Source organism: Pseudomonas sp. GW822-FHT03F08 (assembly GCF_058801265.1).
Genome location: NZ_JBXANC010000002.1, coordinates 392,237 through 507,579 on the forward strand (window position 1 = coordinate 392,237; position 115,343 = coordinate 507,579).

Annotated in this window: 88 protein-coding genes, 1 tRNA gene and 2 pseudogenes (2 of these 91 running past the window's edge); 55 read left to right on the plus strand and 36 right to left on the minus strand. The window is 59.7% G+C overall.

Annotated features, from left to right (window positions below):
- Nucleotides 1–154, minus strand: partial view of a response regulator gene (locus AC1RME_RS05640; protein WP_096820366.1) — the start only. It extends 212 nt beyond the left edge of the window; 154 of the gene's 366 nt are visible here — the first part of the coding sequence; it begins with the start codon at nucleotides 152–154; its stop codon lies off the left edge, out of view.
- A 263-nt stretch (nucleotides 155–417) separates the two neighbouring features.
- Here AC1RME_RS05640 and AC1RME_RS05645 point away from each other — a divergent pair, with 263 nt between their 5' ends.
- Genes AC1RME_RS05645 through AC1RME_RS05665 form a run of 5 tightly spaced genes read left to right on the plus strand, consistent with a single transcriptional unit; the run spans nucleotide 418 to nucleotide 6,962 of the window.
- Nucleotides 418–3,909, plus strand: a complete 3,492-nt coding sequence (locus tag AC1RME_RS05645) for a response regulator (protein WP_096820367.1) — start codon at nucleotides 418–420, stop codon at nucleotides 3,907–3,909.
- A complete protein-coding gene (locus tag AC1RME_RS05650) occupies nucleotides 3,909–4,742 on the plus strand; it encodes a CheR family methyltransferase (RefSeq protein ID WP_096820368.1) in 834 nt (277 codons plus the stop codon). The genes AC1RME_RS05645 and AC1RME_RS05650 overlap by 1 nt, the downstream gene beginning before the upstream one ends.
- Complete coding sequence (locus tag AC1RME_RS05655; protein ID WP_096820369.1) at nucleotides 4,739–5,332, plus strand: chemotaxis protein CheB; 594 nt, start codon at nucleotides 4,739–4,741, stop codon at nucleotides 5,330–5,332. The genes AC1RME_RS05650 and AC1RME_RS05655 overlap by 4 nt, the downstream gene beginning before the upstream one ends.
- Complete coding sequence (locus AC1RME_RS05660) at nucleotides 5,326–6,540, plus strand: hybrid sensor histidine kinase/response regulator (protein WP_096820370.1); 1,215 nt, start codon at nucleotides 5,326–5,328, stop codon at nucleotides 6,538–6,540. Before AC1RME_RS05655 ends, AC1RME_RS05660 begins: the two co-directional genes overlap by 7 nt.
- Before the next feature lie 44 nt (nucleotides 6,541–6,584).
- Nucleotides 6,585–6,962, plus strand: coding sequence for a response regulator (locus tag AC1RME_RS05665; RefSeq protein WP_007954537.1), 378 nt, complete (start codon nucleotides 6,585–6,587; stop codon nucleotides 6,960–6,962).
- A 13-nt stretch (nucleotides 6,963–6,975) separates the two neighbouring features.
- On the opposite strand, the gene AC1RME_RS05670 is transcribed toward AC1RME_RS05665, so the two are convergent.
- From AC1RME_RS05670 to AC1RME_RS05680, 3 genes are all read right to left on the minus strand, one after another.
- A complete protein-coding gene (locus tag AC1RME_RS05670) occupies nucleotides 6,976–8,646 on the minus strand; it encodes an ATP-binding protein (protein ID WP_493090699.1) in 1,671 nt (556 codons plus the stop codon).
- Complete coding sequence (locus tag AC1RME_RS05675; RefSeq protein ID WP_096820372.1) at nucleotides 8,643–10,145, minus strand: ATPase domain-containing protein; 1,503 nt, start codon at nucleotides 10,143–10,145, stop codon at nucleotides 8,643–8,645. Before AC1RME_RS05675 ends, AC1RME_RS05670 begins: the two co-directional genes overlap by 4 nt.
- A 139-nt stretch (nucleotides 10,146–10,284) precedes the next feature.
- A complete protein-coding gene (locus AC1RME_RS05680) occupies nucleotides 10,285–11,340 on the minus strand; it encodes a tetratricopeptide repeat protein (RefSeq protein WP_096820373.1) in 1,056 nt (351 codons plus the stop codon).
- A 192-nt stretch (nucleotides 11,341–11,532) separates the two neighbouring features.
- On the opposite strand from AC1RME_RS05680, the gene AC1RME_RS05685 reads away from it, so the two are divergent.
- From AC1RME_RS05685 to AC1RME_RS05695, 3 genes are read left to right on the plus strand one after another with little or no spacing between them, the layout of a single operon-like run.
- Nucleotides 11,533–13,668, plus strand: coding sequence for an FUSC family protein (locus AC1RME_RS05685; RefSeq protein ID WP_096820374.1), 2,136 nt, complete (start codon nucleotides 11,533–11,535; stop codon nucleotides 13,666–13,668).
- Entirely contained in the window at nucleotides 13,658–13,858 is a 201-nt protein-coding gene (locus AC1RME_RS05690) for a DUF1656 domain-containing protein (RefSeq protein ID WP_096820375.1), read from the plus strand. Before AC1RME_RS05685 ends, AC1RME_RS05690 begins: the two co-directional genes overlap by 11 nt.
- A 4-nt stretch (nucleotides 13,859–13,862) precedes the next feature.
- Nucleotides 13,863–14,843 carry an HlyD family secretion protein gene (locus AC1RME_RS05695; RefSeq protein ID WP_096820376.1) on the plus strand — a complete coding sequence of 327 codons (981 nt, stop codon included), beginning with the start codon at nucleotides 13,863–13,865 and terminating at the stop codon, nucleotides 14,841–14,843.
- 59 nt (nucleotides 14,844–14,902) lie between these two features.
- On the opposite strand, the gene AC1RME_RS05700 is transcribed toward AC1RME_RS05695, so the two are convergent.
- From AC1RME_RS05700 to AC1RME_RS05725, 6 genes are all read right to left on the minus strand, one after another.
- Complete coding sequence (locus AC1RME_RS05700; protein ID WP_096820377.1) at nucleotides 14,903–16,324, minus strand: efflux transporter outer membrane subunit; 1,422 nt, start codon at nucleotides 16,322–16,324, stop codon at nucleotides 14,903–14,905.
- Entirely contained in the window at nucleotides 16,321–19,500 is a 3,180-nt protein-coding gene (locus AC1RME_RS05705) for an efflux RND transporter permease subunit (RefSeq protein WP_096820378.1), read from the minus strand. Before AC1RME_RS05705 ends, AC1RME_RS05700 begins: the two co-directional genes overlap by 4 nt.
- A 15-nt stretch (nucleotides 19,501–19,515) precedes the next feature.
- Complete coding sequence (mexE, locus tag AC1RME_RS05710; RefSeq protein ID WP_096820379.1) at nucleotides 19,516–20,769, minus strand: multidrug efflux RND transporter periplasmic adaptor subunit MexE; 1,254 nt, start codon at nucleotides 20,767–20,769, stop codon at nucleotides 19,516–19,518.
- Nucleotides 20,770–21,045: 276 nt separating this feature from the next.
- Complete coding sequence (locus AC1RME_RS05715) at nucleotides 21,046–21,498, minus strand: DUF805 domain-containing protein (protein ID WP_096820380.1); 453 nt, start codon at nucleotides 21,496–21,498, stop codon at nucleotides 21,046–21,048.
- A gap of 15 nt (nucleotides 21,499–21,513) precedes the next feature.
- Nucleotides 21,514–21,861 carry a DUF4190 domain-containing protein gene (locus AC1RME_RS05720; RefSeq protein ID WP_096820381.1) on the minus strand — a complete coding sequence of 116 codons (348 nt, stop codon included), beginning with the start codon at nucleotides 21,859–21,861 and terminating at the stop codon, nucleotides 21,514–21,516.
- A gap of 101 nt (nucleotides 21,862–21,962) precedes the next feature.
- Nucleotides 21,963–22,622 (minus strand): hypothetical protein, encoded by a 660-nt coding sequence (locus AC1RME_RS05725; protein ID WP_096820382.1) that lies wholly within the window; start codon nucleotides 22,620–22,622, stop codon nucleotides 21,963–21,965.
- Between the two features lie 334 nt (nucleotides 22,623–22,956).
- On the opposite strand from AC1RME_RS05725, the gene AC1RME_RS05730 reads away from it, so the two are divergent.
- Nucleotides 22,957–24,141, plus strand: a complete 1,185-nt coding sequence (locus tag AC1RME_RS05730) for a sugar transporter (protein WP_096820383.1) — start codon at nucleotides 22,957–22,959, stop codon at nucleotides 24,139–24,141.
- A gap of 417 nt (nucleotides 24,142–24,558) precedes the next feature.
- On the opposite strand, the gene AC1RME_RS05735 is transcribed toward AC1RME_RS05730, so the two are convergent.
- The 5 genes from AC1RME_RS05735 to AC1RME_RS05755 all read right to left on the minus strand — a co-directional run bounded on the left by AC1RME_RS05735 (nucleotide 24,559) and on the right by AC1RME_RS05755 (nucleotide 30,720).
- Complete coding sequence (locus tag AC1RME_RS05735; RefSeq protein WP_176504841.1) at nucleotides 24,559–26,184, minus strand: GTPase; 1,626 nt, start codon at nucleotides 26,182–26,184, stop codon at nucleotides 24,559–24,561.
- Nucleotides 26,171–28,024: a dynamin family protein gene (locus AC1RME_RS05740; protein ID WP_493090702.1), complete on the minus strand. Its 1,854-nt coding sequence runs from the start codon at nucleotides 28,022–28,024 to the stop codon at nucleotides 26,171–26,173. Before AC1RME_RS05740 ends, AC1RME_RS05735 begins: the two co-directional genes overlap by 14 nt.
- Nucleotides 28,021–28,485, minus strand: coding sequence for a hypothetical protein (locus AC1RME_RS05745; RefSeq protein ID WP_096820386.1), 465 nt, complete (start codon nucleotides 28,483–28,485; stop codon nucleotides 28,021–28,023). Before AC1RME_RS05745 ends, AC1RME_RS05740 begins: the two co-directional genes overlap by 4 nt.
- A gap of 29 nt (nucleotides 28,486–28,514) precedes the next feature.
- Nucleotides 28,515–29,372, minus strand: coding sequence for a GTPase (locus AC1RME_RS05750; protein WP_096820387.1), 858 nt, complete (start codon nucleotides 29,370–29,372; stop codon nucleotides 28,515–28,517).
- 433 nt (nucleotides 29,373–29,805) lie between these two features.
- Complete coding sequence (locus AC1RME_RS05755; RefSeq protein ID WP_085709803.1) at nucleotides 29,806–30,720, minus strand: LysR family transcriptional regulator; 915 nt, start codon at nucleotides 30,718–30,720, stop codon at nucleotides 29,806–29,808.
- Nucleotides 30,721–30,990: 270 nt separating this feature from the next.
- Here AC1RME_RS05755 and AC1RME_RS05760 point away from each other — a divergent pair, with 270 nt between their 5' ends.
- The 4 genes from AC1RME_RS05760 to pgm all read left to right on the plus strand — a co-directional run bounded on the left by AC1RME_RS05760 (nucleotide 30,991) and on the right by pgm (nucleotide 37,220).
- Nucleotides 30,991–32,013: a zinc-dependent alcohol dehydrogenase family protein gene (locus AC1RME_RS05760; RefSeq protein ID WP_096820388.1), complete on the plus strand. Its 1,023-nt coding sequence runs from the start codon at nucleotides 30,991–30,993 to the stop codon at nucleotides 32,011–32,013.
- A gap of 546 nt (nucleotides 32,014–32,559) precedes the next feature.
- Complete coding sequence (locus AC1RME_RS05765; protein WP_096820389.1) at nucleotides 32,560–34,014, plus strand: hypothetical protein; 1,455 nt, start codon at nucleotides 32,560–32,562, stop codon at nucleotides 34,012–34,014.
- 49 nt (nucleotides 34,015–34,063) lie between these two features.
- Nucleotides 34,064–35,464 carry an aminotransferase-like domain-containing protein gene (locus tag AC1RME_RS05770; RefSeq protein ID WP_096820390.1) on the plus strand — a complete coding sequence of 467 codons (1,401 nt, stop codon included), beginning with the start codon at nucleotides 34,064–34,066 and terminating at the stop codon, nucleotides 35,462–35,464.
- A 109-nt stretch (nucleotides 35,465–35,573) separates the two neighbouring features.
- Nucleotides 35,574–37,220 carry a phosphoglucomutase (alpha-D-glucose-1,6-bisphosphate-dependent) gene (pgm, locus tag AC1RME_RS05775; RefSeq protein ID WP_096820391.1) on the plus strand — a complete coding sequence of 549 codons (1,647 nt, stop codon included), beginning with the start codon at nucleotides 35,574–35,576 and terminating at the stop codon, nucleotides 37,218–37,220.
- Between the two features lie 63 nt (nucleotides 37,221–37,283).
- Here pgm and AC1RME_RS05780 read toward each other — a convergent pair whose 3' ends face one another.
- Entirely contained in the window at nucleotides 37,284–37,979 is a 696-nt protein-coding gene (locus AC1RME_RS05780) for a pirin family protein (RefSeq protein WP_085731268.1), read from the minus strand.
- 279 nt (nucleotides 37,980–38,258) lie between these two features.
- Here AC1RME_RS05780 and AC1RME_RS05785 point away from each other — a divergent pair, with 279 nt between their 5' ends.
- The gene (locus AC1RME_RS05785; protein WP_493090706.1) at nucleotides 38,259–40,733 is read left to right on the plus strand and encodes a UvrD-helicase domain-containing protein; all 2,475 of its coding nucleotides are present in this window, start codon (nucleotides 38,259–38,261) and stop codon (nucleotides 40,731–40,733) included.
- 57 nt (nucleotides 40,734–40,790) lie between these two features.
- Here the strand turns inward: AC1RME_RS05785 and AC1RME_RS05790 are convergent, their stop codons facing one another.
- On the minus strand, nucleotides 40,791–41,063 hold the full coding sequence (locus tag AC1RME_RS05790; protein ID WP_096820481.1) for a DUF1652 domain-containing protein: 273 nt from the start codon (nucleotides 41,061–41,063) through the stop codon (nucleotides 40,791–40,793).
- A gap of 263 nt (nucleotides 41,064–41,326) precedes the next feature.
- Between AC1RME_RS05790 and AC1RME_RS05795 the strand changes: the two genes are divergently transcribed.
- The 14 genes from AC1RME_RS05795 to AC1RME_RS05860 all read left to right on the plus strand — a co-directional run bounded on the left by AC1RME_RS05795 (nucleotide 41,327) and on the right by AC1RME_RS05860 (nucleotide 62,708).
- Complete coding sequence (locus AC1RME_RS05795; protein WP_493090708.1) at nucleotides 41,327–42,142, plus strand: helix-turn-helix domain-containing protein; 816 nt, start codon at nucleotides 41,327–41,329, stop codon at nucleotides 42,140–42,142.
- Nucleotides 42,143–42,193: 51 nt separating this feature from the next.
- Nucleotides 42,194–43,600 (plus strand): NAD(P)/FAD-dependent oxidoreductase, encoded by a 1,407-nt coding sequence (locus tag AC1RME_RS05800; RefSeq protein WP_493090710.1) that lies wholly within the window; start codon nucleotides 42,194–42,196, stop codon nucleotides 43,598–43,600.
- A gap of 42 nt (nucleotides 43,601–43,642) precedes the next feature.
- Nucleotides 43,643–43,987, plus strand: coding sequence for a cupin domain-containing protein (locus AC1RME_RS05805; RefSeq protein ID WP_493090712.1), 345 nt, complete (start codon nucleotides 43,643–43,645; stop codon nucleotides 43,985–43,987).
- Between the two features lie 56 nt (nucleotides 43,988–44,043).
- Nucleotides 44,044–45,129 (plus strand): polyamine ABC transporter substrate-binding protein, encoded by a 1,086-nt coding sequence (locus AC1RME_RS05810; RefSeq protein WP_493090714.1) that lies wholly within the window; start codon nucleotides 44,044–44,046, stop codon nucleotides 45,127–45,129.
- A 403-nt stretch (nucleotides 45,130–45,532) separates the two neighbouring features.
- Nucleotides 45,533–46,990 carry a serralysin family metalloprotease gene (locus tag AC1RME_RS05815; RefSeq protein WP_096820397.1) on the plus strand — a complete coding sequence of 486 codons (1,458 nt, stop codon included), beginning with the start codon at nucleotides 45,533–45,535 and terminating at the stop codon, nucleotides 46,988–46,990.
- A 93-nt stretch (nucleotides 46,991–47,083) separates the two neighbouring features.
- On the plus strand, nucleotides 47,084–47,512 hold the full coding sequence (locus AC1RME_RS05820; protein ID WP_158243853.1) for an AprI/Inh family metalloprotease inhibitor: 429 nt from the start codon (nucleotides 47,084–47,086) through the stop codon (nucleotides 47,510–47,512).
- 204 nt (nucleotides 47,513–47,716) lie between these two features.
- Nucleotides 47,717–49,504 (plus strand): type I secretion system permease/ATPase, encoded by a 1,788-nt coding sequence (locus AC1RME_RS05825; protein WP_102619847.1) that lies wholly within the window; start codon nucleotides 47,717–47,719, stop codon nucleotides 49,502–49,504.
- The gene (locus AC1RME_RS05830) at nucleotides 49,501–50,850 is read left to right on the plus strand and encodes an HlyD family type I secretion periplasmic adaptor subunit (RefSeq protein WP_096820399.1); all 1,350 of its coding nucleotides are present in this window, start codon (nucleotides 49,501–49,503) and stop codon (nucleotides 50,848–50,850) included. The genes AC1RME_RS05825 and AC1RME_RS05830 overlap by 4 nt, the downstream gene beginning before the upstream one ends.
- A gap of 2 nt (nucleotides 50,851–50,852) precedes the next feature.
- The gene (locus AC1RME_RS05835; protein WP_096820400.1) at nucleotides 50,853–52,217 is read left to right on the plus strand and encodes a TolC family outer membrane protein; all 1,365 of its coding nucleotides are present in this window, start codon (nucleotides 50,853–50,855) and stop codon (nucleotides 52,215–52,217) included.
- Between the two features lie 42 nt (nucleotides 52,218–52,259).
- A complete protein-coding gene (gene eprS / locus AC1RME_RS05840; protein WP_493090716.1) occupies nucleotides 52,260–55,211 on the plus strand; it encodes an autotransporter serine peptidase EprS in 2,952 nt (983 codons plus the stop codon).
- 121 nt (nucleotides 55,212–55,332) lie between these two features.
- On the plus strand, nucleotides 55,333–58,419 hold the full coding sequence (locus AC1RME_RS05845) for an autotransporter serine protease (protein WP_273538468.1): 3,087 nt from the start codon (nucleotides 55,333–55,335) through the stop codon (nucleotides 58,417–58,419).
- A gap of 57 nt (nucleotides 58,420–58,476) precedes the next feature.
- A complete protein-coding gene (locus AC1RME_RS05850) occupies nucleotides 58,477–60,165 on the plus strand; it encodes a polyurethane esterase (RefSeq protein ID WP_493064822.1) in 1,689 nt (562 codons plus the stop codon).
- Between the two features lie 151 nt (nucleotides 60,166–60,316).
- Nucleotides 60,317–62,170 carry a polyurethane esterase gene (locus AC1RME_RS05855; protein ID WP_493090719.1) on the plus strand — a complete coding sequence of 618 codons (1,854 nt, stop codon included), beginning with the start codon at nucleotides 60,317–60,319 and terminating at the stop codon, nucleotides 62,168–62,170.
- Nucleotides 62,171–62,333: 163 nt separating this feature from the next.
- Nucleotides 62,334–62,708, plus strand: coding sequence for a hypothetical protein (locus AC1RME_RS05860; RefSeq protein WP_096820405.1), 375 nt, complete (start codon nucleotides 62,334–62,336; stop codon nucleotides 62,706–62,708).
- A 57-nt stretch (nucleotides 62,709–62,765) separates the two neighbouring features.
- Here AC1RME_RS05860 and AC1RME_RS05865 read toward each other — a convergent pair whose 3' ends face one another.
- On the minus strand, nucleotides 62,766–62,990 hold the full coding sequence (locus AC1RME_RS05865; RefSeq protein WP_096820406.1) for a YgdI/YgdR family lipoprotein: 225 nt from the start codon (nucleotides 62,988–62,990) through the stop codon (nucleotides 62,766–62,768).
- A 197-nt stretch (nucleotides 62,991–63,187) separates the two neighbouring features.
- On the opposite strand from AC1RME_RS05865, the gene AC1RME_RS05870 reads away from it, so the two are divergent.
- The 3 genes from AC1RME_RS05870 to AC1RME_RS05880 are packed head-to-tail and all read left to right on the plus strand — an operon-like array spanning nucleotide 63,188 to nucleotide 69,085.
- Nucleotides 63,188–64,840, plus strand: coding sequence for a VRR-NUC domain-containing protein (locus AC1RME_RS05870; RefSeq protein WP_493090721.1), 1,653 nt, complete (start codon nucleotides 63,188–63,190; stop codon nucleotides 64,838–64,840).
- A complete protein-coding gene (locus tag AC1RME_RS05875; RefSeq protein WP_493090723.1) occupies nucleotides 64,837–67,155 on the plus strand; it encodes an ATP-dependent DNA helicase in 2,319 nt (772 codons plus the stop codon). Before AC1RME_RS05870 ends, AC1RME_RS05875 begins: the two co-directional genes overlap by 4 nt.
- Nucleotides 67,156–67,165: 10 nt before the next feature.
- Entirely contained in the window at nucleotides 67,166–69,085 is a 1,920-nt protein-coding gene (locus AC1RME_RS05880) for a hybrid sensor histidine kinase/response regulator (RefSeq protein ID WP_493090725.1), read from the plus strand.
- A 48-nt stretch (nucleotides 69,086–69,133) separates the two neighbouring features.
- Here AC1RME_RS05880 and AC1RME_RS05885 read toward each other — a convergent pair whose 3' ends face one another.
- Complete coding sequence (locus AC1RME_RS05885) at nucleotides 69,134–70,288, minus strand: MalY/PatB family protein (RefSeq protein WP_493090727.1); 1,155 nt, start codon at nucleotides 70,286–70,288, stop codon at nucleotides 69,134–69,136.
- A 218-nt stretch (nucleotides 70,289–70,506) separates the two neighbouring features.
- Here AC1RME_RS05885 and fdnG point away from each other — a divergent pair, with 218 nt between their 5' ends.
- The 7 genes from fdnG (at nucleotide 70,507) to AC1RME_RS05920 (ending at nucleotide 79,561) form a co-directional block, all read left to right on the plus strand.
- Nucleotides 70,507–73,572 carry a formate dehydrogenase-N subunit alpha gene (gene fdnG, locus AC1RME_RS05890; protein WP_493090729.1) on the plus strand — a complete coding sequence of 1,022 codons (3,066 nt, stop codon included), beginning with the start codon at nucleotides 70,507–70,509 and terminating at the stop codon, nucleotides 73,570–73,572.
- Nucleotides 73,573–74,508 (plus strand): formate dehydrogenase subunit beta, encoded by a 936-nt coding sequence (gene fdxH, locus AC1RME_RS05895; protein ID WP_096820413.1) that lies wholly within the window; start codon nucleotides 73,573–73,575, stop codon nucleotides 74,506–74,508.
- On the plus strand, nucleotides 74,505–75,158 hold the full coding sequence (locus AC1RME_RS05900) for a formate dehydrogenase subunit gamma (protein WP_493090731.1): 654 nt from the start codon (nucleotides 74,505–74,507) through the stop codon (nucleotides 75,156–75,158). Before fdxH ends, AC1RME_RS05900 begins: the two co-directional genes overlap by 4 nt.
- Before the next feature lie 3 nt (nucleotides 75,159–75,161).
- Nucleotides 75,162–76,088, plus strand: coding sequence for a formate dehydrogenase accessory protein FdhE (gene fdhE / locus AC1RME_RS05905; protein ID WP_493070784.1), 927 nt, complete (start codon nucleotides 75,162–75,164; stop codon nucleotides 76,086–76,088).
- Between the two features lie 48 nt (nucleotides 76,089–76,136).
- Complete coding sequence (gene selA / locus AC1RME_RS05910) at nucleotides 76,137–77,543, plus strand: L-seryl-tRNA(Sec) selenium transferase (RefSeq protein ID WP_493090733.1); 1,407 nt, start codon at nucleotides 76,137–76,139, stop codon at nucleotides 77,541–77,543.
- Nucleotides 77,540–79,459, plus strand: coding sequence for a selenocysteine-specific translation elongation factor (gene selB / locus AC1RME_RS05915; RefSeq protein ID WP_493090849.1), 1,920 nt, complete (start codon nucleotides 77,540–77,542; stop codon nucleotides 79,457–79,459). Before selA ends, selB begins: the two co-directional genes overlap by 4 nt.
- Nucleotides 79,460–79,465: 6 nt before the next feature.
- Nucleotides 79,466–79,561 (plus strand) — tRNA-Sec (locus AC1RME_RS05920).
- A gap of 11 nt (nucleotides 79,562–79,572) precedes the next feature.
- Here the strand turns inward: AC1RME_RS05920 and AC1RME_RS05925 are convergent.
- Entirely contained in the window at nucleotides 79,573–80,868 is a 1,296-nt protein-coding gene (locus AC1RME_RS05925; RefSeq protein WP_493090735.1) for an OprD family porin, read from the minus strand.
- Between the two features lie 163 nt (nucleotides 80,869–81,031).
- Here AC1RME_RS05925 and AC1RME_RS05930 point away from each other — a divergent pair, with 163 nt between their 5' ends.
- On the plus strand, nucleotides 81,032–82,642 hold the full coding sequence (locus AC1RME_RS05930; protein ID WP_493064835.1) for a mechanosensitive ion channel family protein: 1,611 nt from the start codon (nucleotides 81,032–81,034) through the stop codon (nucleotides 82,640–82,642).
- 5 nt (nucleotides 82,643–82,647) lie between these two features.
- Here the strand turns inward: AC1RME_RS05930 and AC1RME_RS05935 are convergent, their stop codons facing one another.
- Nucleotides 82,648–83,982 (minus strand): ATP-binding protein, encoded by a 1,335-nt coding sequence (locus AC1RME_RS05935; RefSeq protein WP_096820420.1) that lies wholly within the window; start codon nucleotides 83,980–83,982, stop codon nucleotides 82,648–82,650.
- Nucleotides 83,979–84,704 carry a response regulator gene (locus AC1RME_RS05940; RefSeq protein WP_102619865.1) on the minus strand — a complete coding sequence of 242 codons (726 nt, stop codon included), beginning with the start codon at nucleotides 84,702–84,704 and terminating at the stop codon, nucleotides 83,979–83,981. The genes AC1RME_RS05935 and AC1RME_RS05940 overlap by 4 nt, the downstream gene beginning before the upstream one ends.
- A 146-nt stretch (nucleotides 84,705–84,850) precedes the next feature.
- On the opposite strand from AC1RME_RS05940, the gene AC1RME_RS05945 reads away from it, so the two are divergent.
- Together AC1RME_RS05945 and AC1RME_RS05950 are read left to right on the plus strand one after the other, a co-directional pair.
- Nucleotides 84,851–85,177 (plus strand): hypothetical protein, encoded by a 327-nt coding sequence (locus AC1RME_RS05945; RefSeq protein WP_096820422.1) that lies wholly within the window; start codon nucleotides 84,851–84,853, stop codon nucleotides 85,175–85,177.
- The gene (locus AC1RME_RS05950; RefSeq protein ID WP_493090738.1) at nucleotides 85,177–85,857 is read left to right on the plus strand and encodes a DUF3313 domain-containing protein; all 681 of its coding nucleotides are present in this window, start codon (nucleotides 85,177–85,179) and stop codon (nucleotides 85,855–85,857) included. Before AC1RME_RS05945 ends, AC1RME_RS05950 begins: the two co-directional genes overlap by 1 nt.
- Nucleotides 85,858–85,868: 11 nt before the next feature.
- Here AC1RME_RS05950 and AC1RME_RS05955 read toward each other — a convergent pair whose 3' ends face one another.
- The 3 genes from AC1RME_RS05955 to AC1RME_RS05965 all read right to left on the minus strand — a co-directional run bounded on the left by AC1RME_RS05955 (nucleotide 85,869) and on the right by AC1RME_RS05965 (nucleotide 91,050).
- Nucleotides 85,869–87,155 carry a carbohydrate porin gene (locus AC1RME_RS05955; protein ID WP_192560890.1) on the minus strand — a complete coding sequence of 429 codons (1,287 nt, stop codon included), beginning with the start codon at nucleotides 87,153–87,155 and terminating at the stop codon, nucleotides 85,869–85,871.
- A gap of 84 nt (nucleotides 87,156–87,239) precedes the next feature.
- Nucleotides 87,240–89,645 carry a glucose/quinate/shikimate family membrane-bound PQQ-dependent dehydrogenase gene (locus AC1RME_RS05960; protein ID WP_493090740.1) on the minus strand — a complete coding sequence of 802 codons (2,406 nt, stop codon included), beginning with the start codon at nucleotides 89,643–89,645 and terminating at the stop codon, nucleotides 87,240–87,242.
- 271 nt (nucleotides 89,646–89,916) lie between these two features.
- A complete protein-coding gene (locus AC1RME_RS05965; protein WP_096820426.1) occupies nucleotides 89,917–91,050 on the minus strand; it encodes an aminotransferase class V-fold PLP-dependent enzyme in 1,134 nt (377 codons plus the stop codon).
- A 148-nt stretch (nucleotides 91,051–91,198) separates the two neighbouring features.
- Between AC1RME_RS05965 and AC1RME_RS05970 the strand changes: the two genes are divergently transcribed.
- On the plus strand, nucleotides 91,199–91,810 hold the full coding sequence (locus tag AC1RME_RS05970) for a dTMP kinase (protein ID WP_096820427.1): 612 nt from the start codon (nucleotides 91,199–91,201) through the stop codon (nucleotides 91,808–91,810).
- Here AC1RME_RS05970 and AC1RME_RS05975 read toward each other — a convergent pair.
- The gene (locus tag AC1RME_RS05975) at nucleotides 91,803–92,384 is read right to left on the minus strand and encodes a TetR/AcrR family transcriptional regulator (RefSeq protein ID WP_096820428.1); all 582 of its coding nucleotides are present in this window, start codon (nucleotides 92,382–92,384) and stop codon (nucleotides 91,803–91,805) included. The genes AC1RME_RS05970 and AC1RME_RS05975 overlap by 8 nt on opposite strands.
- Before the next feature lie 118 nt (nucleotides 92,385–92,502).
- Here AC1RME_RS05975 and AC1RME_RS05980 point away from each other — a divergent pair, with 118 nt between their 5' ends.
- From AC1RME_RS05980 to AC1RME_RS05990, 3 genes are read left to right on the plus strand one after another with little or no spacing between them, the layout of a single operon-like run.
- Nucleotides 92,503–93,660 (plus strand): MexC family multidrug efflux RND transporter periplasmic adaptor subunit, encoded by a 1,158-nt coding sequence (locus AC1RME_RS05980; RefSeq protein ID WP_096820429.1) that lies wholly within the window; start codon nucleotides 92,503–92,505, stop codon nucleotides 93,658–93,660.
- Between the two features lie 27 nt (nucleotides 93,661–93,687).
- Nucleotides 93,688–96,819: a multidrug efflux RND transporter permease subunit gene (locus AC1RME_RS05985; protein ID WP_096820430.1), complete on the plus strand. Its 3,132-nt coding sequence runs from the start codon at nucleotides 93,688–93,690 to the stop codon at nucleotides 96,817–96,819.
- A 4-nt stretch (nucleotides 96,820–96,823) separates the two neighbouring features.
- Nucleotides 96,824–98,227 carry an efflux transporter outer membrane subunit gene (locus AC1RME_RS05990; RefSeq protein ID WP_096820431.1) on the plus strand — a complete coding sequence of 468 codons (1,404 nt, stop codon included), beginning with the start codon at nucleotides 96,824–96,826 and terminating at the stop codon, nucleotides 98,225–98,227.
- Between the two features lie 83 nt (nucleotides 98,228–98,310).
- On the opposite strand, the gene AC1RME_RS05995 is transcribed toward AC1RME_RS05990, so the two are convergent.
- Nucleotides 98,311–98,877 (minus strand): TetR/AcrR family transcriptional regulator, encoded by a 567-nt coding sequence (locus AC1RME_RS05995; protein ID WP_096820432.1) that lies wholly within the window; start codon nucleotides 98,875–98,877, stop codon nucleotides 98,311–98,313.
- Nucleotides 98,878–99,413: 536 nt separating this feature from the next.
- Between AC1RME_RS05995 and ectB the strand changes: the two genes are divergently transcribed.
- The 5 genes from ectB to AC1RME_RS06020 are packed head-to-tail and all read left to right on the plus strand — an operon-like array spanning nucleotide 99,414 to nucleotide 103,432.
- Nucleotides 99,414–100,667: a diaminobutyrate--2-oxoglutarate transaminase gene (ectB, locus tag AC1RME_RS06000; RefSeq protein WP_217993305.1), complete on the plus strand. Its 1,254-nt coding sequence runs from the start codon at nucleotides 99,414–99,416 to the stop codon at nucleotides 100,665–100,667.
- Nucleotides 100,664–101,131, plus strand: coding sequence for a GNAT family N-acetyltransferase (locus AC1RME_RS06005; protein WP_096820434.1), 468 nt, complete (start codon nucleotides 100,664–100,666; stop codon nucleotides 101,129–101,131). The genes ectB and AC1RME_RS06005 overlap by 4 nt, the downstream gene beginning before the upstream one ends.
- Nucleotides 101,132–101,141: 10 nt before the next feature.
- Entirely contained in the window at nucleotides 101,142–102,446 is a 1,305-nt protein-coding gene (locus AC1RME_RS06010) for a SidA/IucD/PvdA family monooxygenase (protein ID WP_096820435.1), read from the plus strand.
- A gap of 50 nt (nucleotides 102,447–102,496) precedes the next feature.
- On the plus strand, nucleotides 102,497–103,120 hold the full coding sequence (locus tag AC1RME_RS06015) for a LysE family translocator (protein WP_096820436.1): 624 nt from the start codon (nucleotides 102,497–102,499) through the stop codon (nucleotides 103,118–103,120).
- Between the two features lie 9 nt (nucleotides 103,121–103,129).
- Nucleotides 103,130–103,432 carry a hypothetical protein gene (locus AC1RME_RS06020; protein ID WP_096820437.1) on the plus strand — a complete coding sequence of 101 codons (303 nt, stop codon included), beginning with the start codon at nucleotides 103,130–103,132 and terminating at the stop codon, nucleotides 103,430–103,432.
- 206 nt (nucleotides 103,433–103,638) lie between these two features.
- On the opposite strand, the gene AC1RME_RS06025 is transcribed toward AC1RME_RS06020, so the two are convergent.
- On the minus strand, nucleotides 103,639–104,538 hold the full coding sequence (locus tag AC1RME_RS06025) for a hypothetical protein (protein WP_096820438.1): 900 nt from the start codon (nucleotides 104,536–104,538) through the stop codon (nucleotides 103,639–103,641).
- 181 nt (nucleotides 104,539–104,719) lie between these two features.
- Here AC1RME_RS06025 and AC1RME_RS06030 point away from each other — a divergent pair, with 181 nt between their 5' ends.
- Entirely contained in the window at nucleotides 104,720–104,938 is a 219-nt protein-coding gene (locus AC1RME_RS06030) for a hypothetical protein (RefSeq protein WP_176504842.1), read from the plus strand.
- 233 nt (nucleotides 104,939–105,171) lie between these two features.
- Here the strand turns inward: AC1RME_RS06030 and AC1RME_RS06035 are convergent.
- The 7 genes and pseudogenes from AC1RME_RS06035 to AC1RME_RS06065 all read right to left on the minus strand — a co-directional run bounded on the left by AC1RME_RS06035 (nucleotide 105,172) and on the right by AC1RME_RS06065 (nucleotide 111,596).
- A pseudogene (locus AC1RME_RS06035) lies at nucleotides 105,172–105,592 on the minus strand (cupin domain-containing protein).
- Between the two features lie 131 nt (nucleotides 105,593–105,723).
- Entirely contained in the window at nucleotides 105,724–107,334 is a 1,611-nt protein-coding gene (locus AC1RME_RS06040; RefSeq protein WP_493090746.1) for a gamma-glutamyltransferase family protein, read from the minus strand.
- 25 nt (nucleotides 107,335–107,359) lie between these two features.
- Nucleotides 107,360–108,451, minus strand: a complete 1,092-nt coding sequence (locus tag AC1RME_RS06045; RefSeq protein WP_493090748.1) for a polyamine ABC transporter substrate-binding protein — start codon at nucleotides 108,449–108,451, stop codon at nucleotides 107,360–107,362.
- 20 nt (nucleotides 108,452–108,471) lie between these two features.
- The gene (locus AC1RME_RS06050; RefSeq protein WP_096821383.1) at nucleotides 108,472–109,251 is read right to left on the minus strand and encodes an amino acid ABC transporter ATP-binding protein; all 780 of its coding nucleotides are present in this window, start codon (nucleotides 109,249–109,251) and stop codon (nucleotides 108,472–108,474) included.
- 2 nt (nucleotides 109,252–109,253) lie between these two features.
- Nucleotides 109,254–110,030, minus strand: coding sequence for an amino acid ABC transporter permease (locus tag AC1RME_RS06055; protein WP_085730925.1), 777 nt, complete (start codon nucleotides 110,028–110,030; stop codon nucleotides 109,254–109,256).
- A gap of 11 nt (nucleotides 110,031–110,041) precedes the next feature.
- Entirely contained in the window at nucleotides 110,042–110,848 is an 807-nt protein-coding gene (locus AC1RME_RS06060) for an ABC transporter substrate-binding protein (protein ID WP_096821384.1), read from the minus strand.
- 79 nt (nucleotides 110,849–110,927) lie between these two features.
- Nucleotides 110,928–111,596 (minus strand): GntR family transcriptional regulator, encoded by a 669-nt coding sequence (locus AC1RME_RS06065; RefSeq protein WP_096821385.1) that lies wholly within the window; start codon nucleotides 111,594–111,596, stop codon nucleotides 110,928–110,930.
- Between the two features lie 349 nt (nucleotides 111,597–111,945).
- Between AC1RME_RS06065 and AC1RME_RS06070 the strand changes: the two genes are divergently transcribed.
- From AC1RME_RS06070 to AC1RME_RS06080, 3 genes and pseudogenes are all read left to right on the plus strand, one after another.
- Entirely contained in the window at nucleotides 111,946–112,098 is a 153-nt protein-coding gene (locus tag AC1RME_RS06070) for a hypothetical protein (RefSeq protein ID WP_096821386.1), read from the plus strand.
- Between the two features lie 44 nt (nucleotides 112,099–112,142).
- A complete protein-coding gene (locus AC1RME_RS06075; RefSeq protein WP_096821387.1) occupies nucleotides 112,143–113,714 on the plus strand; it encodes a hypothetical protein in 1,572 nt (523 codons plus the stop codon).
- Between the two features lie 106 nt (nucleotides 113,715–113,820).
- Nucleotides 113,821–113,934 (plus strand): annotated as a pseudogene (locus AC1RME_RS06080) (IS5/IS1182 family transposase); the annotation flags it as partial.
- A 2-nt stretch (nucleotides 113,935–113,936) separates the two neighbouring features.
- Here the strand turns inward: AC1RME_RS06080 and panB are convergent.
- Complete coding sequence (gene panB / locus AC1RME_RS06085) at nucleotides 113,937–114,761, minus strand: 3-methyl-2-oxobutanoate hydroxymethyltransferase (RefSeq protein ID WP_096821388.1); 825 nt, start codon at nucleotides 114,759–114,761, stop codon at nucleotides 113,937–113,939.
- A 214-nt stretch (nucleotides 114,762–114,975) separates the two neighbouring features.
- On the opposite strand from panB, the gene AC1RME_RS06090 reads away from it, so the two are divergent.
- A protein-coding gene (locus tag AC1RME_RS06090; protein ID WP_176504868.1) for a LysR family transcriptional regulator crosses the window boundary here: on the plus strand, nucleotides 114,976–115,343 show its beginning. Its footprint extends 526 nt past the window's final position; the window shows 368 of its 894 coding nt (coding positions 1–368); the start codon lies at nucleotides 114,976–114,978; its stop codon lies beyond the right edge, outside the window.

Genomic DNA, 115,343 nt, shown 5'->3' on the forward strand with positions numbered 1-115,343 from the left:
TGTGTTGATTCACATCCTTGATGATCTCCAGCGCCTGCTCGCTGCCGTCCGCTTCCAGAACCTTGAACTCCAATTCCTCCAGCACGTCGACGATCAGCATGCGCACGATGGCATCGTCTTCTACTACAAGGATGGTGGACGCAGTGGTGGACATAGTGGCGGCTCTCAAGAATGGGGAGGGTGGCGCCGGTCGATCAAAATTGCCGGGCTCTTGCATGAGTAAGTGGCGCATAGCCACAAGTTCCCGAATGGATACAAAAAAGAATAGGTGCAAACGGGCGGGCAAGGATAACCGTTGGCCTGTGAATCGGCGCAGGCAAATGTGGGAAAACAGTGCTAACACTGTGAGAAAAATGGATCCATGCCGCCGTTTTGGGGCAAACTCCTTGGTTTTCAACAGTTCGACAAGGCTGCCACATGTCCTCTCCGTCTTCGGTTGATGAGCAACGGTTTCGCAAACTACTGAGTCGCAACGTCAGCCTGCCTTTGGGTGTGGGCGCAATCAGCGCGGTGTTCTTCGTTTGCCTGATCACCTATCTGTTGTCGGTGATCCAGTGGGTGGAACACACCGACCGGGTGATCAATAACGCCAATGAAGCGGTGAAACTCACCGTCGACCTGGAAACCGGCATGCGCGGTTTCCTGCTCAGTGGCGACGAACACTTCCTCGACCCGTATGAAACGGCGAAGCCGCGTATCTCCGTAGCGCTCAACACCTTGCTTGAACTGACCGCCGACAACCCGGTGCAGACCGACCGCCTGCGTCGCCTGCAAGCCTTGCAAACCGAGTGGGCGACCTACGCGCAATCGATGATCGACCTGCAGCGCGCCAGCGGCGACTACAAGGCTGCGGTCAAGGCCGGGCGCGGCAAACGCCTCACTGACGAGATCCGCAAGCAATTCGAGGACGTAATCGATACCGAGCAGACGCTGCGCACCACGCGCAACGAAGATGTGCGCCGCACCACCATCTGGAGCATCAGCCTGTACCTGCTGTTCATCGCCGGTATCAGCGGTTTGCTGGCTTATATTGGTCGTCGCGATCTGCTCAGCCTTTCCAGTAGTTATGGCGCCAACCTCGCTGCGCAAAGGGCCAGCGCAGAACGCCTGGAGCAGCAGGCCTGGCTGCGCACGGGCCAGACCGAGCTGGCCGAACAAGTCCTGGGGCAACTGACGCTCAATCTGCTGGGCCGCAACATTCTGCAATTCTGTGCCCAGTACCTTGGCACTGCCGTGGCTGCGTTGTATGTACGCGAAGAGCATGGCGGGCTGAAGCGCGTGGCTAGTTATGGTTTCTCCCGCGAGCAGGAAGAGCAGGAACAATCGATCTACAGCGGTGAAGGCATTGTCGGCCAGGTCGCGCAGCAGGCGCGGCTGATTCGTCTCGATTCGGTGCCGGCCGACTACTTCAAGGTCAGCTCCGGATTGGGCGAAGGCCTGCCACACAGCGTGCTGGTGGTACCGACCAGCGATGACGACCGGGTCAACGGCGTGATCGAGCTCGGCTTTCTGCGTCCGCTCACCGAGCGTGATGTAGCGCTTCTGGAACGGATTGCCGGCAACATCGGCACATCCATCGAAGCGGCGCGTTACCGGCAGCGGCTACAGGAAGTGCTGGCCGAAACCCAGCAGCTCAACGAAGAGTTGCAGGTGCAGCAGGAAGAACTGAAAACCGCCAACGAAGAACTGGAAGAACAGTCGCGGATTCTCAAGGAGTCCCAGGCGCATCTGGAAACCCAGCAAGTCGAGCTGGAGCAGACCAACGAGCAACTGGCCGAACAGGCCCAGACCCTGGCCGAGCAACGCGATGCCATGGACCAGAAGAACACCGAGCTCAATCAGGCTCAGGTGCAACTGGAAGAGCGCGCCGAAGAGTTGCAGCGTTCGAGCAAATACAAATCCGAATTCCTCGCCAACATGTCCCACGAACTGCGCACGCCGCTGAACAGTTCGCTGATCCTGGCCAAGCTGCTGGCGGAAAACCCGCAGGACAACCTCAGCGCCGAGCAGGTGAAGTTTGCCGAGTCGATCTATTCCGCCGGCAACGATCTGCTCAACCTGATCAACGACATTCTCGACATTTCCAAGGTTGAAGCCGGCAAACTCGAAGTGGTCCCGGAAAACACCAGCGTGGCGCGCTTGGCCGAAGGCCTGCGCGGTGTATTCGAACCACTGGCGGCAGACAAGAAACTGGCGTTCAGCGTCGAGTTGCAGCCGGACGCACCGATCACGCTGTTCACCGATCGCCAGCGTCTGGAGCAGGTGATCAAGAACCTGCTGTCCAACGCCGTGAAATTCACCGAACACGGCACGGTCAGCCTGACCATCGCCGGACAACCGGACGATCGCATTGCCTTTATCGTGCGAGACTCGGGGATCGGGATTGCCCAGGACCAGCAGGAAAGCATTTTCGAAGCCTTCCGCCAGGCCGACGGCACCACCAACCGCAAATACGGCGGCACCGGGTTGGGCCTGTCGATCTCCCGGGACCTGGCGACCTTGCTGGGCGGTTCGATCAGCGTCAGCAGCGCGCCGGGGCAGGGCAGTGCCTTTACGCTGGTGTTACCGCAGCAATACAGCGAACCGGGCGATACGCCGGTTGCACCGCTGACCTTCAGTCCGCCGGCATCCGCACCGGTCATTACACCTGCCGTCGCGGTGTCGCCGCTGGCGTCCGTCGACATCCCGCGTTTCAACGACGACCGCAACAAGGCACCGTTCGATACCCGCTGCATTCTGGTGGTGGAAGACGAGCCGAATTTTGCCCACATCCTCTACGACCTGGCCCACGAACTGGGCTATCAGTGCCTGGTCGCCCACGGTGCGGATGAAGGTTATGACCTGGCGAAAGAGTTCGTGCCGGACGCAATCCTGCTGGACATGCGCCTCCCGGATCACTCGGGCCTGACCGTTCTGCAACGCCTGAAAGAACACGCCGAAACCCGGCACATCCCGGTGCACGTGATTTCTGTGGAAGACCGCGTCGAAGCGGCCATGCACATGGGCGCTATCGGCTACGCGGTCAAACCGACCACCCGCGAAGAACTCAAGGACGTGTTCGCGCGCCTTGAAGCCAAGCTGACCCAGAAGGTCAAACGCGTGCTGCTGGTCGAGGACGACGATCTGCAACGCGAAAGCATCGCCCGCCTGATCGGTGATGACGACATTGAAATCACCGCCGTCGGCCTGGCACAGGACGCGCTGGAGCTGCTGCGCACGACGATCTTCGATTGCATGGTCATCGACCTGAAGCTGCCGGACATGCTTGGCAACGATCTGCTCAAGCGCATGTCCACCGAAGACATCTGCTCGTTCCCGCCGGTCATCGTCTACACCGGACGCAACCTGACCCGCGATGAAGAGGCCGATCTGCGCAAGTATTCGCGTTCGATCATCATCAAGGGTGCGCGCTCGCCGGAACGTCTGCTGGATGAGGTCACACTCTTTCTGCACAAAGTCGAATCGCAGTTGTCCCATGAACGGCAGAAGATGCTCAAGACCGCGCGCAGCCGCGACAAGGTCTTCGAGGGTCGCAAAGTGCTGCTGGTGGACGACGATGTACGCAACATCTTCGCCCTGACCAGCGCGCTGGAAACCAAGGGTGCAGTCGTGGTGATCGGCCGTAACGGTCGTGAAGCGATTGAAAAATTGAATGAAGTCGAGGACATCGACCTGGTGCTGATGGACGTGATGATGCCGGAAATGGATGGTTTTGAAGCCACCATGGAAATCCGCAAGGATCCGCGCTGGCGCAAGCTGCCGATCATCGCGGTGACGGCCAAGGCCATGAAGGACGATCAGGAGCGCTGCCTGCAGGCGGGCGCCAATGATTACCTGGCCAAGCCCATCGACCTGGATCGCCTGTTCTCGCTGATTCGCGTGTGGTTGCCGAAGATGGAACGCATTTAGTGGAACGTAGTTACTCAGCAGAACGAAACAGCGAAATCGAATTGCGCTTGCTGATCGAGGCGATCTACCTCAAGTACAGCTATGACTTTCGTGACTACTCCGGCGCGTCGATCAAGCGCCGGGTGCAACATGCGTTGAGCCAGTTCGAATGCGCGACGATTTCGGCGTTGCAGGAGAAGGTCCTGCACGACCCGACGGCGTTCATGCAATTGCTGCAATTGCTGACGATTCCGGTCAGCGAGATGTTCCGCGATCCGTCGCACTTCCTGGCGATCCGTCAGGAGGTGGTGCCGCTGCTCAAGACGTATCCGTCGATCAAGATCTGGATCGCCGGGTGCAGCACCGGTGAGGAGGTCTATTCGATGGCGATTCTGTTGCGCGAGGAAGGCTTGCTCGACCGCACGATCATCTACGCCACCGACATCAACCCGCGCTCGCTGGACAAGGCCAAGCAGGGGATCTTTTCGATGGAAAACGTGCGCGCCTACACCGCCAACTATCAGCAGGCCGGCGGTCAGCGCTCGTTCGCCGACTACTACACTGCTGCGTATGGCTACGCGATTTTCGACAAGAGCCTGTGCGAGAACGTGACCTTCGCCGATCACAGCCTGGCGACGGACAGCGTATTCTCTGAAACTCAATTAATTTCATGTCGTAACGTGTTGATATATTTCAATAAAAAACTTCAGGATCGAGCATTCGGATTGTTCCATGAGTCGTTGTGCCACCGAGGCTTCCTGGTGTTGGGCAGCAAGGAAACGCTGGATTTTTCCGGCTATTCCAACCAGTTCGAGCCCTTGGTGAAACAAGAACGGATCTACCGCAAATCATGAACAGTGCAGCGGATTTGCCTCGGGTCGAGGCGATTGTGGTCGGGGCTTCCGCCGGTGGCGTCGAGGCCTTGCTGACGATGCTCGGTTCGCTGCGGTCAGGGTTCGGGCTGCCGATCATCATCGTCCTGCACCTGCCGGAAGAGCGGCGCAGCCAGCTCGCCGATGTGTTTGCCCGGCGAGTGGCGTTACCGGTCGCCGAAGCCATCGATAAACAGGACATTCAGCCCGGCACCGTGTATTTCGCCACACCGGGCTATCACCTGTCGGTGGAACAGGACCGCAGCCTGTCGTTGAGCCTGGAAGACCGCTTGCATCATTCGCGGCCTTCGATCGATTTCCTGTTTGAGTCCGCAGCCGATGTCTACGGCCCGGCGCTGGCTGCCGTGCTGCTGACCGGGGCCAACCACGATGGCGCGCGGGGCCTGGCGCAGGTCAAGCGCCATGGCGGGCTGACCATCGTTCAGGATCCGGACGATGCTCTGGTGGCAACCATGCCCGAGGCCGCCCTGAAGATTCATCAACCGGATCACATACTTCCCATACGCGGCATCGGCCGTCTGCTTGTCGAGCTGGAACGAATCGCATGCTGAGTAATATCCAGGCAAAACTGCTGATCGTCGACGATCTGCCCGAGAACCTGCTGGCTCTCGAAGCGCTGATCAAACGCGAAGACCGCACCGTCTACAAAGCGCTGTCGGCGGACGAAGCGCTGTCGCTGCTGCTGCAACACGAATTCGCCATGGCCATTCTCGACGTGCAGATGCCCGGCATGAATGGCTTTGAACTGGCCGAGCTGATGCGCGGCACCGAGAAGACCAAGAACATCCCGATCATCTTCGTCAGCGCTGCCGGCCGTGAACTGAATTACGCGTTCAAGGGTTATGAAAGCGGTGCAGTGGACTTCCTGCACAAGCCGCTGGATATCCACGCGGTGAAGAGCAAGGTCAATGTATTTGTCGACCTGTACCGCCAGAGCAAGGCGATGAAGCAACAGGTCGAAGCCCTCGAACAGAGCCGCCGCGAACAGGAAGCGCTGCTTCAGCAATTGCAGAGCACCCAGGGCGAACTGGAGCAGGCGGTGCGCATGCGTGACGATTTCATGTCGATCGTCGCCCACGAAGTGCGCACGCCGCTCAACGGCCTTATCCTCGAAACCCAGCTGCGCAAGATGCACCTGGCCCGGGACAACGCCGCCGCGTTCACTCTCGACAAGATGCACGCGATGGTCGATCGCGATGAGCGCCAGATCAAAAGCCTGATCCGCCTGATCGAGGACATGCTCGACGTGTCGCGGATCCGCACCGGCAAGCTGTCGATCCGACCGAGCCGTTTCGATCTGGCGCAACTGGTCGGCAACCTGCTGCAAAATTTCGCCCAGCAGATCGAAGCGGCCGAGACCGAAGTCAGCTTCACCGCCGCCGAACCGGTGGAAGGGCAGTGGGACGAATTCCGCATCGAGCAAGTGGTGTCGAACCTGCTGACCAACGCCTTGCGTTATGGCGGCAAGAGCCCGGTGCAGGTGCGGGTTTATCGCGAAGGCAATGAGGCTCGGGTCGAAGTCGCGGACCAGGGCATCGGTATCAGCGAGGAGAATCAGAAACGCATTTTTCAACAGTTCGAACGGGTTTCCGCCAAGACGGTGGTGGCCGGCCTCGGGCTGGGTCTGTTCATTTCCGAGCAGATCGTCGCCGCCCATGGCGGTTCCATCGTCGTCGAGAGCAAGATCAACGAAGGCGCCCTGTTTCGCGTTTGTCTGCCGCTCCAGGAAAACGGCGAAACAAACGCAACCTCTGAGTGACCACACGGTCGTATCAGCAGCTATTGACCGAACAAAGGCTTCCCATGAGCGTAGATGCACAAGATGTAGTACTCGTCGTCGAGGACGAACCGGTGATCCTGATGGTCCTGACCGATTATTTGTCAGGCCAGGGCTATCGCGTGTTGCAGGCCGAAAACGGCGAGCAGGCGTTCGAGATTCTGGCGAGCAAGCCGCATCTGGACATGTTGATTACCGATTTCCGCTTGCCGGGCGGGATCTCCGGCGTGCAGATCGCCGAACCCGCCGTCAAATTGCGACCTGATCTGAAAGTGATCTTCATCAGCGGCTATCCGCAGGAAATTCGTGAGACCGGCAGCCCGATCACGCGCCGGGCGCCGATCCTGGAAAAACCGTTCGATCTGGATGTGTTGCAGGAGAAGATTCAGGAACTGCTGGCCTGAGGCGTCAACCGCCTCAGCTCTTGATCATCTCCCGCACCTTCGCCGTCAACAGATCGAAGGTGAACGGCTTGGTGATCATCTGCATGCCCGGGTCAAGAAACCCGCCGCGTACCGCGGCGTGCTCGGCGTAACCGGTGATGAACAGGACTTTCAGCTCTGGCCGGTATTGCCGGCCGATTTCCGCCAGTTGCCGGCCATTCATGCCCGGCAGGCCGACGTCGCTGATCAGCAGATCGATACGTTGCTCCGAATCCAGAATCGGCATGGCGCCGTCAGCATCGCCGGCTTCGACAAACCCGTAACCCAATTCACTCAATACCGCGCTGACCAGCACGCGCACGGCCGGGTCGTCTTCGACGATCAAGACGGTTTCGCCTTCCACGGCGTTCGGCGCCTGCTCCGTGTCTGCTGGCGCGTGAGGCAGTGACTCGCCCTGGAAACGCGGCAGATAAAGTTTGACCGTGGTGCCTTGATCGATCTTGCTGTCGATCGACACATGTCCACCGGATTGCTTGCTGAAGCCATAGATCATCGACAGACCCAGCCCCGTACCCTGGCCGATGGGCTTGGTGGTGAAAAACGGATCGAACGCACGGTTGATCACGCTCTGCGGCATGCCGCAGCCATTGTCGGTCACGCTCAACACGACGTAATCGCCCGGCGACAGATTGCTGTAAGTCGCAGTGAAGTCGCGGTCCAGCACCTGATTACCGGTTTCGACTACCAGATTGCCGCCGTCGGGCATCGCATCCCGAGCGTTGATCACCAGGTTGAGCAGGGCGCTTTCCAGTTGATTGGGATCGGCCTCGGCCACCCACAATTGTTCGTGCAGACGCATATCCAATTGAATGCTTTCATTGAGGCTGCGTTGCAGCAATTCGCCCATCGATTGCACCAGATCGTTCATCTGCACGGCTTTGGAGTCCAGCGACTGGCGCCGGGAAAACGCAAGCAAGCGGTGAGTCAGGCCGGCGGCGCGGTTGGCTGACGTCACGCCCAGATCGATCAGGCTGTCGAGGTCGTCGGTACGACCCCGTGCAAGACGCCGGCGCAGCAATTCGAGACTGCCGATAATCCCGGTCAGCATATTGTTGAAGTCGTGAGCGATACCGCCGGTGAGCTGGCCGACCGCTTCCATCTTCTGCGACTGGCGCAGCGCTTCTTCGTTGTGCCGCAGTTGCGCCGTGCGTTCCTCGACTTGTTGCTCAAGGGTTTCGAGGGTTGATTGCAGGCGTCGCTCGCTTTCGCTCAGATCGATCAGACGGTCGCGGGCTTCGTACTGTCGTCGTCGCCCGCGCAGGGCAGTCGTGACCAGACTGATCAAGGTCGCCGGATGGAAAGGGCGTTCAAGGAATGTCACGTTGCCCAGCAATTCACTGAGTCGCGAGGAGGGACCTTGTTCGGACCCACCGTGATGGGTGAGCAGGACGATCGGCAGGTCCGACCACGCAGGTTGTTGCTTCAGGTAGGCCAGCAGGCCTTCCAGGTCCGGGCCATTCAGGGCCTCGGCGGCGATCAGCAGCAGACCGGCGCCGGGTTCCAGTTCGGCGCACAGATGCCCCAGGCCGGACGTGATGAGACCGCCGTAACCGGCCTCGTTGAGGATCATCAGCGCGATCTGGCTGTCGCGACCCAGGGGCGCCAGGATCAGCGCCCGTTCGGACAGCGGGACGGTGACGGTCACAAGTTGTCTTCCTTGAGCAGCGGATTGCTCGCACCGAGGTACGTGGGCACACCGCGCAGCACACCCTGGAAGGCTTCCAGTGGTTCGCCGATGGTCATGCCCTGGGCGGAAATACGGTATTCACGGATGGTCGATTCGTGGCTGCCGGTGCGTTTCTTGATGATCGAAATCGCCCGACGCACCTTGCCGAGGGCTTCGAAGTAGCGCAACAGGATCACGGTGTCGGCCAGATACGTGATGTCCACCGGCGCCTGCATGTCGCCGACCAGACCGTGCTGGGCGACGGTCATGAAGGTCGCGGCGCCTTTGCGGTTCAGGTACAGCAGCAGTTCGTGCATGTGCAGGACCAGCGCGTTTTCTTCCGGCATCGCGGCCTGATAGCCGTTGATGCTGTCGATCACCACGGTCTTGATGTCGGCTTCATCAACGCAGCGTCGTACCCGGTGAGAGAATTCGCCGGGAGACAGTTCGGCGGCGTCGACTTGCTCGATCAGCAGATTGCCGGTGGCTTGCAGGGCCTTGAGGTCGATGCCGATGTTCTTCATGCGCTCGAACAGCAGCCCCAGTTCTTCATCGAAAATGAACAGTGCCGCTTTCTCGCCACGCGTGACCGCAGCGGCAGCGAAGATCATCGAAATCAGCGATTTGCCGGTACCGGCCGGGCCGAGAATCAACGTGCTGGAGCCGGTTTCGATCCCGCCGCCCAGCAGCGCGTCCATTTCGTGGATGCCACTGGTCAATTGCAGACGCGGGTAATCGCCCCGATGTTCGGCCGCCACCAGACGCGGAAAGACATGCACGCCATCGCCCATGATGGTGAAGTCGTGAAAACCGCCGCGATATTTCTGGCCGCGGTACTTGATCACCCGCACACGTCGGCGTTCGGCGCCGTAATTGGGGGTCAACTCTTCGAGGCGGATGACACCGTGGGCCACGCTGTGCACGGTTTTGTCGAGGGACTCTGTCGTCAGGTCGTCCAGCAACAATACCGTCGCGTCATACCGCACGAAGTAGTGCTTGATCGCCAGGATCTGGCGGCGATAACGCAGGGAGCTTTGCGCCAGCAGACGGATCTCCGACAGGCTGTCGAGCACCACGCGGGTCGGTTTGAAGCGCTCGACCACTTCGAAAATCTGTTTGGTGGCTTCGCCCAGCTCAAGATCAGAGGAATACAGCAGGCTCTGCTGATGCTCGGCGTTGAGCAGGCTTTCCGGCGGTGTCAGCTCGAAAATCTCGATGTTTTCGTTCAGGTTCCAGCCGTGGGAGAGCGCACCCTGGCGCAGTTCGCGCTCGGTTTCGGACAGCGTGATGTACAGCGAGCGCTCGCCGGCCCGGGCGCCGGCCAAAAGAAAATGCAACGCCACCGTGGTTTTACCGGTACCGGGCTCGCCCTCCAGCAGGAACACATGACCGCGAGACAAACCGCCGGCCAGAATGTCGTCCAGCCCTTCGATGCCTGTGGCGGCTTTTGCGCTGATCAACTCGTTCGATGTAGACAAAAAATGCCCTCTCATGACTAGGGGAAACGAGACAGCGGGCGGGGTACGCCTTTGCGGGCTGCCTGTTTACTTGACCCTTTGCCGAGAGGGCGGTTCCGAATTTCTTGCGAGATGCGTCGAGGATGTTGTCAGACGTCGCTCAGAGACCTTGCTGCAGAGACGGATCGTCCGGATTCATCTGTTCGAGTTGGGCCAGCAGGACCTGCACGTTCTGCAATTGGCCACTTTCCTTCCAGTAATTGATCAGCAGCACTCGCGCCTTGCGGTCGGCCGGATGACGCTGGACGATTTCCTGCAACTGTTTCTGCGCCGCTTCCAGTTCCTCAGCGCCGTGCAGCGTGGTGGCGAGGTCGTAGCGATAGTCCTTGTTGTCGGGCTCCAGCTCCACGGCTTTGGACAGGCCGAGCAGGGCGAATTCGCGTTGATCGTGATGTAGCAACCACAGGCCCAGCGCATGTTGCAGATAGGCGGAATCCGGCTGAGCCTTCAATTGTTGGGCCAGCAGTTGTCGGGCGGCGTCACTCTGGCCCTGACGGTCAAGCACTTCGATCTGCATCACCAGCGCCGGCAGGTTGGCGGGATCCAGGCGCAGGGTTTGCTCAAGGGCATCCTGTGCCTGCTTGAGCTCGGCATTGTGCAGATACAGACGTGCCAGTTGCGCGTAGTTGGCGGCGCTTTCCGGCTGGCTCTTGAGTGCCTGCTCCCACACGTCGATGCCTTGCTGCAGCGGCGCGAAATAAAGGCCCAACTGATCGGGTGACAAGCCCAGCAGGGCGTTGATCGCGGTAAATCGAACGTCCTGATCCTCATCGTCGAGCAACGGGCCGAGCAACAGACTGCGCTGGCCGCCCGGCACCAGGCCGGTCACGCTCCTGATCGCCGCCATTCGTACATCCGGGGATTCGTTCTGCAGATCGGCATCGGCCAGTTTCAACGCTTGTGGGCTCGGGTAGTTCGGCAGTTCTGCATGCAGCCAGACTCGCCGCTTGACCGACAGGTCCGGACGCCCCAGCTGTTGGTACAAAACCCGCGCCGCGCCCGGTTGACCGGCTCGTGCGGCGGCCAGCGCTTCACTGAAACCATGCTTGATGGCCTCCGGCACCACGGGCGCGGTGCTGCGCAAGGACAGCCATCCAACCAGGAGGACAAGCACGAGGCCAAGACTGATGAACAAGTAGCGGCGGGACTGAGGCATGCAGGTATCCGAAGCTTTCATATTGACGCAGAGGGGGCAAGCTTCGGTCAGGTGAGGCCGTGAGTCAAACGCTGTGCCCGATATGACCGACCACCAGTGATGAATCCCCCTACAACATCTGTCGTCTCCTGAAGCCGGCCAGCTCTCGATGCAGTGACTACGCTTGGTGAAGTTCCTTTGACGAGTGCGCTCATGCAAGCCCTGTTCAACTATTTCAAGGCCGTGATCCACCCCGGTCAGGCAGTGTTGTTGTTTGGTCTGCGCACCATTGCGGCCGGACTGCTGACGTTATACCTGGCGTTCCTGTTCGATCTGGATCAACCCAAGTGGTCGATCATGGCCGTGGTCATCATCAGTCAGCCACTGGCGGGGATGGCTTTGGCCCGCAGTTTCGGTCAGGTCATTGGCACTACCCTTGGCGCTGCGGTGGCGGTGCTGATCATGGCGATTTTTCCTCAAGCGCCTTTACCGTTCATCACAACCCTGGCGCTGTGGCTGGCCCTGTGCACGGCTGGCGGCACGTTGCTGCGCTACACCAGTTCCCAGGCGTTCGTGCTCAGTGGCTACACTGCCGTGGTGGTGGCGCTGCTGGCAATCCCGGATCAGGACGGCACCTTTCTGCTGGCGGTCACCCGGGTCACTGAAACCTTGCTGGCGGTGGCCTGCGTCTGTGTTGTCAGCCTGCTCACGGCCCGCCCCGAGGCGGTTTCCCGCAATTACTTCGCCAAAGTCGATCAGGTCATCAAACTGGTCGCCACCCATGCCGCTGCGGTGATTCGTACCGAAGAAGGCGAAGCCGAATTCCAGCGCCGACAAATGCAGCTGCTCGGAGAAATCAGTGCGCTGGAAGGCCTGCGCCGACATCTGTATTTCGATGCCCCGCGCCTGCGCAGTGCCAACAACCTGGTGTTGATGCTGGGCAATCAACTGATGCTGCTGACGTCGCGCCTGACAGCCCTGCGTCATCAGCGCCAGTTGCTGACCGCGCGCTGGGACGGCGATCTGCCGCTCGAAGTCCAGCGCTTGCGTGCCGATGAGCTGGCGTTTCTTGATCAATTGGCACAGTACGGGCGTTCACTGCCGCAAGACATGAGGCACCAACTGGTTGTTCTGCAGCAACAATTCGAAGCGCTGGCCTACAGGGCCGAACAGTTGACCGAAGACATGAGCGCCACCTTGCGTTCGCTGGCATGGGCGCTGCGTTGGGAGCAGGCGCGGTTGTTGCAACAACTGGAGCAGATCCTCGAACTGAGCGAAGCGATACAGGAAGGACGGGAGGCCAGTTGCATGTTTCGCGGCCAGTCCAGTCCGCTGCACCTGGATTTCACCCTGGCAACCATGAACGCCATCCGGGCCTTCAGCGCATTACTGGTGGCGGGGCTGATCTGGATCGAAACGGCGTGGGACGGTGCACGTGGTGGAATGATTCTGGTGGGAATTCTGTGTTCACTGATGGCAACGTTCCCGCGCCCCTTGATCGCCGCACAGAGCTACGCCCGGGGATTGGGCCTGGCACTGGTGGTTTCGGCGCTGTATCAGTTCATGCTGGTGCCGGCGGTCAACGACTTCGAATGGCTCGCGATATTACTGGCACCACTGCTCTATGTGATTGCGGTCGGACTGGCCAGCCCGGCCACGGCGGGCATCGGCATGGGGCTGGGATTGTCGAGTTTCCTGATGCTCGGTCCGCAGAACGTCGGCACCGGGCAGAACACCGCTATCCAATGGTTCGAGTTTGCCGGTGCCTACGTCAGTGCGGCGATGCTGGCCCTGATCGTCTATGCCTGGATTTTTCCGTTCCGCCCGGTGTTGCGAATCCGCCGGTTCTACAACGAAGCGCGGGAGCAGGTGTATCAACTGACGAAAGTGCCCGCTACAGACGAACAGCAATTCACGTTCGAAAGCCGCATGGTCGATCGCCTGACAACCATGCTGGGGCTGTTGCCGGCAGCCAATGATCCGGATATGCAACGACGATATGAAATCAGTCTTGCCTGTGTGGCACTCGGCGTGGCCATCCACCAGCTCAGGCAACAGGTGCAGGGCAACGCCTTGCTCACGGACGTTTTCTGCCAGCAACTGATGGCTGCCTTGCGCCAGACCGGCCGCTTCGTCGCTGGCCGTCCGGATGTGCACCTGCCAGCCTTGCTGACGACGCTGCACGCGCTCGGTGATCAGTTGGATGACCTGCATGCCGCCACGCATGAACACCTGTGGTCCGTGTTTCGTATGCGCGTTGCTCTGTTGATCGTCGTCTCGTTCCTTGAGCGTCACGGTGAGTATCTGCAACACAACGCCCCTGAAGGAGTACCGACCCTTGCCCATTGATTTCGAGGTCGGTGGCGTCTACCTGCCGCCCATTGCTCAGGCCCTGATTCTGGCCATCCCAGTCTTTCTATTGCTGGACTGGGTATTGCGCCGCCTCGGCGTGCTGCGTCTGGTCTGGCATGAAGCGCTGTTCGAAGGGGCGTTGTACGCCTGTGTTTGCGCCACATTGATTTTGTTGATGGGAGCCTGATGCCTTGAAGACGTTGCTCACTCGATTGACGACATTGGCAGTGGTGTTGCTGGCAATCGTGCTCGGCTGGTTCGCCTGGGAGCATTACACCCGAGCCCCATGGACACGGGATGCGCGGGTGAGGGCGGACGTCGTGACCCTGTCGGCGGATGTCTCGGGGCGTATCGTCAGTCTGGCGGTGCAGGACAACCAGCATGTCGACAAGGGCCAATTGCTGCTGGAGATCGATCCGGCTCGCTACAGCCTGGCGGTTGAACATGCCAGGCGTTCGGTCGAAGTGGCCAGGGCCACGCTCGGCCAATCCCGGGCCGCCATCGTAGCCAGCGAGGCGTTGCTCAAGCAACGCGAGAGCGAAGAACGGCGCAGACGCACGCTCAAGCAGGGCTTTGCGATTTCCGGGGAAGAATGGGAAAAGTCCAGTACCGAAGTGGCCGTGGCCCAGGCTGATCTGCTGCGCAACCAGGCCAATCTGGGTCTGGCGCAAGCCAACGTGCAATTGGCGATTGCAGCACTGACTCAGGCCGAGCTGGACTTGCAGCGCACCCGTGTCGAATCGCCGGTCAGCGGCTATGTCACCAACCTGTTGACCCGTCAGGGGGATTACGCGGTGGCTGGCGGCGCGCTGCTGGCACTGGTCGACAGCGACTCGTTCTATGTCAGTGGCTATTTCGAGGAAACCAAACTGCCAAGGATCGAGGAGGGTGATCGCGTGCGAATTGAATTGATGAGCGGCGAAAAATTTGGCGGCACGGTGCAAAGCATCGCCTTCGCCATTGCCGATCGGGAAAACGCACCGGGCAGTCGATTGCTGGCCAACATCAACCCCAGCTACACCTGGGTGAAGCTTGCACAGCGGGTGCCGGTGCGGATCGGCATCGACCCGGATTATGCGGGCAAGGACCGATTGAGGGCAGGCACCACCGCCACCGTCACGGTGCTGGAAAACGATGAAAGGCAGGCACAAAAAAGCCCCGCGACCGAATGATACGCGGGGCAAAGAATTTGGTTGGTTGCGGCCAACCAAAGGAGCTCTTTAAAAAACTGTTACTTGCTGGCAACCGTTTCTGGCTGCCAGCCGCCGCCGAGGGCCTTGTAGATCGCGACGATGCCGCGATACAGATCGACTTCGGCCTGGGCCTGACTGTCTTCGGCGTTCAAACGCTCACGCTGGGCGTCGAGCAGCACGAGGAAATCCGTGGTGCCTTCGCGATAGCGGATTTCAGCCAGATCGGCAGCCTTGCGGCTTGATTCGCTCTGGCGGATCAGCGAGATCAACCGTTGCTGGCGTTTGCCGTAATCGCTGAAAGCGTTTTCCGATTCTTCCAGAGCCAGCAGCACTTGCTGCTCGTAGGTCGCCAGTGCGCCTTCGGCATCGGCGTCGGCACCGCGCAAACGGGCCCGCACGCTGCCAAGGTCGAACGCCGCCCAGGTGATGCTCGGGCCCAGTGCCCAGGCGTTGGCCGCCGAGGAACCGATCTGCGAACCACGCCCGGCCGTCCAGCCGAGGAAGCCGCTGAGGCTGACCCGTGGGAACAGGTCGGCCTTGGCCACACCGATACGCGCCGTGGCGGAAGCCAGTTTGCGTTCGGCGCTGAGAATGTCCGGGCGACGTTGCAGCAGTTCGCCCGGGTTGCCGATCGGCAATGCCTTGGCGATGGCTGGCAAGTCTTTCGGGCTCAGGTCGACGGTCAGCTTGTCCGGACGCTCGCCCAACAGGGTAGCGATGCGGTTTTTCTGGCGAACCTGTTCGGCCTGCAATTGCGGCACGCTGGCTTCGACCGATGCCAGACGCGCATCGGCACGTTCGACATCGAGCTGGTCGCCAACGCCGGCGTCACGCAGGCTGATGGTGATCTTGCGCGACTCCTGTTGGTTCTCCAGGTTGGCCACGGCGATCTTTTCCCGCAGTTGTGCACCGCGCAGTTGACCGTAAGCGTCCACCAGTTCGGCAATCATGGTGACTTGCAGCTGGTACAGATCGGCTTCGGCAGCCTGCTGGTCAGCGTCGCTGGCTTCCAGATTGCGCTGGATGCGGCCAAACAGATCGATTTCCCAGGCCATGTCCAGACCCAGGTCGTAGCGTTCGCTGTTGACCCGTTTGGTGGTCTGGCCGGGAATCTGACCCTTGGCCAGATCGCTGCTGGCGCGGCTGGTGATGGTCGGCATGGCGTCATTGCTGACGTCGTCGCGGATCGCCCGTGCGGCTTTCCAGCGGGCGAACGCCACGCGCAGTTGGCGGTTCCCTTGCAGCGATTGAGTCACCAACTGGTTGAGGGTCGGATCGTCGAACTGCTGCCACCAGATGCCTTCGAACTTCGAACGGTCAAAGTTCTTCTGGCCGGCGGCGCCGTCGGTGGCGGCCGTGATGTTGGCCGCCTCCGTGGCTGGGGTCTTGTAGTCGGGACCGACTGCACAGGCGCTCAAGGCCAGTACCAGCAGGCTCGGCAGGAAGACTTTCAGACTCATTGTTGCGCCTCCAGTTTCAGGGACTTGGCCGCTTTGCGAGCCTCACCGCGTTCCACGAAGTTGCGGATCAGCACATAGAACACGGGGGTCAGCAGCAGACCGAAGAAGGTCACGCCGAGCATCCCGGAGAACACCGCCACACCCATGGCATGACGCATCTCGGCACCGGCACCGCTGGAGAACACCAGTGGCACCACACCCATGATGAACGCGAACGAGGTCATCAGGATCGGCCGCAGACGCAGACGGCAGGCTTCCAGTACAGCGGCCAGCGGGTCGAGACCTTCTTGCTGTTTGTCCTTGGCGAACTCGACGATCAGAATCGCGTTCTTGCACGCCAGGCCCACCAGTACGATCAGGCCGATCTGGGTGAAGATGTTGTTGTCACCGCCAGAGATGATCACACCGGTAATAGCCGACAGCAGGGTCATCGGTACGATCAGGATCACCGCCAGTGGCAGGCTCCAGCTTTCGTATTGAGCGGCGAGCACCAGGAACGCCAGCAGTACGCAGAGCGGGAACACGAACAGCGCGGTGTTGCCGGATAGAATCTGCTGGTAGGTCAGGTCGGTCCACTCGTAGGTCATGCCGTTCGGAAGTTCATCCTTGAGCAGTTTCTCGATGGCTTTTTCGGCCTGGCCGGAGCTGTAGCCTGGGGCTGCGGCACCGTTGATTTCAGCGGTGATGAAGCCGTTGTAGTGCATCACGCGATCCGGACCCGAGGTGTCGCTGACCTTGATGAAGGTCGCCAACGGGATCATTTCGCCCTTGTTGTTGCGTACTTTCAGCTGGCCGATCTGGTCGGATTCGAGGCGGAACTGCTGTTCAGCCTGAACGTTGACCTGATAGGTGCGACCGAAGCGGTTGAAGTCGTTGGCATACAGCGAACCCAGGTAGATCTGCAGGGTGTCGAAGATGTCGCTGACGGCCACGCCGTGGGTCTTGGCTTTTTCGCGGTCGATGGCAGCATCGACCTGTGGCACGTTCACGGTGTAGCTGGTGAACAGCCCGGCCAGTTCAGGCACGCTGTGGCTCTTGGTGATGATATTCATGGTTTCCTTGTACAGCTCGTCGTAGCCCAGGTTGCCCCGGTCTTCGATTTGCAGGCGGAAACCACCGATGGTGCCCAGACCTTGTACTGGCGGCGGCGGGAAGATCGCCATGTAGGCTTCCTGGATCCCGGCGTACTTGCCGTTCAAGGCACCGGCAATCGCACCGGCGGACATGCTCGGGTCTTTACGCTCGTCGAACGGTTTGAGGGTCACGAACACGATGCCGGCGTTCGGGCTGTTGGTGAAGCCGTTGATCGACAGGCCCGGGAACGCTACGGCGCTTTCCACGCCCGGCTGTTTCAGGGCCAGGTCGGACATGCGCTTGATCACGTCTTCGGTGCGGTCCAGGCTCGCGGCGTCCGGCAGTTGCGCGAAGGCCACCAAGTATTGCTTGTCCTGGCCGGGTACGAAACCGGTTGGGGTGCTGGAGAAACCGAAGAAGGTCAGCACCATCAGGCCTGCGTACAGGAAGAGGGCGATGCCGCTGCCACGGATAACCCGGCGCACGGTGCCGACGTAGCCATGGCTGGCGCGGTCGAAGAAGCGGTTGAACGGACGGAACAGCCAGCCACCGAAGATCTTGTCCAGCACTTTGGAGAAGCGGTCTTTCGGTGCGTCGTGACCTTTGAGCAACACAGCGGCCAGCGCTGGCGACAGGGTCAGCGAGTTGAAGGCCGAGATCACTGTCGAGATCGCGATGGTCAAGGCGAACTGCTTGTAGAACTGACCGGTGAGGCCCGAGATGAACGCAGCGGGTACGAACACCGCACACAGCACCAGCGCCGTGGCAATGATCGGACCGGTCACTTCACCCATGGCCTTTTTGGTCGCATCGAAGGGGTTGAGCCCCAGTTCAATGTTCCGCTCGACGTTCTCCACCACCACGATGGCGTCGTCCACCACGATACCGATCGCCAGTACCAGGCCGAACAGCGACAGGGCGTTGAGCGAGAAACCGAACAGGTGCATCACCGCAAACGTACCGATCAACGATACCGGTACCGCCACCAACGGAATGATCGAGGCGCGCCAGGTCTGCAGGAACAGGATCACCACCAGAACCACGAGGATCAGCGCTTCGAAGAGGGTGTGAACCACCGCCTCGATGGAACCGCGCACGAAGATCGTCGGGTCATAGACGATGCTGTAGTCCATGCCTTGCGGGAAGCTTTTCTTCAGCTCTTCCATCTTGCCGCGAACTTCGTTCGAGATTTCGATGGCGTTGGAGCCCGGGCGCTGGAAGATCGGGATCGCTACGGCAGGCTGGTTGTTCAGCAACGAACGCAGGGCGTATTGGCTGGAACCCAGTTCAACGCGTGCGATGTCCTTCAGGCGCGTGATTTCACCGTTGTCGCCTGCGCGAATGATGATGTTCTCGAACTCTTCCTCGGAGACCAGACGGCCCTGAGTGTTGACCGACAGCTGGAAGCTCTGGGCATTCGGGGCAGGGGGGGCGCCCAGTTGGCCGGCGGCGACCTGACGGTTCTGCTCGCGAATGGCGGTCACGACATCAGTGGCAGTCAGATTGCGCGAAGCGGTCTTGTTCGGATCGAGCCATACACGCAGCGAGTAATCGCCCATACCGAACAGCTGCACATCACCGACACCACCAAGGCGAGCGAGCTCATCCTTGATGTTGAGGATTGCGTAGTTGGACAGGTACAGCATGTCGTAGCGTTTATCCGGCGAGGTCAAGTGCACAACCATGGTCAGGTCGGGCGAGGCCTTGTCGACGGTGATACCGATGCGCGTCACTTCTTCTGGAAGTTTCGGCTCGGTCCGGGTCACGCGGTTCTGCACCTGCACCTGCGCGTTGTCCAGGTCAGTGCCCAGGGCGAAGGTGATGGTCAGGGTGATCTTGCCGTCAGCGGTCGACTGCGAGGACATGTACAGCATGTTCTCAACGCCGGTGATGGCCTGCTCCAGTGGAGCAGCCACGGTTTCACCGATGACTTTAGGGTTGGCACCCGGGAAGTTGGCACGCACCACCACGGTCGGTGGCACGACTTCCGGGTATTCGCTGATCGGTAGTTGGAACAGCGAGATCGCACCGGCGATCAGGATCAGCAGCGAAAGCACCGCTGCGAAGATCGGCCGTGAAATGAAGAATTGGGAAAAATTCATCGGAGTTGTCGTCCCTTAACCGCGTGGGGTCGCAGCAGCCAGTTTCACAACCGATCCCGACGCGCCTTTGGCAGGTGCGACTTTGGGCAGGTTGCTGGCTTCCAGCGCTTGTCGTTGTTGAGCCAGTGCAGCAATGGTCTGCTCGCTGGCCATCGGGATCACTTCAGGCGTGACCGGAGAACCAGGGCGAACCCGTTGCAGACCCTTGACGATGATCGTGTCGTCCTTGTTCAAGCCGCTGCGCACGATGCGCAGGCCTTCGATCTTCGGACCGAGTTCAACGGCGCGGTAGGCGGTTTTGTTGTCGCCATCCATCACCAGCACAAACTTCTTGCCGAGGTCGGTGCCGACCGCTTCATCGTTGATCAGCATGGCGTTGTAGGTGCCGCTGCCGACCAGTTTCAGGCGTGCATACAGACCCGGGGTGTAGGTACCGTCGCTGTTGTCGAACACGGCGCGACCACGGATGGTGCCGGTCTTCGGGTTGACCTGGTTATCGACGAAGTTCATCTGACCCTGGTGCGGGTTGCCGTCTTCATTGGACAGGCCCATGTACACCGGAGTGGTCGCGCCGCGCTGACCCTGACGGGCGAGCTGGGTGTATTTGAGGAACACACGCTCATCGGCGTCGAAGTAGGCGTAGACCTTGTCGGTGGAAACCACGCTGGTCAGCGGAGTGGTGTCGGCAGTCACCAGGTTGCCGGCGGTGATCTCGGCACGGCTGACGCGACCGCTGATTGGGGAGGTTACACGGGTGAAACTCAGGTTCAGTTTGGCCAGATCCAGTTGCGCTTGCAGGGCGCCGACAGCGGCACGTGCTTCTTGTGCAGCGCTGGTGCGCGAGTCAGCCAGTTCGGCGGAGATGGCGTTGCTGGCACGCAGGCGCTCGCCACGGCCGGCTTCGTTTTCACTGCGGGTGGCGTTGGCGCGGGATTGGGCGACCAGGGCTTCGAGGCGGCGAACCTCAGCCTGGAACGGACGCGGGTCGATCTGGAACAGCAGGTCGCCTTTCTTGACCAGTGCACCTTCGGTGAAGGCGACTTCGTCGATCTGGCCGGAGACCCGCGGACGGATTTCAACGGTTTCCGGCGCCTCGAGGCGCCCAGTGAATTCGTCCCACTCGTTGACCGGTTGTTCCAGCACCTTGGCCACACTGACCTTGGCAGCAGGCATGGCGGCGGCGGTCTCTGGAGCTTTGCCGCAGGCGCTCATCACCATCACGGCCAACAGAGCCAACGGGAAGCGCAAATGTTTGAGTGATTGTTCCATGGATGCATCCGCCAATGTATTGAAGATGGGCGGATGATGCTCGGCGGGTTGATAGCAAACGAATCGAATGACACGAAGGTAACTATCATTCGGAATGATATAAGACCGAGCGAAGCCCTCTAGCATGCACCTTTCGTTAGGGGGCTATCAAATGAAATGATGACAAAACTGTGTTGCGTGGCAAGTAAAAAAGCAGCAACACCTTTTCAAAGGTGAATTGCAGAAACAAAGAGACGGCCACGTGGGCCGTCTCGATCAGCTAGGTGTCGACGTGTTTCAGTTGACGCCCTTGCGGTTTGGACCAAAACGATTCGGGCCCGGCTGGCTGTCTTGTGCCAGGAACACGATGTTGACGATTGGCAGCAACAACCACCAGCCGCTGCGATCGGTGTCGTGCATGCGGCGTACGCCTACCGCGAGCGCCGGCAGGAACACTGCCAGACTATAAAGGTTGTACAGGATGCCTTTGGTGTTCAGCATGGCATCGAGAACGCCGATGACAATGGAAACCCCAAGGTTGATCAGAATGAACATCCAGTATTCACGGCGAGTGGCGCGACCCTGAAACACTACGTAGTTCTTCAATGCTTCGAGGTATGGGTTACCCGTCGTGATGGCGGGGCCACTTGCATAGACTTGTTGTGTTGCTTGAGGCGCCCCGCACTGCGGGCAAGCCACGGCCAGACTGCTAATTTCCTTGGCGCAACCGCGGCAGAAAACCATGCTCATATTTTTTCCCTAAAATTATTCAATCGATAAACAGGACAACACAAACGCGGCAATACCTGACAAAACAATGCCGGCAATCGCGAGGTTTCTTCCTGAGTGTTTTTGGTTGATACAGACGATGCCGCAAATGAGGCCCGCGAGGCTGAGAGTTCCCACACCGACAATCGCGTCCCTGTCCCATTCGGAGTCATCAAACAGGGTGAGTGCGCTGATAATTCCGAGGATCAACGAAACGATGGCCAGCCAAGGCATTTCGGCTTGCGTTTGCGGCACTGAGGCCTGTTGGGCGGCCCCGCATTGGGGGCAGGTGAGCGCCGTTTCGTGTAGCTCCTTGGCGCATGCACGACAATAGACCATTGCCATCGTTTTCCTTAACTGAGTGCGAGTGCCCGACCTTCCATCGGTCGGGGCGGCGGTAAGTTAAACTTTATTACCGGATTTGTCATTAAGCACTTTGCCATTACTCATGAGCCAGGGTTTCTGGGCTCATCGTCCACACTGACCTTCAAGCGCAACGTCAGACCTTGAAGCTGTCTGTTTTTCAACATGCCCAGTTCCGGCCCCTTGCGTTCGTTGCCATTGGCGTCCAACCCTCGGCACTGGAGACTGGACTTGAGGGAACGATCAGACGATGGATCTTGCCAATGGCAACGCACGGCGAGTATTTGCTCATCGATTCGTGTCGCCGGTTTTTCATTCTCCCCAAGGAATGTTTCAACCTTGAGGCCGACCGAGGACGTATCGATCGTTTTTTCGACTGTCGCAGAGTGACCAGCAATATTGAAATCAATGCCACTGAGCACCAAGAAACAATCTCCGACCTTGCGACTCACCGCTATCTCGAACTCGGAAGTGAAAGGCGTGGCGTGGGCATCGGCATAGAACTCTTTTCTATCAGGCTGCGGATCGCCCGCGTAATCGTCGGGCAATATGCATATCCCTCCGAACAGCTCGCTGTAATGCGCGGTGGTGTAGACATTGAATTGTGCAGGCATTTCAGTCTTGAGCGTGAATGTGTTCGAGAGCATCGCGCAGCCGCTGCCCAGCAGCATGGAACTGGCGACAAGCAGGGTACGAACGGAGCGAAAAGCACGGTTGGTGAAGTGATTTTGTTGCGGGGGCATCAGTACTTCCTTGTAACGTCTTGGGGGGCATTTCTGGCTTTCAATGGTTTGCCGGAAGATCCACATGGCTGAATGTCAGGTCAATTGCAACACTGCTCCCGAGTAAGAAATGCGGGAACTTGATATCCATATGGCAATTGATTGCGCTACGCAGGCCAATGAAGCGCGCTGCGGTTCAGGGCAGCGGGGTGCACTCGAAAATGTGCGCCGAGAGTTTCCCACCCGACGGACAAGTCGCCGTTTCTTTATAGTAAAGTCGCCATCGAACCACCTGTCGTCTGAGGCTTTTCGGCAATTGGTGTACGTAAAAACGACAGATGGGCACGACTTATAAATGAACAATTCCACGACTACAACCAGCGGCAATTGGTATGCGGTCATTGCGCTGGCACTGGCTGCGTTTGTCTTCAACACCACCGAGTTCGTCCCTGTCGGCCTGTTGAGTTCGATCGGCAGCAGCTTCGACATGACGTCGGCTCAGGTCGGTTTGATGTTGACCATCTATGCGTGGGTGGTGTCGCTGACCTCGCTGCCGATCATGCTGCTGACGCGCAACGTCGAGCGGCGCAAGCTCTTGATCGTGCTGTTTGCGATGTTCATCGTCAGTCATATCCTGTCGAGTCTGGCGACCAGCTTCGCTGTCCTGCTGGTGAGCCGGATCGGCGTGGCATTGTCGCATGCGCTGTTCTGGTCGATCACGGCTTCTCTGGCCGTGCGTCTGGCGCCACCGGGCAAGCAGGTTCAGGCCTTGGGCTTGCTGGCCACCGGCACTTCCCTGGCGATGGTGCTGGGCATTCCCCTCGGCCGGATATTGGGCGAAGCGATGGGCTGGCGAACCACCTTTATCGCGATCGCGGTGCTGGCGGCAACGTTGGTGTTCTGGCTGGCCAGGGTCTTGCCGTTGCTGCCCAGCCAGAACTCGGGGTCGCTCAAAAGTTTGCCTTTATTGTTGAAGCGACCTGCGCTCGTAGCGATCTATATCCTGACCGCGATGGTCGTGACGGCTCATTTCACCGCTTACAGCTACGTGGAACCGTTCGTTCAGGTCGTGGCGGGCATGAGTGGCGAGACGGTCACGCTCATCCTGCTGTTATTCGGCGGTGCGGGGATTTTCGGATCCCTGCTGTTCAGTTGGCTGCATCGGTATAGCCCGCAGCGTTTTCTGATTGTCGCCGTGTCGTTGCTCGCGTTGTGCCTGGCGTTGCTGTTGCCCTTGAGCGGCAAGGTCTCTTACCTGTGCACGCTGAGCCTGTTCTGGGGAATGGCGATCATGGGGTTCGGTCTGGCGTTGCAGTCCAAGGTTCTGGTGCTGGCGCCTGATGCGACCGATGTGGCGATGGCGCTGTTTTCGGGGATCTACAACATCGGTATTGGTGGCGGGGCACTGATGGGGAGCTGGGTGGGGAGCCAGTTTGGTTTTGCTTATGTCGGGGTCGTTGGCGGGATGTTGGCGGCGTTGGCGTTGTTGCTTTATTGCCTGTCGGTCTATCGTCTGGCTCGGCCCGGGGCTTCTGCCTGAGTTCTTGAACCGCTTTGCCAGCAAAAGCAAAGCGGTTTCGGAAAGGCTTCTATTTAATCTTTCTTGTAACTACATCAGTGCCATGCAGATCGGGCATGCCCAAAGAGTCAAAGCTCGCCTCGGCAGGCATCCAAACCGGCATCCACATCCTCGTGCACTTCATTCATCTGTATGCGCCCACTTTCTCATCCGTTGCCGATCTTCTGGCAGCTTCGGCACATGCACCATTGGCAGATCATCCGCCGGAAACTGTAGTTGATTGCGTTGATCGTCGAAGAGTACGTGGGGGCTTGAGGGTCGACAGTACCTTCATGACCTGTAGCCTGAGTTGCAATAGTTGGTGTTGGCGAAGCGGGCTGTCTATTAATTGAGTGCCATCCCTCCTTGCGCAGTCGCGCAAGGAGGGGCACTAACGAGTCAATACGCTTGACGTAGCGCCAGCAGGGCTTCTTCGAACAAATGCTGGTCTTGCGTCTGTTCTTGCCCGCTTTGCACGAGCAGCGCGCGCTGGGTCGCCATCCATTCATCGATCGGCTTGAAGACTTCCTCAATCACCAGCGCAATCTGGTTCAGATAGGCTTGGCGCAAGTCTTCGACAAAGGTGCTGGCCGCATCCTCTACAGCCTTGGTCTGGCGCTCCAGCATGGCCTTTTCGGCCTTTTCACTGCTGATGGCCTGGTAAATTCCGTAAATGGCCATCCCAGCCTGTAGCAGCGGGCCAGCCCAGCGTCCGGCCATAGCGGCCCAACGTTCCATGGTTTTCTTGCCGATCCCCTTGAACAAGGTTGGCAATAGCTCTTTGCCCAATTCCAGCGCCTTCTTCACGCCTTGCTCGGTTATCGTTTTCAGGTCACCCATGGGCATTTTGCGCATGGCATCCTTGAGCGCTGGCGACAATCCACTGTCGTCATTGCCGTTGCTCTCGCGAGTAACGCCATTCACGCAGGCGTGAGCTGCACCGAAGGCGCTGTCGGCCAACGTCTGGCCAATGTCTTCAAGTTTGCGCTGGGTTGCCGGCAACTCGGTCTTGAGGGCAGTCATCATGTCGGCGGTCAGCGATGCGATGACGCTTGACGCGCCGTCTTCCATGGCCTGCTCGCCCTGTCCAGCGGGCTGGAGGTGCGCATCGTTGATTAGCGCTACGACACTCGACTTGGCGCGTACGCAGCGGCTGTCGAGGTGATGACGCAGCACGTTCTGCAGTCGGTCACGCTCGCTATCGACCTGCATGCGGGCTTTGTCCAGCGCCAGCGCCTGCTCATTACCGCCGGCCTGATGCAGGCGCATCAGGGCCAGTTCGATGGCTTCTTGCAGGTCTTTGCAGCAGGTCTTGAACATCACGCCACTGTCACTGCTGGCAAGGAAATCGCCCAGCGCCTGTTCCAATTCGAGGATGCCGCTGAACTCCACCAGTGGCTCCTTGCTTTCGATACGGCCGCGCAGGGCAGCCTTGGCGTTGACCCAGTGAATCGGCACCTGCTCCAATATATCTCCGATGCCGTGGGCGAGGGCGGCGCTCTGCAGATGCTGGCGCAGGTTGTCGTTGATGATGACGAAGTCGCGGCTGTCGTGCTGCACACCGGCCTTGTTGTTGACGATCAGCATCACCCGGCGGCCCGAGACGACGATCTGCGCCAGGCGTTCCCAGGTGGCGACCTCGTCAAGCGTACCGCCGGCTGCCACCACAAACAGGACCACTTCGCTGTCCTGCAATTGCTGCATCGCAACTTGCTCATGCCTGATCGGCGCATCGAGACCCGGTGTGTCCAGGAGCGCGTATCCCTGCCAAGGATACTCGGTCACCACCGAGGTTTCCGGGTGGTCGGCCATTGGCGCTTCGGCGCGTCCCATCAGGGCGTTGAGCAGCGTGCTCTTGCCCGCGTTGTAGAGCCCATAGACCATGATCTGCGGACGCAGGCGTGCCGCTCGGCTATGCAATTGGTTGCCCAATTCGCTGGCGCGTTCGGCTGGCAACCAGCGCTGGAGCGGCGCAGTTATCGTGTCGTAGGTGGCGAGTACGCGAGTGAAGTCAGGCAGGGCCATGATCGAGTTCCTTGCTAATGGCGTTGATCTGTTGCGCGGCGAGGTCATCCAGGTTTTGCAGGGCCTGGCTGAGGTTTGACAGCCAGGTCGATACATCGACGAAGCACAGCGCATCGAGCTGGAGGTAGAGCCGGTTAAGGCGATCTTTGGCGTAGTCGATGAAGTGTTCGCGCGTAGACAGAGAAACTTCGTCACGGTTGTCGCCGACAATGATCTCGAACTCAGTCGTCTCATCGAAATGGCCGCCTGCTGCCCCCCCAGCCTTGGCGCCCATCCAGCCACCGAGGGCGGCACCGATCAACCCGCCGATTAAGGTTCCGGCTCCCGGAGCTATTAACGTACCAAGGGCGGCACCGGCCTCAGCCCCGCCCCAACCGCCGAGCCCGGCCCCTCCGGCCTTGCCGATGCCTTCGTTGCGCCGCGATTGGTAGCTGACGTTGCGCTTACGAGAGGTAAACCCCGGTAGCGCCTTGCCAACCGGCGCCACGCTCTGGGCTGTGTGGCCCAGGTCTTCGAACTTCTGCCCGATGGCTTCGCACAGCGCCCCGGCGCACTCGGCGAATTGGCGGTCGAACAGCGCCCAGCACGCGTCGGAAAATCCTTGGTCGTTCAGAGCATATTGATCAGCCAGCTTGTTGATCTCCATGGGCAGGCGCTGCTGCAGTTGGGAGAGTACGCGCTCGGTGTTGTTTTTCAGCTCTTTGCGCGCGTTGGCCAGTTCGTTCTGCAACTCGCTCAAGAGCACCTGCTGTAAACCAATCGACTCGCTCAATTGGCGGCAGAAGGCTTGCAGATTCTTCAGCGGCACTTGCTGCTTGATTTGCAGGCCTTCGGCAACGGCAAGACGGCCGACTTCTCCCGCAAAGTCGGCCAGGCCGCTGACTTGCCAGCGCTCTTGCTGCTCCTCGGCGGAGCCTTGCTCGGCATAACAGGACGAGATGGAGTGAACCTTGAGATCATCCAGCGAGCATTCGGGGGCGGATTCGCGCAGGGCCTGGATGAAGTAGCCGACTTGCAGCTGGCGTGCACTGTCGCTTTTCATGATCAGCGTCTTCACGACCTCACCGTCATCATTCACGTCCACGTCGTTTTCGTCGCTGCCGGTGAGCAGCACGATCATGTTCTTGTCCCTGTGCAACAGTGCCCTGGCCTCGTCCAGGTCCGAGCGCCGGCCCGGGCTTTCAGATTTGCTGAGGAAGATCACCAGGTCGGCGGCGTCGACGTAGTCCTTGGTCAGTTCGCCGTTGCCCGCGTTGACCGAATGCAGCCCGGGCGAGTCGACCCAGGTCAGCCCTGGCAGGCGGAAGCCTTGGATGGCACTGGTGGCTTCCACGACATCGACGCCGAAACAGCCGTTTTCGCGGATTTGCGCATCGCTGGTCTGTTCGCACAACTGCGTGGAGGTTTCGCTGAAAAACTCAGGCTTGGGCTGCGCCTGGGCGATGAGTTGCGCATCGGGTTCGGTGCGGCCATAAGCCAGGTAGTTGCCCAGCGAAGACTTGCCAGCCTTGACCTTGCCGAAGACAAACACCAGCAGAGAGTCGCCGAATTTGCTGCGGAACTGCGTGTTGCGCTCGTAGGTCCTGACGTTCTTGATCCAGGCGTCGAAGCGCTCATCCAAATTGTTTTGGCAGGCCTTGGCAAAGGTCAGAAAGGGGTGATCTGGAGCCAAGCCAGAGCGGCTCCAGGGCGAAGTTGTGCGAATCCGCTCCAGCGCATCCAGAGTCTGCTTGAGACGCGCTTCGCGCGCCTCGACCTGGCGTTGCACATCGTTGAACCCTTGCGCGACCTGCGCAAAGACATGCAGCAGTTCGCTGCGATTGGCGGGAGCGGAGGTCATAGCGATCTGTCCAGTAATTGTCGTTTCAAGCGTTTGAGGTCTTGAATTTCAGCGCGCAGGGCTTTGGCCTGGCGCTCGCGCTCTAGCCATTCAGGGCTGAATCGGGTGTTTGGGGCCAGCAGGCGCAAGGCCTTGAGCTGGCCTTGCGCTGTGGCTTGAGGCGGGCTGGCGATAAACGCCTGGAGGCTTTCTATCGTCACGCCGGCGTGGCTTTTGCCTGAAAGTATGAGGTCGGCCTTGTGCGAAACCATCAGCTCGCTCAGCTGTGCGTCGATGTCCTGAGTGAACCGTTGGTTGCGCTGCGCCTGAGCTTGATCCCTGTCCTGTTTGCGGGTCCGCGCTTCGGCGCGTTCGCGTAACCTGGCGCGGGCCTGACGCTCGGCTTCTTCCTTTTCACTGCTGTCGGAATTGACGACCGCTGCCACAACGGTTCCGATCACGGGTATCAGTAACCACCACATATTGAATCTCCTTGCGTGGTATCAATCAGTCAGCCGCGGGCCAAGCCATGGCTTACCGATTCGAAGAGTCCGTCGACACTACTTTGTAACTGTTCGAGCTGAGTGGCCTGCGTGCCTTCGAGCTTGACCAGTCGCTTTCTGCGCTGGGCAATTAGCTGGTCGAGGAAGCGCTCCAGGACATCGCGGCGGTGATCGTCGCGTTCGGCACGCTGTTTGCCTACGCCTCGTTCAAGCAGCCCCGGATGCGCCTGCAAATGCTCGCGCAAAGAGTCGAAGCCACTCAGTTCGAGCAGCTTCGTGTTGCGCTTACGCACACCGTTGCGCAACGTGGTGAATGAGGTTGCGAAGGTAGCCGGCACGGTCCCGAACAGCGACTGCAAGATCTTGCCGATCGCCTGCTCGCTGACTTCCTGCTGAGTGACGCTTTCGGCATGGGTGAGCACCACCACCAGGTGGCGCTCCAGATCCGGGCGACGGCGCTTGAGTTCGCACAGGAAGGCCGTTTCGACTTGTTCAAGCGTGGCGGTACGCAAGTTGTGCACGAACAAAATCACATCGGCATTGGCCAGACCCAGCCACGCGAGCCGATCATCCTCATCGCAGGCGTCGATCCCCGGGGTATCCAGATAGAGGCGTCCTTCATGCTCCAAGGTCTGTAATTGCGTGGTTGCCCGTATTTCCTTGGTTTTGAAGACTTCCGTTTCAATATGCCCGGTCAGGCCGTTGAGCAGTGCGCTCTTGCCCGCATTCATCAGTCCGCATACGGCAATCCGAGGTGCCGGGCCGAGGCTTTTTGCCTCTTCCAGCTCCTTGCGCAGGCGGCAGAAGTCAGGGTGTTGCTGGGTAAGCTGAATCAGCAGGTCGTCGTCCGGCACCTTTCGCTCCATGTATTGGATCCCGTTTGGTGCATAGCATGGCGATGAGATGGCTGAGTGGCAACTGGCTATTAGTCGTGAATCACTAGGAGTGAGCGGCCGAATTTCCGGCTGCGCTTTGAAAAGCGAAGGGGTGAGGTCTGAATTCAGCTTGGCAAGCTACACCTGCGATATCAATTGCACAGGAGGTTTCACTCGGTTGCTCACGCACTTGGGCAGAGTAGTGCTTCTCATCGGCCTACCTTCACTCCGCGGTGTCTGGGAAGAGTAACGGCTGAGTTTTCGAAAGAGGACTGTTGAACTCTAAACTGGGGGCATCCTTTTCAAACTATCCAAAGCATGCGCTCAGATGTGCCCCCAATGTAGCAATCCACTGAAAGTGGATGGGTCTGCATGGCTTATGAAAAGCCAGTAATGATCAGCTAAACAGCCTGATCGACGAAACCTAAAGGCTGTCCGGATCCCCGAAAAACATCTGAATCCGCGACCGTAACCAACGCTCCCCAGGATCGTTATCCTGCGACCCACGCCAGGCCATGTGCAGTTCAAACGTACGTGTCGGCAACGGCGGGTCTTCTGCGCGCACACCACCCGCAGACGTCAGCGCATCAGCCGTGTAATCCGGCACCGTCGCGACAATGTCGGTTCCGGCCAGCAACGTGCTCAAACCGTTGAACTGCGGCACGGCCAGCACCACGTGGCGTTTGCGGCCGAGCTTTTCCAGTTCTTCATCGATAAAGCCACTGAGGTCGCCGGCAAACGACACCAGCGCATGCGGGCGGGCGCAATAGTCATCCAGGCTCAATGGTCCCGGCACCGTATCGGCGCGCAGCAGTTTCGGCTGGCTGCGGCGCAAGACTTTGCGCTTGGCGTTGGCCGGCAGGTCGGTGGTGTAGCTGACGCCGATCGAGATTTCACCGGAGGCGAGCAGGCCGGGCATCAGGATGTAGTTGACGCGACGGACCACCAGCACAATCCCGGGCGCCTCGGCCCGCAGGCGCTTGAGCAGCATCGGCAACAACGCGAATTCGACGTCGTCCGACAAGCCGATCCGGAATACCGAGGTGCTGGTGGCCGGATCGAATTCGGCTGCGCGGCTGACCGCTGTCGAAATCGAGTCCAGGGCAGGCGAGAGCAGGGCGAAGATTTCCACCGCACGAGCAGACGGTTCCATGCTGCGCCCGGTGCGTACAAATAGCGGATCGTCGAACAGTCCGCGCAGGCGCGAGAGCGCCGCGCTGATCGCTGGCTGGCCGAGAAACAGCTTCTCCGCAGCGCGGGTCACGCTGCGTTCGTGCATCAGCGTTTCGAATACGATCAACAGGTTCAGGTCGACACGACGCAGGTCATTACGATTCATCTGGAGTCCTGGCAGAGTCATCAAGCTTGACGAGAGCGACCATATGAGAACAATGGCCGGCATGAATCTTACGGGGAAAGGCTGGTAGTCTGCACCGGGTAATTCAGCTTTACTGAGAAGGCGGCAGCAGTTTTTTCATGGATTTGCTCAATGCTGGCCATACTGCGGAATCAATGACAGGCATGTCGACTATTAATAGCCACTGATAGTCTTGGCTGGAAAGCCCAGATAGAGTTCAGGGCATTAGAGGTTACTTTGACGAGGTTTGCGATGTCCCGCACGATCCGTTTTCACAAGTTTGGTCCGGCCGAGGTGCTCAAATGCGAAGAGCATGCGGCCGCTCAGCCAGGTCCTGGCGAAGTGCAGGTGCGTGTCGAGGCGATCGGCATCAGCTGGTACGACACGCTCTGGCGTCAGAACCTGGCGTCGTCTCAGGCCCGCCTGCCTTCAGGCCTGGGTCATGAAATGGCTGGTGTGGTCACGGCCATTGGCAACGGTGTCGAAGACCTGATTGTCGGTGACAAGGTGGCGAGTTTTCCGGCCGAGAGTCCCAATGACTATCCGGTCTATGGCGAACTGATCGTTCTGCCGCGTACGGCGCTGACCCGTTATCCGGACGTGCTGAACCCGATCGAAGCCAGCGTGCATTACACGCCGCTGTTGATCGCCTATTTCGGTTACGTCGATCTGGCACGCGTCAAACCCGGGCAGTTTGCCCTGGTCACTGACGCCAGTCATTGCGCCGGTCCGTCCTTTGTCCAGTTGGGCAAGGCGCTGGGTGTGCGAGTGATTGCCGCCACGAAAACCGCGGAAGAGCGCGAATACCTGCTGTCCCTCGGTGCCGAGAAAGTGATCGTCACCGAAGAAGAAGACCTGTTGATGCGGATCAACAAGATCACCGACAACCGTGGCGTCAATGTCGTGTTCGACGGTCTCGGTGGCCCACAGATGTCGCTGCTTGGAGATGTGCTGGCACCTCGCGGCAGCCTGGTTTTGTATGGCCTGCAGGGTGGCAACCAGACGCCATTCCCGGCCTGCGCAGCGTTCCAGAAGAACATCCAGTTCTTCGTGCACTGCATCGGCAACTTCACCGGGAAGCCGGAACTGGGCATCGTCCAGGATCACGTCGCCTTGCAACGTGCCCTGCGTGACATCAATCAGTTGACGGCCGACCGCGTGCTGCTTCCGCTCAAGACCCGGGTCTTCCCGTTCAACGAGTTTGTCGAAGCACACCGCTACATGGACGAATGCCCTTGCCGTGAGCGGGTCGCCCTGCAAGTCGAACCTGCCTGACCGTTGTGATCAGAGTCCGTGGCCCCACGGACTCTTGTGCGTTCCATCCTTCAGACCAAGAGAAACCCTGGGCGCGACGCCTGGGGACGTTCAGCAACTGAACTGGTTTTTACTCTTGATCTGTATCTTCTAATCGCCCTCCAGACCCTGATAATTGAATGACTACTTTCATCTCAAGGAATGAGCTATGGCTGTGCATTCTCTTTTTCCTGCGCGATACAAAATGATTGTCGAGAGTCGATATCTTGATTTTTGTTTAATTGCTGTAGGGCGGTCGCGTAATCCCTTCTTTTTTTCTTGTGCTCATCATGCGCAGGCCATTGTAAGAAATTTCCCAGGAAAACTTCCTTCTCGAGAAAACCCTGTAACGGCGGGGGCTTGCGGCGTGCGAGTCATAAACATGAATTATTGCGAGCCCAACTGTTTCAAATAACTACAAAACCTTAAGTGTTAGCATTTCAGCGTCTATTAATTAATGAAGAATGATTGCGCGTCCGGCGTTCGTGGTTGCGCAATATAAAACCTTTGATATCGGGTGAAGTACTGATGAGCACGATCCATGACCAGGCAATGAACTATGTCTACCAGCAAGTATTGCAACGATTGCTGAGTTTCTTTTCCCGTGCAGAACGCACGGCATTGCAGCTGTTGATTCAGCGACTGGCGGTGGCTGCCGGGGGCATGGATCGAATCGGCGAATTCAAGGTGCTGGTGACGCAATCGGGCACTCGTGATTGCTGTTACAGCCTGGCCCTGATGCGCGCTGCGCAACTGAGCATCGCCGGACGGGCTCCGGGCACTTTTCAGTTGCGGGTGGCAACCCTGCGCGGTTGCGCCACACCGCCCTCGGCACTGCACAACATGCACCGCAGTTTCAGCGCACTGTTTCTGTATGACGACCCAAGGGTCGAACTGCTGATGATCGACAATCGGGAGGTCTTGCCTTTTAACCATCAGGCGCCGCTCACCGACGATGGTCGGGAGGCGAATCGCATCAATCTGCTGATGGTTGGCCACCGCCGGCGCTGGGGAGAGAGCCTGGAGCTTTGGGACGACGCGTACCTGGCCACCGCCGAGTTCTACGGGCAGGTCGCACGCTGGAACAACGGCGTCGATGCCTTGGTCAGCAGCGACTCCGCACGCAGCCAGGAGCATTTTCTTCAGGGACTGGATCGCGCCGCCCAGAAGGCCGGCATCGGCGCGCTGCCGAAGCGGGGGGCCGGATTCGAAGAGCTGTTCAATCTGCTCGACGGCATGGGGGGCGACTGCTATCGCGAGCTCCACGCAGAGTCCGATCTGCTGCCGTGGCGTCCTCTCGGTCAGTTCGAAGCCTGTCGGCGCACCCATTACATCGGCATCGATGACATGGTGGTGGGCAAGATGGAGGAGCGGTGGCCCTTGCTCAGCGACTTTCTCGGGTTTCAGACGGATGATTTGTTGTTCGAGCCAGGCACCGGCGAGTCGCCAGATCCCTTGGTCGCGGCCTACCTGAGCGGTCTGCAAGCCAACTACATCGGCGGTCACGATTATGAAGTCGGGGTCTCGGAATACCTGCAGCGTTGCCTGGCAGTGATGCGTCGCAAAAACCTGCCGGAGCAGATTTGCGAACGGTTTGTGGCGACGTTCGGCAACCTGTCCGATCTCAGCGAGCATCGATCGTTGGTCTCCTCATCCTTGCAAAAGAGTTTCGGGCTCAATGAAGCGCAACTGGTCTGTCTCTTGTTCGCGCCTTTCATCGAGGGCGGAGCCGGGCTCGAACGTTTTCTGCGCACCTGCCATCCGGGCATGCTGGTGGCCATGCCGGATCTGCATCGTGCGATGCAGGGATTGCACGCGCCGGAGCAGGTTCTGCAATGGATGACCGATGTCAGTGGGTTGCCCGTGCGGCTGATCAGTCGGCTGTATGCCATGGACGCCATTCAAATGGCCGATCAGGCAACGCACGCCCCGGGTCCGGCCGACCGCGAGGTTGCCGCAGGCGACCGTACGGCGGAAGGTTGAACGTGAGCGTAGCGCCCGGTCACCAGAGAATGCCTGCGGACGCCGGTTCATGAATGCCTCGCGTGAAAACGATTTCGCCTATCAGGCGGTCTATCGCTATCTCACCCAACTGATCGAAGGGCCAGGCGGGGAAGGGGCGGTTCGGCTGCCCTCATTAAGGCAACTGGCCGAACGGCTGAACGTGTCGATATCGACCATTCAGTACGCCTACGCACTGCTTGAACGAGAAGGCCGGGTCTACTCCGTGGCCAAGTCCGGTTATTTCGCACAGCCGGCATCCACCGTCATGCCGCCCGGGCGAGGCAATGATCTGCTGGAAACCGTCTACGTCAACGCCAGATGTCTCGGCATGCGCGTATTGAGTGCTGACGACCCGGCTTCGATTCAACCTCTGGACAGCCCGTTGCTGATGCTTGAACGGGAGCTCATGCGTCAATATCCCCGCCAATCACAGGCACCGGCCCAGCCTTGTGGCGAGCTGGAGTTGCGCACGCTGCTGGCCGCTCGCTATACCTCATCACCCACTCATTGCTGGCATGCCGAGGATGTCTATATCGGCGCCGATGTGAGAGGGGTGCTGGAGATCCTGATCGCGGTCCTTGAACTGCGTCACACGACCGTGGTGGTCGAGTCTCCCTGCGACTGGGTGATATTGCGCTTGCTTCAGTCTGCCGACGTGCGGGTCATCGAGCTGCCGGTACAGCCCGGCGGAGGGGTCGATCCACGGCATCTGGCCTCGTTACTGGAAACCGAACCGGTACGGCTGATCCTGCTGTCGTCGCAATTGAACATGCCCCATGGCAGCCTGGCGCCTGCCGATAATCGCGAAGCCATCGCGCGCCTGCTCAGGCTCCACGGTACCTGGGTGCTGGAAAACGACAGTTACAGTGAATTGGGCGATGACTGCGCAAGCCGACCTCTGCGGGACTTGCTGGACCCCGATCGCCTATTGGTGTTTTCCACGTTCGAAAAGGTCATCGGTGTCGAAGCGCCCTATGGCTATGTGCTCGCTCGCCAATGGCGCAACGACCTGCAACGGCACTTTCTACTGCGTTCGTTTCGCTTGTCGCCGATTCGCCAGAAAGCCATTGCCCGACTGTATGCCAGCGGTCGTGTCGATCAACATCTACCGGTGCTCAAGCGTCTGCTCAAGGAGCGTCGTACACAGTTGATCGATCTGCTGCGCGAAGGCTTGGGCGATGCACTGCACATCGCCGAGCCGCAGGGCGGTGCGACGGTCTGGGTGCGCTCATCGCGTCGTGTGGCGATGGGCACGGTGTTTCAACGGCTGCTCAAGCAACATGTGTTGATCGCGCCGGGAGAGCTGTTCAGTACCCAAGGCATGCATGGGCAACACATGCGACTGAGCGCGATAGGCAGCAGCGGGCAGGAGCTGGCAGGCGTCGTCGGTTTGCTTGGCGATGCCTTGCGACTGGCCCCCGATGACTGAGCTGTTAAAAAACATCGGGGATGCACTGGATAGATCCCATCGCACTACGGTCAAACTGCCAGTAAACTCCGCTGTAATTTCCTGAACCACTCTATTTCAGAGGTTTTGCATGACACTCAGTCCTTTTGCGGGCAAACCGGCACCGGCAGAGTTGTTGGTCGACATCCCGCGACTGGTAACGGCGTATTACACCGGTCAACCCGACGCCTCGATTTCCACCCAGCGTGTGGCGTTTGGTACTTCCGGGCATCGTGGCAGCTCCTTCGACTTGAGTTTCAACGAGTGGCACGTTCTGGCCATCAGCCAGGCGATCTGCCTGTACCGCGAAGCCCAGGGCATCACCGGTCCGCTGTTTGTCGGCATCGATACCCACGCGCTGTCGACGCCGGCCGGGGCCAGCGCCCTGGAAGTGCTGGCAGCCAACGGTGTGACTGTGATGATCGCCGAAGGCGATGAGTACACCCCGACACCGGCAGTGTCCCACGCCATTCTTTGCTACAACCGCGGCCGCACCACCGGCCTCGCTGACGGCATCGTCATCACACCGTCGCACAACCCGCCACAAAGCGGTGGCTACAAATACAACCCAACCAACGGTGGCCCGGCCGACACCCACATCACCAAGTGGATCGAAGCCAAGGCCAACGAACTGCTGGCCAACAAACTGGCAGGCGTTAAACGCATCGGTTACGAGCAGGCGCTGAAAGCCGCCACCACGCATCGTCACGATTACGTGAATACCTACGTTGCCGACCTGATCAATGTCATCGATTTCGATGCCATCCGCGGTGCCAAACTGCGTCTGGGTGTCGATCCGCTGGGTGGAGCAGGGGTGCGCTACTGGTCGGCCATTGCCGAGCACTATCGTCTGGACCTCGATGTAGTGAACAAGGAAGTCGATTCGACGTTCCGCTTCATGACCGTCGACTGGGATGGCCAGATTCGCATGGACCCGTCATCCAGCCACGCCATGCAGGGCCTGATCGGCCTCAAGGAGCGCTTCGACGTCGCGTTCGCCTGCGATCCGGATCACGACCGTCACGGTATCGTTACCCCGTCCGGCGGCCTGTTGGCACCGAACAACTATCTGGCCGTGTCGATCGACTACCTGTTCCAGAACCGTCCGCAGTGGCGCGCCGACGCGGCCGTGGGTAAAACCGTGGTCAGCAGTGGCCTGATCGATCGCGTGGCCAAGCGTCTGGGCCGTCGCCTGTACGAAGTACCGGTCGGCTTCAAGTGGTTCGCCGACGGCCTGTTCGACGGCTCGCTCGGTTTCGGCGGTGAAGAAAGCGCCGGCGCATCGTTCCTGCGCAAGGACGGCGGCGTCTGGTGCACCGACAAGGACGGTCTGATTCCGGCCCTGCTGGCCGCTGAAATGACTGCCCGCACCGGCCGCGACCCAAGCCAGGCCTACCGCGCACTGACCGATGAACTGGGCGAGCCGTTCTCGGTGCGTGTCGATGCCAAGGCCAACCCTGAGCAGAAAGCGCTGCTGAGCAAGCTGTCGCCGGAGCAAGTCACTTCGACCGAACTGGCGGGCGAGAAGATCCAGAGCATTCTCAGCAAGGCGCCGGGCAACGATCAGGCTATCGGCGGCCTGAAAGTGATGACCGAGAACGGCTGGTTCGCCGCGCGTCCTTCGGGCACCGAAGACATCTACAAGATCTACGCCGAAAGCTTCATCGGTGACGACCACCTCAAGCAACTGGTGGCCGAAGCGCAAACCCTGGTGGATGGTGCAATTTCCACCAAGTGATCAGTGCTGAATAAAAAAGGGCGACCTCAGAGGTCGCCCTTTTTTTGCCCGCCATTCAGCCGATCAGGCCAGATCCACCAACACGATTTCACTGTCTTCAATGGCTGTGACGGTCAGCACCGGCTCATGACTCACCGCGACACCGTCTCGAGCTTGCGCACGCAAGCCGTTGACTTCAATCACGCCGGTGGCCGGTACGAGGTAGGCGCGACGTCCGGCATCGAGGCGATACTCGGCGGTTTCCCCGGCCTTGATCGTGGCTGCCACCAAACGTGCATCGGCGCGAATGCGCAGACTCTCATCGTCACCGACCTTGCCGCTGGCGAGGGTCACAAAGCCTTCGCGCTCGCCTTTGGGAAACGGTTTGGCACCCCACGAAGGTGGTGCACCGGTTTCGGTCGGCATGATCCAGATCTGAAAGATCTTGGTAGCGGTCGCCTCCAGGTTGTATTCACTGTGGGCGATCCCGGTGCCGGCGCTCATCACCTGAACGTCGCCAGCTTCAGTACGGCCCTTGTTGCCCAGGTTGTCCTGGTGGGTGATCGCACCTTCACGCACGTAAGTGATGATTTCCATGTCCCGGTGCGGGTGAGTGGGGAAACCGGTTCCCGGGGCGATGATGTCGTCGTTCCACACCCGCAGATTGCCCCAGCTCATGCGCTGTGGATCGTAGTACTCGGCGAACGAAAAATGGTGATGGGCATCCAACCAGCCGTGATGGGCGCCGCCCAGCGAGCTGAAGGGTCTGAGTTCAAGCATGATCTTCTCCTCAAAAGGTTCGTCATGGGGCGTTTCGGCCGCAGCCACGAAGCGAGACCGGTGATTGATGGCGAGCATCATCTATCAGCCAACAATCGAGAAAAAGCGTAAAAAGTGCTGCATTCCCATCGAATTGATTGATGTTATAAACCTCGAAACGTTCTCACGCAGCCTTCAGTTCATCGCCTAACTCGATGACCTGTAAGCATTTCGCTAGAACTCAAGGGCAAATGCAGACACCATAGCCCCCAACAGCCTCACCTCCTGGAGTCCGTCAGCGTGGCGCAACACACCCCCGATCTTCCTCCCGAACTTCGTCCCCTGGCCGAGATGCCGTGGTTCAAACGCCTGGCGGCGCGTTTCCTGGGGCACGGCCTGACGCAACTGCGCGCCCAGCATCGGGCTTCGTGGCTGCACGGCCAGGCCGATGGCTTTCGCAGCGGTCACACCGCCGGGGTCGATTACGGTTACAAGGAAGGCAAGGCTGACGGCCTGGAAGAGGGCCGTCAGGTGTTGTTGATCCGCGACAGCCGCAGCACCGAGCATCGCGCGCCGAGCATCGACAACCACCTGTTCGATGACTGGCGCCTGCCACTGACGGCCGAGCTGAAGAAGCGCATGAAGGCTGACGTCGCCCGCTTGCTGCCGGCCCACGCCCAGCCGAGCGTTGCGCAGTGGAAGATGATTTTCAGTGATACGCCGTCAACCTCGGTGATCGCCGGAGCGGGTGCCGGCAAATCGACCACGCTGGTGCTGCGCATTCTGCTGCTGACGCATTATCTGGGCTTTGAGCTGGATTCGATGACCGTGGTGACCTTCACCCGTGAATCGCGCAAGGACTTCATCAACAAACTGATTGAGCTGTTTGCCCTCTGGGGGCAATTCCTGAGCCACAAAACCGCTCGGGATCTGGTGCGCACCTTCCATTCGCGCATTCTGCCGATGGTTCGCAGCCTGCCGGGGTTCGAGCGTTTGCAGGCTTTTGAAAACCTCAGCCTCCGGCCGCAGGGCGGGGACGATGACGTCGACAGCAACCCGTTTGATCTGCGGATCAACGACGCCCAGCGGCAGCAGCTCAACGCCTGTTATCACCGTCTCTACACCGAGGACGAGCGTTTCCGGCAATTGATCCAGCCACTGTCCCGGCATGCCTTGCAGCTCAAGGAGCTGGAACGCGATCACCCGGACGTGCAAAAGCGCATGGCGGTGACCGAACTGGCCGCCAAGCGCGACGAAGAACTGTGCGATGTGATCGAAGACTTGTGGTTCCGCGCCGGTGCCTGGCCGATCAAGGGTATCGAGCCGGACCGCCAGACCTTCGAAGTCAACGGTGCGAACTTCCACTGTCATGGCTACATTCCAAGCCTCGATGCCTGGGTCATTTTGGGCTTCGATCCGCGCGAAAATCCGCAAGTCTGCCGCCCAAACGCCAAGCTGACAGTCCGTGCAGAGTGGGCAGTCAAGCGCACCCTGTTTCAAGCTTTCTGCCGTAAGCCATTGATTTGGATAGATAGTTACGAGTCATCAAAGCGCATCCTGGCCACATTGGCAGGTGATGCCAGTGCCGGGCCGGGCTTCGATTACAAGGTCAAGGGCGAGCTCGCATCCGCGCCGTTGCTGGACTGTTTTGTCGCCGCCGCCGGCTTTATCGAAAACCTGGGCCTGGATGTACCGGACGCCGTTGGCCGCATGAGTTTCGCCAAGGATGATCCGGACCGGTTTTTCTTTGAAGCGCTGAGCCTGTTCTGGCGCGCGCTGGAAGATCATTTGCTCGATCAGAAACCACCGGTCATGACCTACAACCGCATGTTCGCGCTGTTCAGCGAGCACTCGCCGGAAAACCTCAAACTGCTCAGCGATGAACTGCTGCGGCCCATGTCGCACCTGATGATCGATGAATTCCAGGACGTGTCGCCGCAAATCGTTTCGTGGATTCGCGCCAGCCTTGCGGAAATCCGCAGCCGTGGCCCGGCCATGCACGTCGGGCGCGGGGCGCAGCGTTCTTCCTTGCTGTGCGTGGGGGATGACTGGCAGTCGATCTACGGCTGGCGCGGCAGTTCGCCGAGTTACTTCATGGAGTTCAACAAGGAGTTTTCATCGCCGAGCACCACGCGGGTGATGCTCAGCGACAACTATCGCAGCCATCAGCACATCATCGACGCGGCAGAGCACATCGTCCGTGCGGCGCCGGCGATTCCCGGCAAGAAAGCCAAGGCCAGCGGCGAGGAGAAGCCGCTGCAACCGGTCAACGTACTGGAGCGCGACGATCAGGCACTCGGCCAGCGCCTGGCGGAGCACTACAGAAACGGCGATTCAATCCTGATGCTTTATCGAAAAAGTAGCGATAAGTCATTGATAGAACAGCATATTCAGTCTGTAGTTAATGTTGATTCTAGCTTGCCGTATGAGTCCCGACGCTTGAAGCAACTGACCTATCACAGCGCCAAAGGCTTGCAGGCCGATGCGGTATTCCTGCTCGGTGACTGTCAGCATCTGACCAGTTCGCCGTACAAGAATCAGGTCTACCGCATGGCCGGACTGGGCAAGGCCGGCGACAACGAGCCTTACGACACCGCGCAGAAGGACGAAATCCTGCGCCTGGCTTATGTCGGCATCACCCGGGCGGTGAGTCATTGCTACTGGTACGTCGAACCGCAGGACGCCCAGACAGTGAACATGCCGCGCGCCTCCGATCGGGTCACCAAGGGCAAGCCGTTCTTCGTCGATCACCGGCCGGAAAAGAAAACCGCCTGAAGCGAGCGCCCACAAAAAAGCCCGCAAATAGCGGGCTTTTTAATTTAGATCAATAACTTAGGCGTAACTCCTGAGAGATTCCGGAGGAACAAACGCTTCCAGCTCATCCTCCACGGCTTCGATTATTCGTTCCACATCCGCCGCATTCATGACCGTGGCACAGGGAATGCCGGCAATGGCGATCAGGGTTTCGCCGCTGGCCCGATCGAACAGGCGGGCGATCATGCTGCCCGGCGCGTCCATCGTGGCCTCGAAACCCATGGGATGAAAATGCCAGCGCATCAGCTGGCAGGCATTGGGGAACGTAACCTTGCTTGACCCTTTATTCATGTGTTGCCCGCCTTCTTCATCGAGCGCTTCCGTTTGCTCATGGTAGGTGGGAAGAGCCTTCATTGGCTCAACCGGTGACTGCCCTTAAAAGTAGCATCTGGATGTGAAAAACCTGTGAGAATTTTCAGGCCATTTGGCGATTGCAGGTTTTTTTTTGATGTAAGTCATGGTCGACGAAAACCTTGCCAAAGTGCCATCACCACTGGCTGGTTGATGCTGCGCCCGAAGTTGGGCAAGCTCGGTTCTTTTTCCAAGAGTCCCTTATGCACGCCGATGATGACGGCCCGCAACAGACCCAGGCCACGGCCGAAACGGTCATGCGCTATCACCTGAGCTGGAAACACCGGGACCTGGATGGCGTCATGGCGCTTTACCATCCGGACATCCAGTACAACGACTTCTTCCAGAACCGCGTGCTCGGCCTCGACGAGCTGCGCGAGTACGTTCGCGTCAGCATGCCCCGTGAATCCGACGAAGCGCTGGAGCATTGCGACCGGATCCGCATCGACGGCAACACCGCGTTCATTCAATACGAAGTGACACTGCGCGGCGGCAATGGCCTGGTGTCGTTCCGTTCCAGCGAAGCAATTACCGTCAAGGACGCGAAAATCTGGCGAGTTAATGAATACGCATCACTGGTGCGTGAGCAGGGCTCCAGCACTGCGACACCGAGTCAGCGTCCAGCGGCGAGCCGACTGGGCCTGTCGCCACGTCAGTTGAGTTTCATGGCCGAAGACCTGCAGCAGTATTTCCAGCGTCAGCAGCCGTACCTCGATCCCGAACTGGATCTGCAGCGGGTGGCGAAGGAGTGCGGTTACAGCCGCAACCAGATTTCCTATCTGCTGAACCAGGTTCTGGGACAGAGCTTCTATCGCTACGTCAATCAGGCGCGGCTCCAGCATTTGCTGCAATCGCTGGACAACGCCACGCCGCCACTGCGCATCGATGAGCTGGCGTTTGCCGCCGGGTTCAACTCGCTATCGGCGTTCTATAGCTGTTTTCGCCAGCACACTGGCCAGTCGCCCAAGGCCTACGCCAAGCAAATTTCTTTGCGGACACGCGCGCAAGACAGCCACTGAGGTCAGCCACTAGGATCGACGCCATCGAAACCTGGATTGGCGGAGTCTTGCATGCCGGCGTGGCGCACTATCAGTTTGTGGATGGACCAACTCGACGAGCCGCTGACCGCGCGCCCGGCGCTGGAACAAGACCTTGACGTCGACGTGGCAATCATCGGCGCCGGTTACACCGGGCTTTGGACGGCGTACTACCTGAAGAAACACGCGCCGGGTCTGGACATCGCCATCATCGAGGCACAAACCGCCGGTTTCGGTGCGTCCGGTCGCAATGGCGGCTGGTTGATGGGCAATCTGCTGGGCGAAGATCGCCTGCTGGCAGGCCTGTCGCCACAACAGCGCCGCGCCTCATTCGATCTGCTGCACAGCATTCCTGATGAAGTGGAAGTCGTGCTCGAGCGCGAAGGCATCGACTGCGATTACCGCAAGGGCGGGGTGCTTTACTGCGCCGCGCGCTATCCGGAACAGGAAGCCAGCCTGCGCGACTATCTGAACAAGCTGCATGCCCAGGGCCTGACCGACGACGATTATCGCTGGCTCAACCCTGAACAACTGGCCCAGCAGATTCGCGTCGCCAAGCCTTACGGCGGGATTTTTGCCCCCCACGTGGCGACCATTCAGCCGGCAAAACTGGTGCGCGGCCTGGCCCGAACCGTTCAAGGCATGGGCGTGAAGATCTACGAAAACAGTCCCGTAACCCACTGGCAGGCGGGCAGTCTGCGCACCGACAAGGCCAGCGTGCGCAGCCGCTGGATTGTTCCCGCCATCGAAGGCTATTCGGTGACATTGCCGCCACTGGGTCGTTATCAATTGCCGGTGCAGAGCCTGATTGTCGCCACCGAACCGTTGTCGGCCGCGACCTGGGACGAAATCGGCCTCAATCGTGGCCAGGCCTTCAGTGAATTCAGCCGTCAGGTCACCTACGGCCAGCGAAGTGCCGACAATCGGCTGATTTTCGGTGCCCGTGGCGGCTATCAGTTCGCCGGTCAGTTGCGGCACAACTTTGATCTGACTCGGGACGAGGTGGAGCTGCGGCGTTACCTGTTTGGCGAACTGTTCCCGCAACTGAAAAACACTGCGATCACCCATGCCTGGGGCGGCAACCTCGGCATGTCGCGGCATTTCAAACCGCACATGCTTTGTGATCGGGCCAACGGCATTGCGCTGTCCGGCGGATATGGCGGGGAGGGCGTGGGGGCTTCCAATCTGGGCGGTCGCACCCTGGCTGACCTGATTCTTGAGCGCGATTCCGAACTGGTGCATCAACCGTGGGTGCTGCCGGACGGCGGGATCCATGCGCTGCGAGCGTGGGAACCGGAACCGTGCCGCTGGCTCGGCTACAACGCGATCATCAAAAGCTTCGTCCACGAAGACCAGACCCTGGCCAACCCGGCGACCGCGCCCTGGCGGCGCAAGCTTGCCAGTCGGGTGGCCGGGTTCATGGAAGGTTTCATGCACTGAAAATCGCCTTACTCCAAGAAAGCCGTTAAGACAGGAAACGCCATGAGCATCACTCAATTCAAGAACACCGCCACGCTGCAACTGGACGAATCCAATCCGGTGGCCGTGCCGCTCGGCACACCAGTGGCCATTGCGTCGACCACCAGTGTGGAGCGCGACGACGGCGTTGAAACCGGCGTCTGGGAATGCACGCCCGGGCGCTGGCGACGGCAGATCACCGCCCAGGAGTTCTGCCACTTCATTTCCGGGCGCTGCACGTTCACCCCGGACGGCGGCGGCGAAACCCTGCACATACAAGGTGGCGACGCACTGATGTTGCCGGCCAACACACTCGGCATCTGGGATATCCAGGAGACCGTGCGCAAGACCTACGTCCTGATTTTCTGACGCCTTGATCCTTTTGATTGCCTGCCAACAACAATAGCCAATACAGGAATCGATCCATGATCCGAAAGACCCTCGCTCTCGCCCCCTTGATGCTCGCCGCTTCCCTTGCTCAGGCAGCGGAAACGGTCAAGGTCTACAACTGGTCCGACTACATCGCGCCGGATACCGCGAAAAACTTCGAAAAGGCCACCGGTCTCGGCATCACCTACGACGTCTACGACAGCAACGAAACCCTCGATGGCAAGTTGATGACCGGCAAATCCGGTTACAACGTGGTGTTTCCGTCCAACCATTTCATGGCCCGGCAGATTCAGGGCGGCGCGCTGATGAAGCTCGACAAGAGCCAGTTGCCGAACTGGAAGAACCTCAACCCGGTATTGCTCAAGGCCTTGCAGACGAACGATCCGGGCAACGAACACGGCTTCCCGTACCTGTGGGGCAGCACCGGCATCGGCTACAACATCGCCAAGGTCAAGGCTGTGCTGGGCGATAACGCGCCGGTGGATTCCTGGGACCTGATCTTCAAGCCCGAAAACATGGAAAAACTGCAGAAGTGCGGCGTGGCAATCCTCGATAACGGCCCGGAATTGCTGCCAGCGGCGCTCAACTACCTGGGTCTGCCGCATCACAGCAAGAATCCCGAAGACTATAAAAAGGCCGAAGCCCTGCTGATGAAAGTGCGGCCGTACGTCAGCTACTTCCACTCTTCGAAGTACACCAGCGACCTGGCCAATGGCGATATCTGCGTGGCGGTCGGCTTCTCCGGCGACATCCTGCAAGCGGAGAACCGCGCCAAGGAAGCCAAGAACGGCGTCGATATCGGTTATGCGATTCCCAAGGAGGGCGCCGCCATCTGGTTCGACATGGTCGCCATGCCCGCCGATGCGCCAGACGCCAAGGCCGGTTACGCCTTCATGAACTACTTGCTGCAGCCCGACGTCATGGCCGGCATCAGCAACTACGTGCACTACGCCAACGGCAACGAACAGGCCGACAGTCTGATCGACCCCGCTATCAAGAACGACACCAAGGTGTATCCGAGCCCGGAAATGATGGGCAAATTGTTCGCGCTGGAAGCCATGCCGCTGAACATCGACCGGATCCGCACTCGCGTCTGGAACAAGATCCGTACCGGCAGCTGAAAAATCTGCCGGAGCGGGTTTTCCTCCGCTCCGGCAGCGGTATATGACGCCTGCAACTTGTGTTTATTTGGTTGATATCACTTCGCTGGCACCGCACTAATAAAGTGCAGGAAAGTGAGACGCGTCTAACAAAAAGTAACTTACCGATATTTAATATTTAAATAAGAAATCGTCAGACAATTAGGCAAACTCACCACACTTACAACATTCTTCCCGCCGCACGCGCTTTGTTTACGGGACTTTCCCGGAATAGTTCAATTTGATCTCAAAAAAACGCTAGACGTTAGATTTCAAATTGTGTCAGGTTTCTAACGCCTTCATTGGGCGAGTGATAGGACAATCTCGCCAGAGGTTGTCGCTATCGGACAAAAACTGTTCCATTGCTAAACAAGGAAGTGTGTTTATGTCGAAAGTAAAAGCTAATGCTATTGATACCGCCGAACAGGCTTTCCAGCTGAACGCGGCACCACTGGCCGCGCCAAGCTCGGCGTTCAACCAGATCAATAGCTTCAGCCATCAGTACGATCGTGGCGGCAACCTCACGGTCAATGGCAAACCCTCCTTCTCGGTGGATCAAGCCGCTACCCAACTGTTGCGAGACGGTGCCTCCTGGCACGACCTCGACGGCAGCGGCAAGATCGAACTGACCTATACCTTTCTGACGTCCAAAACCGCCAACTTCAGCGGCCTGGGAGTCACCGGTTTCAGTCAGTTCAGCGCCCTGCAGAAAACCCAGGCCGTGCTCGCCATGCAATCCTGGGCCGATGTCGCCAACGTGACCTTTACCGAAGCAGCCAGAGGTGGCGACGGCCACATGACCTTCGGTAACTACAGCGGCGGTCAGGAAGGCGCGGCGGCGTTTGCTTTCCTGCCAGGCACCGAGCCAGGCTATGACGGTCAGTCCTGGTACCTGACCGGCAGTGGGTACGACGTCAACAAAACCCCGGGCCTGAACAACTACGGGCGTCAGACCCTGACCCACGAAATTGGCCACACCCTGGGCCTGTCTCACCCTGGCGACTACAACGCCGGGACTGGCAACCCGACCTACAATGACGCGACCTACGGGCAAGACACCCGCGGCTACAGCCTCATGAGTTACTGGAGTGAAAGCAACACCAGCCAGAACTTCAGCAAGGGCGGTGTGGAAGCCTATGCCTCCGGCCCGCTGATGGACGACATTGCCGCGATCCAGAAGCTCTACGGCGCCAACCTGACCACCCGTACCGGTGACACCACCTACGGCTTCAACTCCAACGCCGGTCGCGATTTCCTCAGCGCGTCCTCTTCGTCGGACAAGCTGGTGTTCTCGGTGTGGGATGCGGGCGGCAAGGACACCTTCGACTTCTCGGGTTTCACCCAGAACCAGAAGATCAACCTCAATGAAGCCTCGTTCTCCGACGTTGGCGGCCTGGTGGGCAACGTGTCCATCGCCAAGGGCGTCACCATCGAGAACGCCATCGGTGGCTCGGGCAACGACCTGATCATCGGTAACAGCGCAGCCAACGAACTCAAGGGCGGTGCCGGCAACGACATCATCTGGGGCGGCGGTGGCGCCGACAAGCTGTGGGGTGGTTCGGGTTCGGACACTTTCGTGTTCGCAGCCAGTTCCGACTCCAAGCCGGGTGCGATCGATCAGATCCTCGACTTTGTCAGCGGTCTCGACAAAATCGACCTGACCGGTATCACCAAAGGCGCAGGCCTGCACTTCGTCAGCGCCTTCACCGGTGCGGCGGGCGATGCAGTCCTGACTTCCTCGGGCGGCAACAGCCTGCTCTCGGTGGACTTCTCCGGGCACGGCGTGGCTGATTTCCAGGTCAGCACCGTTGGCCAGGCAGCGCTCAGCGACATCGTGGCGTGATGTGAACCGGGAAAGCGGCGCGTGATGCGCCGCTTTCTTCACTTGCATCGCTTTGGCTGGTAAGCAAGGCTACGCGCCGGAGTGAAATTTCCTATGATCCAATTCGCTTTTACCCGCAAAGCGGCGGCGTACCTGTTGCCGGTGCTGATGATGATTTCTGGAGAAACAACTATGGCAAGCAGCCTGAGACTCGAAGACCCATCGGTATTTGCCGGACAGTGGCAAGCGACCCTGAGCGACCGCAACGACGCTCCCGAAGCCCAGGCTTTGCAGGACAAACCGTCGAACACCTGCCTGATCGACCTTGAAGCCAACCAGACGCTGGGCAAGGGCGCCGACTGCCTGAGCGCATGGCTGCAGGACAGCGCCATCGGCTGGTTTCCCGATCCGGACGGTCTTTCGATCACCGGCAAGGAAGGCTCAAGAATCCAGTTTTTCAGCCGACAACGTGATGGGCTTTATCTGAGCACTTTGAAGTCAGGCCTGGTGATTACACTTGAGCGAGCTGCCAAACAGCCCTGATCACCGGAACCAACTCACAGTTTAAATATAAGGCACCCCGTGACAGTTATAAGGCTCTCTTCAATAACACGGACGCCGGTTTTAATCGCAAAAGTTGTTATCGAAGTGTAAGCGGACACTGTCGGTGTATGTCCCGCCCCGTGTGCGGGCTATTAATTGAAGTCTCGCCAAGCACGGCGGGGAATATCATTTCAGGAATAATCAATGAAGATGGCGAAGGCCCCAGCCACCGCTCCCTTATTCAAGGCATTGGGTGACTATAAAAGCATTCTGATCAGCGTCGGATGCTTTACCGCACTGATTAACGTGCTGATGCTGGTGCCCTCTATTTATATGCTTCAGGTCTATGACCGGGTGCTGTCTTCGCAAAACGAAACCACGCTGGCGATGCTCTCGCTGATGGTCGTGGGATTCTTCGCGTTCATCGGCCTGCTGGAAGTGGTGCGCAGCTTCATCGTGATCCGCATCGGCAGCCAGCTGGAGCGTCGCTTCAACCTGCGGGTCTATCAGGCCGCGTTCGAGCGCAACCTGTTCAAGGGCGAGGGCAATGCCGGCCAGTCCCTGGGCGACCTGACCCACATTCGCCAGTTCGTCACCGGGCCTGCGCTGTTCGCGTTCTTCGATGCGCCGTGGTTCCCGGTCTATCTGTTTGTGATTTATCTGTTCAACGTCTGGCTCGGCGTCCTCGCCACTGCCGGCGCGCTGTTGTTGATCGCCCTGGCGTGTCTCAACGAATACATGACCAAGAAGCCGCTGGGCGAAGCCGCCGGTTACTCGCAAAAATCCAGCCAGCTGGCCACCAGCCACCTGCACAATGCCGAAACCATTCAGGCCATGGGCATGCTCGGCTCCTTGCGCAAACGCTGGTTCCAGGTGCATTCGCGCTTCCTCGGCCTGCAAAACCAGGCCAGCGACACGGGCGCGGTGATCAGCTCGCTGAGCAAGACCTTGCGCCTGTGCCTGCAATCACTGGTGCTGGGCCTGGGTGCCTTGCTGGTGATCAAGGGTGACATGACCGCCGGGATGATGATTGCCGGTTCCATCCTGATGGGCCGCGTGCTCAGCCCGATCGACCAGTTGATTGCCGTATGGAAACAGTGGAGCGGGGCGAAGCTGGCGTACCGCCGACTCGACTCCTTGCTGCAGGCTTATCCGCCGAGCGACGACGCCATGGCGCTGCCGCCGCCAAAGGGCCAGATCACCTTCGAACAAGTCAGCGCCGGCCCACCCGGGCAACGTACCGCGACCTTGCACATGGTCAATTTCAATCTGGCGGCCGGTGAAGTGCTGGGCGTACTGGGTGCTTCCGGTTCCGGTAAATCGACACTGGCGCGGGTGCTGGTCGGCGTGTGGCCAACCCTCGGTGGCACGGTTCGCCTGGACGGTGCCGACATTCATCGCTGGAATCGCGATGATCTCGGCCCATACATCGGCTACCTGCCGCAGGACATCGAATTGTTCAGCGGCACCATCGCCGAGAACATCGCCCGTTTCAGCGAGGCTGACCCGCAGAAGGTGGTGGCCGCCGCGCAACAGGCCGGCGTACACGAAATGATCCTGCGCATGCCGCAGGGCTATGACACGCAACTGGGCGAGGATGGCAGCGGTCTGTCCGGCGGCCAGAAGCAACGTGTAGCCCTGGCGCGTGCGCTGTACGGCACACCGAGCCTGGTGGTGCTGGATGAACCGAACTCCAACCTCGACACCGTCGGCGAAGCCGCATTGTCCAGCGCCATCGTGCAACTCAAGGCGCAGGGCACCACGGTGGTGCTGGTGACGCACCGTTCTTCGGTACTGGCCCAGGCCGACAAATTGCTGGTACTCGCCGATGGCCGTCTGCAAGCCTTCGGCCCGAGCCAGGATGTGCTCAAGGCGTTGTCCGGCAACCAGGCGCAACAACAGCCACAACCCACTGAAAAAACCGCGCAGGCACCGGGCGGGCTCAGCTTGAGCCGGCAGTACCAGCCCACGACAAGGAATTCGGGTGTATGAGCAGCGCGAGCATGAACACTGAAAACGAAGCAACGATGGAACACGCGTACATCACCGAACGCCCTGAGCGCGACGCTAAATTCTTCGCCCGCATGGGCTGGATTCTGGCACTGGCCGGCGCTGGCAGTTTCTTTGCCTGGGCCGCACTGGCACCGCTGGATCAAGGGATTCCGGTGCAAGGCACGGTGGTGGTCTCCGGTAAACGCAAGGCTGTGCAGTCGATGAGCAGCGGTGTGGTCAGCCGGATTCTGGTGCGCGAAGGCGAGATCGTAAAACAGGGTCAGCCGTTGTTCCGCCTCGACCAGACCCAGGTCGCCGCCGATGTGCAGTCGCTGCAGGCGCAGTACCGCATGGCATGGGCCAGCCTTGCGCGCTGGCAGGCTGAGCGCGACAACCTCAAGCAGGTGACGTTTCCGGCAGAGCTGAGCGACAACGCGGACCCGCGCCTGGCCCTGGTGCTGGAAGGTCAGCGCCAACTGTTCAGCAGCCGCCGCGAAGCGTACTCCCGCGAGCAGGCCGCCCTGCGCGCCAGCATCGAAGGCGCCACTTCGCAACTGGCCGGCATGCGCCGCGCCCGTACCGATCTCAACGCCCAGGCCGACTCCCTGCAACAGCAGTTGAGCAATCTGCAACCGCTGGCGGACAACGGCTACATCCCGCGCAACCGCTTGATGGAATATCAGCGTCAACTGTCGCAAGTGCAGCAGCAGCTGGCTGAGAACACCGGCGAAAGCGGCCGGGTAGAGCAGGGCATTCTTGAGTCGCGCCTGAAACTGCAACAGCACGGCGAGGAATACCAGAAGGAAGTCCGCACCCAACTGGCCGACGCGCAACTGAAAAGCGTCACCCTGTCCGAACAACTGACCTCCGCCGGTTTCGATCTGCAACACAGCGAGATCGTGGCGACGTCGGACGGCGTGGCCGTCAACCTCGGTGTGCACACCGAAGGCGCCGTGGTCCGTCAGGGCGAAACCCTGCTGGAAATCGTTCCGCAAGGCACGCGCCTGGAAGTGGAAGGGCACCTGCCGATCAACCTGATCGACAAGGTAGGCACGCACCTGCCGGTAGACATCCTCTTCACCGCATTCAACCAGAGCAAGACACCGCGTGTTCCCGGCGAAGTCAGCCTGATTTCCGCCGACCAGATGGTCGATGAGAAAACCGGCGTGCCGTATTACGTGTTGCGCAGCAGCGTCAGCGATCAGGCCATGGAGAAACTCAACGGCCTGGTGATCAAGCCCGGCATGCCGGCGGAAATGTTCGTGCGCACTGGCGAACGTTCACTCCTCAACTACCTGTTCAAACCGCTGCTCGACCGGGCCGGCTCCGCGTTGACTGAAGAATAAGGATGTTCGGCTGTATGAATAAGCTTTCCATGCTGGCGGCAGCGTTCGCGCTGCTCGCGGGCAACAGTGCAGTGGCGGCCATGGGGCCGTTCGAGATCTACGAACAGGCGTTGCGCAATGACCCGGTGTTCCTCGGCGCGATCAAGGAACGTGATGCAGGCCTTGAAAACCGGGCCATTGGCCGCGCCGGGTTGTTGCCGAAAGTCGGTTACAACTACAACAAGGGCCACAACACCTCGAAGGTCACGCAGCTCACCGATCGCGGCAACTTTACGGAAAACCGCAACTACAACAGTTACGGCTCCAACTTGACCCTGCAACAGCCGTTGCTCGACTACGAGGCCTACGCCGCGTATCGCAAAGGTGTGGCGCAGTCGCTGTTTGCCGACGAGAACTTCCGGGGCAAGAGCCAGGAACTGTTGGTGCGGGTGCTCGACAACTACACCAAGGCCTTGTTCGCTCAGGATCAGATCGACATCGCCCAGGCCAAGAAAAAGGCGTACGAGCAGCAGTTCCAGCAGAACGAGCACATGTTCAAGCAGGGCGAAGGCACGCGGACCGACATTCTCGAAGCCGAGTCGCGCTATGAACTGGCGACCGCCGAGGAAATCGAGGCCCGCAACGAACAGGATGCCGCGCTGCGTGAACTGGGTGCGCTGGTTGGTGTGCCGACAGTGGACATCACCGATTTGGCGCCGCTGGATCAGAACTTCCAGACCTTCGCGTTGATGCCGGCCAACTACGACACCTGGCACGAACTGGCAATCAGCAACAACCCGAACCTGGCGTCACAGCGCCAGGCAGTGGAAGTGGCCCGTTATGAAGTGGAGCGCAACCGCGCCGGGCACCTGCCGAAAGTCAGTGCCTACGCCTCGATGCGCCAGAACGAATCGGAAAGCGGCAACACCTATAACCAGCGCTACGACACCAACACCATCGGCATCGAAGTCAACGTGCCGTTGTACGCCGGTGGCGGGGTGTCGGCATCGACCCGTCAGGCCAGCCGCACCATGGAGCAGGCCGAGTACGAACTGGACGGTAAGACCCGCGAAACCCTGATCGAACTGCGTCGCCAGTTCAGTGCCTGCCTGTCCGGCGTCAACAAACTGCGCGCCTACCAGAAAGCCCTGACGTCGGCCGAAGCGCTGGTGGTCTCGACCAAGCAAAGCATTCTTGGCGGTGAGCGGACCAACCTGGACGCGCTGAACGCCGAACAACAACTGTTTACCACCCGCCGCGATCTGGCCCAGGCACGCTATGACTACCTCATGGCCTGGACCAAATTGCATTACTACGCGGGCACCTTGAGTGAGCAGGATCTGGCTCGGGTGGACGAAGCATTCGGGCAAGGCCCACGGACGCAATAGCACCGTAGTTTTTACACAAAACAACAAAAACGAGTGGTGAACATGGACGTACGCTTCAAGCCGGCTTCGGTCGGCACCCTGTTGCTTGTGATTTTTATCAACCCGGCCCAGGCGCAATACGTGGATTCGGGCAAACCCGGCGATCCAGCCAGTTGGCGCTCCGCCGAATTCCTGCGGGACTGGGGGCTGGACCGGATGCAGGCCGATCAGGCCTACGCCGCCGGTATCACCGGCAAGGGTGTGAAGATCGGTGCGCTGGACTCCGGTTTCGACGCGGCCCATCCCGAGTTCGCCAGTGACCGCTATCACCCGGTCTCGGCCAGCGGCAGCTATGTCGATGGCTCGCTGTTCACGGTCAACGGCACGCTTAACCCGAACAACGATTCTCACGGCACGCACGTGGTCGGCACCATGGGCGCTTCCCGTGATGGCAGCGGGATGCATGGCGTGGCGTTCAATGCGCAGATCTACGTCGGCAACACCAACAAGAACGACAGTTTTCTGTTCGGCCCCAATCCCGACCCGCGTTACTTCAAAGCGGTGTACGACGCACTGGCCGATGCCGGCGTGCGGGCGATCAACAACAGTTGGGGCAGTCAGCCGCCGGATGTCAGCTATCGAACCCTGGCGGATCTGCATGCGGCTTACGCCCAGCACTGGAACAAAGGCACCTGGCTCGATGCCGCCGCCGATGTTTCACGCCGCGGCGTGATCAACGTGTTCAGCGCCGGCAACAGCGGTTACCCCAACGCCAGTGTGCGTTCGGCGCTGCCGTATTTTCAGCCGGACCTGGAAGGCCATTGGCTGGCCGTGTCGGGGCTGGATCAGAGCAATCAGCAGAAATACAACCAGTGCGGTATCGCCAAATACTGGTGCATCACCACGCCGGGGGCAAAGATCGACAGCACCATTCCCGACGGCGGTTACGCGATCAAGTCCGGCACCTCGATGGCCGCGCCCCATGCCACCGGCGCTCTGGCGCTGGTGATGGAGCGTTACCCGTACATGAACAACCAGCAGGCGCTGGAAGTGCTGCTGACCACCGCCACTCAACTCGACGGCAGCGTGACGAGCGCACCGACCGAACGGGTTGGCTGGGGCGTCGCCAATCTGAAACGGGCGATGGGCGGACCGGGGCAATTGCTCGGCGCGTTCGACGCAAATCTGGCCACCGGGCAACGCGATGTGTGGAGCAACGACATCTCCGACAAGGCGCTGATCCAGCGTCAGAGCGAAGACCTCGCCGAGCACAGTGCCTGGCAGCAAACCCTGCAAAGCAAAGGTTGGCAGAACGGAATTTCGGCAGGCGCCAGCCAACAGGACCAGACCGATTACGCTGTCGGTATGGCCCGTGATGCGGCCGCCGCCAATCGGGTGTATCAGGGCAGCCTGATCAAGTCCGGCGCCGGGCAATTGATTCTGACTGGCGACAGCACCTATCGCGGCCCGACCACGGTCAATGGCGGCCTGCTGAGCGTCAACGGTTCGCTGACGTCCGCCGTTACGGTTAATGACGGCGGCACCCTCGGCGGCTCCGGCCGGATCGGCGCACTGATCGCCAACAGCGGCAGTCGCGTGGCACCGGGCAATTCCATCGGCACCTTGAATGTGGCCGGTGACGTGACCTTCGCGCCGGGCTCGACCTACGCGGTGGAGCTGTCACCGACCGCCAGTGACCGCATCGTCGCCGGCGGCACGGCGTCCATCAGCGGCGCCTCCGTCAGTCTGTCGCTGGAAAACAGCCCGACCTTGCTCAGCACCGCTGAAGCGAAAAGCCTGCTCGGTCATCAGTACGACATTCTGCAAGCGGCCGGTGGCATCCAGGGTCAGTTCGGCGCCGTGGTGCCGGATTACCTGTTTATCGGCGGCAGCCTCGCGTACAGCGGCAACGGCATCGCGCTGAATGTCGAACGCAACGCGAGGTCTTTTGCCAGCGTCGGCCAGACCCCGAACCAGCGGGCCGTGGCCAGCGCCGTCGAAGGCATGGGCGCCGGTAACTCCGTGTACGAAAGCCTGTTGCTGTCGGCCACCGCCAGCGATGCACAGCAAGCCTTCCAGCAACTGAGCGGGGAAATCTACCCGGCCCTCGGTTCGGTACTGATCAACGACAGCCGCCAGCTGCGCGACGCCATCGGCGAACGCCTGCACGACGCAAACGCCGCGCAAAGCAACGGCTGGATCAAGGCCCTCGGCGCCTGGGGCACGACCGATTCGCAACACGACACCGCCGGCTACAGCACATCCATCGGCGGCCTGCTGGCAGGCGTCGACGGTGCGCTGGACGAGCAGACCCGCATCGGTCTGGTCACCGGTTACAGCGACAGCTCGTTGAGCATGGGTTCTGGCACGCATTCCTCGGCCAAGGTCGACAGTTACCACCTCGGCGCTTACGCCGGGCACAACATCGGCGACTGGCGTCTGAGCACCGGCGCGGCCTACAGCTGGCATCGCGCCGACGTCAAACGTGATCTGCAATACGGCGACGTCAGCGCCAAACAGAAAGCCAAGGTCGATGCCGCCACCACACAGGTATTTGGTGAAGCGGCCTATCGACTGAATCTGCAACCGCTGGTCCTGGAGCCGTTCGCCAATCTGGCCTACGTGCATCTGGACAGCGACGGTTTCACCGAGAAGGGCGACGCTGCAGCGTTGAAAAGCAGCGGCGACCAGCGTGACGCGGTGCTCAGCACCCTCGGCGTCAGGGCGATCAAGACAATCAACCTGTCGGGCACGCAAAAACTCGATGTCAGCGGCCATCTCGGCTGGCAGCACAGCCTCACGGACATCGAGGCCGAGCAGCATTTGCGTTTCGCCAGCGGCAGCGCGCCGTACAGCGTCGAAAGCTCGCCGCTGGTGCGCGACGCGGCGCTGGTCGGCGTGCAGGCCAGCCTCGCGCTGAGCCGCGACGTGCGGGTGAACCTTGATTACAACGGACAACTGGCCAACCGCGAGAAGACTCACGGCGTTGGCCTGAGCCTCAACTGGCAGTTCTGACTGATCGTTCCCACGCTCTGCGCGGGAACGCCTCACGGGCTGCATTCCCACGCGGGAGCGTAGGAACGATCAGGTTCTGAACAAACGGATTTTGTGCAACATCACTAAGGAAGGTCGCTGGATGAAAAATAACAACACCCCCGCGCAATCGGGTGGATGCTTTCGCCTGAAAACTCTCAATCGCGCCTTGCTTTGCGCCTTGGCCACCTGGGGTAGCGCACACGCTGCGCCCTATGTGGAAAGCGGCCGGGCAGGGGATGCCGCCAGTTGGCGCAGCGCCGAATTCCAGGCGGATTGGGGCCTGGGCGCGATTGGCGCAGATTACGCCTACGCCGCGGGTTACACCGGCAAAGGTGTGAAGCTGGGGATCTTCGACCAGCCGGTGTACGCCGCGCACCCGGAGTTTTCCGGGCCGAACAAAGTGGTGACCCTGGTCACCAGCGGCATTCGCGAATACACCGACCCGTACATCCCGGTCAAAGCCGGGGACGCGTTCCGTTATGACGGTTCGCCCTCGGTCGGTTCCGACGGCAAGCTCGGCGCCCACGGCACCCACGTTGGCGGCATCGCCGCCGGCAGCCGTGACGGTGGGCCGATGCACGGCGTGGCGTTCGGTGCGCAGATCATCAGCGCCGACAACGGCGACCCGGGTCCGGAAGACGGTATCGTGCGCGGCAACGACGGCGCGGTGTACAAGGCCGGCTGGGATGCCCTGATCGCCAGTGGCGCGCGGATCATCAACAATAGCTGGGGGATCGGCATCACCGACCGCTTCGATCTCGGCGGCCGTGACCCGGCGTACCCGCATTTCACCGTCAACGACGCGCAATTGCAGTTCAACGAGATCCGCACACTACTGGGTACCAAACCCGGCGGCGCCTACGACGGTGCAATCGCCGCCGCGCGCAGCGGTATCGTGACGATTTTCGCGGCGGGCAACGACTACAACCTGAACAACCCGGACGCCATCGCCGGCCTCGGTTACTTCGTGCCGGACATCGCGCCGAACTGGATCACCGTCGCCGCACTGCAAAAGAACCCGGATCTGGCCAGTGCCAATCCCTACATCATGAGTACGTTCTCTTCGCGCTGCGGCTACACCGCGAGTTTCTGCGTCTCGGCACCGGGTACGAAAATCTACAGCTCGATCATTGAAGGCACCAACGCCGACAACCTGACCACCGGCTACAAAAACTACAACGGCACCTCGATGGCCGCACCACACGTGGCCGGTTCCATGGCGGTGTTGATGGAGCGCTTCCCGTACATGTCCGGTGATCAGGTTGCCAGCGTGTTGCGCACCACGGCCACTGACCTTGGCGCACCGGGCATCGACGCCCTGTACGGCTGGGGCATGATCAACCTGCGCAAGGCCATCGACGGCCCGGCGATGTTTGTCACCGAACAAGACATTCCCGAAGAATTCCGCATCCAGGGCGCCTATGGCTCCGGCCAGTTCGTGGCCGACCTGCCAGGCATCGGCGCGATCATCGACGCCGGCAAACCCACCGAGCGCGTGTGCACCGACATCACCTGCGGTCTCGACACCTGGCGCAACGACATTTCCGGCCACGGCGGTTTGACCAAGCAAGGGATCGGCACCCTGGTCATGACCGGCGCCAACACCTACACCGGTCCGACCCTGGTCAATCAGGGGCGACTGGCGATCAATGGCTCGCTGCAATCGGCGGTCACGGTCAACGATGGTGGCATCCTCGGCGGTAACGGGCACATCGCGGCACTGACCGCGAAGAGCGGCGGTATCGTCGCGCCAGGCAACTCCATTGGCACCTTGAACGTGGCCGGTGACGTGACCTTCGAACCGGGTTCGACCTATTCCGTCGAAGTCTCGCCGACCAGCAGCGACCGCGTTGTCGCTGGCGGCACTGCAACCATCGAGGGCGCAACCGTTGCGCTGACGCTGGAAAACAGCCCGACACTGTTGACCACGACTGAAGTGAAATCGCTGCTTGGCAGCCAGTTCAACATTCTGCAGGCGGCGGGTGGCATTCAAGGGCGCTTCGGTCAGGTCTTGCCGAGTTATGCGTTTCTCGGCGGCACCCTCGATTACTCCTCGGGCGGTGTTCAACTGGACGTCGGGCGTAACGGCGCGTCGTTCGCCAGCGTCGGCCTGACCCCGAACCAGCGTGCCGTCGGTGCAGCCGCCGAACGTCTGGGCGCGGGCAATGCGTTGTTCGAAACCCTGTTGCTGTCGCCGACTGCCGCTGTCGCGCAGGACGCCTTCCAGCAACTGTCCGGCGAGATTCACCCGGCCATCGGCACCATGCTGATCAACGACAGCCATTACCTGCGCGATGCCGTGGGCGAACGTCTGCGCGAGCGGGATCTGTTCGACGCCGGCGCACCGACGGATGACCGCAGCAACGCCTGGCTCAAAGTGCTGGGCGCCTGGGGCAAGAGCGATGGCGGCTATAAAAATGCCGACTCCAACAGCTCCATTGGTGGCCTGCTGGCGGGTGTCGATGGTTTGATCGCTGAAGATACGCGTCTGGGTTTCGTTACCGGTTATAGCGACAGCTCTTTGAACATGGGCAGCGGCACGCACTCGTCGGCTTCGGTCGACAGTTATCACCTGGGTGCGTACCTGGGGCATCAGATCGATGCCCTGCGCCTGACCGCCGGCGCGGCTTACAGCTGGCATCGCATCGACGTCAAACGTGATCTGCAATTTGCCGGTGTCAGCGGCAAGCAGAAAACCAAACGCGATGCGACCACCGCGCAACTGTTCACAGAAGCAGCCTACGATCTCGGTCTGCAACCGATGAATCTGGAGCCGTTCGCCAACCTGGCTTACGTGCACCTGAACAGCGACAGCTTCACCGAGAAGGGTGATGCCGCCGCACTGAAGGGCGGTGAAGATAACCGCGACGCGGTGCTGTCGACCCTCGGTGTCCGCGCCAAGCGCACGTTTGCCCTGTCGGACAAACATCAGCTTGAACTGGGCGCGACTCTGGGCTGGCAGCACAACCTGAGCAGCGTGGATTCCGACAGCCACTTGGCCTTTGTCAATGGCAACAGTGCATTCACGGTGCAAAGTGCGTCGATGGATCGCGATGCGGCAGTGGTCGGCGTTCGTGCCGGCCTGGCGCTCAATCGCGATGTCCGGGTCAACCTGGACTACAACGGACTGATCGGTTCGAACGAGAAGGACCACGGTGTGGGCCTGACGCTGGACTGGCAGTTCTAAGGTGTAGCGGCAGTTCGGCAAAGAACTGCCGTTTTTGAAAGGAAGAGAGAGCACGACATGGGACTGTTTGACTACAAAAATGCCGACGGCAAAGCGTTGTACAGCGATGCCATCGCACTGACGCTGTATTCCTACACGCCGACCGGGCAGGCTTTGCCCGGCACCGGTTGGGCGCCACTGGGCGCCACGGCCCTGGGTTATCAAGGCAAGACCGACGCGAAAGGAACGTTCTTCGGCGAGAAGGACGGCTTCACCAGCGCCGAGGCGGAAGTGCTCGGCAAATACGACGCGGCGGGCAAGCTGATCGGTATCGGCGTGGCCTTTCGCGGCACGGGCGGGCTGGATTACAGCGACACCTTCGGTGACATGAAAAACAACCTGCTGGCAGCAATCGGGCCGGTGGATTACGCCACCAACTACGCGAAAAACGCGTTCGACAACCTGCTCAAGGCCGTGGCTGCCTTTGCCACGGCCCATGGCATCGCCGCCAAGGACGTGCTGATCAGCGGCCACAGCCTCGGCGGTCTCGGGGTCAACAGCGTGGCGGATCTGAGCGCGAGCAACTGGGGCGGGTTCTTCAAGGACGCCAACTACATTTCGTTCGCCTCGCCGACCCAGAGCAGCACCGGCACCAACGTGCTGAACATCGGCTACGAGAACGATCCGGTGTTCCGTGTGCTCGACGGCACCACGTTCAGCACGGCGTCGATGGGCAAACACGACAAGCCGCACGACTCGACCACCGACAACATCGTCAACTTCAACGATAACTACGCGTCCACCGCGCAGAACCTGGTGCCGTTCAGCATCGTCAATCCGCTGAACTGGTCGGCTCACAGCTCGCTGGGGTATGCCGATGGCCTGAACCGGGTGATCGACTCGAAGTTCTACAACCTCACCAGCCAGGACTCGACCATCATCGTGTCCAACCTGGAAGCATCTTCCCGGGGCAAGACCTGGGTCGAAGATCTGGGCCGCAGCGGTGAGCCGCACACCGGCAGCACCTTCATCATCGGCACCGACAGCAACGACTGGCTCAAGGGCGGGGCGGGCAACGACTTCCTCGAAGGCCGCGCCGGCGATGATCTGTTCCGCGATGACGGTGGCTTCAACATCCTGCTCGGCGGCCAGGGCCACAACACCTTCGATCTGCAGAAGCCGTTGCAGAACTTCAGCTTCGCCAACGACGGTGACGGCACGCTGTACGTGCGCGACGCCTACGGCGGCATCAGCATGACTCGCGACATCGGCGCGCTGGTGAGCAAGGAGTCGGGGTCGTGGTGGAGCAGCAAGGAAATCACCTGGACCGTCACCGGCAAAGGCCTGGCCAATGGCAGTGAACTGACCCAGTACAACCATTCGCTCAATGGCGGTGCTCTCGGCGACACGCTGAAGGCCACCGCTGACGGCGACTGGCTGTTCGGTCTGGGCGGCGACGATCACCTGTTCAGCGACAAAGCCCATGTGACCTTCGTCGGCGGCGCCGGCAACGACGTGATGAGTGCGGTGGGTGGCAACAACACCTTCCTGTTCAGCGGCGCCTTCGGCTTCGATGCGATCAATGGCTACCAGGGCAGCGACAAACTGGTGTTCATGGGCGTTCAGGGCGCAGGGCAGGGCTACGACTACAAGCAACACGCTTCGCAGTCCGGCGCCGATACCGTGCTGAAGATTGGCGACTATGCCGTGACCCTGATCGGGGTGGGTGTGGCTAACCTGTCCGACTCGAGTTTCGTGTTCGCCTGATTCCGTGTGGGAACCACCGCGGCTTGCGGCGGTTCCCATTGGGGTTGCATGACGCAAATGTTGTAACTGAAATGCTCCGGAACGCCTCGGGAGGGGCGCTTTGGTTGTGAGCTATCTCTGAATAATTCCAACAAAGAGAGAGGCAACAGCAATGGGTGTGTACGACTACAAGAACTTCAGCTCAGCGGATTCCAAGGCGTTGTTCACTGATGCCATGGCCATCACGCTGTACTCCTATCACAACCTCGACAACGGTTTCGCTGTCGGGTATCAGCACAACGGCTTCGGCCTCGGCCTGCCGGCCACGCTGGTTTCGGCGCTGATCGGCGGCACGGATTCGCAAGGCGTGATTCCCGGACTCCCGTGGAACCCCGACTCGGAAAAACTCGCTCTGGACGCCGTGAAAAAGGCTGGCTGGACGCCCATCACCGCCTCGCAACTGGGCTATGACGGCAAGACCGACGCTCGCGGAACCTTCTTCGGCGAAAAGGCCGGCTACACCAGCGCGCAAGTGGAAATCCTCGGCAAGTACGACGCCCAGGGCCATCTCACGGAAATCGGCATTGCCTTTCGCGGCACCAGCGGCCCGCGGGAAATCCTGATCGGCGACTCCATCGCCGACGCCATCAATGACCTGCTCGCCGCGTTCGGCCCCAAGGATTACGCCAAGAACTACGTTGGTGAAGCCTTCGGCAACCTGCTGAACGATGTGGTGGCCTTCGCCAAGGCCAACGGTCTCACCGGCAAGGACGTGCTGGTCAGTGGTCACAGCCTCGGCGGGCTGGCGGTCAACAGCATGGCGGACTTGAGCGGCGGCAAATGGGGCGGGTTCTTCCAGGACTCCAACTACATCGCCTACGCCTCGCCGACACAGAGCAGCACCGACAAAGTGCTCAACGTCGGCTACGAGAACGACCCGGTGTTCCGCGCGCTCGACGGCTCGACCTTCACCGGTGCATCGCTCGGCGTACACGACGCGTCGAAAGTGTCGGCGACCGACAACATCGTCAGCTTCAACGACCACTACGCTTCGAACGTGTGGAACGTGCTGCCATTCTCGATCGTCAACGTCCCGACCTGGATCTCGCACCTGCCGACAGCCTACGGCGACGGCATGAACCGGGTGATCGAGTCGAAGTTCTACGATCTCACCAGCCGTGACTCGACGATCATCGTCGCCAACCTGTCGGACCCGGCGCGGGCCAACACCTGGGTGCAGGACCTCAACCGCAACGCCGAAACCCACAAGGGCAGCACCTTCATCATCGGCAGCGACGGCAACGACCTGATCCAGGGCGGCAGCGGCAATGACTACCTTGAAGGACGGGCCGGCAACGACACGTTCCGTGACAGCGGCGGCTACAACGTCATTCTTGGCGGCGCCGGCAACAACACCCTCGACTTGCAGCAGTCGGTGAACAAGTTCGACTTCGCCAACGACGGCGCCGGCAACCTGTACATCCGCGATGCCAACGGCGGGATCAGCATCACCCGCGACATCGGCAGCATCGTCACCAAGGAGCCGGGTTTCCTCTGGGGCCTGTTCAAGGACGACGTGACCCACAGCGTCACGGCGGATGGCCTGAAGATCGGCAACAACGTCACCCAGTACGAGTCGAGCGTGAAGGGCACCAGTGGCGTCGACACCCTCAAGGCCCACGCCAGCGGTGACTGGCTGTTCGGCCTGGACGGCAACGATCACCTGATCGGTGGCGTGGGCAACGACGTGTTTGTCGGCGGCGCCGGCAATGACCTGATGGAGTCGGGTGGCGGGGCGGATACGTTCCTGTTCAACGGCGCGTTCGGCCAGGATCGGGTGGTGGGATTCACCGGCAACGACAAACTGGTGTTTCTCGGCGTGCAGGGCGTGTTGCCGGGCGATGACTTCCGCGCCCATGCCACCTCGGTGGGGCAGGATACGGTGCTGAAGTTCGGCGGTGATTCCGTGACGCTGGTCGGGGTTTCGCTGAGCAGTCTCAGTGCCGATGGCATCGTGATCGCCTGAGGGTGACGGTGGAGAGGGAATTCTTTCCCTCTCCACATCAAAAGTGACTCATTGGCCACTACCTGACTCAAACCCCTGCACCAACAGGAAATGCGGACTAAAGCCAATGACGATGTAACCGTCATGTATAGGCAAGCCGCCATTGAGTACAGGAGATTCAAACGTGAAAGGTTTCAAGGGGTATATCGGTATCGTCGGGTTGGCGCTGCTTTCGGCCAACGCCTGGGCCGATCTGCCTCATAGCTCGATTCTGAGCCGCTATGGCGTCAGTACCGATGAATTGCCAAAGCCGGTCGAAAGCGATGAAGTCAAACCCGTTGAAGAGAAAAGCCGCTTTCATATCCAGCCCGAACAACCGTTCGTGACCGTGCGTATCGGCGAAAACAATGAGCCCGAAATGACCGGCAACCTGAGCATCGACCGCATGGCGCAACAGGAGCGTCAACGTTGCCAGCGCTTGCAGGAAGAAATGGTCCGGCGCGGTGAACGCGCGTTGAACTGCGACGGCACCCTTCCGGGCATGGCATTACCCCGCTGAAGAATGCAAAAAGGCTGCGCTCCAACAGGATTGCAGCCTTTTTTGATGGGGTAACCGTCAATCTTCCTTGCGCACCGTGGCCACTTCGTCGGACTTCACGCGGATCTTCGCGCCGGAAATGTCCCGGAACTCATAAAAACCATCGTCGGACTTGGTCTTCGGCATGTCCTGGGTCAAATACTGCGTGCCGTTCTGCAACGTCACCACCGTCGGGGTCGAGCAACCGGCCAATGCCAGCAAAGCCACAGCTGCCATCGGCATAGCCATTTTTCTGAAATTCATACCCAGCGTTCCTCATTCAATTCGACCGATGCCGGTCTTCTAACGCGGTTGGTGCCGAATAGCCCGCAAAAGTTCGATGGACTGGCGAAAAAACCCGAATCGCGGATGCCACTGATCCTTTTCCGTTTGCACCCGGCGGGGCGGAACTGGTATCTGTACGCATAACCAGTATTCGTTCGCCATGGCCCCTTATCACCGTGACTTCCAGCCCCCTCGACGATCCGTTCTATTACCTCAACAACTTCCGGCAAGTGCTTGACTGGCTTGAGCTTCGTTATGCCGATGTGATGAGCGAAACGGAACATGCTTTCATCCGTGACTTCAAGGCACTGCCTCGCGGGTCCCAGGGTTTGCTGGTGCGGATGGTGATGCGCAAGGGCGTGCATTTTCGGGCGGGCAAGCTCAGTTATGCGGAAATTGGCGACATCGCGTTGGCCGCGCAGCCGTTGCTCGACCACGGGTGGCTGGACGAGCAGGCGCTACTGTCGATGCCGGAGCTGTTCGATCTGTTGCTGAAGGTCGAAGTCCTGCAAGCGTTCGGCCCGGCGATCGACACGCCCAAGGGCCGTAAAGTCGACTGGCTGCCGGTCCTGCATGAGCAGTTTCCCGAATCACGCCGCTGGCACGACTGGTGCCCGGCGATTGCAGATCGATTGTTCAGCCTGACGCTGATGGACCTGTGCGACCGGTTTCGCCTGATGTTCTTCGGCAACCTGTATCAGGATTGGTCGGAGTTTGTCCTCGCTGATCTCGGGATCTTCACCTACGAAAAAGTCGAATTCAGCGCCGATTCCCGGGGCCTGCGCAGCCGGGCCGACGTCGATGCCTGCCTGTTCCTGCACGATTGTCAGCAACGTTTCGAAGCGGGCGAGGCGCTGGAGCCGATTACCGAAGAGCTGAGCGCTTTGCAGTTCGACAACCCGTGGCTGCAACGTCGACTCGGCAAGTTGCTGTTCCAGATCGGCCAGCATTGCGAACGCATCGGAGCGTTTGCCCTGGCCTTGAGCCTGTATCGCGACTGCGCCTACCCCGGCGCGCGGTTGCGGATGATTCGGGTGCTGGAGCGCTGTGGCGAATATGCGCTGGCGCTGGAGTTGGGCACGCTGGCCGAACAGGCGCCGGAAAGCGCCGCCGAACAACAGGGCCTGCAACGGGTGCTGCCACGTCTGCGGCGCAAACTCGGCGGGCCGGCGCTCAAACGCGTTGCGCCAAGACCGGTGGAACGGCTGGATCTGCACTTGGAACGGCTCGATCCGGCGCTGTCGGTGGAATATCACGTGCAGGCGCACCTGCATGAAGACGCAGGCCCGGTGCATTACGTGGAAAACAGCCTGATCAATTCACTGTTCGGCCTGTTGTGCTGGCCGGCGGTTTTCGCGCCGCTGCCGGGCGCGTTTTTCAATCCGTTCCAGCGTGGGCCGGCAGATTTGCTTCATGAGGATTTTCAGGGCCGTCGGGCCGAACTGTTCGAGGCCTGCCTGGCGGAACTCGACGACGGCCGTTATGCCGACACCATCCGCAGCCGATTTGCCACCAAGTGGGGCATTCAGTCGCCTTTCGTGTTCTGGGGGGCGCTCAATGAAGAACTGCTGGAACAAGCGCTGACCTGCCTGCCGGCCGAACACCTCAAGCACTGGTTCAATCGCCTGTTGCTGGACATCAAGGCCAACCGCGCCGGCATGCCGGACCTGATCCAGTTCTGGCCGCAGCACAAGACCTACCGGATGATCGAAGTCAAAGGCCCCGGCGACCGCTTGCAGGACAACCAGCTGCGCTGGCTGGATTTCTGCCATACGCACCAGATGCCGGTGGCCGTGTGTTACGTGCAATGGGCGGAGCAGGGCGCTTGAGCTACAGCATTGCGGTGCGGGCGTTGTGCGAGTTCACTGCCAAGTGCGGCGATCTGGACTTGCGCTTCACACCGTCGCCCACCGCGCTGGAAGGCATCGCCGGTCACCGCACCGTCGCCTCGCGGCGCAATGACGCCTATCAGAGCGAAGTCGCGCTGGAAGGTGAATTTTGCACTTTGAAGGTCAAGGGCAGGGCGGACGGCTACGATCCGACGCAGAACTGTCTGGAGGAAGTCAAAACCTACCGTGGCGACCTGAGCAAACAACCGGCCAACCACCGCGCGCTGCACTGGGCGCAGGCGAAGATCTACGGTTGGCTGATGTGTTGCCGGTTGCAGCTGGAGCAGATCAATCTGGCGCTGGTGTACTTCGATATCGTCAGCGAAAAGGAAACCTGTCTAGTCGAGGCCTTCAGCGCCGATACCTTGCGCGAATTCTTCGAACAGCAATGCGGCTTGTTCCTGGCATGGGCCGAACAGGAAATGGCCCACCGTGAGGCCCGCAATCACGCGGCGCAGCAGTTGAACTTTCCCCATCCAGAGTTCCGCACCGGCCAGCGTCATCTCGCCGAATCGGTGTTCAAAGCCGTCAGCACCGGCCGCTGCCTGATGGCCCAGGCCCCCACCGGCATCGGCAAGACCCTCGGCACGCTGTTCCCGATGCTCAAGGCGCTGGCGCCGCAGCAACTGGACAAGGTGTATTTCCTGACCGCCAAGACCCCAGGGCGCAAACTCGCGCTGGACGCCGCTCAAGTATTGTTCGATCGCAGCGAAACCCTGCCACTGCGGGTGCTGGAGATGGTCGCCCGGGACAAGGCTTGCGAGCATCCCGACAAGGCCTGTCATGGCGAGTCCTGCCCGTTGGCCCAAGGATTTTACGATCGACTGCCGGCGGCACGTGAAGCCGCCAGCCGATTGCAATTGATGGATCAGGCAGCGCTCCGCGATGTCGCCGCGCAACACTCGGTGTGCCCGTATTACCTGAGCCAGGAAATGGCGCGCTGGGCCGATTTGGTGGTGGCGGACTACAACTATTACTTCGATTTCAGCGCGCTGCTGTTCGGCCTGGCCCAGCTCAATCAATGGAAGGTCGCGGTGCTGGTGGACGAGGCGCACAACCTGGTCGAGCGCGGGCGGCAGATGTACAGCGCCACCCTCGATCAGGCAATCTTCAATGGCGTGCGCAAAACCGCGCCCGAGGCTTTGAAAAAGCCTTTGCAGCGGGTCAACCGTGAATGGAATGCCCTGCACAACGCGCAACTGGCGCCGTATCAGGCTTACGACAAGGCGCCGGAAAAACTCCTGCAAGCGATCACGTCGTGCAGCGCGAGCATCGGCGATTACCTCAACGACCACCCGCAAGGACTCGACAGTGGCTTGCAGAATGTCTACTTCGAAATGCTGCAATTCGGTCGCGTAGCGGAGTTGTTCGATGCGCATTACCTGTTCGACATCAGCAAGCGCGACCTCGACCGCAAACGCCCGTTATCGCAACTGTGCCTGCGCAACGTGGTGCCGGCCGCGCTGCTCGGCCCGCGCCTGAAAGCGGCCCGCAGCAGCGTGCTGTTCTCCGCGACCCTCAGCCCGCGCCACTATTACGCCGACTTGCTCGGCACCCCGGCCGATACGGTGTGGATCGACGTTGAATCGCCGTTCAGCGCCGAACAGCTGCAAGTGCGGATCATCAGCCAGATCTCCACCCGGTTCACCCATCGCCAGGCATCGCTGGAGCCGATTGTCGAGCTGATCGCCCGCCAGTTTGGCGAGCGCCCGGGCAACTATCTGGCGTTCTTCAGCAGCTTCGATTACCTGCAACAGGTCGCGCAACTGCTCGCAGAACGGCATCCGCACATCACGCTCTGGCAGCAATCGCGGGGCATGGCCGAAGGGCAGCGGCAGGCGTTTCTCGATCAGTTCACGACGCACAGCCAGGGCATCGGTTTTGCGGTACTCGGCGGCGCGTTCGGCGAAGGTATCGACCTGCCCGGCGCCCGGCTGATCGGTGCCTTCGTCGCCACGCTGGGTCTGGCGCAGCTCAACCCGGTCAATGAACAGATGAAACGGCGCATGGCGGCGATCTTCGGTGCCGGTTATGACTACACCTACCTGTTCCCCGGCGTGCAGAAAGTGGTGCAAGCCGCCGGGCGGGTGATCCGCACCCAGCAGGATCGCGGTGTGGTCATGCTGATCGACGACCGTTTCGCCGAGAGCCGGATCCAACAGTTGTTGCCGCGCTGGTGGCAGCTCGACCATGCAGATGCGCCTTTCCAATCCGCCGGTTTGACGCATACTCCTGTTATTGAAAATCTGCTTTGAGCCAAGCCTGATGAGCGAGAACAAGAAGTCCGCTGCGATCGAAGAAATGCGCTTTCGCCTGTTGATCGATGCCGTGGTCGATTACGCGATCTACATGATCGACCCCAGCGGCATCATCACCAGCTGGAACTCCGGGGCCAAACGCTTCAAGGGTTATGAGGAAGCCGAGATTCTCGGCGAGCACTTTTCGCGGTTCTACACCGATGAAGATCGCGCCGTCGGCATGCCGCAGCGCGCACTGGATACGGCGATCCGCGAAGGGCGGTTCGAAGGTGAAGGCTGGCGGGTGCGCAAGGACGGCACGCACTTCTGGTGCCACGTGGTGATCGACCCGATTTTCAGCCCGAGCGGGCAATTGCTCGGGTTTGCCAAGATCACCCGCGACCTTACCGACCGCAAGATGGCCGAGGAAACCCTCAAGCAAAGCGAACAGCAGTTCCGGCTGCTGGTGCAGGGCGTTACCGATTACGCGATCTACATGCTCAGCCCGGAAGGTCGCGTAACCAACTGGAACCCCGGCGCGCAGCGGATCAAGGGTTATGCGCCGGACGAAGTCATCGGCAAGCATTTCTCGATGTTCTACACCCCGGAAGACCGTGAAATAGGGGAGCCGCAACGCGCCCTGGAAACCGCCGTGCGCGTAGGGCGCTTCGAGAACAAGAGCTGGCGCCTGCGCAAGGACGGCACGCGGTTTCTGGCGCATGTGGTGGTCGATGCGATTCGCGGCGAGACCGGCACGCTGCTCGGCTTTGCCAAGATCACCCGGGACGTGACCGAAGCCCACCAGGCGCAACTGGCACTGGAGCAAACCCGCGAGGCGCTGTTCCAGGCGCAGAAGATGCAGGCCATCGGCCAACTCAGCGGCGGTATCGCCCATGACTTCAACAATCTGCTGACGGTGATCCTCGGTAACCTGGAGATCGTGCGCAAACGTGTCGGCGACGATCCGAAGGTCAGTCGTCTGCTGGAAAACGCCACCCAGGGCGCATTGCGTGGGGTGTCACTGACCCAGCGCATGCTGGCCTTCGCCCGGCGCCAGGAACTCAAGACCGAAGCCGTGGACATTCCGAAACTGGTGCAAGGCATCACCGGCCTGCTGCGCAGTTCACTGGGGCCGGGGATTCGCATCGAAACGCAGTTTCCGGAAAATCTCGAAACGGTGCTGGCCGATACCAACCAGCTCGAACTGGCGGTGCTCAACCTGGCCACCAACGCGCGGGATGCGATGCCCGAGGGCGGCAGCGTGGTCATCGGCGCGCAGCCGCAAGTGGTTCTGGAACAGAGCCAGTCGAGCCTGGCAGCGGGGCGTTATGTCTGCCTGAGCGTGACCGACACCGGCGAAGGCATGGACGACGAGACACTGGCCTCGGCGACCGATCCGTTCTTCACCACCAAAGGCCTGGGCAAGGGCACGGGGCTGGGGTTGTCGATGGTGCACGGCTTCATCGAACAGTTGGGCGGGCGTTTCATTCTTAAAAGCGTGAAGGGGCAGGGGACTTGTGCGGAACTCTGGCTGCCGGTCGCCGTCGACGGGGTGGCGGCCAAACCTCTGAGCCCGAGGCCATCCACGGCGTCAGTGCCGCGACTCAGTGTTCTGGTGGTGGACGATGACAGCCTGGTGCGCACCAGTACCAGCCTGTTGCTGGAGGATCTCGGGCACCGGGTCATCGGCGCGGCCTCCGGTGCGCAAGCTCTGGAATTGTTCGACCAAGGGGAAGTCATCGACCTGATGATCACCGACATGGCCATGCCGAAGATGAGCGGAGCGCAACTGGCCCACGCGGTGCGTTTGCTCAAGCCGGACCTGCCGATCATCCTGGCCACCGGTTATGCCGAGCGCCTCGAAGGCTTTGCGGCGGAGTTGCCGCGGCTGTCGAAGCCGTTCAATCAGATGAATCTGGTGGAGATCATCGCCCAGTCGATGAAATGACAAAAAAGAAGCCCGGCCATGAAGGCCGGGCTTTTTTTTGCGTCGGTGTCAGGCCTTGCGTTCGGCCAGACTGCGTTCCATCCGCGCGATGCCTTCTTCCAGCAGCGAGCGCGGGCAACCGAAGTTCAGGCGCACGAATTGCTGGCTGTGATCACCGAAATCCAGTCCCGGGCTGAGCCCGACGCGGGCCTGTTCGAGGAAGAACTGCTGCGGATTGTCCAGCCCAAGCGCCGAGCAATCGAGCCACGCCAGATAAGTGCCCTGTGGCACGTTGATCGTCACGCCCGGCAGACGGCTACGAACCGCTTCGACCAGAAAATCACGGTTGGCTTGCAGGTATTGTTTGAGTTCCTTCAGCCACGGGCCGGCCTCGCTGTAGGCCACGCGAGTGGCTTCCATACCCAGCGGATTGACGCTGTCGACCATGCCGCAGCGGGCGTGGTTGACCCGTTCGCGCAGGGCACTGTCCTGAATGATCATGAACGAGGTCTTGAGGCCGGCAATGTTGTACGCCTTGCTCGCCGACATCAGGGTGATGGTGCGACGGGCGATCTCCGGGCTCAGGGACGCGGTCGGTATGTGCACGCGACCGTCGTAGCACAGCTCGGCATGAATCTCGTCGGAGATGATCCAGGCGTCCTGCGCCACGCAGATGTCCGCGACCGCTTGCAGTTCTTCACGGCCAAAGACTTTGCCGATCGGGTTGTGCGGGTTGCTCAGCAACAGGGCGCCGCCACCGATCAGGGATTCACACAAGGCGTCCAGCGGCGTGGCGTAGGTGCCGTCGGCCTGGGCGGTGAATTCCAGCTCGACCCGGTTCAGACCCCAATGGCCTGGCGCGTGACGCAGCGGCGGGTAGTTCGGGGTTTGTACGACGACATTCTGCTGCGGTTGCACCAATGCCTTGAGCGCCATGTTGAAACCCGACTCGACACCCGGCAGGAACACCAGCTCCTGTGGTTTCACGCGCCAGGCGAATTTGTCCCACAGGTCGGCGACGATGGCCTCGCGCAGGTTGTCCTGGGCCACGCTGTAACCCACTAACGGGTGCAGCAGACGCTGTTGCAGCGCCTCGATGACCACCGGGGGGGCCGCGAAATCCATGTCAGCGACCCACATCGGCAACACATCGGCCGTGTAGCGGCTCCACTTGGTGCTGCCGGTGTTGTGGCGGTCGAATACCTGATCAAAATCGAAAGTCATGCGCGGTCTCTGAAGGCGGAGATGGGTCGTGCCCGGGATGATAAACCTCCATCCCCTGTGGGCGCGAACTTGTGACCGATGAATGGCCGACGGTCGGTTTTCACACTGGGCAAGCGCACGTTGTCTAGAGTGAAAGGATCGGCATTTGTCTGCCGCAACCGTGTTTGTCCAGAAAAACCCGGCTCAAGTACCGGGTTCCACCTGATCAGGAGTGCACGATGGATCTCAGCCGTCGTCAGTTCTTCAAGGTCGCCGGTATCGGCCTTGCAGGCTCTAGCCTGGGCGCGTTGGGCATGGCCCCGACGCTGGCCTTCGCCGAGCAGGTGCGCCACTTCAAGCTTGCCCACACCCATGAAACCCGCAACACCTGCCCGTATTGCTCGGTCGGTTGCGGCTTGATCATGTACAGCCAGGGCGATACGGCGAAGAACGTTGCGCAAAACATCATCCATATCGAGGGCGACGCCGACCACCCGGTCAACCGCGGCACCCTGTGCCCGAAAGGCGCAGGTCTTCTGGACTTCATTCACAGCCCCGGCCGCTTGCAGTACCCGCAGGTGCGCAAGCCCGGCAGCAGCGAATGGACCCGGATCACCTGGGACGAAGCGCTCGACCGCGTCGCCGACCTGATGAAGGCCGACCGCGACGCCAATTTCGTCGAGAAGAACGCCCAGGGGCAAACGGTGAACCGCTGGCTGACCACCGGGTTCCTCGCGGCCTCGGCGGCGTCCAACGAAGCGGGCTACATCACCCACAAGGTGGTTCGCAGTCTCGGCATGCTGGGGTTCGATAACCAGGCGCGTGTCTGACACGGCCCGACGGTGGCAAGTCTTGCCCCGACGTACGGCCGTGGAGCCATGACCAACACCTGGACCGATATCGCCAACGCGAATCTGATCCTGGTGATGGGCGGCAACTCCGCTGAAGCGCATCCGTGCGGCTTCAAATGGGTGACCGAAGCCAAGGCGCACAACGCCGCGCGGCTGATTGTGGTCGACCCCAGGTTTACCCGAACCGCCTCCGTGGCCGATTACTACGCGCCGATTCGCACCGGCAGCGACATCGCGTTCATGGGCGGGCTGATCAACTACCTGCTGACCGAGGACAAGATCCAGCACGAATACGTGCGCAACTACACCGACGTGTCGTTCATCGTCAAAGCCGGATTCGGCTTCGAGGACGGACTGTTCACCGGTTACGACGCGGCCAAACGCAGCTATACCGACAAATCCAGCTGGGGTTACGAACTGGGCGAGGACGGCTTTGCCAAGGTCGACCCGACCCTGCAGGACCCGCGCTGCGTCTATCAGCTGATGAAGCAGCATTACAGCCGCTACAACATCGACCTGGCGAGCCAGATCTGTGGCATGCCGGTCGATGCAATGAAAAAGATCTGGGAGGAAATCGCCACTTGCTCTACGCCGGGCAAGACCATGACCATTCTCTACGCGCTGGGCTGGACCCAGCACTCGATCGGCTCGCAGATCATCCGCAGTGCGGCGATGGTGCAACTGTTGCTGGGCAACGTCGGCATGCCGGGTGGCGGGGTCAACGCCTTGCGCGGGCACTCGAACATTCAGGGCCTGACTGACCTCGGGTTACTGTCGAACTCGTTGCCGGGTTACCTGACGCTGCCGACCGACGCCGAACAGGACTACACCGCCTACATCAAAAAACGCACGCAATTGCCGTTGCGGCCGGGGCAGTTGTCCTATTGGCAGAACTACAGCAAGTTCCACGTCAGCCTGATGAAAGCCTGGTACGGCGCCAATGCCACGGCCGAAAACCACTGGGCCTACGACTACCTGCCGAAACTCGACATCCCCAACTACGACATCCTCAAGGTGTTCGACCTGATGGGGCAAGGCAAGGTCAACGGCTACATGTGCCAGGGCTTCAACCCGATTGCTGCGCTGCCGGACAAGAACCGGGTGATGGCGGCGCTGGCCAAACTGAAATGGTTGGTGGTGATGGACCCGCTGGCCACAGAAACCTCGCAGTTCTGGGAAAACGTCGGGCCGTACAACGATGTGAAGAGCGCCGATATCCAGACCGAAGTCATTCGCCTGCCGACCACCTGCTTTGCCGAAGAGGACGGCTCGCTGGTCAACAGCAGCCGCTGGTTGCAATGGCACTGGAAAGGCGCCGACGGCCCGGGCGAGGCGCGTACCGACGTGCGGATCATGACCGAGCTGTTCATGCGCCTGCGTCAGCGTTATCAGACCGAGGGCGGGGCCTATCCCGATCCGATCCTCAAACTGTCCTGGCCGTACAAGATTCCGGAAGAACCGTCGCCGGAAGAAATCGCCAAGGAGGTCAACGGCTACGCCACCACCGATTTCACCGACGCCACGGGCGCGGTGATCAAGGGCAACTCGCAACTGGCGGCGTTCGCCCAGCTCAAGGATGACGGCAGCACGGCGTCCGGTTGCTGGATCTTCTGCGGCAGCTGGACCGAGGCCGGTAACCAGATGGCCCGGCGCGACAATTCCGATCCTTACGGCATGCATCAGCATCAGGGCTGGGCGTGGGCCTGGCCGGCCAACCGGCGGATTCTCTACAACCGCGCCTCGGCGGATGTGTCGGGCAAACCGTGGGACCCGAAAAAACGTCTCGTGTGGTGGAACGGCAAGGCCTGGGGCGGCACCGACGTGCCGGACTACAAGGCCGACGTGCCGCCGGAAGCCGGGATGAACCCGTTCATCATGAACCCCGAAGGCGTGGCGCGGTTCTTCGCCGTCGACAAGATGAACGAAGGGCCATTCCCCGAGCACTACGAGCCGTTCGAAACGCCGATCGGCATCAACCCGCTGCACCCGGACAACAAGAAAGCCACCAGCAACCCGGCGGCGCGGATCTTCGATTCGGTGTGGGACAGCCTCGGCGTGGCCAAGGATTACCCGTACGCCGCCACCAGCTATCGGCTGACCGAGCATTTCCACTTCTGGAGCAAACACTGTCGGCTCAATGCGATCGCCCAACCGGAGCAGTTCGTGGAAATCGGCGAAGTGCTGGCGAAAGAGAAGGGCATCGCTGCCGGTGACCGGGTGCGGGTCAGCTGCAAGCGCGGGTTCATTGAAGCGGTGGCGGTGGTGACCAAAAGGATCCGGCCGTTGCAGGTCAACAACCAGGTGGTGCACCAGATCGGCATTCCGCTGCACTGGGGTTTCACCGGCCTGACGCGTCACGGTTACCTGACCAACACCCTGGTGCCGTTCCTCGGCGATGGCAATACCCAGACCCCGGAATCCAAGTCATTCCTGGTCAACGTGGAGAAACTATAAATGGCCAGCCAAGACATCATTGCCCGCTCGGCCACCACGACCCCGGCACCCTCGGTGCGCAATCAGGAGGAAGTCGCCAAGCTGATCGACACCACCAAATGCATCGGCTGCAAGGCCTGCCAGGTCGCGTGCTCGGAATGGAACGAGTTGCGCGACGAGGTCGGCCACAACCACGGCACCTACGACAACCCGCAGGATCTGAGCGCCGAATCGTGGACGTTGATGCGTTTTACCGAGCACGAAACCGACGCTGGCAACCTCGAATGGCTGATCCGCAAGGACGGCTGCATGCACTGCGCCGAGCCTGGTTGTCTGGCGGCATGCCCGAGCCCGGGGGCGATCATCAAGCACGCCAACGGCATCGTCGACTTCGATCAGGATCACTGCATCGGTTGCGGTTATTGCATCACCGGTTGCCCGTTCAACATTCCGCGCATTTCTCAGAAGGATCACAAGGCCTACAAATGCACGCTGTGTTCGGACCGGGTGGCGGTAGGGCTGGAACCGGCCTGCGTGAAAACCTGCCCGACCGGGGCGATTGTCTTCGGCTCCAAAGAGGACATGAAGACCCACGCCGCCGAACGCATCGTCGACCTCAAGAGCCGTGGTTTCGACAATGCGGGCCTGTATGACCCGGCAGGCGTCGGCGGCACGCATGTCATGTACGTGCTTCATCATGCCGACACGCCGAAGATCTACGCCGGGCTGCCGGAGAATCCGGCGATCAGTCCTTTGGTAGGGTTGTGGAAAGGCATCAGCAAACCCCTGGGCCTGCTGGCCATGGGGGCGGCGGTGCTGGCCGGGTTCTTCCATTACGTGCGGATCGGCCCGAACCGCACCGAAGAGGATGATCACCCGGAACCGCCCGACACCTCGGTACACGTGGTCGACCCGGCGGTGCACACCTTCGATCCACGCGGGGAGGACCGGCCATGAGCAACAAGACGATCCTGCGTTACACCGCCAACCAGCGCACCAACCACTGGCTGGTGGCGATTCTGTTCTTCATGGCCGGGCTTTCGGGGCTGGCGCTGTTTCATCCGTCGATGTTCTGGCTGACCAACCTGTTCGGCGGCGGGCCGTGGACGCGGGTTCTGCACCCGTTCATGGGTGTGGTGATGTTCGTGCTGTTCCTTGGCCTGGTGTTTCGTTTCTGGCGTTCCAACTTCTTCATCGACAACGACTGGAAGTGGCTGCGGCGCATCGACCGGGTGCTGGTCAATGACGAAGAGACTGTGCCGCCGGTGGGCAAATACAACGCCGGGCAAAAAATGCTGTTCTGGACTTTACTGCTGTGCATGCTCGGGCTGTTGTTCACGGGGCTAGTGATCTGGCGCGCGTACTTCAGTCATTACTTCGGCATCACCACGATTCGCTGGGCGATGTTGCTGCATGCACTGGCGGGGTTTGTGCTGATCCTGAGCATCATCGTGCACATCTATGCCGGCATCTGGATCAAGGGCTCGGTGGACGCGATGCTGCATGGTTGGGTCAGTCGCGCCTGGGCCAAGAAACATCACGCACTCTGGTATCGCGACGTGGTTTCCAAGGAAACACCGGAGCGACCGGTCACCAAAAAGGGCTGACATTTGCCAACCATTCTTGAACCCGGGGAAATCGAAGCGGCGGCCAGTGCGCCGCCGTTTCTATATTTGCCGCCGCACAATCTTTTCCTGCTGCGCGCCGAACGTCTGGAACGCTTGGCGGACGGCCATCCGCTGGCCGACTACCTGCGCCTGATCGCCGGATTGTGTCGCGTGCAGCAGCAGATCCTCGACGATCCGCCCTCGACCGGGCCAATCGACGAGCAACGGATCGAAGTCTGCCGGCAACATGGCATGCCGCCATTCGCCGCCGACACCTTGATCCGTGAGGACGCGTGGCAGGCGTACCTCGACGCCTTGCTGCAACGCTACAACGCACCGGAGCAAACCGCCGTGGCCGAAGCGCTGACAACGTTGCGACTTGCCAGCGCCGGTCAGTTGCGGGCCTGGGCCGTGGCGCTGGTCAGCGGTCAGTATTCGCTGGTGCCGGCGGCGTTGGTGCCGTTCCTTGGCGCGGCGCTACAAGCGGCCTGGAGCCATTGGCTGTTGAGTGCGCCGAATCTGCAACTGGCGCCCGGCAACAGCCTCAGCCAATGCCCGGCCTGTGGATCGCCGGCCATGGCCGGGGTGATCCGCCATCGCGGCAAACACAATGGCTTGCGCTATCTGGTGTGTTCGCTGTGCGCCTGTGAATGGCATGTAGTGCGGGTCAAATGCGTGTATTGCGAACAGAGCAAAGGGCTTGAGTACCTGAGCCTTGAGGATGATCGTCACGCTGCCAATCAGGCGCCGTTGCGGGCGGAGGTCTGCCCGAGTTGCAACAGCTACCTGAAATTGCTGTACCTGGAAAACGATGCGGACGCTGAAGCGCTGTCGGCGGATTTGAGCAGTCTGCTGCTGGACATGCGTCTGGCCCAGGACGGTTATCAGCGATTGGCGCCGAATCTGTTGCTGGCGCCCGGAGACGAATGAACCGAGCGTCTACACTCTGGCGCAACGGCTTTTTATCCGGAGCGCCTGATGCCTGCCAGTGTTGCCCAGCGTTTGCCATCTATCGACAGTCTGTTGCGTCATATCGCCTTCCAGCCATTGGTCGAACGCCACGGGCGTGAGGCGCTGCTGGCGGCATTACGCCAGTTGTTGGACGATTTGCGCGAAACAGTGGTGGCGGGGCAGTTGTCCGCCGTTGAAATCAGCCCCGAAGCGCTGGCCGGCAGGGTCGCTGAACGCCTGTCGATACAGCAGCGCAGTCAGGTGCGGCGGGTGTTCAACCTGACCGGCACCGTACTCCACACCAATCTGGGACGTGCGCTGTTGCCGGAAGAAGCCATCGAAGCCGTGCAACTGGCGGCGCGTTATCCGTTGAATCTGGAGTTCGACCTGGCCAGCGGCAAGCGTGGCGACCGCGACGATCTGATCGAAGGCCTGATCCGCGAATTGACCGGCGCTGAAGCCGTCACCGTGGTCAACAACAATGCTGCGGCGGTGCTGCTGACGCTCAACAGCCTCGGCGCACGCAAGGACGGCATCATCTCTCGCGGTGAGTTGATCGAAATCGGCGGCGCCTTTCGCATCCCCGACATCATGGCCCGCGCTGGTGTGCGCCTGTATGAAGTCGGCACCACCAATCGCACCCACGCCCGGGATTACGAAGCGGCGATCAGTCCGCGTAGCGGTTTGATCATGCGCGTGCATGCGAGCAACTACAGCATCGAAGGGTTTACCGCACGGGTGGCGACAGCCGAACTGGCGGAGCTGGCCCACCGTCATGGCTTGCCACTGCTCGAGGACCTCGGCAGCGGCAGCCTGCTGGACCTGACCCGCTGGGGTTTGCCGGCGGAACCGACGGTGCGTCAGGCGCTGCTCGATGGCGCGGATATCGTCACCTTCAGTGGCGACAAACTGCTCGGCGGGCCTCAGGCCGGCGTGATTGTCGGGCGCAAGGAGCTGATCGCGAAAATCAAGAAAAACCCGCTGAAACGCGCCTTGCGGGTCGACAAGATGACGCTGGCGGCGCTGGAAGCGGTGCTCGGGCTCTATCGTGATCCGGATCGCCTGGCTGAGCGTTTGCCAACCTTGCGTCTGCTGACCCGCCGGCAAGATGACATTCTGGCTCAGGCCGAACGCCTGCAACCGGTGTTGACCGGCGTTCTCGGTGAAGGCTGGACCGTCACTGCCGTGGCGGCGCTGGGCATGATCGGCAGCGGCAGCCAACCGGTGGCGCGTTTGCCGAGTGCCGCGTTGTGCGTGCGGCCGCAGGTTTCGAAACGCCTGCGCGGGCGCTCTCTGTTGAATCTGCAGACCGCGTTGCGCGAGTTGCCGATACCGGTGCTGGGGCGGATCGACGATGACGCGCTGTGGCTGGATCTGCGGCAACTCGACGACGAACCGGCGTGGCTGGCGCAGCTCGGGCCGTTGCAGACATGATCGTCGGCACCGCCGGGCACATCGACCACGGCAAGACCTCGCTGCTTCAAGCCCTGACCGGTCAATCCGGCGACCGCCGACCGCAGGAGCGCGAGCGGGGCATGACCATCGACCTGGGTTATCTCTACGCCGAGCTGGCGCCCGGAGCGGGGCTGACCGGTTTCATCGATGTGCCGGGGCACGAGAAATTCACTCACAACATGCTCGCCGGCGCCCAAGGCATTGATCTGGTGTTGCTGGTGGTGGCGGCGGATGACGGCGTGATGCCGCAGACCCGCGAGCATCTGGCGATTGTCGAGTTGCTGGGGATTCCCCGGGCGCTGGTGGCGATCACCAAGGTTGATCGGGTCGAGGCGGGCAGGGTGGTGGAGGTTCGCCAACAAATCGAAGCCCTGTTGGCGCCCGGTCCGTTTGCCGGGGCGCCAATGCTGGCGGTTTCAAGTGTGACGGAAGAGGGTGTCGATGCCCTGCGGCAGGCTTTGTTGCAGGTGCAAAGTGAAGTGTTGAAACGTAGTCGCGAGGGTGGATTTCGTCTGGCCATCGACCGGGCATTCAGCGTGGCCGGTGCCGGGATTGTCGTGACGGGCACGGCGCTGTCGGGAATGGTTGCCGTGGGCGACAAACTGATCCTCGGGCCGCAGGGCAAAACGGTACGGGTGAGGGGGCTGCATGCCCAGAATCAACCCGCAGAACTGGCGTTTGCCGGCCAACGTGTAGCCCTGAACATCAGCGGTGATCGCCTGGAGCTCGGGCACATCCATCGCGGGCAATGGCTGCTCGCCGAAGCGCTGTTCGCGCCGACTCAGCGCCTGGATTTCGACTTCCAGTTGCTGCCCGATGAGACGCGCACCTTCGAACACTTTCAGCCCGTGCATCTGCACCTCGGCACCCAAGACGTGATCGCCCGTGTGGCGTTGCTGGAAGGTCCGAGACTGAATCCGGGCGAGAGGATGTTCGCGCAACTGTTGACCAATACCCCGGTGCACGGCGTGAAAGGCGATCGACTGATCCTGCGCGACCCCAGCGCCCAGCGCACGCTCGGCGGCGGTCAGTTGCTCGACCCGTTCGCCCCGGCCCGGCAACGGCGCAGCCCCGGGCGTCTGGCGCAATTGCGGGCGCTGGCGATTAGCAGTGATCTTGAACAAGCGTTGCCGACGTTGCTGGAATACAGCGAAAGCGGCATTGATCCGCAGCGTCTGGAGCGTCAGTTCAACCGTCCGCGTGAAGGCTGGGCGCTGCCGGACAACGTCCGTCTGATCGAAACCCGTCAGGGGCAGAGGCTGTTCAATGCCCAGCGCTGGGGCATTCTCAAGTTCACGCTGCTGGAGCAACTGGCGCGTTTCCATGAACTGGAACCCGACCAGATGGGCCCCGACCGTGATCGTTTGCGGCGCTTCAGCGGACTGAACATCGAGCATTCGACCTTCATCAGCCTGCTGGAGGAACTGCGCAGCGCCGGCTCACTCACCGCCAGCGGCCCGTGGTTGCACTTGCCGGATCATCAGGTTCGCCTGAGCGCCGACGACGAAAACTTGTGGCAAGCCTTGCAGCCGCTGTTCGAACAGGCCGGCTTCGACCCGCCATGGATACGTGACGTGGCCAAAGCCGTGGGCCAGGACGACGCCACCGTTCGGCTGTTACTGCGCAAACTGGCGCGGCTGGGCGTGATGCATCAGGTGGTGCGGGACCTGTTCTTCACCGACATCACGCTGCGGCAAATGGCGGCCGTGCTGTTGCGCCTGGGTGAAGAAAATCCGCCGATTCAAGTCACGGCGTTCCGCGATGCGCTAGGCTTGGGACGCAAACGCAGTATCCAGATCCTCGAATACTTCGACCGCCTCGGTCTGACCCGGCGTCTCGGCGAGGGCCGGCAGATCCGCTTCGACAATGCGCTGGCCAACCCCGGCGCCGACTGAGTTCAAGGAAGGCAATCGCGCCCGGTGGCGCGGCCGGGCTTCAAACCCGGTTGGGGACGGCATCCGTTCCCGGGCAGGTTCGACTCCGGCTGCCTTCCGCCACTTTTCTGTCTTCAGAACCCCAACGGGTACTGAATCACCACGTAGATCCGGTCAATATCATCCCCCGCCTGAGCGCTGTTGGCCCGGTGCGAGACGTGGGACAGCTGCACGGAAAGATCCTTGGCAGCGCCGGACTGGACGATGTAGCGCAGATCGATGTCGCGCTCCCAATGCTTGCCGCCGTCGCCTTGTTGCGGCTGGAACTGGCCGCTGTCTGCGTCGAACGGGTTGTAGGCGCCGCCCTTGGGCGCGTGAGTACCGTCGATGTGGCTGCCGGAGACGTAGCGGGTCATGAAGTTCAGGCCGGGAATGCCGAATGCACCGAGATCGAGGTCGTAGCGGGCTTGCCATGAGCGCTCGTGGGCGCCGTTGAAGTCGGCGTATTTGATCGAGTTGGCCAGGTAGATCGAGTCGCCACCGACGAAATCGAATGGTGTGTCACCGTTGATGCGTTGCCAGCCGAGCATCACCGCGTGGGCGCCAATGGTGTATTTGCCCGAGAGGCTGAACGCGGTGTTGTCGATTTCGCCGGCAAGGGCCTGCCCGGTATCGCGGGTGTGGTAGACGTTGGCGTCGATCAATACGCCGGACTGTTTGAAATGCAGGTTGGCGTAGTACTGGTGCCAGGTTTCGCTGAGGTCTGACACATACAGCGCGCCACCGACCGGGCTTTCACTGAACAGGTCTGCGCCGATGAAGCTGATCCCGCCGGCCTTCGTACTGGCGCCATAACCCTGGAAATCGCCTTGGCCCGATGAACTGTCCTGATTCTTGAACGCCGTGAAATGCCCGGCCACCAGATTCACATTGTCGATTTCGCGGCTATTGAGTAGAAAACCGGTGGCGTATTCCGGTTGCAGACGTTTGTCCGAGGTGTCGAACACGGGCGTCTCTACCGTCATTTCGCCGAAGGCGAGGGTGGTTTTCGAGGCCTTGAGTTTCAGCGCACCGCCCGCGCTGGAATAGTCGCTTTCGCTGCGACCGTCGCTGTCCACGGGTAACAGCCCGGTGCCGGAATGTCCTCGGCCGCCATCCAGTTTCAGCCCATAAAAGGCATGGGCATCGAGACCGAACCCGATCGTTCCGTCGGTGAAACCGGATGCGAAAGTGCCGATAAACCCCTGAGCCCATTCCTGTTTGTAGTTCTTCCCGGAGGGAGAGGGCGAGCGGTAGTCGTTGCTCAGGAAGAAGTTGCGGCTGAGCACTTCACCTTTGGCGTCATCCAGAAAAACACTGGCGCAGGCTGAGTTGGCCAGACCGCCAAACAGCAGGGCCAGCGTGATACGCGATGGCGGAAAACCTTTCATGTGTCAGTGACCGGCATTGATGAAATGTCGCCGGATAATCGTGCGGTCTGCTTCCGGAAGATTGAGCGGGTGTGCTGAGTTGCCTATCTGACAACCCTTGATCGCTGAACTACGCTGCGTTCTGTATTCCCGCACTCATAACTGTGGCGTAAGGAACTGACACATGCGGAGCCGGTTGCCTGCGTTGTTGATGGTTGTTTTCAGCGTGTTCTGCTCGACACTTCTGTGGGCTGAAGACAGCGCAAAACCTGCCGACGAGCCCGTCGAGTTGAAGGTAGCCAACCGCAGCATCATGGTGTTTCGCGCCACGCTGCTCGGGGAGGCGCCGGCATCTCGGGTCAAACGGGCCAAAGCGGTCATCGCCGAAGCCCTGGATGAGTCGGATGACCGTACCGTCACTGTTGACCCGATGCAGGACAACTACCTGGTGCTGCTGGGCAACAAACGGGCCTTTATCGTCTCGCCCAAGGATGTCGACAGCCTCGACTATCCCTCCGTGCTGATGGCGGCGCAGGGTGCGGCGGAAAAGTTGCGTCAGGTCGTAGCGGAAACGCAGGAAGCCAGGAGCCTGCATCGGATGCTACGTGCGCTCGGCGCTGCGGCGCTCGCCACCGGCATTTATTTCGTGCTGCTATGGGGCATCGCCTGGTTGCAGCGTCGATGGCTGAAGAGATTGCCCGAGCTGATGCGTCGGCATACCCAGGCGCTGAAGGTCGGACGAATTCCGGTGGTGGATGCCAATTATCTGTATCCACTGGTCATTCGCGTGTTCTGGCTGCTGCGCTGGTTCGTCATTCTGCTGTTGACGTATGAATGGCTGGGTTTTGTCCTGTCGCGATTTCCGTACACCCGCCCTTGGGGTGAGAGCCTCAACAACTACCTCATCGAGGTTGCCAGCTATCTCTTGCAGGCCATCGTGGGCGCCATCCCCGGGCTGGGCGTGGCGCTGGCGATTTTCTTCATTGCCCGAGGCGCCACGGCGTTCAGCCGTCGGGTGCTGCGGCGCATGGCAACCCCGGGAACGTTCAACTGGCTGAACGAGGAAACCCTGCAACCCACCCAGCGCCTGACGTCTCTGGCGATCTGGCTGTTTGCACTGGCGATGGCCTACCCGTATTTGCCCGGCGCCGGCACTGACGCCTTCAAAGGGTTGTCGGTGCTGATCGGCCTGATGATTTCGCTGGGTGCCACCAGTGTGGTCGGGCAGGCGGCTGCCGGGCTGATCCTGACGTACACCCGAACCTTGCGCCCAGGTGAATTCGTGAAAATCGGTGAACATGAAGGCACGGTGACGGAACTCGGCATGTTCACCACCAGCATCCGCACCGGGTTGGGAGAGGTGCTGACGCTGCCCAATTCGATGATCACCGGCACGGTCACCAAGAACTACTCACGCACGGTGCAGGGCCCTGGTTATGTGGTCGACACGGTGGTGACCATCGGCTACGACACACCGTGGCGCCAGGTGGAAGCGATGCTGCTGGAGGCGGCCCGACGAACGCCCGGCGTGCTGGAGATTCCGCCAGCGCAAGTGTTCCAGACTGCGTTGTCCGATTTCTATCCCGAATACCGTCTGGTGGCGCAGGCCATTCCCAGTCAGCCTCGTCCGCGTGCCGTGTTGCTGAGCATGCTGCACGCCAATATTCAGGATGTGTTCAACGAATACGGCGTGCAGATCATGTCTCCGCACTATCTGGGTGACCCCGAAGAAGAAAAACGCGTGCCGAAGGAAAAATGGTTTCCGGCCCCGGCACAAGCGCCAACGGATACGTGACAGCCTCAATCGACAACAGGCAATTCAACCCTCGCCACCAGTCCCGAGCCCCGGCGATTGCTCAAGGTCAGTTCTCCGCCCTGTTCACGAACAATCGCCCGGGCCGCCGAGAGGCCGAGCCCTACACCGCCGGTTTCACGGTTGCGCGAGGTTTCGAGGCGAAAGAATGGATCGAACACCCGTTGCAGCGACTCTTCGGGAATCCCCGGCCCTTCGTCGCAGACTTCGATGCAGATCGAGCGAGCATTGCGACTCAGTGCTATACGCGGACGCTCGCCGTATTTCACGGCGTTTTCCAACAGGTTGACGATCACCCGTTTGATGCCCAGTGGCCGACCGTCATAGACCAAGTGGGCCGGGCCACTGAAGTCGATTTGCAGGTTCTGATCGCGGTAATCGTCAAGGACGGTTTGCAGCAGCTCCGACAGATCGAACGCTGTAGGTTGTTCAAGCTGTGTGCCTTCACGGAAAAACGCCAGGGCGGCGTTGATCATCGATTGCATTTCTTCGATGTCGCGAATCAGTTTCTGCTGATGATCGAGGTCTTCCATAAACTCGCTGCGCAGGCGCATCCGGGTCAATGGCGCGCGCAAGTCATGGGAGATGGAAGCGAGCATGTGCGTGCGTTCGCCAATGAAATGCTGGATCTGCGCCTGCATGGTGTTGAAGGCGATGATGGCCTGGCGGATTTCGTGGGGCCCTTCGATTTCGATGGGCGGTGCGTTCAAATCACCGCCAAAACGCCTCGCGGCGCCGGCAAAACGTTGCAGCGGATTGGCCAGTTGGCGGGTGGCAATCCAGGCCACCAGCAACGTCGCGACGAGTCCCAGAGCAATGATCACCGCGATCCGGGCATCCAGGCTCAGTCCCCAGCTTCGCTCCGGTGGCGTGAATGTCAGCCAGCTGCCATCGGCCAAAGGTACGAGGGCGACGTAATGCGCCTGCGCACTGCCTGGCGGCCAGTCGTCGGGGTTGAATACTTCGATTTCCCGGTCATCACCGAGCAATTGTCGCAGCGCAGGAACCTTGCCGGTCTCGACCGGTTCGCCGTCCCCGGGCAGATTGAACTGGCTGCGTTGCGCATTCCATAACACTTCAAGCGTCGAACTGCTGGCCGCGCTCGCCAGTTGCGGGCGCAATTGGGCGGGCGCCGCCTCGATCACGCGGGTGCTCGCGGCAATCCGCTCCAGCAATCCGGTTCGTTCGATAGGTGGACGAGCCCAGATACCCGCGACCTGCACAAACAGGGCATTGAGAATCAGCGAGGCGATCATCGCCGCAACGATGGTCAGGGCAATCCGGCGACTGAGGGTGTCGCGCCGCAAGAGTCGGCCGATCATGAACGGCTGACCTTGGCCGTGAACATATAGCCGCCATTGCGCACAGTGCGGATCAGGTCCGGGCGTTTGCTGTCCGGTTCGATCTTGCGCCGCAGCCGGCTGACCTGCACATCGATACTGCGATCAAAGGCTTCGTGACCCTGGCCGTGGGTCAGGTCGATCAGTTGCTCGCGGGTCAGGATGCGCTGGGGATGTTCGAGAAAGACCAGCAGCAGATCAAACTCACCGCCGGACATCGGGATCATTACACCCTCGGGTGAGCGCAGTTCCCGGCAGGTGATGTCCAGGTGCCAACCGGCGAAGGTCATGACCGGTCGCGCCGGTTCGCTGGTGCGCTGGCCTTGTTCGCCGGCGCGCCGTTGCAATGCGCGCACCCGGGCCAGCAACTCCTGGGGCGCGAAGGGCTTGGTCAGGTAATCGTCGGCACCCAGTTCCAGGCCGACGATCCGGTCACTCAGTTCAGCCATGGCCGTGAGCATGATGATCGGGATCCCCATCTGCGCGCGGATTTTCTGGCACAGGCTCAAGCCACCTTCACCCGGCAGCATCAGGTCAAGAATGATCGTGTCCGGCCGCGCCTGTTCGATGGCGGCCCACATGGCCTGGCCATCGGGCGCCACGTCGACGTCGTAGGCGTGCTGAACGAAGAACTTCTTCAGCAGGGACAGAATTTCCACGTCGTCATCGACGATCAGCAGTCTGCTCACGTTTGCAGGATCCATGAATCAAAAGAGGGCATCTAAAACCATTTCGAAGTCGGGGTCATATATTTCAATCGAGCAACATTCCTTCGGTGCGGACATCAGCCAGACATCCTCGGGCAAAAAACCTCGGGCACTCTGCCGGCATTCCATCCAAGGGGGCTCATATGAAGGATATGAAAAGCGCTTATTCCACTCAGGGGCATGGCGCGGTGCGTCCACTGATCCTGACCCAGCGCACCAATACCGGCGCTCTCAATGCGCCGATCTTTTTCCAGGAAACCTGTCTGGGGATCGCCCAGGACCAGAGCCAACTCGTCATGCGCCGCTACTTCGAGCGCTTCAGCCCGGCCGACAGCCATTGGGTGGAATACATCCACTCCATTCCCACCGCCGAATTCATTCACTGGATCATGACCCACGGCCAGTTGCGCATCGAGTGTTCTGAAAATACCCCGTTCAGCCAGATTCAGGCCGCAGGGGAAACGCATTGATGAGAAACCATCACTCACTGGCGCTGTTGCTCGCAGCCAGCCTGAGCCTGTCGGCATGCAGCAATAAAAAGGTCGCGCCTGACATGTATTCCGGGTTTCTGAACGACTACAGCACGCTGAAGGAGCAGCAGACCCCCTCGGGGCAGACGATATTGAGCTGGGTCAGCCCGGCGTTGGCGAGTGGTCGCTACACACGGGTCTATCTGGCGCCAAGCCAGTTTTATCCGAAGGTCGAGCCGACTGGAAGGATTCCGCAGAGCACTCTGTCGGGTGTGACCGGCTACTACGACGCGGCCCTGAGGCAAGAACTGGGAAAAATACTGCCATTAGCTTCGAAGCCCGGCCCGAATACGTTGGTTGTGAGGCCAGCCATCACGCAGGTCGCCACCAGTACCCAAGGCCTGCGGTTTTATGAATGGCTGCCCGTCACCCTGGTCGCGGCCGGCGTCAGCACGGCTGCCGGCATTCGTGATCAGGACAGTGAAATCGCCACTGAAGTGTCCCTCGAGGATGGTTCGACCGGCGAGGTCGTGGCGAAGGTTGTCCGCAAGGGCACAGGCGTTCCACTGGAAAACGACAAGCAGGTGATGACGGCCGATAACGTCAAGGGTGTGCTTGATGGTTGGGCCACGGACTTGAGTCAGTCTTATGTCGTGGCCCGGAAAGCGACAGTGCGCTGACAACGGCGATGTCAGAGACTTGCTTTCACCTGCAATCCAAACACCAGTGCATTGTCGATGTCCTGCCCGGAAAACGCGCCCGGCTCGATGATGTACTGCACGTTCGGTCGCAGGGTCAGCCATGGGGTGGCCTGGTAGCCGTAACCGAGTTCGATCAGTTGCTCGGCGCTGTCCAGGTTGGACAGCGGCGTGCCGTTGGCCAGCGCGGCGTCTTGTTGCACGTCGCGGCTGCGCGGGTTCTGCACGGCGCGACCGTAACCCAGGGCGACGGTGTCACGCGGGCGGCCTTCGAACGGCTTGTACAGAACCACACCAGTGCCGTACCACTTGCTGAACGGTGAGGCTGCTTCACTGGCGGCCGAGTATTGACCGAAGGCGTGGAGGCTGCGGCCCTCGGACGATTGCGAACTCCACACCGCCTGATCGATCAGCAGGTAATGACCGCCGCGACCGGACACTTCCTTGTCGCTGCCGATGCGTTTCACATCCGAGCTGTCGTAGTAGTAGCCGAGTTTGTATTCGCCGGGCAGGGTGCCTGCGTGCTTGTAGACCAGTTCGACAGGCACCACGGTGCCGGTGGTGTGTTTCGGCCCCAGGTGCCAGGCGCGGCTGGAGTTGCCGTTGCTTTCGGGGTCGACGTTGAACGCTGCAACCCGCAGTTGCCATTCCGGCGACAGGTCATATTTCACCCGCACACCGAGGTGAGCGTTGGGGTAGTTGGTCCAGCCGCTGCCGCCGGACATGTTCAGCGGGTGCCCGCAGAAACCGGCGTTCATGAAGTTGCAGAGGATGCCGCTGTCGAGGCCGCCGAGGTCGTTGCCCATGGCCATGTAGCCGAGTTTGACGTTCAGTGCCGGGGTGAACAGCGTGCGCTCGTAACTCAGTTCGGTCAGACGCGTGTAGAGGCCGCCGTAGTTTTCCTGGATGGGCAGACGGTTGCCGACCAGGTCTTCCGAGGCGCTGTTGCCGCGACGGTCGTTGATGGTCAGTTGGACCTTGCCGGCGTTGTCCACACCATAGATTTTGCTCAGGTCGAACTGTGCGCCGAGCTTGATGTTCTGCGAGTAACGGGCCGAGCGATGCAGGCCGCCATCAGCGTTGTAGGCGGTTTCGCCAGTGTAATCACCGGTGAACTTGATGCCGTCTTCGTCGAGCTGGTGGCGCAGACCGCCCCAGTCGCCGGTCAGGGTATTGCGGGTGAACACGTTTGAATCGGTGTCGGCGAAGGCGGGTAGGGCGGTGCTGCAGGCAAGAGCGAGCAGTACTCCAGTGTGGGAAAAGCGAACAACGAATGACATTGCTGAAATCCAGAGCCAAGGACATGAAACGACGCGACACCCGAAGGTGTCGCGCACAAGTGAAGTGAAGGAGGGCGCAGCGGTTTACGGCAGGGCGTAAGCCATTACGTAGTCACCGCGATCGGTCGATTGACGAGCGCCACCAGCGGTGATGACCACGTATTGCTTGCCGGTTTTCGGCGACACATACGTCATCGGGCCACCCTGGCTGCCGACCGGCAGACGTGCTTTCCAGATTTCTTCACCGTTGCCGCTGTTGAAGGCGCGCAGGTAGAAGTCCTGGGTGCCGGCGATGAAGATCAGGCCACCTTGAGTCGACAGCGTGCCGCCCAGGGTTGGCAGACCGATCTTGATCGGCAGGTGCATGCGGATGCCCAGGGGACCTGTGTCTTCAACGGTGCCGACCGGAACCTGCCAGGCGACTTTCTGGGTCTTCATATCGATGGCGGTCAACGTGCCGAACGGCGGCGCCTGGCATGGAATGCCGGCCACCGACAGGAAGCGGTTCTTGTTCACCGCGTAAGGCGTGCCTTTCAGCGGAACGGCGCCCATGCCGGTGTTCAGCGCTTCGCCACCGGAGGTTGCCTTGCCTGTGTTCTGCGAAGGGATCATCTGAATCCACAGACCCAGACGCATGTCGTTGACGAAGATGAAACCGTGCACCGGGTCAGTGGAAATGCTGCCCCAGTTCATGCCGCCCAGCGAACCCGGGAAGCTCAGGGACTTGTCAGTGCCCGGCGCGGTGTACAGACCGTCGTAACGCATCGACTTGAAATCGATCCGGCACAGCAACTGGTCGTACGGTGTGGCGCCCCACATGTCCGATTCGGTCAGGTGCTGGGCACCGATCTGCGGCATGCCCACGGATTTTGGCTGGGTTGGCGAGTAGGGCTCGTTCGGAATGTTCGAAGCCTTGACCGGTACTTCTTTTACTTCGGTCAGTGGTTTGCCGGTGGCGCGATCCAGCACGTAGATCTGCCCGGCCTTGGTGCCGATCACCAGCGCCGGCACGGTTTTGCCGTCCTTGGTGAAATCGATCAGGCTTGGTTGCATCGGCAGGTCGAAGTCCCACAGATCGTTGTGCACGGTCTGGTAGACCCACTTTTCTTCGCCGCTGTTGGCGTCCAGCGCCAGAATCGATGCGCCGTAGGTGTGGTCGAGCTTGCTGCGTTCCACGCCGTAGATGTCGGTGGAAGAGCTGCCCATCGGCAGGAAGACAGTGTTGGTTGCCGGGTCGTAGGACATGGGCGCCCAGCTGTTCGGCGTGCTGCGAACATAGGTTTTGCCATCGGCAGGTGCTTTTTTATCCTGCGGGTTGCCCGGATCGAAAGCCCAGCGCATCGCACCGGTCATCACGTCGAAACCACGGATCACGCCGCCCGGCATGTCGGTCTGGACGTTGTCTGCCACTCGGCCGCCAACAACCACGGTGGTGCCGGCCATCAGCGGTGCGGAGGACAGTTGATAGTAGCTGTCCGGGACATCACCCAGACCGGCCTTCAGATCAACCTGGCCGTTGTTGCCGAAACCCTGGCAGAACTCGCCGGTGTCGGCATCGACAGCAATCAGGCGCGCGTCGATGGTGTTGGTCAGCAGACGGCGTGTGCAGTTGGCGGCGGGAGCGGCCGGGGTCTCGGTCACTGGCGAGCTGGCTGGTTTGGCGACCGCAGCGCTGGCGTCGAAGTAGGCCATGCCACGGCAACGCTGCCAGACTTTCGACTGGGCGTTGATGGCGTTTTTCCAGAGTTCTTTACCGGTGTCGGCATCCAGCGCGATCAGGTTGTTGTGCGGGGTGCAGATGAACACCTTGTTGCCGATCTGCAGCGGGGTGAGCTGGTCTTCAGCGCCATTGCCGTCGCTCTCGGCGATGTCGCCGGTGTGGTAGGTCCAGGCGACTTTCAACTTGTCGACGTTGGTGCGGTTGATCTGGTCCAGCGCAGCGAAGCGGCTACCACCTTCGGTATTACCGTAGTGCGCCCAGTCTTTCTGCGCCTTTTCCGGTTCGACCGGAGTGAGGCCCGGGCCGGTGCCGGTAGGGGCGACGGTCGGGTGCGCGACGAACATGTTGCCGGCCGCTACGGCCAGGCCGACCGCCAGAACAGCGGCAACGCCGTACGCGCCACGTCCCGGAACGCCACCATTGGCGCGTTTGAGCATCGGGTAGACCAGCGCGACCGCCAGGCCCACGGCGCTGAACATGAACAGACGAGAGAACACCGGCCAGAACACCAGGCCTGCGTCGCTCACGGCCCAGATTGCCGTTCCCAGCAGAAACGCGGCGAAAAGCCACGCACCGGCAGGCTTGCGACGTGCGATCAGCAGGCCGGAAATGGCCATGACCAGACCACCCACCAGGAAGTACCAGGAGCCTCCCAGGCTGACCAATTTCACACCGCCAGCGGCCAGTGCCAGGCCGAGCAGGGCGATGATCACGCCCAACCCGACCAGAATGAATGTTGATATGCCCGAGAGGCGTTGACTCTGCTTCACGTTGAATGTCCCGTTGAAATGAGGCGGCCATTATATAGTTAGGTAACTACCTAGTTAAATCACTAATTCAGAATGAAGAGTGATTTGGCGCTCAATGCCGTGTCGGAAAGACGCCGGGCGCGTCCACGCGGATCTTCAGGGGTTATTGGAACGCCAGGAAAGTCGGATTTTTGCCAGCGGATATGGAATTTATGACAGGTTGATCGCGGCTTGGTGGTTCCCGCCGAACAGGATCGGCGGGAACGGTATTTGCTGTGGGCGAGAAGAGGGCTTAGTTAACCATCACCTCATCCAGTGCCTGCTCGAGGATGCTGACCGTCCGCTCGATGTTGTGCAGTTTTTCGAGTCCGAACAGACCGATACGGAAGGTCTGGAAGTCGGCCGGTTCGTCGCATTGCAACGGCACCCCGGCGGCGATCTGCAGGCCGTGGTTGGCAAATTTCTTACCGTTTTTGATATCGGCATCATCGGTGTAGCTCACCACGACGCCTGGGGCCTGAAAGCCGACTGCGGCCACGCTTTTGAAGCCTTTGCCGGTCAACATTGCGCGCACCCGATCGCCCAGAACCTGCTGGTCGTCGCGGACCTTTTCGAAACCGTAGGCTTGCGTCTCTTTCATCACGTCGTTGAACCGCGCGAGGGAATCGCTGGGCATGGTCGCGTGGTAGGCATGTCCGCCCTGTTCGTAGGCCTGCATGATCTGCAGCCACTTTTTCAGGTCGCAGGCGAAGCTGCTGCTTTGCGTTTGCTCGATGCGCTCGAGGGCCAAAGAACTGAACATCACCAGAGCGCAGCAAGGGGAGGCGCTCCAGCCTTTCTGCGGTGCGCTGATCAGCAGGTCGACTGCGCATTCGTGCATATCAACCCAAAGCGTGCCGGAAGCGATGCAGTCCAGGACGAACAGGCCACCCACTGCATGCACGGCGTCGCCGACGGCCCGCAGGTACTCGTCGGGCAGGATAATCCCTGATGAGGTTTCAACGTGGGGGGCGAAGACAATCTGCGGCTTCTGCGCCGCAATGGCTGCCAGCACTTCGTCCAGAGGGGGCGGGGCGTAGGCCGCCTGGCGACCCGTTTCGACCGGTCGGGCTTTCAGCACCGTGGTGGCCGCCGGGATGTTGCCCGTCTCAAGGATCTGGCTCCAGCGATAACTGAACCAGCCGTTGCGTATCACCAGGCATTGCTGGCCGGTGGCGAACTGTCGCGCCACCGCTTCCATGCCGAATGTGCCGCTGCCCGGAACCACCGCAACCGCCTCGGCGTTGTAGACCTGTTTCAGGGTCTGGGAAATGTTCCTCATCACTGCTTGAAATGACTGCGACATGTGGTTGAGCGAGCGGTCGGTGTAGACCACCGAGTACTCGACAAGCCCTTCAGGATCAATTCCGGGATATAGCTTTGACATGGGGTGACTCCTTAAGTGATTCCCTGGCAGTCAAAAGGTCTGGCGAACATCATCGGGAAGCAAGTCTAGGCAAAAGGCAGGGATGAGCTGATTGAATTGCAGAAATGACGATAGAGTGGTCATCAATGTCTCAATCGTTGCGTGAAGAATGAATCGTCCGTTGTTTATTTCTCTGGATGGGCCAAAAGGAACCGGCAAAACCACATTACTGGAAGCCGTTACGGCAGTACTGAGGGCCGACAACAAGAAAGTCATCCGACTTTGCGAGAGAAAAAGCGATCCCTACCGGGGTGCCAACATGGCCCTCGTCAACGAACTTGCCAGAAATCACTCCCGGGATCTGGAGTGGGCGGTGTGTCAGCGCTTTGCTGATAGCCGTAGCTGGATCTCCCGGCACGTGCTGACTGAACAGCCGGTGGGCAGCATTATCTTGATCGATCGCTGGTATCCGTCTGACGCCGCGTTTCGCCAAACCGTCCCGTTTGCAGAGATTCTCCAGTTGAACATCGAACGAAACGTGCAGGTGCCTGACCTGCATGTCGGCGTCGTCACCGCGCCGGATATTTCATGGGCCAGGGCAAAGGCACGATCCAGAGGACTGGGCGGTACTGTGATCCAGAAGCACGCTGAGCATGTCGCGTGTACAGAGACGTTCGAGCAAGCGGCTGCCGATCATGGCTGGGCTTTGTGCCGTAATGAAGGAACGATCGAAGACGCTACGATGCAGGTGGTTTCCGAGATTTATAAATTGATTAGCTGATCAAGAAAGGCGCAGGTAGACGAGCAGCCAACACCCCATTCAGAAACATCCGCTCAAGCGTCCGCGCCGAATCCGCATGAGCCGCGCGCCCGCGCAGTTCGGCATCCACCAGGCCGTAGACCAGCGATATGAACAGCTCGGTAAAGATCGCCGCGGTGATATCGATGCGAAACAGCCCTGCCTGCTGGCCTTTCAAAAAGAACCCGTCCAGCGCCTCAAGATAAAACAGCCAGCGTCTGCCCCCCTGTTCCAGATCGAGAAAATCAGGACGGTATTGCGCCATCAAAAAGGCCAGCAACTCGCGGTGGGCGAGGTGTTCACGAATCAATCGGCGCAGCGCCTCCAGCGGCTCCAGATGCTGCAGGCCGGCGTTGTCGATGATCAGCTTTAGCGTGCCCTCGGCGTGCTCCTCCAGTTTTGCGGTCAGGTTTTCCCGTGTTCCGCAGTAGCGGTGCAGGGTGGCCTTGCTCACGCCAGCCAGTTGCGCCAACTCCTTCATCGTCGCCCTCGGCCGGTTGGCCACGGCCAGGGTCAGCGACTTGAGCATCTGTTCATCATGGGAAATCGAGTTCATCAGAGGCCTTGAGCGGTGTTCATATAAGATTCACAAAATACCCACATGAGACATTATTGACTCATTGGGATTTGAAACGTAGCATTCGCGCCAAATTCGATCAAGCCTTGGGTGAGTTATGGGCAATTTGCGTGCAGTAGGGATGGCGGGATCGCTGGCAGTCGCCATTGCGTTGGCCGGGTGTGGACCGGCGAGTGAACAAGCGGCGGTGGCGGAAGTGGCGCGCCCGGTAGAAGTGGTGGCCGTGAAAACCGAGCCTTTGGCGCTGACGTCGGAGCTGCCGGGCAGGGTGGAGCCGATGCGCGTTGCGGAAGTGCGCGCTCGGGTGCCGGGCATCGTGATGCAGAAGCGTTTTGAAGAGGGCGCAGACGTCAAAGCCGGGGATCTGTTGTTCCAGATCGATCCTGCACCGCTGAAGGCAGCGTTGTCGCGGGCCGAAGGTGAGCTGGCTCGCGCTCAGTCTGTTGCGCTTGAGGCTCAGGCGCGAGTCAAGCGCTATGAACCGCTGGTAAAGATCGAGGCGGTCAGCCAACAGGATTTTGACAGCGCCATGGCTGACCTGCGCAGCGCTCAGGCAGCCACCCGTTCGGCCCAGGCCGATCTGCAAAGCGCCCGGTTGAATCTCGGTTATGCCTCGGTAACCGCGCCAATTTCCGGCCGCGTCGGCCGTGCACTGGTCACTGAAGGGGCATTGGTCGGGCAGGGGGACGCGACGTTGATGGCGCGGATTCAGCAACTGGATCCGGTGTATGTCGACTTTACTCAGTCGGCCGCCGATGCACTGCGTCTGCGCGAGTCGCTCAAGGACGGAAAACTCTCCGCCGACGACAACAAGGCACTGTCGATTCGCGTCGATGGCACCCAATACGAGCGTCAGGGTGCGCTGATGTTTACCGATGTCGCCGTGGATCGCGGCACGGGGCAGGTGTCGTTGCGCGGCAAGTTCGCCAATACCGACGGCGTGCTGTTGCCGGGCATGTATGTCCGTGTGCGTACGCCACAGGGCACTGACAGCCAGGCCATTCTCGTGCCGCAACGTTCGGTGCAGCGGGGCAGCGATGGCGGCGCCCAAGTGATGGTGGTCGGCGCAGATGACCGGGTCGAATCACGCAGTGTGGTCACCGGTGCCATGCAGGGATCGCGCTGGCAGATCAGTGAAGGCTTGAAGGCGGGCGATCAAGTGATCGTTGGTGGCCTTGCCGGTCTGCAACCGGGGGCCAAGGTCGTACCGGGTCAGTCCCAGGCCGTGGCTCAGTCGTCTGAGTCGAAACAGTAAGGGCGCCGTCGCCGCGAGGATTTCCCGATGTCCAAGTTTTTCATCAAACGCCCGAACTTTGCCTGGGTGGTGGCGTTGTTCATCTCTCTGGCCGGCCTGCTGGTCATTCCGATGCTACCGGTGGCGCAATATCCCGACGTCGCGCCGCCGCAGATCAAGGTGACAGCGACTTACCCCGGTGCCTCGGCGAAAGTGCTGGTGGATTCGGTCACCAGCGTGATTGAAGAGTCGCTCAACGGTGCCAAGAACCTGCTGTATTTCGAGTCGACCAACAACTCCAACGGCATCGCCGAAATTGCGGTGACGTTCCAGCCGGGTACTGATCCGCAGCTTGCCCAGGTCGACGTGCAGAACCGCCTGAAAAAGGCTGAGTCGCGCATGCCGCAAGCGGTACTCACCCAAGGTCTGGAGGTGGAGCAGGCCAGTGCCGGTTTCCTGCTGATCTATGCGCTCAACTATAAGGAAGGCTCCCAGCACACCGACACGACCGCGCTGGGCGACTACGCCGCGCGCAACATCAACAACGAACTACGGCGGGTGCCGGGCGTCGGCAAGCTGCAATTCTTCTCCTCTGAAGCCGCGATGCGCATCTGGCTCGACCCGCAGAAGCTGGTGGGTTATGGGCTGTCCATCGACGACGTGAGCATCGCGATTCGCGGGCAAAACGTGCAGGTGCCGGCCGGCAGTTTCGGCAGCACGCCAACCAGCAGCCAACAGGAACTGACCGCCACGCTGGCAGTGAAAGGCACTCTGGATAATCCGCAAGAATTCGCACGCATCGTTCTGCGCGCCAACGAGGACGGCTCGACGGTCAAACTGGGCGACGTCGCCCGAGTGGAAATCGGTCAGGAGAGTTACAACTTCAACTCGCGTCTGAACGGCAAACCCGCCGTGGCAGCGGCGATCCAGTTGTCGCCCGGCGCCAACGCAATCCAGACTGCAACGGCCGTAAAAGAACGCCTGGCCAAACTGTCGGCGTACTTCCCGGACGACGTGGAATATTCCGTTCCCTACGACACGTCGCGTTTCGTCGATGTCGCCATCGAGAAGGTGATCCACACCCTGATCGAGGCGATGGTGCTGGTATTCCTGGTGATGTTCCTGTTCCTGCAGAACATCCGCTACACCTTGATTCCGTCGATTGTGGTGCCGGTGTGTCTGCTCGGCACACTGGTGATGATGTACCTGCTGGGCTTCTCGGTGAACATGATGACCATGTTCGGCATGGTGCTCGCCATCGGCATTCTGGTGGACGACGCCATCGTGGTGGTGGAGAACGTCGAGCGGATCATGGCGGAAGAAGGGTTGTCGCCGGTCGACGCCACGATCAAGGCCATGGGGCAGGTATCGGGCGCGATCATCGGTATCACCCTGGTGCTGTCGGCGGTGTTCATGCCGCTGGCGTTCATGTCCGGTTCGGTGGGGGTGATCTATCAGCAGTTCTCGGTCTCGCTGGCGGTGTCGATCCTGTTCTCGGGTTTCCTCGCGCTGACGTTCACACCAGCACTGTGCGCCACTTTGCTCAAGCCGATTCCGCAAGGACACCATGAAAAGCGCGGTTTCTTTGGCGCCTTTAACCGTGGCTTTGCCCGACTCACTGAGCGTTACTCGATCCTGAACAGCGGGCTGGTCGCGCGGGCCGGTCGCATGATGTTGGTGTACGTCGGCATTATCGCGATGCTCGGTTTCTTCTACCTGCGCTTGCCGGAATCCTTTGTGCCCGTGGAAGACCAGGGCTACATGATCGTTGACGTCCAGTTGCCACCGGGCGCGACCCGGACTCGCACCGAAGCGACCGGCGAACAACTGGAACGCTATCTCGCGTCCCGTGATGCGGTGCAGTCGATGTTCCTGGTCTCGGGTTTCAGCTTTTCCGGGATGGGTGATAACGCGGCACTCGCGTTCCCGGTGTTCAAGGACTGGTCGCAGCGTGGCGAAGATCAATCGGCGATGGCCGAGGTCATGGCGCTGAACGAGCAGTTTGCCGTGACCAACGACGGCGCCGTGATGGCGGTGCCGCCGCCACCGATTGACGGTTTGGGCAACTCCGGTGGTTTTGCGCTGCGCCTGCAGGATCGTGCCGGCCTGGGTCGTGAAGCCTTGCTCGCCGCCCGTGACCAGGTGCTCGGTCAGGCCAACGGCAACCCGAAAATCCTCTACGCCATGATGGAAGGTCTGGCCGAGTCGCCGCAATTGCGGGTGGTGATCGACCGTGACAAGGCGCGCACCCTCGGTGTGAGTTTCGAGTCGATCAGCAGTGCGTTGTCCGCCGCGTTCGGTTCTGAAGTGATCAACGACTTCACCAACGCTGGCCGCCAACAGCGTGTGGTGGTGCAGGCCGAGCAGGGCGATCGGATGACCCCGGAAAGCGTACTCAAGCTGTACGTGCACAACAGCGCGGGCGATCTGGTGCCGCTCAGCGCCTTCGTCACCACTCACTGGGAGGAAGGTCCGGTGCAAGTGGTGCGTTACAACGGATATCCATCGATCCGCATCGTCGGTGACGCCGGACCGGGCTATAGCACCGGTGAAGCCATGGCGGAAATGGAACGAATCGCTGCGCAATTGCCGGCGGGTTTCAGCTACGAATGGACGGGGCTGTCTTATCAGGAAAAGGTCTCCAGCGGTCAGGCGACGCAATTGTTCGCGCTGGCGATCCTGGTGGTGTTCCTGTTGCTGGTTGCACTGTATGAAAGCTGGGCGATTCCGTTGACGGTGATGCTGATCGTGCCAATCGGTGCCATCGGTGCGGTGCTCGCCGTGATGGTCGCCGGCATGCCTAACGACGTGTACTTCAAGGTGGGCCTGATCACCATCATCGGTCTGGCGGCGAAGAACGCGATCCTCATCGTCGAGTTCGCCAAGGAGCTGTGGGAGAAGGGCTACAGCCTGCGTGACGCCGCCATTGAGGCCGCGCGCCTGCGTTTCCGTCCGATCGTCATGACTTCCATGGCGTTCATTCTCGGTGTGGTGCCGCTGGCATTGGCCACCGGGGCAGGGGCCGCGAGTCAGCGTGCAATCGGTACCGGTGTGATTGGCGGGATGCTCAGCGCGACGTTGCTGGGTGTGCTGTTCGTACCGATCTGTTTTGTCTGGGTGCTGTCGCGGTTGCGCAGTAAACCCGCGCCTGTCGAACAACCCGCTTTGGCTCAGGAGTGATTCCATGCGCATTTCAGCTTTCTCTACGCTGGTGATCGCCATGCTGCTGGGCGGTTGTTCACTGGCACCGACTTATGAGCGTCCTGTTGCGCCGGTTGCGGAGCACTGGGCGGGGGAGTCGACCAAGCAGGGCAGTCCGATTAACCAACTAGCTTGGCAGACGTTTATCGTCGATCCCGAACTGCGTCGCCTGGTGGTGATCACGCTGGACAACAACCGCTCGTTACGCCAGACACTTCTGGATATCGAACAAGCGCGGGCGCAATACCGTATCCAGCGGGCGGACCGGGTGCCGGGCCTGAATGCCGGTGCATCCGGCAATCGTCAGCGCTTGCCGGCGGATCTGGCCAGCAATGGCCAGGCGGGGGTTGCCAGCAGCTATCAGGTCGGCGTGTCGCTGCCGGAATACGAGCTGGATCTGTTTGGCCGGGTGAAGAGCCTCACTGACTCTGCATTGCAAGAGTATCTGGCGACTGAAGAGGCGGCCCGCGCCGCGCAGATCGCCCTGATTGCCGAAGTCAGTCAGGCTTATCTGATTCACGATGGCGCCCAGCGTCGCCTGGACCTGACTCAGCAAACGCTGATCAGCCGCGAGTACTCGTTTGCACTGATCAGCCAGCGCCGATCAAACGGTACGGCGACTGCGCTGGACTATCAGGAAGCATTGGGGCTGGTGGAACAATCGCGCGCCGAACAGGAAAGCAATCTGCGGCAGAAACAGCAGGCTTTTAACGCGCTGGTGTTGTTGCTCGGCACCAAGGATGCAGCGAAAGCAATTCCTGAACGGCTGTCGACGGAGCCGATGCTGGTTCAGGACATTGCGCCCGACACCACCTCCACATTGATCGAGCGCCGACCGGACATTCTCGCTGCCGAACATCGATTGCAGGCGCGCAATGCCGACATCGGCGCTGCACGGGCGGCGTTCTTTCCGCGCATCAGCCTGACCGGCAGCTTCGGCACATCCAGTGCGCAAATGTCCGGTTTGTTTGACGGTGGTTCGCGGTCCTGGAGTTTTGTGCCGAACCTGTCGCTGCCGTTGTTCGATGCCGGGCGCAACAGCGCTGGCCTGAGCCTGGCCGAAGCCCGTAAGGACTCGGCGGTGGCGGCTTATGAGGGCACGATTCAGACGGCGTTTCGCGAGGTCGCCGATGCACTGGCCGCCACCGACACCTTGCGCCGGGAAGAGGCGGCCCGACGCGCGCTGGCCGACACCAGCAGCGAAACGCTGAAACTGGCCAAGGCGCGTTATGAAGGCGGCATCGACAGTCACCTGCGTTACCTCGATGCCCAGCGCACCCGCTTCGTCAACGAAACGGCATTTATCGAGGTCAGCACCCAGCGGCAGATTGCCCTGGTCGATCTGTTCCGCTCGCTGGGCGGAGGCTGGTCGCCGGACAAGTCCTGACAACAGCTCCTTTGGGTTGGCGCGTCCAGCCATTCAGCCCCGTGAACCGAGAGGTCGCGGGGCTTTTTTTGCCTGGCGGAACGTTATTGAGGACGGGCGGGATTGGCAGCGCCATGCAGGAACATCTGTTCCACGACATTGGCCGAGTTGGCACTGGCGGCACGCCCACGGCGTTCGGCATCGACCATGGCGAAAATCATGGTCAGGAACAGCTCGGTGAAGACCGCGGCAGTGATATCGATACGGAACGCACCCAATTGCTGGCCGCGCAGAAAGAAGGCATCGAGGGCATCTAGATAGAACTGCCAGCGTTTGCCTTCATCGGTGTTCGCGAAGGTGTCGGGGCGATACTGAAAGAGCAGGAAAACCAGCATTTCACGATGTGCCAGATGCTCATTGACCAAACCGCGCAGGGCTTGCACCGGATCGCCATTCAACAGGTCGGTCGAGGTGGTGATCTGGTTGAGAACCGTCTCACCATGGCTTTCCATCATCAGTACCAGATTGTCACGGGTGCCGCAAAAGCGGTGCAGCGTCGCCTTGCTTACGCCAGCGGCTTCAGCCAGCTCCTTGAGCGTCGCGCGGGGGCGATCAACGATGGCCAAAGCCAGCGCCTTGATGAGTCGTTCGTCTTGGGGAGTCAGGGACATCAGTCAATCTCGGATCGAATTTCAATGTCGGGAATTGTGCAGGAAAAGCTCTTTACTGCAACGAAAACCAAAAAAATCGAGAAATTTACTTCATCTGAGACAATTTTTACTCAACGCCCCCGGCACGCCGCGCAACGCTCTTGCCTCCCGCCAATCCCAAGCCTGAAACGAGCGACGGGTGATTCTGCCGACCAAAAACGCCTCATCACGGTTACTGATTTGTATGTTTGGGCATTTCACAGAACCAGTAATAAGCATATGAATTTATAGTTGGTCGTTTGTTCACGGATTACTGATAGTTTAATAAGCGAAAGACGTCATTGTTCCTGCTGGCCAACAGAGCGGGTCATGTTTCAACGGATGAAAGTTGTACACGGACTTCACGGATGATAGACCTCTCAGCATTCGCTACATGGCCACTGGGAAATCGCTATGCCTGTTGGAAGTCCATTCAATTGGATTGATAAACGGTACCTGACATGACGGCTACGCTGAACTACTCACTTCCCCACCTTGCACCTGCCACGCCACAGTCCCTGGATATATTCGAGCTTAAAGAGTCTAACGTTCGCTCTTACTGTCGTGACTTCACTGCCACCTTTCACACCGCTGAAGGGTCGACCTTGACCAGTGAACAAGGTCAGGTGTTCATTGATTTCTTCAGCGGCGCGGGGGCTCTGAACTACGGACATAACAACCCGGTTTTGAAAGCTGCGCTGCTCGACTATATCGAGAGCAATGGCATTACCCATGGCCTGGATTTCAAAACTACGGCCAAGAAGAACTTCCTGACGGCGTTCGATGAGCAGATCCTGGCCCGTCGCAACTTGCGCTACAAAGTACAGTTTCCCGGCCCTACCGGTACCAATGCGGTGGAGGCCGCCATCAAACTGGCCCGCAAGTACACCGGCCGCCAGAATATCGTGGCATTCACCAATGCGTTCCACGGCATGTCCCTGGGCAGCCTCGCCTTGACCAGTAACCCGCGTAAGCGAGCAGGGGCCGGGGTCACCTTGAACAACGTGACGTTCATGCCGTATGACCAGTATTTTGGCGACGACCTCGACACCTCGTTGTACCTGTCCAAGATGTTGCGCAGCGGAAGCGGCATCGATAAGCCAGCGGCCATCGTACTCGAGACAGTGCAGGGTGAGGGCGGTGTGAACAGCGCTTCGGCCGCCTGGGTACAAGCGGTGCAACGTATCGCCCATGACCATGACATTCTGTTGATCATCGACGATATACAGGCAGGCTGCGGCCGCACAGGGGACTTCTTCAGCTTTGAGGCCCTGGGTGTCACCCCGGATATCGTGACCTTGTCCAAATCCATCAGCGGCTATGGCTTGCCCATGTCCCTTGTTTTATTGGCGCCCCATCTGGATGTATGGGAGCCGGGGGAACACAACGGCACATTTCGCGGCAACAACCTGGCATTTGTCACGGGCAAGGCGGTTATCGATCACTATTGGAGCGATAACCGTTTTACCCAGGAGCTCAGCGGCAAGGCAGACCTGCTGCATCAAGGGCTGCTGGCGTTATCCCGGGACTTTGCGAGCAAGGCGCCTAATCGCCTCAAAGGGCGCGGGTTCTTCCGGGGCATTGAGTTCAAGGACAAGTCCCTGGCGCAGAGAGTTGCGGCACAGGCCTACGCGGGCGGGCTGATCATTGAAACTTCAGGCATCGACAACCAGGTGCTCAAGTTCCTGCCGGCACTGACAATATCCCCCGCGCAGATCACTCAGGGTTTGCACATACTTGAGCAAGCCTTTGCCGAGGTGACCGCATCATGAGTGATCAAATCATTACCCGGCATGCATCCCTCGACGACGCTGCGGCGATTGCGCCATTGCTGGACAAATACCGCCAGTTCTATGGTGAAGCCTCCGATCTGGCCCGCTCACTGGAGTTTATTAAACAGCGCTTTTTTCTGGGCGAAACAATTTTTGTTGTTGCTGAAGTCAACAACGAAGTCATTGGATTCACCCAACTATTCCCCAGTTTCTCAAGTGTCACACTGGAGCGCCTCTGGATACTCAATGACTTGTATGTCGAATCGTCAAAGCGCAAGAAGGGAGTAGGGCTGGCGTTATTGAATGCAGCAAAAACATTTGCGCAGACAACAGGCGCCAAACAACTATTTATCGAAGGCGCAGACGATAATCCACGAGCACGAAACCTATACACTCGATTTGGTTTTATCGAAAACACCGCGTATCACTATTATCATCTTCCATTAAAGCAAATCCAGGGATAGGAGCTTTTCCATGTCAAATACTGTCTTCGATATTGTGGGAATTGGCTTCGGCCCCTCCAACCTTGCGTTGGCAATCGGCCTCGAAGAGTCAGCATCAGCGCTGACTTATCGCTTCCTGGACGCCAAGCAGACGCCGGACTGGCAGGATGAAATGCTGCTCAGCGGATCGGATATCCAGAACAACCCTTTACGGGATCTGGTTACGCCACGCAATCCACGCAGCCGCTATGGTTTCGTCAACTACCTGAAAGAAACCGGTCGCCTGTTCGACTACCTCAACTTGCCACTGACGTATCCGTTACGCCGGGAATATGCCGAGTACATCAAATGGGTAGCCAGCCATTTTCTCGGCGATGTCGAATCTTCGGCGTTCGTCCAGCAGGTTGAACCGCTCCTGTTCAAGGGAGAGCAGGTGTGGAAGGTCACCTATAACGATCAACGAGTCGTTTATGGGCGCAGCCTGGTACTCGGCACCGGGCGTACGGCGAATATCCCGGCAGTTTTCGAAGGTCTGACCGGGCCCCGAGTGTTCCACCTCAATCATTATCTGGAGCACATCAACAAGCTGCCACCGAGTGTGCAGCGTATCGGCGTGGTGGGTTCCAGCCAGAGCGCGGTGGAGATCGTCCTCGATCTGACTGCCAGATTCCCGGACAAAGAGGTTTATTCGTTACATCGAAGCTTCAGCTTTCGACTCAAGGACACCAGCCCGTTCAGTGACAAGGTGTACTTCCCGGAATTCATCGACTACTACTTTGACCTTCCACCAGAAGCCAAATCGCGGCTGGACAAGCAATTGCGGGGCACCAATTACAGCTCTGCCGATGAAGATGTCATCAACGCGCTGTACGTACGCATCCATGAAGAAAAACTGCAGGGCAAGCAGCGCATCAAGATCCTCAATAACATCGCCATCGAGCAGGCGCACATCGATACATCGGGCCAGGTACAACTGGCACTCAGGGAGGTCAATCAGCTGACGCATTCAACCCTTGCTCTGGATGCGTTGGTGCTCGCCACGGGCTTCAAGGATATTGCGGCCAAGGAAAACGGTGAGCTGTATCCCCCGTTGCTCGCGCCTCATCATCGCCAGTTTCGCGCCGATGCTCACGGGGCCCTGGTGGTCAATCGCGATTACAGCCTGACGCCTCTGGATGACTTGCCCGCGGTGTTTCTCAATGGGTTATGCGAAAGCTCCCACGGCTTGGGCGATGCGGGCTCGTTCAGCCTGATTTCCTTGCGGGTGGAACACATTCTTTCCGCCCTGGAGAATAAATTGGCTCAAATCGAGGCCCCGGTACAAGCATTGGCTTGATGCCACCCGGCAGCAGTCTGGAAAGACTGCTGCTCAAACAAGGAGGTTTTATGTTCACAGCGGCGTTGATTTACATACTGGCGGTAATAAGCCCCGGGCCGAACTTCATCATTGTCAGTCGATTCTCCTCACTGGGCTCGGTTTCCACTGGACTTGGCGCGACCTTGGGCATCTGCACTGTAGGGGTGTTCTTCTCGACCATTTCCCTCTTGGGACTGGCAGCATTACTGCATGAGTACCCGGCCTTTTCCAAAGTGGCCACCTTGTGTGGTTCGACGTACCTGCTCTACATCGCCTACAGCATCATCAAAAGTGTGCTGGCAAAAAATACTGGCACCACCGAAAGCGCCGCTGTTGGCGTCACCAGCTTCGGCAAGGCCTATCGGGTGGGCGTCATCACCAACATCAGCAACATGAAGACGATCGCCTTCATGATCAGCATCTACGCCGGCTTCCTGTCCTCGCCACGCACCGACATCGAAAAAGTGCTGGTGGTCGTGTTGTGCTCAACCCTCGAAGTCATCTGGTATTCCCTGGTGTCGTTGCTCTTCGGCCAGGGCCCGATAAAGGCGCTGTTTCTCAAATACACCCGGCAGATTGACATAGGCCTGGCCGTGTTTCTGGTGGCGTTCTCTCTCAATAACGCAATTCCAGTATTGATTGCCAGTCGATGAGGTCGGGTCATGGAGTGGAACGATATGCTCAAGGATGTAAGCGTGCGCTTCAAATATCGCAGTTGGTTGCTGATCGATTTGCCCTGTGATGGCTTGCCACTGAACCGTCGGATGCGAAACCTGACAAGTGATTATGTCCCGGTCACTTTGATCCTCGACTGCGGCCTTGAGGACGTCTTTTCCATCGTGGATGCCTTGGGCCCCGGGATCAGCTACGCAGCCTCGTTACAAACGGCCAGGCGATATGTTCAAGCTGTTGTGGCTGAATTACCGGCGGCAGGAGCTTTTCAAGACTTCAAATGGGCGTGTTGATGCACTTCGCACGTAGCGCCCCCTCAATTCCAATGAGCGAAATTGAGATTGGCGGGGCAGGCGAGGAGACAGGATGAGCGATACCCCGATCCTCATCAAATCCTCTAATCATTGAAATAGCGGCATCAAGTTTGCAGACGCCATACTCCTGCATGAGTGTTTAATCGTGAAACACATAAGGGTTAAATGTTGAACACATCGAGCGCTTAGCGTTTAAGCTTCATTGTATTTCTAGAGCCGGTTTTCAGTTTTCCAGGTGTTACATCGCTTCTTGTTTTTGAGTAAACCTTATCAATCATGACTTGCAGGACATGACTACGATTCATCGTGTTACCCAGTAACCGTGTACTTGGATCGCCGGCTTTACAAGCCATGGCACGGTCTAAAAGATCATCCAGTCCGACCCACACATCAGGGGTATCTGGATGTGCGACCAATACTCCGTCGGGATTATAAAGCAACGCATATGACGCATCGGTAAAGCTACGCATAAGATCGATTTGTGATTCCAGTCGTGGTAGATTTAATAAATTCCTCGGTATGGAATCATACGTTTTCGCTTGAAGCCAAATCGATTTATACGCTCTCTGCCCCATGTCATCAGTCACATCCAGGACAATTCCTAAATCAGCTCCCGTATTGGATTCCTTCGTCTGCTTGGAGAACTCCACGTAATTGAGCTTCACCTTCCAACCATTCTCTTCGTAGTTGCTATTAACTGCGCCAAAAAAAATACCTGTGAACATTTCCTCATTGGAAACCTGTGAGAATTGATCGGCAACATTGCTTTCCGCCTGACGAATTCTTTTCTTAATAAAGTTTTTGACTTCTGTTGGCAGCTCTTTCCACAAGTCGGGATTGAAGTTCTGAGGTGTGACTCCGAAGGCTAAATTTACACACTCATCGTTTAAAGAATCCAAATGAGATGGCCCTAGACTCACTACTTTGCAGTCCCCTAAGCCTTGTTTCATTTCTAGAACCATCACCAGCAGACTTTTATCGATACTAGGTACTGGCCAGCGCCCCTTGCCAGAAGGCCGGTCTGTGTTAACAGGAACAAGCTTCCCTTCCACAAGGTAAATCCAAGTCCGTTTAGGCTCGTTCATTTTAGAATCTGTCCCCGCAAAAAAAAGGGGACATTACCGCAATCCCTATTGCAGGTCCACGCTAAAAACCAAGAAGTGGAGGGTGAGTTATATGTCGGAGAAACTGGGAAGTGCAGCGGTCAACTAATACCGGACACGACTTAAGGTGGATAATATCCACCGCAAGGAGTATTCGTGACCCATGGCCAGACGACGTTTTCCCGAATCATTCAAACGCGAGACGGTAGACCAGGCGCTTGCCGGCACGCCGCTTTGTCATCTGGCCGATGACGGCATCGCTGAGAGCCTGCTAGGCAAATGGAAACTCCGGTCTGCACGAGCAGCGGTACACGTTGACCTGAAGAGAAACGGCACTGAATCAACTTCATCGGCAGCCGCTTCATTGAATGCCTCGCCATGAACACGAAGGACATGGCACGTTGTGAGAGTGGACGCCAGAAGCGAGCTTGTCGAACCAGCGCCTTAGACAGCCCGTGAACATCTATGACATACAATTTAACATAATATACATTACACGTAACAAGATGTTACAAGATCAGCCCGGTTGCACACCTGATTTCAATCTCCACCATGGCTCCTCAAAGCACCTTGCCTTTGATGCCTGGCGATCGCTCTATTTGGAATGTGCTGCTCTCAATCCTCGTCACGCGTCAGCTTTTCAATCAGCGCCCGATGCTGCGGATACTGCGCCGTAAGCTTCCGCCGATTCCCCATTTCCATATCCGCGAAATCAAATCCTGGCGAAACCGCTTCGCTGATCAAGCCAAATCCATTCTCGCCATTCAATAGTCTGGAGGCTTTCCAGATTCCGCCCGGTACGTGCAATTGCAGTTGTTGTCCTGCCAGAACGTCGCTGCCCATCACCAATGTCTGTAGCGAACCGTCAGGATGAATCAGGCTGTACTCGATGGCGTCGCCCAGATGGAAATAATGCAGGATGTCTGACTGGTTGAAGGTCGGCCTGAAATGTCCTGCGGAAATAGCCGCCTTCAATATGAGATTCAAGTTTCAGGGCTACAATGACGTCTTTTGCGCTCGCCTGGCGTTTCAACATAGCCTTCTCCATTGATTTCACAGTAGATTTTCGCATAGCTCAACTAAAGGCTCATTTAGTGTAGTTAACCTAATATGTCGACACATTCGAAGATTTTAGCCTCATTTAGCGTCTTCTTCGTTAGCTTGTGCTTACCAAACCGCAATATGCGAATCCGCCCTGGGCTCAGTCCCACCACACAGCACACCACTGACCGGATCACGAATAATAATCTGCCCTCTGCCGTAATCCGTAAGGTCAGAAGCGATCTGTACCTCATGTCCCCGTCGCGCCAGCGCATTGGCCAAATCCCTCGAAGCCCCCTGCTCGATCCCCACCTTCATCCCCCCCAGCCATTGCCAGCGTGGAGCGTCCAGCGCCGACTGCGGGTTCAATCCGAAATCCACCAGGTTCATGACCATCTGCACATGCCCCTGAGGCTGCATATAGCCGCCCATCACACCGAACGGCCCAAGCGCCTGGCCATCCTTGGTCAGGAAACCCGGAATAATCGTATGGAACGTCTTCTTGCCCGGCGCCAGACAGTTGGCATGTTCCGGATCAAGGCTGAATTCTTGCCCTCTGTTCTGCAGCGCAATGCCGCTGTCAGGCAGCACCACACCCGAACCAAAGCCGTGGTAATTGCTCTGGATGAACGACACCATATTGCCTTGTCCATCGGCCGAGGCCAGATACACAGTACCGCTGGCATGAGGATCACCTGGCTTGGGTGGCTGAGCCTTCTCACCGATCTGCCCACGGCGCCGAGCGCTGTAGCCATCACTCAACAGATCGGCCACCGCCACGCGCATGTGCAATGGATCGGTGATGTAGTGCAAACCATCGCTGTACGCCAGTTTCATGGCCTCCAGCTGACGGTGCCAGGTCTGTTGGCTGTCACGATGATCAAAGTCGAAACCCTCGAGAATCTTCAGCGCCATCAACGCGACCAGGCCCTGGCCGCTTGGCGGAATTTCCCAGACATCCACACCGCGATAATTGACGTGGATCGGCTCCACCCATTGCGCACGGTAATGTTCCAGATCCGCAGCTCGCAGATACCCGCCGGTAGCCTGTGAATGCGCATCCAGGCGCTGCGCCAAAGCGCCGCGATACAAACTCTCACAGCGGCTCTGCGCCAATTCTTCAAGCGTCCGCGCTTGCGCTGGATTGCGAAACAGCTCCCCTGCCCTCGGCGCCCGCCCCTCAATCAGGAAAGTATCGAACCAGGCGTCCAGCACCTCGTCGCGATGGGGACTGAACTCATCCAAAGCGACCTGCCACTGATGGGCAACCACGGGCGACAGCGGAAAACCATCTCGCGCAAGGCTGATGGCCGGTTGCAACAAATCAGCGAACGGCAGCACGCCAAAGCGTTGAGAAAGTTCGGCCCAGGCCGAAGGGCAACCGGGTACCGTCACCGGCGTCCAGCCATACAGCGGCATCTGTTCATGTCCGGCCGCCTTGACCGCTTCGATGCTCAAAGCAGCCGGTGCATGGCCGTTGGCGTTGAGCCCATGCAACTGATCCTTGAACCAGACCAGAGCAAAAGCGTCACCACCAATGCCACACCCCGTTGGCTCGACTACGGTCAGCGCTGCCGCGGTGGCGATGGCGGCGTCGATCGCATTGCCACCCTTTTGCATCATCTCGATGCCGGCCTGAGCGGCCAGCGGCTGGGACGCCGCCACCATGCCACGACGGGCAAAAACACTTTGGCGTTGCGACGGATACGGGTACTCGTGAGCAGAAAATTTCAGCATGGCAAAGGCTCTTCAAAACAAGGATTCATTGGCCGGACTTGATCCGGTTCCATTCGCGGGTCATCAGGCGCTGGATGTTTTCCGGCAGATCGGCGGAGACAAAGGTGTGACTGATCACCTCGTCACTCGGGTAGATTCCCGGGTTGCCGCTGACCTTGGGATCCATCAAGGGCGTGGCGTCCTTGTTCGGATTCGCGTACCCCACATAGTCACTGACCGACGCAATGACCTCGGGCCGCAGCAAGTAGTTGATCACGGCATGGGCGTTGGCCACGTTGCCGGCATCCTTGGGAATCGCCAGCATGTCGAACCACAGGTTCACGCCTTCCTTGGGAATCAGGTAGCGGATATCGATGTTTTTCCCGGCCTCGCGAGCCCGGGTCTGGGCCTGCATCACATCGCCGGAATAACCGATCGCCACGCAAATGTCGCCATTGGCCAGGTCCGCGGTGTACTTCGATGAGTTGAAGTAAGTCACCGAGGGCCGCAAGGTCATCAGCAGTTTCGACGCCTGCTTGTAGTCGTCCGGTTTGACGCTGTTGGGGTCGAGCCCGAGATAAAGCATCGCTTGAGGAATGATCTTCACCGGCGCATCGAGAAAGGCCACGCCGCAGCTTTTAAGTCTGGAAAGATTTTGCGGATCGAACACCATCGACCAAGAGTCCAGCGGCACGTCCTTGCCCAGCACCGCGCGCACCTTCTCCTCGTTGTAGCCGATGCCCACGGTGCCCCACATATAAGGCACGGCATAGCGGTTGCCCGGATCGGCCGCCTCCAGACGCTGCATCAGACGCGGGTCGAGATGCTTCCAGTTATCCAGCAGCGACCGTTGCAGCGGTTGATAGGCACCGGCGCGAATCTGTTTCGACAGAAACTGGCTGGACGGCACCACCACGTCATACCCCGAGTGTCCGGAAAGTAACTTGGCCTCGAGCATTTCATTGGTGTCGAAGATGTCGTACTGAACCTTGATGGCACTGTCTTTTTCGAAGTTCTTCAGGGTGTCGGGACCAATGTAGTCGGACCAGTTGTAGACCTTCACCACCGCGTCGGCGGCCTGGATCATGGGCACCACGGCAGCGCAGCACAGGGCCGCAAACACGCTCGATAAACGCATCGTCATTATCCTTGTGAGTCTCACAGCACGCGGCTGAGAAAGGCTTGGGTACGGGGATGAGAGGGGCGACTGAATATCTGTTCCGGCGGTCCCTGTTCGATCAGTTCACCCTGATCGAGCACCACTACTCGGTCGGCGACCTCTCGGGCAAAACCCATTTCATGGGTGACCACCACCATCGTCATGCCCTCCTCCGCCAGTTCCTTCATCACCTGCAGAACCTCGCCGACGGTTTCCGGGTCCAGGGCACTGGTGGGTTCGTCGAACAGCATCGCCTGCGGTTTCATCGCCAAGGCCCGGGCAATCGCCACCCGTTGTTGTTGGCCACCGGAAAGCATCGAGGGGTAATGGTTGGCCTTCTCCGCCAGCCCGACACGTTTGAGCAGTGCCCGCGCTTGTTCCTCCGCTGCTTTGCGCGGTACACCCAACACCTGAATCGGTGCTTCGATGATGTTTTCCAGCGCGGTCATGTGCGGGAAGAGATTGAAGCGTTGAAACACCATGCCGATGTCCCGCCGCTGACGGGCAATGTTGCGCTCAGAATCCCGCACCAGGCTGCCATCGGCCTTCGTGCGATAGCCCATGGACTGACCGTTGACGCGGATCTGCCCGGACTGAATGTCTTCCAGCAAATTGATGCAGCGGATAAACGTGGTTTTACCGGACCCCGAGGCGCCGATCAGCACCACCACTTCACCGCGCCGGACTTGCAGGGAAATCCCTTTGAGAATTTCGAGGTTGCCGAACGACTTGTGAATGTCCAGCGCTTCGATGATCAGTTCGTCACTTTGGTGCGCCATGATTAACGTCCCCTCAGCAGTTTCAGCGTGCTGCGACCGAACATCCGACTGGATGCCGGCGGCGGCGACGAAGGCCGATCCGACTGACCGAAACGCGTCTCCAGCCAGCGCTGGAAGAAACCCCACAGCGTCGTGAGCAACAGGAAATAGATCGCCACCACGAGGTACAACTCGAACACTCGAAAGGTTGCCGAAGTCACCATCTGCGTGCTGAGCAGCAACTCCTGCACACCGATCACACTGACCAGCGTGGTGTTTTTAAGCATCACGTTGAACTCGTTACCCAGCGGCGGCACGATGACCCGAAACGCCTGTGGCAAGACGATACGGCGCATCAACTTGGCGAAGGTCATGCCCAGGGAGCGCCCCGCCTCGTATTGCCCCTTGTCGACGGCACCGATACCGGCGCGAATGATCTCGGCCATGTACGCGCCTTCGTTAAGACCCAACGCAATGATCGCGGCCTGGATGTTGCCGGGGATCATCAGCCCGAACAGTTCAATGTCTTCAAAGCGGAAAATCCCGCCCGCCGCCAATGCCGTGTAAAGGAAGACGATCTGCACCAGCAAGGGCGTCCCGCGCATCAGCCACACATAAAAACGCACCGGCAAATGCAGCAAAGGGTTCTTCGACAATCGCAGCAACGCCGCCGCCAACCCCAGGACACAACCCAGCAACATGGCCAGCACGCTGATCAGGCACGTCAGCCAGAGCCCGGTGAGGTAGACCCCGCTGGGCTGCAACAGGTACTGCCAGAACACATCCCAATTGAAGTTCATCAACGCCTACCTCAATCAAGAGTGTCGCTGGAGACGTGCCACTTACTCAGGAGCTGGCCGTAGCTGCCATCGCTGCGCATGTCGGTGATCACCTGCTGCACCGCAGCACTCAGCTGCGGATCATCCTTGCGAATACCCAGACCGGTGAGGATCCGGCTGAAGGCTGGAACGCCTTCCTCGAACAGGTCCGGCGCCATGGCGGCGTAATACCCGGCGGTTTCCACCGTGGTGCCGTAAGCATCGACCTGACTGATGCGCAGCGCCTGGAATGCATCGGTGTCGGTGTTGTAGACCACCAGTTTCATCGGTGGCTTGCCGGCCTTGGCCAGGCTTTCATTCTCGGTATCGAGCAAGGTCTTGATGGTCGAACCGTTGAGTACCGCGATCTTGTGCGCGCTGAGATCAGCCAGCGTCTTGAGCCCCTTCGGGTTGCCCTTGGGCACCACCACCGCCTGGCTGGAATACATGTAGTTGACGATGTCGATCACCTCGCGGCGCTCGGGTTTGTCGAACAACTGATCGACGATCATGTCGCACTGTTTGGCCAGCAAGGCCGGCAGCAAGCCGGAAAACGGGATCACCCGCCACTCAACCTTCTTGTCTCCCAGACGCTTGGCGATTTCCAGACCCAGGTCGACGGTCAGGCCTTTGGGCTTTTGCGCCTCATCGAAGGACACCAGGGGCGGCGAGTCCATGCCCGAGCAATAGGTGAGTTTGTCGACCTTGAGCAAACGCTCCGGCACGGTGGGTGCGGCAACCGCCCACTGCGTACAGAGCCCCAGGGAAATTGCAGCCAACAGCAGGCGAGACGTATGCATGACCAGACACTCCAGTTCGGTTAGTAACGGGGCAGTTCTCAAAGTCAAAACATCGGCGGGCTTGGTGCCCGCTCTGTGGTTATCGTTCCGATTGCAGAAACTTGATGAGCTCGGGGACTGTGCCTTCGATGTGCTCGCGCACCACCGCTTCTGCCTTCGCGGCATCACCGGCACGAATTGCGTCGAGGATCACCACGTGTTCCTGGCGTGCACTCAGTGGCTTTTCAACGTGCTGCAGCCAAAGACGCATGGGGGCTTCGATCAGCGAGTAGAGCGCGCTGATCTGTTTCACCAGACGAGGTCGTCCGCTGAGGCTGCACAGGTACTCATGGAACTTGCGGTGGCGACTGACCCAGGCCGCACTCTCGTCGCGGTAGTCATCCATTTCATCGAGCAGGCGTTCCAGTGCAGTCAACTGACGCTCACTGATCTTCGGCACCGCGACTCGAATCGCCAGCCCCTCAAGGGCGCTGCGCATCTCGAAGACTTCGTGCATTTCCTCGACATCCAGACCGCTGACAATCGCGCCGCGATTGGGCCTGAGCGTCACCAGCCCCTGAGCATCGAGACGGCGAAAGGCTTCACGCACGGGCATCCGGCTCATGCCGATTTCACTGGCAATGTCCTCGGCGATCAGCCGGTCACCTTTGCGATAACGGCCGCCGCAGATGCCTTCCAGAAGAAAGTTGTAGGCCTCCTCCTCGGCGGTCATCGGTTGGCGCTGGTCGTAGGCGGGAGCGAATTGCATGGCGGCACCTTTTGTCTTTTTGTATCCAATTATCCACGGATACATAAAAGCAGAATGCATGCCAATACCTGCAGCAACCCGCCAAGCATCTGATTCGAATGAATTAAGGAGAAAATGCGCCATGCACAACCATCAGGTGTGCCGACACGAAGATCGGGATTTGCTACCTAATGGCTCATTGCGGAGCCCGGAAAGGTGCAGAACGGTAGCTGAGTAACACCCAGGCGCAGCTAAGCTTCTGGCACCAATCTCTGGCACCCACAAAAAGTACGTCTCCAACTTTCCTGGATCCTCTTCCGAGCAGAGTAAATAGCATTCAACTGCACCACCCATTCACTCGGAGACAGACATGTCCAAAAGCACCCCTTCCAATCTGAATCACCAGCAGCAGAACGATAGAGCCAAAGCCCTCAATAACAACCGAGGCACCACTGGCTCCAACTCGACGAATGCCCACGTTCATGGCAACCGTGGCAAACAATTGAACCCCAACCAGCGCTAGGACAGCGCCCCCCGGCCTGTGGCCGGGGGGATCGAGGACTCGATATGAAAACGAAGGTTTGTTTCGCAAGCCAAGGCGAGTTGATCAGACTGACTTTCGACGCATTTGGCGTCCTCCCTCGCAAGGAGGTGAGTCGTGATGACTTCGATGAAGCAGCCAAGAAAAACATACAAAAACAGTTGCAGAGACTCGCTAAAGAAGAAGGTCACTTGACCAAAAACTTTGGCGAAGCTGTCGAGCAACTCGGGAGCATTCTTTTAGGTTACTTGCCCAGTACTCGGTTAATGCAAGCCATCGGTGCACCCTTGGCTGACTTGCACGACACCTACAACGAAGTAGTCCGCAGTGAAGGCACATTTCTGGATAAGGCTCAGACCCTTCGATATTTCATCTCAATCAAGGCTGTCCCTCAACTGGTGATGTCGCTGAACTGGAGCTTGCTTCGATACAAAATCGCAGATTTTGAACTGGAAACTCCTGATGATGAATTCTGGTACCTGCCTTCGAACACAAGCGCCGGCAAGCTGATAACGCCTTTGGCCAAGGTCATGCGCTGGACTTATGAACGCTGTGGTATCTCTCAGACGCAGTTCCATTACCCTGGAAAAAACGCAGACACAGATAACAATAAGCTTCAACACAATCTCGACAACGCCTTCAACTGGATTGCAGGTTCCTCGCTCCCTTCCCTGCCGGCTTTGATGAAAAATTTCAGAGACTCGTTCAAGGCGCTGGCAGACAGCGGCCGAGCGATCCCTGACACCTTACAGGCGAGCATCCTGACGACACTTGTGTTTGCCAGGGTGACCAGTTACATCGCGGAGCAGGTAGTACGGTTTTATGATGCCGACTACCTAGAGGATGTTTGTACTCAATGGCGTGACTACGCGCAGTGGATCGCGGACGACATCAATGAATTCAAAACCGAGCTTCAACCAGTGATGCAAAAACAAGTATCTCCTGAAAGCGCGTGGTTAACCTGGCAGCATGCGTTGATCGACTTCTGGGGGTTCTTCCATGCAAAGGTCGACTTTGCAGCAGACATGCTGCAGCGGATTGAAAATGCACGGTCTGATCAGCCAATACGTGAAAACCGCATAACCACACTGGCAACCGAATATGGTCGATTTGCCGTATATACCTGCATGAACCTTTACCAACGAAAGGTGCCGTTGGCCCCCCCGGAAGGTTTCGTCGACATGGTGATACAGGGATTCACTCTAAAGCGTGATTCAAGTACGCAGTGGTCGCAGATAGACGAATACGCCGAGCGGATCAAACTCCATGGACTTGAAGAGCATCTTTGCTGGATGGAGCCCTGGTTGCGTGCGGTCTACCACTACCGCAAGGAAGACTTCAAACCGGCTATGGCGTATTACCAGACGGCTTTCGAGCTTGCCAAGTACAGAGCGGGCAAGCAGCAATACGACCTGGTAAACCAATTCATCGAGGTGGCCGCGAAAAATGACAGTCGGCGCAGGTTCAAAAAAGGTATCGAATGGGCTCAATACATGAACATAAAGGTCCGCTGGCTACGCGACGATGAACCGACAGAAGAAAAGCTGGACTACGTCTATCACATGCTCAAAAGAGCTCGATACGATCACCAGTTATAGACTCTGCATTGTCATAGCTCTGCGACAACCTATCCTGCCCGACCCGTTTCGATGGCGCAAAAGAGTCAGAAGCTGATCGATCAGCACCGGATCAACGTACATCAGGTTTGGCGGGTTGAAAGAGAACCGCCGCATCGTCACGCGCTTCGACAAACTCGCGAAAAACGATGCGGCGGTGGTCTCGCTGGCTTGTGCCATAAAGCTTTTTAGGCGGGGTTGATGTCAGCGCTTCACGCCAAAGCAGTGCGAAAGCTCAGGGAAACTGCCCTCACGCACATCCGATGCGTACTGCCCCACCGCATCGCGGATCACCGCATGCACATCGGCATAACGTTTAGCGAAACGCGGTACGAACTCTCCCCCCAGCCCCAGGATATCTTCGATCACCAGCACCTGACCGTCGCATGCGGGCGAGGCGCCGATTCCGATGGTTGGCACGCGCAAGACTTCGGTCAACTCGCGGGCCAGCGGCTCCGCTACGCCCTCCAGCACAATGCAAAACGCACCGGCCGCTTCCATCGCCAGGGCGGCCTCACGGATAGCGTCTGCCGATCGTTCGTCCATGCCCTGGGCCTTGAAGCCACCCATGGTGTTGACGAACTGGGGCATCAACCCGATATGCGCCATCACGGGAATGCCCCGCTCCACCAGAAACTGCACGGTGGGCGCCATGACCGCACTGCCTTCCAGCTTCACGGCAGCAATATTGGCCTCCATCATCAACCGCGCGGCACTGCGAAAAGCCTGAGCCGGTGACTCCTGATAAGAGGCGAATGGCAGATCAGCCACCACGCACGCGCGCTGTGTGGCACGCACCACCGCACGACTGTGCTGAATCGTCTGATCCAGTGTGAAATCCAGCGTGTTGGGCTGCCCGTAGGCAACCATCGCGGTCGAATCCCCCATCAGGATAACGTCGACAAATTCGTCAACGATCTCGGCAAGCGATCGATTGTGCGCGGTCAACGACACGATCTTGCGTTTGCCCTTGCAAGCCCTGATGTCGGGTACGGTCAGACGGCGGGTTTCATTGACTGCGGTACTCATGACGTGAACTCCTCGCGAAAACAGCGTTAAAGGAAGGACCTCTTGAATCGACGCAGACGCCAAATACGATCTCCGAACAAGGCTGGCCTCCACTTCTGATTTAATGTTCCCCGTCCTTGTATCCGGACGTTTTTCGGGGGCGATGGTAGAAGCATTTCTCCAGCCGGAGTGAGCGAACAATTTTTCTGAACCGTATGCGGAAATGGAATACAAGATGGACCTGAAGAACTTGCGCTATTTCGTGGAAGTGACAGAGCATGGAAGTTTCTCGAAGGCATCCCGCACCCTTCACGTCACCCAGTCGGCACTGAGCAAAGCCGTTCAATTACTCGAAGAGGAACTGGGCGCGACGCTATTGGTTCGCAGCCGTCCGGGCGTGCCGTCACGCTTGACCCCGTCGGGCGAAGTGGTCTTTCACCACGCCAAGGGATTGCTGAGTCGCAGCAAGCAAATGCTGACGGACGTGAACTTGCTCAACAGCCTCGTCACCGGTGTCCTTCAGCTGGGGCTGCCACCCTTGGGCAGTACCGATCAAGTAGCGGCCGTGTTGACCGAATTTCGGCGGCGCTTTCCCCAAGTGGA

Bases quoted from the DNA above. Each gene is read 5' to 3' on its own strand.
- AC1RME_RS06075 (WP_096821387.1), top strand. From the start codon at position 112,143: ATGAAAACGAAGGTTTGTTTCGCAAGCCAAGGCGAGTTGATCAGACTG.
- selA (WP_493090733.1), top strand. From the start codon at position 76,137: ATGCCTGCCAGTGTTGCCCAGCGTTTGCCATCTATCGACAGTCTGTTG.
- AC1RME_RS05930 (WP_493064835.1), top strand. From the start codon at position 81,032: ATGCGGAGCCGGTTGCCTGCGTTGTTGATGGTTGTTTTCAGCGTGTTC.
- AC1RME_RS05805 (WP_493090712.1), top strand. From the start codon at position 43,643: ATGAGCATCACTCAATTCAAGAACACCGCCACGCTGCAACTGGACGAA.
- eprS (WP_493090716.1), top strand. From the start codon at position 52,260: ATGGACGTACGCTTCAAGCCGGCTTCGGTCGGCACCCTGTTGCTTGTG.
- AC1RME_RS05725 (WP_096820382.1), bottom strand. From the start codon at position 22,622: ATGCCCCCGCAACAAAATCACTTCACCAACCGTGCTTTTCGCTCCGTT.
- panB (WP_096821388.1), bottom strand. From the start codon at position 114,761: ATGAGTACCGCAGTCAATGAAACCCGCCGTCTGACCGTACCCGACATC.
- AC1RME_RS05980 (WP_096820429.1), top strand. From the start codon at position 92,503: ATGGGCAATTTGCGTGCAGTAGGGATGGCGGGATCGCTGGCAGTCGCC.
- fdxH (WP_096820413.1), top strand. From the start codon at position 73,573: ATGGCCAGCCAAGACATCATTGCCCGCTCGGCCACCACGACCCCGGCA.
- AC1RME_RS05820 (WP_158243853.1), top strand. From the start codon at position 47,084: ATGATCCAATTCGCTTTTACCCGCAAAGCGGCGGCGTACCTGTTGCCG.
- AC1RME_RS05990 (WP_096820431.1), top strand. From the start codon at position 96,824: ATGCGCATTTCAGCTTTCTCTACGCTGGTGATCGCCATGCTGCTGGGC.
- AC1RME_RS05985 (WP_096820430.1), top strand. From the start codon at position 93,688: ATGTCCAAGTTTTTCATCAAACGCCCGAACTTTGCCTGGGTGGTGGCG.
- AC1RME_RS06045 (WP_493090748.1), bottom strand. From the start codon at position 108,451: ATGCGTTTATCGAGCGTGTTTGCGGCCCTGTGCTGCGCTGCCGTGGTG.
- AC1RME_RS05700 (WP_096820377.1), bottom strand. From the start codon at position 16,324: ATGAGTCTGAAAGTCTTCCTGCCGAGCCTGCTGGTACTGGCCTTGAGC.
- AC1RME_RS05830 (WP_096820399.1), top strand. From the start codon at position 49,501: ATGAGCAGCGCGAGCATGAACACTGAAAACGAAGCAACGATGGAACAC.
- AC1RME_RS05865 (WP_096820406.1), bottom strand. From the start codon at position 62,990: ATGAATTTCAGAAAAATGGCTATGCCGATGGCAGCTGTGGCTTTGCTG.
- AC1RME_RS05900 (WP_493090731.1), top strand. From the start codon at position 74,505: ATGAGCAACAAGACGATCCTGCGTTACACCGCCAACCAGCGCACCAAC.
- AC1RME_RS05715 (WP_096820380.1), bottom strand. From the start codon at position 21,498: ATGAGCATGGTTTTCTGCCGCGGTTGCGCCAAGGAAATTAGCAGTCTG.
- AC1RME_RS05880 (WP_493090725.1), top strand. From the start codon at position 67,166: ATGAGCGAGAACAAGAAGTCCGCTGCGATCGAAGAAATGCGCTTTCGC.
- AC1RME_RS05825 (WP_102619847.1), top strand. From the start codon at position 47,717: ATGAAGATGGCGAAGGCCCCAGCCACCGCTCCCTTATTCAAGGCATTG.
- AC1RME_RS05945 (WP_096820422.1), top strand. From the start codon at position 84,851: ATGAAGGATATGAAAAGCGCTTATTCCACTCAGGGGCATGGCGCGGTG.
- AC1RME_RS05655 (WP_096820369.1), top strand. From the start codon at position 4,739: ATGAACAGTGCAGCGGATTTGCCTCGGGTCGAGGCGATTGTGGTCGGG.
- AC1RME_RS05995 (WP_096820432.1), bottom strand. From the start codon at position 98,877: ATGTCCCTGACTCCCCAAGACGAACGACTCATCAAGGCGCTGGCTTTG.
- AC1RME_RS05845 (WP_273538468.1), top strand. From the start codon at position 55,333: ATGAAAAATAACAACACCCCCGCGCAATCGGGTGGATGCTTTCGCCTG.
- AC1RME_RS05660 (WP_096820370.1), top strand. From the start codon at position 5,326: ATGCTGAGTAATATCCAGGCAAAACTGCTGATCGTCGACGATCTGCCC.
- AC1RME_RS05790 (WP_096820481.1), bottom strand. From the start codon at position 41,063: ATGAATAAAGGGTCAAGCAAGGTTACGTTCCCCAATGCCTGCCAGCTG.
- AC1RME_RS05750 (WP_096820387.1), bottom strand. From the start codon at position 29,372: ATGGAGCGAAAGGTGCCGGACGACGACCTGCTGATTCAGCTTACCCAG.
- AC1RME_RS05665 (WP_007954537.1), top strand. From the start codon at position 6,585: ATGAGCGTAGATGCACAAGATGTAGTACTCGTCGTCGAGGACGAACCG.
- AC1RME_RS05765 (WP_096820389.1), top strand. From the start codon at position 32,560: ATGAGCACGATCCATGACCAGGCAATGAACTATGTCTACCAGCAAGTA.
- AC1RME_RS06050 (WP_096821383.1), bottom strand. From the start codon at position 109,251: ATGGCGCACCAAAGTGACGAACTGATCATCGAAGCGCTGGACATTCAC.
- AC1RME_RS06070 (WP_096821386.1), top strand. From the start codon at position 111,946: ATGTCCAAAAGCACCCCTTCCAATCTGAATCACCAGCAGCAGAACGAT.
- AC1RME_RS05850 (WP_493064822.1), top strand. From the start codon at position 58,477: ATGGGACTGTTTGACTACAAAAATGCCGACGGCAAAGCGTTGTACAGC.
- AC1RME_RS05950 (WP_493090738.1), top strand. From the start codon at position 85,177: ATGAGAAACCATCACTCACTGGCGCTGTTGCTCGCAGCCAGCCTGAGC.
- AC1RME_RS05730 (WP_096820383.1), top strand. From the start codon at position 22,957: ATGAACAATTCCACGACTACAACCAGCGGCAATTGGTATGCGGTCATT.
- AC1RME_RS05815 (WP_096820397.1), top strand. From the start codon at position 45,533: ATGTCGAAAGTAAAAGCTAATGCTATTGATACCGCCGAACAGGCTTTC.
- mexE (WP_096820379.1), bottom strand. From the start codon at position 20,769: ATGGAACAATCACTCAAACATTTGCGCTTCCCGTTGGCTCTGTTGGCC.
- AC1RME_RS06030 (WP_176504842.1), top strand. From the start codon at position 104,720: ATGGCCAGACGACGTTTTCCCGAATCATTCAAACGCGAGACGGTAGAC.
- AC1RME_RS05780 (WP_085731268.1), bottom strand. From the start codon at position 37,979: ATGCTTGAACTCAGACCCTTCAGCTCGCTGGGCGGCGCCCATCACGGC.
- AC1RME_RS05745 (WP_096820386.1), bottom strand. From the start codon at position 28,485: ATGTGGTGGTTACTGATACCCGTGATCGGAACCGTTGTGGCAGCGGTC.
- AC1RME_RS05680 (WP_096820373.1), bottom strand. From the start codon at position 11,340: ATGCCTCAGTCCCGCCGCTACTTGTTCATCAGTCTTGGCCTCGTGCTT.
- AC1RME_RS05855 (WP_493090719.1), top strand. From the start codon at position 60,317: ATGGGTGTGTACGACTACAAGAACTTCAGCTCAGCGGATTCCAAGGCG.
- selB (WP_493090849.1), top strand. From the start codon at position 77,540: ATGATCGTCGGCACCGCCGGGCACATCGACCACGGCAAGACCTCGCTG.
- AC1RME_RS05810 (WP_493090714.1), top strand. From the start codon at position 44,044: ATGATCCGAAAGACCCTCGCTCTCGCCCCCTTGATGCTCGCCGCTTCC.
- AC1RME_RS06015 (WP_096820436.1), top strand. From the start codon at position 102,497: ATGTTCACAGCGGCGTTGATTTACATACTGGCGGTAATAAGCCCCGGG.
- AC1RME_RS05970 (WP_096820427.1), top strand. From the start codon at position 91,199: ATGAATCGTCCGTTGTTTATTTCTCTGGATGGGCCAAAAGGAACCGGC.
- AC1RME_RS05940 (WP_102619865.1), bottom strand. From the start codon at position 84,704: ATGGATCCTGCAAACGTGAGCAGACTGCTGATCGTCGATGACGACGTG.
- AC1RME_RS06060 (WP_096821384.1), bottom strand. From the start codon at position 110,848: ATGCATACGTCTCGCCTGCTGTTGGCTGCAATTTCCCTGGGGCTCTGT.
- AC1RME_RS06005 (WP_096820434.1), top strand. From the start codon at position 100,664: ATGAGTGATCAAATCATTACCCGGCATGCATCCCTCGACGACGCTGCG.
- AC1RME_RS05740 (WP_493090702.1), bottom strand. From the start codon at position 28,024: ATGACCTCCGCTCCCGCCAATCGCAGCGAACTGCTGCATGTCTTTGCG.
- AC1RME_RS05735 (WP_176504841.1), bottom strand. From the start codon at position 26,184: ATGGCCCTGCCTGACTTCACTCGCGTACTCGCCACCTACGACACGATA.
- AC1RME_RS05720 (WP_096820381.1), bottom strand. From the start codon at position 21,861: ATGGCAATGGTCTATTGTCGTGCATGCGCCAAGGAGCTACACGAAACG.
- AC1RME_RS05685 (WP_096820374.1), top strand. From the start codon at position 11,533: ATGCAAGCCCTGTTCAACTATTTCAAGGCCGTGATCCACCCCGGTCAG.
- AC1RME_RS05770 (WP_096820390.1), top strand. From the start codon at position 34,064: ATGAATGCCTCGCGTGAAAACGATTTCGCCTATCAGGCGGTCTATCGC.
- AC1RME_RS05835 (WP_096820400.1), top strand. From the start codon at position 50,853: ATGTTCGGCTGTATGAATAAGCTTTCCATGCTGGCGGCAGCGTTCGCG.
- AC1RME_RS06025 (WP_096820438.1), bottom strand. From the start codon at position 104,538: ATGAACGAGCCTAAACGGACTTGGATTTACCTTGTGGAAGGGAAGCTT.
- AC1RME_RS06065 (WP_096821385.1), bottom strand. From the start codon at position 111,596: ATGCAATTCGCTCCCGCCTACGACCAGCGCCAACCGATGACCGCCGAG.
- AC1RME_RS06055 (WP_085730925.1), bottom strand. From the start codon at position 110,030: ATGAACTTCAATTGGGATGTGTTCTGGCAGTACCTGTTGCAGCCCAGC.
- AC1RME_RS05800 (WP_493090710.1), top strand. From the start codon at position 42,194: ATGCCGGCGTGGCGCACTATCAGTTTGTGGATGGACCAACTCGACGAG.
- AC1RME_RS05955 (WP_192560890.1), bottom strand. From the start codon at position 87,155: ATGTCATTCGTTGTTCGCTTTTCCCACACTGGAGTACTGCTCGCTCTT.
- AC1RME_RS05645 (WP_096820367.1), top strand. From the start codon at position 418: ATGTCCTCTCCGTCTTCGGTTGATGAGCAACGGTTTCGCAAACTACTG.
- AC1RME_RS05755 (WP_085709803.1), bottom strand. From the start codon at position 30,720: ATGAATCGTAATGACCTGCGTCGTGTCGACCTGAACCTGTTGATCGTA.
- AC1RME_RS06020 (WP_096820437.1), top strand. From the start codon at position 103,130: ATGGAGTGGAACGATATGCTCAAGGATGTAAGCGTGCGCTTCAAATAT.
- AC1RME_RS05760 (WP_096820388.1), top strand. From the start codon at position 30,991: ATGTCCCGCACGATCCGTTTTCACAAGTTTGGTCCGGCCGAGGTGCTC.
- AC1RME_RS05795 (WP_493090708.1), top strand. From the start codon at position 41,327: ATGCACGCCGATGATGACGGCCCGCAACAGACCCAGGCCACGGCCGAA.
- AC1RME_RS05925 (WP_493090735.1), bottom strand. From the start codon at position 80,868: ATGAAAGGTTTTCCGCCATCGCGTATCACGCTGGCCCTGCTGTTTGGC.
- AC1RME_RS06040 (WP_493090746.1), bottom strand. From the start codon at position 107,334: ATGCTGAAATTTTCTGCTCACGAGTACCCGTATCCGTCGCAACGCCAA.
- AC1RME_RS05885 (WP_493090727.1), bottom strand. From the start codon at position 70,288: ATGACTTTCGATTTTGATCAGGTATTCGACCGCCACAACACCGGCAGC.
- pgm (WP_096820391.1), top strand. From the start codon at position 35,574: ATGACACTCAGTCCTTTTGCGGGCAAACCGGCACCGGCAGAGTTGTTG.
- AC1RME_RS05975 (WP_096820428.1), bottom strand. From the start codon at position 92,384: ATGAACTCGATTTCCCATGATGAACAGATGCTCAAGTCGCTGACCCTG.
- AC1RME_RS05705 (WP_096820378.1), bottom strand. From the start codon at position 19,500: ATGAATTTTTCCCAATTCTTCATTTCACGGCCGATCTTCGCAGCGGTG.
- AC1RME_RS06010 (WP_096820435.1), top strand. From the start codon at position 101,142: ATGTCAAATACTGTCTTCGATATTGTGGGAATTGGCTTCGGCCCCTCC.
- AC1RME_RS05935 (WP_096820420.1), bottom strand. From the start codon at position 83,982: ATGATCGGCCGACTCTTGCGGCGCGACACCCTCAGTCGCCGGATTGCC.
- AC1RME_RS05965 (WP_096820426.1), bottom strand. From the start codon at position 91,050: ATGTCAAAGCTATATCCCGGAATTGATCCTGAAGGGCTTGTCGAGTAC.